99 protein-coding genes and 3 tRNA genes (2 of these 102 cut by a window edge) are annotated in these 112,840 nt (G+C 72.7%); 41 read left to right on the top strand and 61 right to left on the bottom strand.

Going from position 1 to position 112,840, the window contains the following annotated elements; all coding sequences use genetic code 11:
• The 4 genes from rhaS to ACZZ97_RS01230 form a co-directional block, all read right to left on the bottom strand.
• A protein-coding gene (gene rhaS / locus ACZZ97_RS01245) for a rhamnose ABC transporter substrate-binding protein (RefSeq protein WP_463471998.1) crosses the window boundary here: on the bottom strand, nt 1-937 show its 5' portion. Its footprint begins 128 nt before the window's first position; the window shows 937 of its 1,065 coding nt (coding positions 1-937); the start codon lies at nt 935-937; the stop codon falls past the left edge of the window.
• Nucleotides 938-1,008: 71 nt separating this feature from the next.
• A complete protein-coding gene (locus ACZZ97_RS01240) occupies nt 1,009-2,115 on the bottom strand; it encodes an ABC transporter permease (protein ID WP_463471997.1) in 1,107 nt (368 codons plus the stop codon).
• Nucleotides 2,108-3,139, bottom strand: coding sequence for an ABC transporter permease (locus ACZZ97_RS01235; protein ID WP_463471996.1), 1,032 nt, complete (start codon nt 3,137-3,139; stop codon nt 2,108-2,110). Before ACZZ97_RS01235 ends, ACZZ97_RS01240 begins: the two co-directional genes overlap by 8 nt.
• Entirely contained in the window at nt 3,136-4,767 is a 1,632-nt protein-coding gene (locus tag ACZZ97_RS01230; protein WP_463471995.1) for a sugar ABC transporter ATP-binding protein, read from the bottom strand. Before ACZZ97_RS01230 ends, ACZZ97_RS01235 begins: the two co-directional genes overlap by 4 nt.
• 225 nt (nt 4,768-4,992) lie before the next feature.
• Between ACZZ97_RS01230 and ACZZ97_RS01225 the strand changes: the two genes are divergently transcribed.
• Nucleotides 4,993-6,027: a LacI family DNA-binding transcriptional regulator gene (locus tag ACZZ97_RS01225; protein ID WP_463471994.1), complete on the top strand. Its 1,035-nt coding sequence runs from the start codon at nt 4,993-4,995 to the stop codon at nt 6,025-6,027.
• Here ACZZ97_RS01225 and ACZZ97_RS01220 read toward each other — a convergent pair whose 3' ends face one another.
• The 4 genes from ACZZ97_RS01220 to ACZZ97_RS01205 all read right to left on the bottom strand — a co-directional run bounded on the left by ACZZ97_RS01220 (nt 6,028) and on the right by ACZZ97_RS01205 (nt 11,802).
• Nucleotides 6,028-8,634 carry a family 78 glycoside hydrolase catalytic domain gene (locus tag ACZZ97_RS01220; protein WP_463471993.1) on the bottom strand — a complete coding sequence of 869 codons (2,607 nt, stop codon included), beginning with the start codon at nt 8,632-8,634 and terminating at the stop codon, nt 6,028-6,030.
• Nucleotides 8,635-8,636: 2 nt separating this feature from the next.
• Nucleotides 8,637-9,542, bottom strand: coding sequence for a carbohydrate ABC transporter permease (locus ACZZ97_RS01215; RefSeq protein ID WP_463471992.1), 906 nt, complete (start codon nt 9,540-9,542; stop codon nt 8,637-8,639).
• Nucleotides 9,543-9,545: 3 nt separating this feature from the next.
• Nucleotides 9,546-10,430: a carbohydrate ABC transporter permease gene (locus ACZZ97_RS01210; RefSeq protein ID WP_463471991.1), complete on the bottom strand. Its 885-nt coding sequence runs from the start codon at nt 10,428-10,430 to the stop codon at nt 9,546-9,548.
• Nucleotides 10,431-10,521: 91 nt separating this feature from the next.
• Nucleotides 10,522-11,802, bottom strand: coding sequence for an ABC transporter substrate-binding protein (locus ACZZ97_RS01205; protein WP_463471990.1), 1,281 nt, complete (start codon nt 11,800-11,802; stop codon nt 10,522-10,524).
• Nucleotides 11,803-11,919: 117 nt separating this feature from the next.
• Here ACZZ97_RS01205 and ACZZ97_RS01200 point away from each other — a divergent pair, with 117 nt between their 5' ends.
• Entirely contained in the window at nt 11,920-12,957 is a 1,038-nt protein-coding gene (locus ACZZ97_RS01200) for a LacI family DNA-binding transcriptional regulator (protein WP_463471989.1), read from the top strand.
• Here ACZZ97_RS01200 and ACZZ97_RS01195 read toward each other — a convergent pair.
• Both ACZZ97_RS01195 and ACZZ97_RS01190 read right to left on the bottom strand, forming a co-directional pair.
• Nucleotides 12,944-13,567, bottom strand: coding sequence for a DUF6518 family protein (locus ACZZ97_RS01195; protein ID WP_463471988.1), 624 nt, complete (start codon nt 13,565-13,567; stop codon nt 12,944-12,946). The genes ACZZ97_RS01200 and ACZZ97_RS01195 overlap by 14 nt on opposite strands.
• Before the next feature lie 110 nt (nt 13,568-13,677).
• On the bottom strand, nt 13,678-14,103 hold the full coding sequence (locus ACZZ97_RS01190) for a MarR family winged helix-turn-helix transcriptional regulator (RefSeq protein WP_463471987.1): 426 nt from the start codon (nt 14,101-14,103) through the stop codon (nt 13,678-13,680).
• An 85-nt stretch (nt 14,104-14,188) separates the two neighbouring features.
• On the opposite strand from ACZZ97_RS01190, the gene ACZZ97_RS01185 reads away from it, so the two are divergent.
• Nucleotides 14,189-15,094 (top strand): SDR family NAD(P)-dependent oxidoreductase, encoded by a 906-nt coding sequence (locus tag ACZZ97_RS01185; RefSeq protein WP_463471986.1) that lies wholly within the window; start codon nt 14,189-14,191, stop codon nt 15,092-15,094.
• Nucleotides 15,095-15,659: 565 nt separating this feature from the next.
• On the opposite strand, the gene ACZZ97_RS01180 is transcribed toward ACZZ97_RS01185, so the two are convergent.
• The 5 genes from ACZZ97_RS01180 to ACZZ97_RS01160 form a co-directional block, all read right to left on the bottom strand.
• Complete coding sequence (locus tag ACZZ97_RS01180) at nt 15,660-16,127, bottom strand: RbsD/FucU family protein (RefSeq protein WP_314101085.1); 468 nt, start codon at nt 16,125-16,127, stop codon at nt 15,660-15,662.
• Nucleotides 16,128-16,208: 81 nt separating this feature from the next.
• A complete protein-coding gene (locus ACZZ97_RS01175; RefSeq protein ID WP_463471985.1) occupies nt 16,209-17,264 on the bottom strand; it encodes an ABC transporter permease in 1,056 nt (351 codons plus the stop codon).
• Complete coding sequence (locus ACZZ97_RS01170; RefSeq protein ID WP_314101081.1) at nt 17,257-18,864, bottom strand: sugar ABC transporter ATP-binding protein; 1,608 nt, start codon at nt 18,862-18,864, stop codon at nt 17,257-17,259. Before ACZZ97_RS01170 ends, ACZZ97_RS01175 begins: the two co-directional genes overlap by 8 nt.
• Nucleotides 18,861-19,865, bottom strand: coding sequence for a substrate-binding domain-containing protein (locus ACZZ97_RS01165; protein WP_463471984.1), 1,005 nt, complete (start codon nt 19,863-19,865; stop codon nt 18,861-18,863). Before ACZZ97_RS01165 ends, ACZZ97_RS01170 begins: the two co-directional genes overlap by 4 nt.
• A gap of 159 nt (nt 19,866-20,024) precedes the next feature.
• On the bottom strand, nt 20,025-20,972 hold the full coding sequence (locus tag ACZZ97_RS01160; RefSeq protein ID WP_463471983.1) for a sugar phosphate isomerase/epimerase family protein: 948 nt from the start codon (nt 20,970-20,972) through the stop codon (nt 20,025-20,027).
• A 183-nt stretch (nt 20,973-21,155) separates the two neighbouring features.
• Between ACZZ97_RS01160 and ACZZ97_RS01155 the strand changes: the two genes are divergently transcribed.
• Both ACZZ97_RS01155 and ACZZ97_RS01150 read left to right on the top strand, forming a co-directional pair.
• Nucleotides 21,156-22,112, top strand: a complete 957-nt coding sequence (locus ACZZ97_RS01155; protein WP_463471982.1) for a ribokinase — start codon at nt 21,156-21,158, stop codon at nt 22,110-22,112.
• The gene (locus ACZZ97_RS01150; protein WP_314101073.1) at nt 22,060-22,815 is read left to right on the top strand and encodes a DeoR/GlpR family DNA-binding transcription regulator; all 756 of its coding nucleotides are present in this window, start codon (nt 22,060-22,062) and stop codon (nt 22,813-22,815) included. Before ACZZ97_RS01155 ends, ACZZ97_RS01150 begins: the two co-directional genes overlap by 53 nt.
• 34 nt (nt 22,816-22,849) lie before the next feature.
• Here the strand turns inward: ACZZ97_RS01150 and ACZZ97_RS01145 are convergent, their stop codons facing one another.
• The 6 genes from ACZZ97_RS01145 to ACZZ97_RS01120 all read right to left on the bottom strand — a co-directional run bounded on the left by ACZZ97_RS01145 (nt 22,850) and on the right by ACZZ97_RS01120 (nt 30,667).
• On the bottom strand, nt 22,850-23,908 hold the full coding sequence (locus ACZZ97_RS01145) for an ABC transporter permease (RefSeq protein WP_192042497.1): 1,059 nt from the start codon (nt 23,906-23,908) through the stop codon (nt 22,850-22,852).
• Nucleotides 23,905-24,996: an ABC transporter permease gene (locus tag ACZZ97_RS01140; protein ID WP_314101068.1), complete on the bottom strand. Its 1,092-nt coding sequence runs from the start codon at nt 24,994-24,996 to the stop codon at nt 23,905-23,907. The genes ACZZ97_RS01145 and ACZZ97_RS01140 overlap by 4 nt, the downstream gene beginning before the upstream one ends.
• Nucleotides 24,993-26,567: a sugar ABC transporter ATP-binding protein gene (locus tag ACZZ97_RS01135; RefSeq protein ID WP_314101066.1), complete on the bottom strand. Its 1,575-nt coding sequence runs from the start codon at nt 26,565-26,567 to the stop codon at nt 24,993-24,995. The genes ACZZ97_RS01140 and ACZZ97_RS01135 overlap by 4 nt, the downstream gene beginning before the upstream one ends.
• Before the next feature lie 116 nt (nt 26,568-26,683).
• Nucleotides 26,684-27,667, bottom strand: coding sequence for an ABC transporter substrate-binding protein (locus ACZZ97_RS01130; RefSeq protein ID WP_314101065.1), 984 nt, complete (start codon nt 27,665-27,667; stop codon nt 26,684-26,686).
• 179 nt (nt 27,668-27,846) lie between these two features.
• Nucleotides 27,847-29,523 carry a sugar ABC transporter ATP-binding protein gene (locus tag ACZZ97_RS01125; protein WP_463471981.1) on the bottom strand — a complete coding sequence of 559 codons (1,677 nt, stop codon included), beginning with the start codon at nt 29,521-29,523 and terminating at the stop codon, nt 27,847-27,849.
• A gap of 124 nt (nt 29,524-29,647) precedes the next feature.
• Nucleotides 29,648-30,667 (bottom strand): LacI family DNA-binding transcriptional regulator, encoded by a 1,020-nt coding sequence (locus tag ACZZ97_RS01120; RefSeq protein WP_314101061.1) that lies wholly within the window; start codon nt 30,665-30,667, stop codon nt 29,648-29,650.
• Nucleotides 30,668-30,903: 236 nt separating this feature from the next.
• Here ACZZ97_RS01120 and ACZZ97_RS01115 point away from each other — a divergent pair, with 236 nt between their 5' ends.
• Together ACZZ97_RS01115 and ACZZ97_RS01110 are read left to right on the top strand one after the other, a co-directional pair.
• Nucleotides 30,904-31,530, top strand: a complete 627-nt coding sequence (locus ACZZ97_RS01115) for an AmiS/UreI family transporter (protein ID WP_463471980.1) — start codon at nt 30,904-30,906, stop codon at nt 31,528-31,530.
• Between the two features lie 24 nt (nt 31,531-31,554).
• Complete coding sequence (locus ACZZ97_RS01110) at nt 31,555-32,784, top strand: acyl-CoA dehydrogenase family protein (RefSeq protein WP_463471979.1); 1,230 nt, start codon at nt 31,555-31,557, stop codon at nt 32,782-32,784.
• Nucleotides 32,785-32,859: 75 nt separating this feature from the next.
• On the opposite strand, the gene ACZZ97_RS01105 is transcribed toward ACZZ97_RS01110, so the two are convergent.
• Both ACZZ97_RS01105 and ACZZ97_RS01100 read right to left on the bottom strand, forming a co-directional pair.
• Nucleotides 32,860-32,932, bottom strand: a tRNA-Arg gene (locus ACZZ97_RS01105).
• Nucleotides 32,933-33,101: 169 nt separating this feature from the next.
• Nucleotides 33,102-33,389 (bottom strand): hypothetical protein, encoded by a 288-nt coding sequence (locus tag ACZZ97_RS01100; RefSeq protein WP_463471978.1) that lies wholly within the window; start codon nt 33,387-33,389, stop codon nt 33,102-33,104.
• Between the two features lie 194 nt (nt 33,390-33,583).
• Between ACZZ97_RS01100 and ACZZ97_RS01095 the strand changes: the two genes are divergently transcribed.
• The 7 genes from ACZZ97_RS01095 to ACZZ97_RS01065 all read left to right on the top strand — a co-directional run bounded on the left by ACZZ97_RS01095 (nt 33,584) and on the right by ACZZ97_RS01065 (nt 40,765).
• The gene (locus ACZZ97_RS01095; RefSeq protein ID WP_463471977.1) at nt 33,584-34,183 is read left to right on the top strand and encodes a hypothetical protein; all 600 of its coding nucleotides are present in this window, start codon (nt 33,584-33,586) and stop codon (nt 34,181-34,183) included.
• A 73-nt stretch (nt 34,184-34,256) separates the two neighbouring features.
• The gene (locus ACZZ97_RS01090) at nt 34,257-35,138 is read left to right on the top strand and encodes a phosphatase PAP2 family protein (protein WP_133738986.1); all 882 of its coding nucleotides are present in this window, start codon (nt 34,257-34,259) and stop codon (nt 35,136-35,138) included.
• The gene (locus ACZZ97_RS01085) at nt 35,135-36,109 is read left to right on the top strand and encodes a DUF429 domain-containing protein (protein ID WP_463471976.1); all 975 of its coding nucleotides are present in this window, start codon (nt 35,135-35,137) and stop codon (nt 36,107-36,109) included. The genes ACZZ97_RS01090 and ACZZ97_RS01085 overlap by 4 nt, the downstream gene beginning before the upstream one ends.
• A 174-nt stretch (nt 36,110-36,283) precedes the next feature.
• Nucleotides 36,284-36,805, top strand: coding sequence for a GNAT family N-acetyltransferase (locus ACZZ97_RS01080; protein WP_463471975.1), 522 nt, complete (start codon nt 36,284-36,286; stop codon nt 36,803-36,805).
• Nucleotides 36,806-37,023: 218 nt separating this feature from the next.
• Nucleotides 37,024-38,100 (top strand): hypothetical protein, encoded by a 1,077-nt coding sequence (locus ACZZ97_RS01075; protein ID WP_463471974.1) that lies wholly within the window; start codon nt 37,024-37,026, stop codon nt 38,098-38,100.
• Nucleotides 38,101-38,230: 130 nt separating this feature from the next.
• Nucleotides 38,231-40,141 carry a hypothetical protein gene (locus ACZZ97_RS01070; protein WP_463471973.1) on the top strand — a complete coding sequence of 637 codons (1,911 nt, stop codon included), beginning with the start codon at nt 38,231-38,233 and terminating at the stop codon, nt 40,139-40,141.
• 225 nt (nt 40,142-40,366) lie between these two features.
• Complete coding sequence (locus tag ACZZ97_RS01065) at nt 40,367-40,765, top strand: hypothetical protein (RefSeq protein WP_463471972.1); 399 nt, start codon at nt 40,367-40,369, stop codon at nt 40,763-40,765.
• Between the two features lie 150 nt (nt 40,766-40,915).
• Here the strand turns inward: ACZZ97_RS01065 and ACZZ97_RS01060 are convergent, their stop codons facing one another.
• The gene (locus ACZZ97_RS01060; protein ID WP_463471971.1) at nt 40,916-41,305 is read right to left on the bottom strand and encodes a YchJ family protein; all 390 of its coding nucleotides are present in this window, start codon (nt 41,303-41,305) and stop codon (nt 40,916-40,918) included.
• A 20-nt stretch (nt 41,306-41,325) separates the two neighbouring features.
• Nucleotides 41,326-41,745, bottom strand: coding sequence for a VOC family protein (locus tag ACZZ97_RS01055; protein ID WP_463471970.1), 420 nt, complete (start codon nt 41,743-41,745; stop codon nt 41,326-41,328).
• A gap of 164 nt (nt 41,746-41,909) precedes the next feature.
• Between ACZZ97_RS01055 and ACZZ97_RS01050 the strand changes: the two genes are divergently transcribed.
• The 3 genes from ACZZ97_RS01050 (at nt 41,910) to ACZZ97_RS01040 (ending at nt 44,653) form a co-directional block, all read left to right on the top strand.
• Nucleotides 41,910-42,326, top strand: coding sequence for a hypothetical protein (locus tag ACZZ97_RS01050; RefSeq protein WP_463471969.1), 417 nt, complete (start codon nt 41,910-41,912; stop codon nt 42,324-42,326).
• Between the two features lie 170 nt (nt 42,327-42,496).
• Nucleotides 42,497-43,426, top strand: coding sequence for a metallophosphoesterase family protein (locus tag ACZZ97_RS01045; protein ID WP_463471968.1), 930 nt, complete (start codon nt 42,497-42,499; stop codon nt 43,424-43,426).
• Nucleotides 43,427-43,636: 210 nt separating this feature from the next.
• Nucleotides 43,637-44,653, top strand: coding sequence for an NAD-dependent epimerase/dehydratase family protein (locus ACZZ97_RS01040; RefSeq protein WP_463471967.1), 1,017 nt, complete (start codon nt 43,637-43,639; stop codon nt 44,651-44,653).
• 27 nt (nt 44,654-44,680) lie between these two features.
• Here ACZZ97_RS01040 and ACZZ97_RS01035 read toward each other — a convergent pair whose 3' ends face one another.
• Entirely contained in the window at nt 44,681-45,349 is a 669-nt protein-coding gene (locus tag ACZZ97_RS01035; RefSeq protein WP_463471966.1) for an HAD-IA family hydrolase, read from the bottom strand.
• A gap of 540 nt (nt 45,350-45,889) precedes the next feature.
• Between ACZZ97_RS01035 and ACZZ97_RS01030 the strand changes: the two genes are divergently transcribed.
• Together ACZZ97_RS01030 and ACZZ97_RS01025 are read left to right on the top strand one after the other, a co-directional pair.
• On the top strand, nt 45,890-46,792 hold the full coding sequence (locus ACZZ97_RS01030) for an aminodeoxychorismate lyase (RefSeq protein ID WP_463471965.1): 903 nt from the start codon (nt 45,890-45,892) through the stop codon (nt 46,790-46,792).
• Between the two features lie 177 nt (nt 46,793-46,969).
• Nucleotides 46,970-47,245: a hypothetical protein gene (locus ACZZ97_RS01025; RefSeq protein WP_463471964.1), complete on the top strand. Its 276-nt coding sequence runs from the start codon at nt 46,970-46,972 to the stop codon at nt 47,243-47,245.
• 147 nt (nt 47,246-47,392) lie between these two features.
• Here ACZZ97_RS01025 and glgX read toward each other — a convergent pair whose 3' ends face one another.
• Complete coding sequence (gene glgX, locus ACZZ97_RS01020) at nt 47,393-49,456, bottom strand: glycogen debranching protein GlgX (protein ID WP_463471963.1); 2,064 nt, start codon at nt 49,454-49,456, stop codon at nt 47,393-47,395.
• 264 nt (nt 49,457-49,720) lie between these two features.
• Between glgX and ACZZ97_RS01015 the strand changes: the two genes are divergently transcribed.
• The gene (locus ACZZ97_RS01015; RefSeq protein WP_463471962.1) at nt 49,721-50,770 is read left to right on the top strand and encodes a hypothetical protein; all 1,050 of its coding nucleotides are present in this window, start codon (nt 49,721-49,723) and stop codon (nt 50,768-50,770) included.
• Between the two features lie 120 nt (nt 50,771-50,890).
• Here the strand turns inward: ACZZ97_RS01015 and ACZZ97_RS01010 are convergent, their stop codons facing one another.
• From ACZZ97_RS01010 to ACZZ97_RS00990, 5 genes are all read right to left on the bottom strand, one after another.
• The gene (locus ACZZ97_RS01010) at nt 50,891-52,876 is read right to left on the bottom strand and encodes an APC family permease (protein WP_314102517.1); all 1,986 of its coding nucleotides are present in this window, start codon (nt 52,874-52,876) and stop codon (nt 50,891-50,893) included.
• A gap of 268 nt (nt 52,877-53,144) precedes the next feature.
• Nucleotides 53,145-53,840, bottom strand: coding sequence for a response regulator (locus ACZZ97_RS01005; RefSeq protein ID WP_123547077.1), 696 nt, complete (start codon nt 53,838-53,840; stop codon nt 53,145-53,147).
• On the bottom strand, nt 53,837-56,494 hold the full coding sequence (locus tag ACZZ97_RS01000) for a sensor histidine kinase (RefSeq protein WP_463471961.1): 2,658 nt from the start codon (nt 56,492-56,494) through the stop codon (nt 53,837-53,839). The genes ACZZ97_RS01005 and ACZZ97_RS01000 overlap by 4 nt, the downstream gene beginning before the upstream one ends.
• A gap of 242 nt (nt 56,495-56,736) precedes the next feature.
• A tRNA-Ser gene (locus ACZZ97_RS00995) sits at nt 56,737-56,826 on the bottom strand.
• Nucleotides 56,827-57,366: 540 nt separating this feature from the next.
• Entirely contained in the window at nt 57,367-58,782 is a 1,416-nt protein-coding gene (locus ACZZ97_RS00990) for an LCP family protein (RefSeq protein WP_463471960.1), read from the bottom strand.
• A gap of 343 nt (nt 58,783-59,125) precedes the next feature.
• Between ACZZ97_RS00990 and ACZZ97_RS00985 the strand changes: the two genes are divergently transcribed.
• Nucleotides 59,126-59,929, top strand: coding sequence for a sugar phosphate isomerase/epimerase family protein (locus tag ACZZ97_RS00985; protein ID WP_463471959.1), 804 nt, complete (start codon nt 59,126-59,128; stop codon nt 59,927-59,929).
• Entirely contained in the window at nt 59,926-61,080 is a 1,155-nt protein-coding gene (locus ACZZ97_RS00980; protein ID WP_314103239.1) for a Gfo/Idh/MocA family protein, read from the top strand. Before ACZZ97_RS00985 ends, ACZZ97_RS00980 begins: the two co-directional genes overlap by 4 nt.
• A 311-nt stretch (nt 61,081-61,391) precedes the next feature.
• Here the strand turns inward: ACZZ97_RS00980 and ACZZ97_RS00975 are convergent, their stop codons facing one another.
• Both ACZZ97_RS00975 and ACZZ97_RS00970 read right to left on the bottom strand, forming a co-directional pair.
• The gene (locus ACZZ97_RS00975; protein WP_463471958.1) at nt 61,392-62,432 is read right to left on the bottom strand and encodes a glycoside hydrolase family 6 protein; all 1,041 of its coding nucleotides are present in this window, start codon (nt 62,430-62,432) and stop codon (nt 61,392-61,394) included.
• Nucleotides 62,433-63,230: 798 nt separating this feature from the next.
• The gene (locus ACZZ97_RS00970; RefSeq protein ID WP_463471957.1) at nt 63,231-63,791 is read right to left on the bottom strand and encodes an MBL fold metallo-hydrolase; all 561 of its coding nucleotides are present in this window, start codon (nt 63,789-63,791) and stop codon (nt 63,231-63,233) included.
• Nucleotides 63,792-63,844: 53 nt separating this feature from the next.
• Here ACZZ97_RS00970 and ACZZ97_RS00965 point away from each other — a divergent pair, with 53 nt between their 5' ends.
• On the top strand, nt 63,845-64,384 hold the full coding sequence (locus tag ACZZ97_RS00965; protein WP_463471956.1) for a TetR/AcrR family transcriptional regulator: 540 nt from the start codon (nt 63,845-63,847) through the stop codon (nt 64,382-64,384).
• A gap of 87 nt (nt 64,385-64,471) precedes the next feature.
• On the opposite strand, the gene ACZZ97_RS00960 is transcribed toward ACZZ97_RS00965, so the two are convergent.
• A complete protein-coding gene (locus ACZZ97_RS00960; RefSeq protein ID WP_314103063.1) occupies nt 64,472-64,852 on the bottom strand; it encodes an HIT family protein in 381 nt (126 codons plus the stop codon).
• 136 nt (nt 64,853-64,988) lie between these two features.
• Between ACZZ97_RS00960 and ACZZ97_RS00955 the strand changes: the two genes are divergently transcribed.
• Together ACZZ97_RS00955 and arfB are read left to right on the top strand one after the other, a co-directional pair.
• Nucleotides 64,989-65,441 (top strand): hypothetical protein, encoded by a 453-nt coding sequence (locus tag ACZZ97_RS00955; RefSeq protein WP_463471955.1) that lies wholly within the window; start codon nt 64,989-64,991, stop codon nt 65,439-65,441.
• 290 nt (nt 65,442-65,731) lie between these two features.
• Complete coding sequence (gene arfB, locus ACZZ97_RS00950) at nt 65,732-66,154, top strand: alternative ribosome rescue aminoacyl-tRNA hydrolase ArfB (RefSeq protein ID WP_463471954.1); 423 nt, start codon at nt 65,732-65,734, stop codon at nt 66,152-66,154.
• A gap of 66 nt (nt 66,155-66,220) precedes the next feature.
• Here arfB and ACZZ97_RS00945 read toward each other — a convergent pair.
• From ACZZ97_RS00945 to serS, 3 genes are all read right to left on the bottom strand, one after another.
• Nucleotides 66,221-66,308: transfer RNA gene (locus tag ACZZ97_RS00945), tRNA-Ser, on the bottom strand.
• Between the two features lie 159 nt (nt 66,309-66,467).
• Nucleotides 66,468-67,358: an HAD family hydrolase gene (locus ACZZ97_RS00940; protein ID WP_463471953.1), complete on the bottom strand. Its 891-nt coding sequence runs from the start codon at nt 67,356-67,358 to the stop codon at nt 66,468-66,470.
• Complete coding sequence (serS, locus tag ACZZ97_RS00935; protein WP_463471952.1) at nt 67,355-68,620, bottom strand: serine--tRNA ligase; 1,266 nt, start codon at nt 68,618-68,620, stop codon at nt 67,355-67,357. The genes ACZZ97_RS00940 and serS overlap by 4 nt, the downstream gene beginning before the upstream one ends.
• A 126-nt stretch (nt 68,621-68,746) precedes the next feature.
• On the opposite strand from serS, the gene ACZZ97_RS00930 reads away from it, so the two are divergent.
• Nucleotides 68,747-69,766, top strand: coding sequence for a diacylglycerol/lipid kinase family protein (locus ACZZ97_RS00930; RefSeq protein ID WP_314103072.1), 1,020 nt, complete (start codon nt 68,747-68,749; stop codon nt 69,764-69,766).
• Between the two features lie 75 nt (nt 69,767-69,841).
• Here ACZZ97_RS00930 and pheA read toward each other — a convergent pair whose 3' ends face one another.
• The gene (gene pheA, locus ACZZ97_RS00925) at nt 69,842-70,792 is read right to left on the bottom strand and encodes a prephenate dehydratase (protein ID WP_463471951.1); all 951 of its coding nucleotides are present in this window, start codon (nt 70,790-70,792) and stop codon (nt 69,842-69,844) included.
• 123 nt (nt 70,793-70,915) lie between these two features.
• On the opposite strand from pheA, the gene pgm reads away from it, so the two are divergent.
• On the top strand, nt 70,916-72,535 hold the full coding sequence (pgm, locus tag ACZZ97_RS00920) for a phosphoglucomutase (alpha-D-glucose-1,6-bisphosphate-dependent) (RefSeq protein WP_463471950.1): 1,620 nt from the start codon (nt 70,916-70,918) through the stop codon (nt 72,533-72,535).
• Nucleotides 72,536-72,637: 102 nt separating this feature from the next.
• Here the strand turns inward: pgm and ACZZ97_RS00915 are convergent, their stop codons facing one another.
• Nucleotides 72,638-73,291, bottom strand: coding sequence for a M15 family metallopeptidase (locus ACZZ97_RS00915; protein ID WP_463471949.1), 654 nt, complete (start codon nt 73,289-73,291; stop codon nt 72,638-72,640).
• Nucleotides 73,292-73,743: 452 nt separating this feature from the next.
• Here ACZZ97_RS00915 and ACZZ97_RS00910 point away from each other — a divergent pair, with 452 nt between their 5' ends.
• A complete protein-coding gene (locus tag ACZZ97_RS00910; protein ID WP_463471948.1) occupies nt 73,744-75,633 on the top strand; it encodes an MDR family MFS transporter in 1,890 nt (629 codons plus the stop codon).
• Nucleotides 75,634-75,730: 97 nt separating this feature from the next.
• The gene (locus ACZZ97_RS00905) at nt 75,731-76,381 is read left to right on the top strand and encodes a MarR family winged helix-turn-helix transcriptional regulator (protein WP_463471947.1); all 651 of its coding nucleotides are present in this window, start codon (nt 75,731-75,733) and stop codon (nt 76,379-76,381) included.
• A gap of 278 nt (nt 76,382-76,659) precedes the next feature.
• On the opposite strand, the gene ACZZ97_RS00900 is transcribed toward ACZZ97_RS00905, so the two are convergent.
• A complete protein-coding gene (locus tag ACZZ97_RS00900; protein WP_314102824.1) occupies nt 76,660-77,547 on the bottom strand; it encodes a DNA-methyltransferase in 888 nt (295 codons plus the stop codon).
• A 59-nt stretch (nt 77,548-77,606) separates the two neighbouring features.
• On the opposite strand from ACZZ97_RS00900, the gene ACZZ97_RS00895 reads away from it, so the two are divergent.
• Nucleotides 77,607-77,891: a GNAT family N-acetyltransferase gene (locus ACZZ97_RS00895; RefSeq protein WP_314102825.1), complete on the top strand. Its 285-nt coding sequence runs from the start codon at nt 77,607-77,609 to the stop codon at nt 77,889-77,891.
• Nucleotides 77,892-78,098: 207 nt separating this feature from the next.
• Here the strand turns inward: ACZZ97_RS00895 and ACZZ97_RS00890 are convergent, their stop codons facing one another.
• The 6 genes from ACZZ97_RS00890 to ACZZ97_RS00865 all read right to left on the bottom strand — a co-directional run bounded on the left by ACZZ97_RS00890 (nt 78,099) and on the right by ACZZ97_RS00865 (nt 84,595).
• Nucleotides 78,099-79,148, bottom strand: a complete 1,050-nt coding sequence (locus tag ACZZ97_RS00890) for a lipoate--protein ligase family protein (RefSeq protein WP_463471946.1) — start codon at nt 79,146-79,148, stop codon at nt 78,099-78,101.
• Between the two features lie 176 nt (nt 79,149-79,324).
• A complete protein-coding gene (locus ACZZ97_RS00885) occupies nt 79,325-80,203 on the bottom strand; it encodes an alpha/beta hydrolase (protein WP_314102831.1) in 879 nt (292 codons plus the stop codon).
• 282 nt (nt 80,204-80,485) lie between these two features.
• Complete coding sequence (locus ACZZ97_RS00880) at nt 80,486-81,127, bottom strand: PepSY domain-containing protein (protein ID WP_463471945.1); 642 nt, start codon at nt 81,125-81,127, stop codon at nt 80,486-80,488.
• A gap of 210 nt (nt 81,128-81,337) precedes the next feature.
• Complete coding sequence (locus ACZZ97_RS00875; RefSeq protein WP_463471944.1) at nt 81,338-82,954, bottom strand: sensor histidine kinase; 1,617 nt, start codon at nt 82,952-82,954, stop codon at nt 81,338-81,340.
• Nucleotides 82,947-83,624 (bottom strand): response regulator transcription factor, encoded by a 678-nt coding sequence (locus ACZZ97_RS00870; RefSeq protein WP_133738958.1) that lies wholly within the window; start codon nt 83,622-83,624, stop codon nt 82,947-82,949. Before ACZZ97_RS00870 ends, ACZZ97_RS00875 begins: the two co-directional genes overlap by 8 nt.
• A 218-nt stretch (nt 83,625-83,842) precedes the next feature.
• Entirely contained in the window at nt 83,843-84,595 is a 753-nt protein-coding gene (locus tag ACZZ97_RS00865) for an SDR family NAD(P)-dependent oxidoreductase (RefSeq protein WP_314104620.1), read from the bottom strand.
• A 143-nt stretch (nt 84,596-84,738) separates the two neighbouring features.
• On the opposite strand from ACZZ97_RS00865, the gene ACZZ97_RS00860 reads away from it, so the two are divergent.
• From ACZZ97_RS00860 to ACZZ97_RS00845, 4 genes are all read left to right on the top strand, one after another.
• Complete coding sequence (locus ACZZ97_RS00860; RefSeq protein WP_463471943.1) at nt 84,739-85,197, top strand: MarR family winged helix-turn-helix transcriptional regulator; 459 nt, start codon at nt 84,739-84,741, stop codon at nt 85,195-85,197.
• Entirely contained in the window at nt 85,194-86,582 is a 1,389-nt protein-coding gene (locus tag ACZZ97_RS00855) for an MFS transporter (RefSeq protein ID WP_463471942.1), read from the top strand. Before ACZZ97_RS00860 ends, ACZZ97_RS00855 begins: the two co-directional genes overlap by 4 nt.
• Before the next feature lie 119 nt (nt 86,583-86,701).
• Nucleotides 86,702-87,385, top strand: coding sequence for a hypothetical protein (locus ACZZ97_RS00850; RefSeq protein WP_463471941.1), 684 nt, complete (start codon nt 86,702-86,704; stop codon nt 87,383-87,385).
• A gap of 14 nt (nt 87,386-87,399) precedes the next feature.
• The gene (locus ACZZ97_RS00845) at nt 87,400-88,338 is read left to right on the top strand and encodes an endo alpha-1,4 polygalactosaminidase (protein ID WP_463471940.1); all 939 of its coding nucleotides are present in this window, start codon (nt 87,400-87,402) and stop codon (nt 88,336-88,338) included.
• A 155-nt stretch (nt 88,339-88,493) separates the two neighbouring features.
• Here ACZZ97_RS00845 and ACZZ97_RS00840 read toward each other — a convergent pair whose 3' ends face one another.
• From ACZZ97_RS00840 to ACZZ97_RS00830, 3 genes are read right to left on the bottom strand one after another with little or no spacing between them, the layout of a single operon-like run.
• Nucleotides 88,494-89,339, bottom strand: a complete 846-nt coding sequence (locus ACZZ97_RS00840; RefSeq protein ID WP_123547111.1) for a transglutaminase family protein — start codon at nt 89,337-89,339, stop codon at nt 88,494-88,496.
• Complete coding sequence (locus ACZZ97_RS00835; RefSeq protein ID WP_192042413.1) at nt 89,336-90,265, bottom strand: alpha-E domain-containing protein; 930 nt, start codon at nt 90,263-90,265, stop codon at nt 89,336-89,338. Before ACZZ97_RS00835 ends, ACZZ97_RS00840 begins: the two co-directional genes overlap by 4 nt.
• A complete protein-coding gene (locus ACZZ97_RS00830) occupies nt 90,259-91,974 on the bottom strand; it encodes a circularly permuted type 2 ATP-grasp protein (protein WP_463471939.1) in 1,716 nt (571 codons plus the stop codon). Before ACZZ97_RS00830 ends, ACZZ97_RS00835 begins: the two co-directional genes overlap by 7 nt.
• A gap of 242 nt (nt 91,975-92,216) precedes the next feature.
• Between ACZZ97_RS00830 and ACZZ97_RS00825 the strand changes: the two genes are divergently transcribed.
• Together ACZZ97_RS00825 and ACZZ97_RS00820 are read left to right on the top strand one after the other, a co-directional pair.
• Entirely contained in the window at nt 92,217-92,429 is a 213-nt protein-coding gene (locus ACZZ97_RS00825; protein ID WP_123547114.1) for a hypothetical protein, read from the top strand.
• Nucleotides 92,430-92,563: 134 nt separating this feature from the next.
• On the top strand, nt 92,564-93,328 hold the full coding sequence (locus tag ACZZ97_RS00820; protein ID WP_463471938.1) for a phosphotransferase: 765 nt from the start codon (nt 92,564-92,566) through the stop codon (nt 93,326-93,328).
• 157 nt (nt 93,329-93,485) lie between these two features.
• On the opposite strand, the gene ACZZ97_RS00815 is transcribed toward ACZZ97_RS00820, so the two are convergent.
• The 6 genes from ACZZ97_RS00815 to ACZZ97_RS00790 form a co-directional block, all read right to left on the bottom strand.
• On the bottom strand, nt 93,486-94,064 hold the full coding sequence (locus tag ACZZ97_RS00815) for a hypothetical protein (RefSeq protein ID WP_463471937.1): 579 nt from the start codon (nt 94,062-94,064) through the stop codon (nt 93,486-93,488).
• 191 nt (nt 94,065-94,255) lie between these two features.
• The gene (locus ACZZ97_RS00810; protein ID WP_463471936.1) at nt 94,256-94,879 is read right to left on the bottom strand and encodes a CDP-alcohol phosphatidyltransferase family protein; all 624 of its coding nucleotides are present in this window, start codon (nt 94,877-94,879) and stop codon (nt 94,256-94,258) included.
• Nucleotides 94,880-94,985: 106 nt separating this feature from the next.
• Nucleotides 94,986-96,065, bottom strand: coding sequence for a septum formation family protein (locus tag ACZZ97_RS00805; protein WP_463471935.1), 1,080 nt, complete (start codon nt 96,063-96,065; stop codon nt 94,986-94,988).
• A 241-nt stretch (nt 96,066-96,306) separates the two neighbouring features.
• The gene (locus ACZZ97_RS00800) at nt 96,307-97,392 is read right to left on the bottom strand and encodes an alkene reductase (protein ID WP_463471934.1); all 1,086 of its coding nucleotides are present in this window, start codon (nt 97,390-97,392) and stop codon (nt 96,307-96,309) included.
• Nucleotides 97,393-97,629: 237 nt separating this feature from the next.
• A complete protein-coding gene (locus tag ACZZ97_RS00795) occupies nt 97,630-98,517 on the bottom strand; it encodes an NAD(P)-dependent oxidoreductase (RefSeq protein WP_463471933.1) in 888 nt (295 codons plus the stop codon).
• Between the two features lie 234 nt (nt 98,518-98,751).
• On the bottom strand, nt 98,752-99,516 hold the full coding sequence (locus ACZZ97_RS00790; RefSeq protein ID WP_244638902.1) for a lysophospholipid acyltransferase family protein: 765 nt from the start codon (nt 99,514-99,516) through the stop codon (nt 98,752-98,754).
• A 247-nt stretch (nt 99,517-99,763) separates the two neighbouring features.
• On the opposite strand from ACZZ97_RS00790, the gene ACZZ97_RS00785 reads away from it, so the two are divergent.
• On the top strand, nt 99,764-100,420 hold the full coding sequence (locus ACZZ97_RS00785; RefSeq protein WP_463471932.1) for a hypothetical protein: 657 nt from the start codon (nt 99,764-99,766) through the stop codon (nt 100,418-100,420).
• A 53-nt stretch (nt 100,421-100,473) separates the two neighbouring features.
• On the opposite strand, the gene recQ is transcribed toward ACZZ97_RS00785, so the two are convergent.
• The 3 genes from recQ to ACZZ97_RS00770 form a co-directional block, all read right to left on the bottom strand.
• Nucleotides 100,474-102,648, bottom strand: a complete 2,175-nt coding sequence (recQ, locus tag ACZZ97_RS00780) for a DNA helicase RecQ (RefSeq protein ID WP_463471931.1) — start codon at nt 102,646-102,648, stop codon at nt 100,474-100,476.
• A gap of 31 nt (nt 102,649-102,679) precedes the next feature.
• Entirely contained in the window at nt 102,680-103,633 is a 954-nt protein-coding gene (locus tag ACZZ97_RS00775) for a lysostaphin resistance A-like protein (RefSeq protein WP_463471930.1), read from the bottom strand.
• Between the two features lie 94 nt (nt 103,634-103,727).
• The gene (locus ACZZ97_RS00770; RefSeq protein WP_463471929.1) at nt 103,728-106,022 is read right to left on the bottom strand and encodes a bifunctional metallophosphatase/5'-nucleotidase; all 2,295 of its coding nucleotides are present in this window, start codon (nt 106,020-106,022) and stop codon (nt 103,728-103,730) included.
• A gap of 210 nt (nt 106,023-106,232) precedes the next feature.
• Between ACZZ97_RS00770 and ACZZ97_RS00765 the strand changes: the two genes are divergently transcribed.
• On the top strand, nt 106,233-107,171 hold the full coding sequence (locus ACZZ97_RS00765; RefSeq protein WP_463471928.1) for an EamA family transporter: 939 nt from the start codon (nt 106,233-106,235) through the stop codon (nt 107,169-107,171).
• Between the two features lie 76 nt (nt 107,172-107,247).
• Here ACZZ97_RS00765 and ACZZ97_RS00760 read toward each other — a convergent pair whose 3' ends face one another.
• Complete coding sequence (locus ACZZ97_RS00760) at nt 107,248-107,718, bottom strand: GNAT family N-acetyltransferase (protein ID WP_463471927.1); 471 nt, start codon at nt 107,716-107,718, stop codon at nt 107,248-107,250.
• Between the two features lie 600 nt (nt 107,719-108,318).
• On the opposite strand from ACZZ97_RS00760, the gene ACZZ97_RS00755 reads away from it, so the two are divergent.
• The 3 genes from ACZZ97_RS00755 (at nt 108,319) to ACZZ97_RS00745 (ending at nt 110,673) form a co-directional block, all read left to right on the top strand.
• The gene (locus ACZZ97_RS00755) at nt 108,319-109,290 is read left to right on the top strand and encodes a shikimate dehydrogenase (protein WP_463471926.1); all 972 of its coding nucleotides are present in this window, start codon (nt 108,319-108,321) and stop codon (nt 109,288-109,290) included.
• Nucleotide 109,291: 1 nt separating this feature from the next.
• The gene (aroD, locus tag ACZZ97_RS00750) at nt 109,292-110,086 is read left to right on the top strand and encodes a type I 3-dehydroquinate dehydratase (protein WP_463471925.1); all 795 of its coding nucleotides are present in this window, start codon (nt 109,292-109,294) and stop codon (nt 110,084-110,086) included.
• A gap of 326 nt (nt 110,087-110,412) precedes the next feature.
• Nucleotides 110,413-110,673 (top strand): DUF6458 family protein, encoded by a 261-nt coding sequence (locus tag ACZZ97_RS00745; protein ID WP_463471924.1) that lies wholly within the window; start codon nt 110,413-110,415, stop codon nt 110,671-110,673.
• A 222-nt stretch (nt 110,674-110,895) separates the two neighbouring features.
• Here the strand turns inward: ACZZ97_RS00745 and ACZZ97_RS00740 are convergent, their stop codons facing one another.
• A protein-coding gene (locus ACZZ97_RS00740; protein ID WP_463471923.1) for an AAA family ATPase crosses the window boundary here: on the bottom strand, nt 110,896-112,840 show its 3' portion. Its footprint extends 1,343 nt past the window's final position; the window shows 1,945 of its 3,288 coding nt (coding positions 1,344-3,288); its start codon lies beyond the right edge, outside the window; its stop codon occupies nt 110,896-110,898.

Here is a 112,840-nt window from a genome sequence, read left to right as displayed (position 1 = left end):
TGATGGTGCCGTCGACGAGCGCCTGGCCGGCGTAGGCCGCGACCTCGCCGAGCTGCGCCGGGTCCCAGAGGGCGAACGCGGTGACGGTGCCGTCCTTGACGAACTCGCGCATCTCGTTCGGCAGGCCGAGCCCGGTCAGCGCGACCTTGCCCTTGTACTCCGAGGTCGAGAGGTAGCGGGCCGTCGCGGCGATGCCGACCGTGGTCGGCGAGATGATGCCCTTGAGGTCCGGGTTGGCCTGCAGCAGGCCCTGCGCCTCCTGGAACGACTTGGCGTCGTCGTCGTCGCCGTAGACGGTCGAGACGATGGTGATGCCGGCGTAGTCCGGGTTCGTGTCGACCTCTTCCTGGATGTACTTGATCCACTCGTTCTGGTTCGTGGCGTTCGCGGTCGCCGAGAGGATCGCGATGTCGCCCTGGCCGCCGATCTGCTCGCTCATCTGGCGGATCTGGATCAGCGCGACGTCCTTGGCCTCGACCTGGCTGACGAACACGTCACGGTAGTCGGGGTTGGTGTCCGAGTCGAAGGCGACGATCTTCGCTCCGCCGTCGCGCGCCTCCTTCAGGGCCGGCCCGACCGCGTCGGGGTCGTTCGCGGCGATGACGATGACGTTCGTGCCCTGCTGCGTGAGGGTGTTGAGGAACGTGACCTGTGAGGAGGCGCTCGCCTCGAGCGGGCCGACCACGCTGTAGTCGTAGCCGATCGCCTTCGACGCGGACTCGCCGCCGCCGAGCACGACGTCGGTGTAGGGGTTGTTCAGCTGCTTCGGCACGAAGGCGATCGACTCGGTGCCGCCCGAGCCGGAGCCCGAGCTGGCGTCGTCGCTGGCCGCCGTGAGGGCGCAGCCGGAGGCGACGAGGGTGACGGTCGCGAGGGCGGCGACCGCGGCGGCGGCACGCCGGAGGGCGCGGCCTCGGGTGTAGGTGGGGAACTCCATCGTTCTGTCCTTTGCTGTGGGTGGGACGGTGCGGGTGTGGTGAGGTGGTGCGGGTGGGTTCGTGGGGCTGCCTAGGCGTGCTCGGCGGAGCGGGCCAGCACGGCCCTCTCCGACCGTCTCGCTCGGGTCTTCTCGCGGACGACCGAGATCAGGCTCGGCGTCACCACGCTCCCGACGAGCAGCAGGCCGGTGACGACGTTGAGCACGACGTCGCTGATGCCGCCGAGCCGCAGTGCGTAGCTGATGCTCGAGATGATCAGCACGCCGGCGACGACGCCGGGGATCGAGCCGCGGCCGCCGAAGATCGAGACGCCGCCGAGCAGCACCGCGGCGATCACGGCCAGCTCGATGCCGGTCGCGTTGTCGCTGCGGGCGCTCGAGTATCGGAGGGTCCAGTAGATGCCGACCAGGGCCGAGACGACGCCGGTCGAGACGAACATCCAGAACTTGGCACGGCCGACGTGGACGCCGACGAAGCTCGCGGCCTCCTTGCTGAAGCCGATCGCGGGCAGGGCCCGGCCGAACGAGCTGAAGTGCAGCAGCACACCGAAGAAGAGGATGACGACGACGACGCCGACCATCACCGTGGGGATGCCCGTGCCGCCGATCTTCGACGTGAAGAACGAGGTGAGCCCGGGCGGGAAGTTCGCGACGGCGTCGTCGCCGATCACGACGAGCGCGAGTCCGCGGTAGAGCGCGAGGGTGCCGATCGTGACCGCGAGGCTCGGCAGCCCGATCGTCGTCACGAGCGCGCCGTTCAGGGCACCGCAGACGACGCCGATCAGCACGCAGACGACGAAGATCTCGGGGATGCCCCAGCCTGCCGCCCACAGCACGCCCATCGTGGCGCTCGTGAGGCCGGCGGTGCTGGCGACCGAGAGGTCGATCTCTCCGGTGATCACGACGAGCGCCATCGGCATGGCGATCATGAGGATCGGGATGGCGTCGAGCAGCAGGAACCCGGTGGTCTGCACGCTGGCGAACCGCGGCACGGTGAGGGCGCAGACGAGCAGGGTCGCGAGCAGGGCCCAGACCATGATCGCTCCGCGACCGGTCAGGAGGCGGCGGCGCCGCAGCGCCCGCTCGGCGCGCGCCCCGGGGTCGCGGGCGCCGGCGCGGGCAGAGGAGGCAGCGGACGCGGAGGCCTCGGGGGCGTGGGTGACGGTCTGGTCAGGCATTGGTGGCCTCGCTCGTGCGCAGTCGTCGGGCCTTGCGGATCGAGGCGATCCGCTCGACGAGGATGGCGGTCAGGATGAGGACGCCGACGATGGCCTGCTGCCAGAACTTGTCGACGCCGAGGGCGGTGAGGCTGCTCGTGATGGTGGTCAGCAGCACGGCGCCGATCGCCGCGCCGACGACGCTGCCCGAGCCGCCGAAGATCGCGATGCCGCCGACGACGGCCGCGGCGACGATGTCCAGCTCGAGCCCGGTGCCGGTCGTCGCACCGACCGAGTTGAAGCGGCTGGCGTAGAGCACGCCCGCCAGGCCGGTCAACGTGCCGTTGAGGACGAAGGCCGTGACGACCCGCCTGCTCACCGCGATCCCGAACAGGCGTGCCGCCTCCTCGTCCGACCCGATGGCGTACAGGTCGCGGCCGGGCCGCGTGCGGGCCAGGAACACGGCGACGAGCACGACGACGACCACGGCGATGACCGTGATGATCGGGATGCCCAGCACGGTGTCGACCGACAGGCGCCCGAAGGCAGCGGGCCGGTCGCCGGCGAAGTACTGCTGACCGCCGGCCCAGGCGTTGTTGAGGCCGCGGTAGATGTAGAGCATGCCGAGCGTGATCACGAGCGACGGCACCCTGGCCACGGTCACCAGGAACCCGTTCACGGCCCCGAGCACCGCCCCGATCGCGAGCCCGATCAGGAAGACGAACACGATCGGGATGTCGGGCGCGGCGGCGAACACCGTGCCGGTCGCGAAGGCGACGAGCCCGAGGATCGACCCGACCGAGAGGTCGATGTTGTTCGTGATGATGACGGTGCCGAGGCCGACGGCCATGATCACCGTGATCGTGGCGTTCAGCATGAGGTCCTTCACGCCTTGGGCCGAGACGAAGAGCGGGTTGGCGATCGTCGTGACGATCACCAGCACGACGAGGGCGGACGCGACGGGCACCTCGCGCTGCCGGAGCAGCGCGGCGACCGGGTTCCGTCCCGACGTGGGGGCAGGCGCGAGGGCGTGGGAGGTGGTCATCGGCTGGCCTCTGCGGTCGCTGTCGGGGGCGTGGTCGGGCTGGAGGGGATGGTCGGGCTGGCTGCGGGCGCGGTCGGCGCGGCCTCGGTCAGGTCGGCGGCGTCGGAGCCGGAGCCGGTCGCCGCGTGCATGACGCGCTCGGCCGTCGCCTCTGCGCGGTCGAGGGTCGCGGTGAGCCGCCCCTCGTGCATGACGAGCACGCGGTCGGCCATGCCGAGCACCTCCGGCAGCTCGGACGAGATCATCAGCACGGCGATGCCGCGTCCGGCGAGGTCGCTGATCAGCCGGTGCACCTCGCTCTTCGTGCCGACGTCGATGCCGCGGGTCGGCTCGTCCACGATGAGGAACGTCGGGACGGTCGCCAGCCACTTGGCCAGAACGACCTTCTGCTGGTTGCCGCCCGACAGGGTCGCGACGGGCAGCTCCTGGCTGCCGGTCTTGACCTGGAGGCGCTCCGACCAGTCGGCCGCCGCCTCCCGTTCACGTCGGGCGCTGACCAGGCCGAACCGGCTCAGCGTCCTGCGGAGCGTCAGGGTCGTGTTGCGGCTGACCGACATGTCCATCACGAGACCCTGCTTGCGCCTGTCCTCGGGCACGAAGCCGATGCCCGCGGTGATGGCGGCCATCGGGTCCCGACGGGCGAGCGGCCTGCCGTTCACCGTCACGCTGCCGGCGTCGTAGCGGTCGATTCCGAAGAGCGCCCTGGCGACCTCGGTGCGGCCCGCGCCGACGAGGCCGGCCAGCCCGACGATCTCGCCCGCCCGCACCTCGAACGACACGTCGTGGAAGACGCCCTGCCGCGTCAGGCCCTCGACAGTGACGACGGGCTCGCCGACCCGCGCCTCCTGCTTGGGGAACAGCTGGTCGACGTCGCGGCCGACCATCGCGCGGACTATCTCTGCCGTCGTGACGTCGCCGGTCGCGTGCTCGGAGATGAAGGCGCCGTCGCGCATCACCGTGATGCGGTCGCTGAGGCCGAAGACCTCGTCGAAGCGGTGCGAGATGAACATGATCGCGCTGCCGCGGTCGCGCAGGGACCGGGCGACGCCGAACAGGCGCTCGACCTCGACGCCGCTGAGGGCGGCCGTCGGCTCGTCCATGATCAGCACCTTGGCGTCGAGCGAGATGGCCTTGGCGATCTCGATGATCTGCTGATCGGCGATCGAGAGGCCCTCGGCGACGCGGTCGGGGTCGATCGGCACGCCGAGCCGCTCGAAGAGGGCGCGCGCGTCGGCGCGCATCTTCGCGCGGTCGATGAAGCCGAGGCGCGAGGTGGGCTGACGGCCGACGAAGATGTTCTCGGCGACGGTGAGGTCGGGGAACAGCGTCGGCTCCTGGTAGATGACGCTCACGCCGGCGGCCTTGCTCTCGGCCGGGGTGCGGAAGACGATCGGGTGCCCGTCGAAGAGGAACTCGCCGCTGTCGGGCTGGTGCACCCCGGCGAGGATCTTCACCATCGTGGACTTGCCGGCGCCGTTCTCGCCGACGAGGGCGTTGATCTCGCCGGCGCGGAGCTGGACGCTGCCGCTGGCCAGCGCGACCACGGTGCCGAACGTCTTGCGGGCCCCCCTCAGCTCGAGCACGGGGGCCGTCGGCGAGAGGCCGGCGGGCGTGGGGTCGATCGACATCGATCGTTCTCCTCATCGAGAAATGAATCGTTTCAAATGGTGTCGGGGACGACAGTAGGGGCGGGCTGCGACGGCGTCAAGCACCAGTTGAGTCTCGGCCGCCCGCGGCTCGCGGCCCCCCGGTCGTCGCCCCCGGCGAGGCCCGGCCTAGACTCGGCCCCGTCGGCGTGGTCCGATCACCCGGTCGGCCATCAGGTCGGGACGGTCGAGGGGCAGGAGGCGCGGGTGGAGTCGGTGAGCATCCGCGACGTCGCGACGACGGCGGGCGTCTCGGTCGGCACCGTGTCCAACGTGCTGAACCGGCCCGACAAGGTCAGCCCCGCCACGGTCGAGCGCGTGCACGCGGCGATCGACGAGCTCGGCTTCGTGCGCAACGACGCCGCCCGGCAGCTCCGCGCCGGTGCCAGCCGGGCCATCGGCCTCGTGATCCTCGACGGGGGCAACCCGTTCTTCTCCGACGTCGCCCGCGGCGCGGAGACCGCCGCCGAGAAGGCCGGCCGCGTCGTCCTGCTCGGCAACAGCGACCAGCAGGTGGAGCGCGAGGCGCACTACCTCGACCTCTTCGAGGCGAACCGCGTGCTCGGCATCCTCATCTCCCCGGTCGGCGACGTGACCGCCCGGCTGGCGCGGCTGCGCCGACGCGGGACCCCCGCGGTGCTCGTCGACCGGCAGGCCGAGCTCACGGACTTCTCGTCGGTCTCCGTCGACGACGTGCGCGGCGGCCAGCTGGCTGCCGAGCACCTCCTGTCGGTCGGTCGCCGCCGTCTCACGTTCGTCGGCGGGCCGCTCGACCTGCAGCAGGTGGCCGACCGCCTCCAGGGTGCGCAGGAGGCGGTGCGCGCCGCGAACGCGGCGGCCCCGGTCGCCGAGCAGGTCGTGCTCGAGGTCGTCGAGGTGCCGGCGCTCACGGTCGAGCACGGTCGCGCCGCAGCCGCCGAGCTCATGTCGCGCCCGGCGGACGAGCGACCCGATGCGGTCTTCGCCGCGAACGACCTCGTCGCGATGGGCGTGCTGCAGTCGCTCGTGATGCTCGGTGACCTGCGGGTGCCCGACGACGTCGCCCTGATCGGCTACGACGACATCGACTTCGCCCGCGCGGCCGTGGTGCCGCTCAGTTCGATCCGCCAGCCCAGCGCCCTGATCGGGCAGACGGCGATGGACATCCTCCAGGACGAGATCGACGACCCCGCCCGCTCGCCGCGCCGGGTCGTCTTCGCGCCCGAGCTCGTGGTGCGCGCGAGCACCGTGCCCGACGCCTGATCAGCCCGCGGCGGCAGCCGCGCCGACCTCGGTCGCGACCGCCGAGCAGATGAACTCGTGGCGACCGTGCGACACCTCGACGGTCGTGCCGTCGGGCAGGGAGACCTCGCCCGTCGTGCCGACGGGCAGCACGACCGTGAGTGCGAGAACCTCGCCCTCGACCCGCCACGCTGACGACACCTCGCCGTAGGGCGACAGGTGTCGACCCGACGCGTGCGTCAGCCCGCCGCCGGGACGCGGGGCGAAGCGGACCCTGCGCCAGCCAGGTGCCGCGGGCGCCAGCCCCGCGACGGTGGCGTGCATCCAGTCCGCCACGGCGCCGAGCGCGTAGTGGTTGAAGCTCGTCATCTCGCCGGGGTTGACGGTGCCGTCGGGCAGCATGCTGTCCCAGCGCTCCCAGATGGTCGTCCCGCCCATGTCGACGGTGTACAGCCACGACGGGCACGAGCGCTCGAGGACGAGGTCGTAGGCCCGGTCGACGTGTCCCGTCCGGGTGAGGGCGGGGGCGACGACGGGGGTCCCGGCGAAGCCGGTCGCGATGCGGTTGCCGGCCTCGGCGACGAGCTCGGCGAGCCGGTCGCCCGCGGCCTGCGCGTCCTCTCCCTCGACCAACCCGAACTCGAGGGCGAGCCCGTAGGCGGTCTGAGCGTCGCTCGTCGTGTGCCCGCGGCCGTCGGTCCAACGCCCCGCGAAGGCCTCGCGCACCTCCTCGGCGATCGAGTCGTAGCGCGCGGCCTCGGCGCCCTTGCCGAGGACGGCGGCGGTGGCCGCCAGGTGGCGGGTCGACCAGTACAGGTACGCCGTCGCGACGAGGTACCGGTCGGTGAGCGCGTCGGCCGGGTCGTCCGGCGGCGCGGCCGGGTCGAGCCAGTCGCCGAGCTGGAAGCCCTCGTCCCAGATCCGGTCGTCCCCGGCCCGGGCGAGGATCAGGTCGACCCAGGCCTTGGCCGAGTCCCACTGGCGGGCCAGCACGCCGGAGTCGCCGAACCGCTCCCAGAGGACCCACGGGGTGAGCACCGCGGCGTCGCCCCAGACCGCGCCCGGCTCGATCGGCTCCCACGACGGACCGCCGGGGATCCGCGGCACGAACCACGGCACCGTGCCGTCCGGCAGCTGGTCGACGGCGAGGTCCTGCAGCCACGAGCCGAGCATGCCCGAGCAGTCGTACAGGTAGGAGGCGGTGGGCGCGAACACCTGGATGTCGCCCGTCCAGCCCAGGCGCTCGTCGCGCTGCGGGCAGTCGGTCGGGATGTCGACGAAGTTGCCGCGGGTGCTCCACAGCACGTTCTCGTGGAGTCGCTCGAGACCAGGGTCGGAGCAGGCGAACCAGCCCGTGCGCTCCATGTCGGTGTGCAGCACGCGGGCGACGACCGCCGCGGGGTCGAACTCCCCCGGCCATCCCTCGACCTCCGCGTAGCGGAAGCCGTGGATCGTGAAGCGGGGCTCCCAGGTGACGGGACCGTCGCCTCCCAGGGTCACGACGTCCTCCGCCGCGGCCAGGCGGAGGGTTCGCCGGTAGAGCTCGCCCTCCTGGAGCACCTCGGCGTGGCGCAGGGTCACCTCGCGGCCCGCCTCGCCGTCGACCGTGATGCGCAGTCGTCCCACCAGGTTCTGGCCGAAGTCGAGCACCACGGTGCCACGAGGCGTCGTCCAGTGCGCGACCGGGGCGATCTCCTCGGTGCAGCGCACCGGCGGCTGCTCGGGCGCGACCAGGGTGCGCGGGTCGCGCTCTCCCGTGGCCACGGGAGTCCACCCGTCCCTGTCTGCACCGGCGCTCGACCAGCCGTGGCCGTCGAGCCGCAGGTCGTGGCGTTCGCCGTCGTAGAGCCCGCTGAACGCGATCGGGCTGGGCGCCGCCTCCCACCGGTCGTCCGTGGCGACGACGACGCGGGTCCCGTCGACGAGCTCGATCTCGAGCTGGGCGAGGAACGACAGATCAGTGCCGTAGAGGTCGTGGTAGCCGCCGTTGAAGCCGAGGCGTCCGCGGTACCAGCCGTCACCGAGCCACGCCCCGACGACGTTCTCGCCCGCCCCGAGCAGGTCGGTGACGTCGTACGTGCGGTAGCGCAGCCGGGAGTCGTACGAGGTCCAGCCCGGCGAGAGCTCGTCGTCGCCGACCCGGACTCCGTTGAGCTCGGCCTCGAAGACGCCGTGCGCCGTCGCGTACAGGCGAGCGGAGGCGACGGCCGCGTCGAGACGGAAGGCACGCCGCACACGGGAGGGGCGCCGATCGGTGCCCGGCTCCTCGGGCCAGGACCCGCCGACCGGGCGCGCCAGCCAGTCCGACGGCGTGAGGAGGCCCGCCTCGACGGCGGTCGGGGCGCTCCACGGCGACGTCGCGCCGTCGGCGCCCGTCACGCGGACGCGGACCTCGACCCGCTGCCGCGAGGCGAGGTCGGCGAACGGCCAGGGCACGAGGACCTGCTCGCCGGTGCCGACGACCGCCGTCGCCACCTGCCGCCCGCCGTCGTCGAGGGCGATCTCGACGGATTCCTGCCGCCAGCCGGACGGGCCGTCGAGCTGCCAGCTCAGGCGGGGACGGGGGGTGCCGAGGCCCAGGGCCTCACGGCCGTGCTCGACCCGCAGGTCGGTGATCGTCGCGCTCATGGTCACCCCTTGACCGCACCGGCGGTCAGGCCCTTCTGGACTTGCTTGTTCAGGAACAGGTAGATCACGAGGATCGCGACGACGTTGAGGCAGATGGCGGCGAACAGCGGGCCGTACTGCACCGAGCCGAACTGGCCGGTGAAGTTGAGCAGGCCCACCTGCAGCGTGCGGAGCGATCCGGAGTTCGTGAACGTCAGCGCGATGAGCAGGTCGTTCCACAGCATGAAGAACTGCACCAGCCCCACGGTGAAGAGCGCGTTGCGCACCATCGGCAGGCCGACCAGGAAGAACGACCGGATCAGCCCGGCGCCGTCGAGCATCGCCGCCTCGAAGATCTCGCGCGGGACGGCCCTGAAGAAGGTGGCCATCAGGAAGACCGCCAGCGGCAGGCTCGTCGCGGTGTACGTGATGAGCAGCGGCCAGAGCGTCCCGGTGAGCCCGAGCCTGAAGTACGCGGCGAACAGGGGCAGCAGGATCATCTGCGTCGGCACCATGATGCCGGCGAGGAACGTGATGAGGATCGCGCCGCGGCCCTTCCAGACGAGCACCTCGAGCGCGAAGCCCGCCATGGAGCCGAACAGCAGCACCAGGAGGAGCGACGGGAAGACGGTCAGGACGGAGTTCGACGCGTACTGCGCGAAGTTGCCCTGGGTCCACGCGAAGACGTAGTTGTCGAAGTTCCACTGCTGGGGCAGGGCCCAGACGGGCTGCTCGAGGAACTCGGTCTGCGTCTTGAACGACCCGAGGAGCATCCAGACGAGCGGCCCCACCACGATGACGAGGAGGAGCGCGACGAGCGCACCGCTCACGACCTGTCCGACGCGTCGCCGGGAGGATCCACGACGCCTCGAGGTCGGACGGCGGAGGGGCGTGGACGTCGCGGGGACGGCGGTGTCGACGGAGGTCATCGGTCAGTCCTTCGTGAGGTCGCGGCGGTTCGCGCGGAAGATGAAGACGGTCACCAGCAGCGACACGATCGTGAGCAGGAACGCGACGGTGCTGCCGTAGCCGTACTGGCCGAAGCGGAACGACGTGTCGAACATGTAGATCGTCAGGGGGCTGGTCGACGTGCCCGGCCCGCCGTTCGTGAGCGCGAGGATGCTGTCGAAGACCTTGAGCGTCCCGTTGACGGAGAAGATCAACGACGAGACCAGCACGGGCAGCGAGAGCGGCAGGACGATGCGGCGGACGAGTCCGAAGCCGGACGCGCCGTCGATGCGAGCCGACTCGAACACCTCCTCGGGGATGTCGAGCAGGCCGGCGTAGAGCAGCACCCCGTAGAAGCCCATCGAGCGCCACACGTCCATGATGATGATCACGAGGAAGGCCGTGCCCCCGTCGCCGAACCAGTCGACGGACGACAGGCCCACCGCCTCGAGGGCCGTGTTGACGAGCCCGTTCTGCGGCGCGATCGCGAACATCTGCTGGAACAGCAACGCGACCGCGACGGTCGGCAGGACGACGGGGAAGAAGACCAGGGTGCGGACCGCGCTCGACCACTTCCGCAGCACGAAGACGTACAGCAGCGACAGCAGGTAGCCGAAGCCGACCTGCAGGATCGTCATGAGCACGGCGTAGCGGACCGTGAGCAGCAGCGCGTCGCGCACCCGGGTGTCGGTGAGGAGGCGCTGGTAGTTCTCGAGTCCCGAGAAGGTGAAGCCCGTGATCGCGTTGCCGCTGGTCAGGGTGTAGCCGAACGAGACGACGATGGGGACGAGCATCACGACGGAGTAGATGAGCAGGGCGGGCCCGATGAGGATCAGGGTCGCGCGCCGGTCGCCGAGCAGGGGGTTCATGGGGTGCCTTCGGTCCGAGCAGACGGTCGTGGAGGGTCGGCGGAGGCAGGGACGCGGGATCGGCGCACCCCTGCCCCCCGCCGAGGAGGCGTCAGCCCAGGTCGCCCTGGACGAGCGTCATGAACTCCTCGGCCGTGATGGCGCCGGTGACGAGCTGGGCGGCGTTCTGCTGCGAGGTCGTCGTCGCCTGCGTGCTGAAGTACGCCTCGAACCAGGGGATGGTGGTGTCGGTGGCCGCGATGCGGTCGCGCACCTCCGTCGTCAGCGCGGTGCCGGCGGCGTCGCCCGACACCGTGAAGCCGGAGATGCGGCTGCTGTCCTCGAGGGCGACCTGGCCGTAGTTCTCGGCGATGCACTTGACCCAGGCCTTGCTGTCGTCGTTCAGCACGCTCGGGTTGATCGTGAAGGGCAGGCCGACGTTGGCCACGAGCTGGCTGCTGTCGCCCTCGCCGCCCTCGACGGCGGGGAACGGCAGGTAGCCGATGGCGTCCTCGCCGATCTGGTTCGCCGTGTCGTCGGCGAAGTTGCTCAGCACCCAGCTGCCCATGTAGAGCATCGGCGAGCTGCCGTTGAGGAACTGGTTGATCGACGTGTCGTAGTCGATCGAGCCGACTCCCTCGCCGAAGTAGCCGGCCGCGCCGAGGTCGGCGACCTGCTGGGCCGCGGCCACGTACTCGGGGTCGGTCAGCTCGGCGTCGCCGTCGGCGACTGCCTGGAGGGCGTCCGGGCCGAGCTCGCGCTCGATGAGGTTGCCCACCAGGCGTGTGAGGGGCCAGCCCTGCTCGCCGCTCGCGGCGAACGGGGTGAGGCCGGCGTCCTGGAACGTGCCGGCCGCGGCGACGACGTCGTCCCAGCTCTCGGGCACGTCGACGCCGTTGTCGGCGAAGAGCGTCTTGTTGTACCAGATGCCCTCGATGTTGTACTCGGTCGGCAGCACGAGGAACTCCCCGTCGTAGAGCGACTCGACGGTCGACCGCGCGGCGGGCTCGATCGAGTCGGCCGCGCCGATCTCGTCGAGCAGCTCGTCGAAGTGCGCGACGAAGCCGGCGTCGTCGAGCTGCTGCACGAGCTCGTTCGTGTCGACGGCGTACATGACGGGGAGGCCGCCCTGACCGGCGAGCAGCTGCACCTGCTGGTTGAGGTTCGTCTGCGGGACGGTCTCGACCTTCAGCGGCATGGCCTCGTTCTCGGTGGCGCAGGCGCCGTCGGCGAGAGTCTGAAGCGTTGCAGGGACGACCTCGTTCTCGACGTTGCCGAGGACGGAGAACTCGGTGGCTGCCTGGCCCGCTCCGCCACCCGAGCACGCGGTGAGACCCGCGATGGTCAGGCCGGTGACGGCGAAGGCAGCGACACGGCGTGCGGTGCGGGACATCATTCCTCCTTGAATGGTGGGCGCCTCATGAAAGTTGAAGCGCTTCATAATTGACCGGACTCCACGGGCTTGTCAACACCCGATCTCGATCGATCGCGAGCTAGGCTCGGCTGCACGATGAGCGTCTCGATCCCTCCCTCCCCGCACCGCCCTCCAGTGATGGCCGACGTCGCGAGGCTGGCCGGGGTCTCGCTGGGCACGGTGTCGAACGTGGTGAACGCTCCCGACCGGGTCCGCCCCGCGACGCGGCTGAGGGTCGAGGCGGCCATCGCCTCCCTGGGCTTCGTGCCGAACACCTCCGCGCGTACCCTCGCAGCGGGCCGGGGCACCCTCGTCGGCTTCGTCGCCGTCGACCTCGGCAACTCGTACTTCCTCGACATCGCCCGCGGCGTCGAGCGCGCGGCGGACCTCGCTCAGCAGTCGGTGCTGCTCGGCAACTCCGACGTCGACCTCGACAAGCAGACGGGGTACCTCAACCTGTTCGAGCAGGCCCAGGCGGCGGGCATCGTCCTCGCCCCGTTCGACGGCCCGATGGACGAGGCGCGTCGGCTGCGGCGTCGCGGGCTGCGAGTCGTCTACGTCAACTGGCCGGGCGACGGCGAGGAGAGCTGCGGCGTCGTCGTCGACGAGGAGCTCGGCGGACGGCTGGCGGCCGAGCACCTCCTCGAGCAGGGCCGTCGGGAGCTCGTCTTCGTCGGCGGCCCCCTCGACCTCACCGCCGTGCGGCACCGGTTCGAGGGCGCCTCGGCCGCGGCCCGAGACGCCGGCGTCCCGCTTCGCCTGATGACCACCTCGGCACTGACGGTGCGCGCCGGTCTCACCGTGGGCAGCGAACTCCTCGCCCAGGAGGCGGCGGACAGGCCGGACGGGATCGTCGCCGCCTCCGACGCACTCGCGTCGGGCATCGTGCAGTCGCTGCTGCTCGGCGGGGTGGACATCCCCCGCGACCTGTCGATCACCGGCTATGACGACAACCACTTCGCGCAGGGCACGACCCTGCCGCTCACGACCGTGGGGCAGCCCGGCGTCGAGATGGGAGGCCAGGCCATGCGCCTCCTCCGGGACGAGCTCGACCACCCGTCCACCCACCGACACGAGACGGTCGTGCTGCCGCCACGCCTGATCGTGCGCGGCAGCAGCGTCAGAGCACGCTGAACACGGCGACGAAGGCCGCGGCCCCGACGGCCGTGAGCCCGACGGCGAGCGCGCGCTCCCGCCACCCGTCGAGTCGCCGGACCGCGACCCAGCCGAGCGCCGCGACGCCCACGGCGATGCTGATCAGCCACCAGGTCGTCCCCGTCGTCTCCGCCACGCGGACGAGGCCGGAGACGCCGTCGCCGATCATCACGGCGGCGAGGACCGCGATCCCCGCCGCACGGAGCACGGGGCGGGGCGACCACCACCACAGCCCGGCGAGCCCGATGGCGGGCCCGGCCAGGGTCGCCGCCGTGAACCAGAAGTCGCCCGGACCGTACGAGTCGGGGAAGCCCCGCAGGGTGGACACGACCACGTAGCCCTGGACCGCGGCGTGGAACACGACGAGGCCGAGCCCGGCCGCCGTCCACCACCGGCGGGCGCTCGGCCTGCGCGTGACCACGACGGCCGTCGCATAAGCGAGGACCATCCAGCCGCCGCTCGAGTTCGCGAACGAGCTCAGCCCCCCGGGCAGGTACTGCTGGCCGTAGGAGGTGGCGCCGCCGAGCACGAGACCGACGGCCGCGCCGAGCAGCCACCAGCCGAGAGTCATCACGAGCGAACGGGTCATCCCGCGAGCTTCACAGGTCGGCTGCCGCGTGCCGACCGTCTCGCGGACGAAGCTCGCCATCCTGGAGGACGACCCCTCTCGCACTGTCCCGCCCCTCCGGCAGACGACGACTAGCTCGGGCGGAGCGCCTTGGCCAGGAGCCGCCCGACGACGTCGAGCTCGTCCTGGCCGAGCGTGCTGAGCGGACCGTGCGCGATGACGGTGTCGATCATGGCTTCCCTGACGTCCTTGCCTCGCTCCGTGAGCGAGACCACCCTCAGCCGACGATCCGACGAGTCCGGCAGCCGCTGCACGAGCCCTCGCTGCTCGAGCTGACCGCAGAGGAAGGTCGCGTTCGGCGGCTTGCAGTGCAGACGAGCTGCGAGCTCCCCCATCGCCATGGGTCCCGCCTCCGGGTGGAGCATCCACAAGGCGTAGGCGGTGTTCATGGTGAGGCCCAGTTCGTCGAGCGCAGGCGTCACCGCCTCCGTCGTGCGGGAGGTGACGTCGAACGCGGCGAGCACCGCGGTGGCCATCGCGGCCGTTCTCGCATCCATGCACGCACCCTACCAACCCCTTCGAGTCTCGAAGTGTTAGGTTCACCACATGATTCGAGACTCGAACTTTCTGACACCGCGTGCCATGGGGACCGCCGCCACCGTCGCCGTGACCGGCGCCACCTCCGGCATCGGGTACTTCATCGCCGAGCAGCTCGCCGAGCTGGGCGCCGACGTCGTCGTCATCGGACGGTCGGAGGCTCGCGCCCTGGCGGCGGTCGAGCAGCTCCCCTCGCCTCATCGGCATCGCGCCCTGGTGGCGGACCTCGAGGACGTCGGCGCCGTGCGATCCGCCGGGGGCCAGCTCGCGGGGCTCGACCACCTGGACGCGCTCGTGCTGAACGCCGGCGTGGCCTCCCCCGCCCGCACCCGTCGACCTGGCCCGTTCGGCGTCGAGCACACGATGGGCGTGAACCACCTGGCGCACGCGGATCTCGTCCGGCATGCCCTTCCCGCTCTGGAGAGGACGCCCGGCGCGCGAGTGGTCCACATGGGCAGCTTCATCACCGAGAAGCACCCCTTCGACCGGTCGGACTGGCTCTCTGACCGCCGCTACCGCCCCCGCACCGCGTACGCGAACTCCAAGCACGCCGTGCAGCTGTTCGGCTTCGAGCTGGACAGGCGCCTCGAGCAGCACGGACACTCGACCCGGTCCGTGGTCGTGCACCCTGGAGCCGCGATCGACGCCCTGACCGTCGACCGGCCGGGGATCCACCGGCGCAGCACACTCACCCGTGCCGCAGCGGCCGTCGTCGGCCCGCTCTTCTCCCGGATCGTCGCCGGCAAGCAGGACGCGGCGCAGTCGGCGGTCCTCGCCGCGAGCGCTCTCGACCTCCCGCGCCCGGCGCACATCGGCCCCGAGGGGCGCGAGACGGGCCGACCGCGCCTGCTGCCCGCACCGCCCGTCAGTCTCGACCCCGCCCTTGGCGCGTTCGTCTGGGACGAGACCGAGAAACTCCTCGGCGCCCCCGTGTTGACGACGCCCTGCTGAGCACGGTCGCGTTGGCAACGGCTTCGTCGACCACCGCAGGCGATGGACGCTCGCTGACCCCTGGCATCGAGGAGGTGTGGGACCGCGAGGGAGGACGTACAGAAAAGGCGGCCCACATCGTGGACCGCCTTCGTTCTGTGCGCCTGGAGGGACTCGAACCCCCGACCTTGTGATCCGTGGCCAGACGCCTCGGAGGGTTGCCGTCACGCCAAGAACAGGCGCTCACTCATTGCGGGCCGGAATGCGGCCGGGTAGCTCCTGCTACCGAGGACCATCGAGTTGCATCTGCCTGGAGCCGTCTAGGACGAGCAATACGGCGAGCGAAGTGAAGGCACGGCAGCAGTAGGCGTCTCTGCCCGGTTGGACGGTTCTGGAAGCGCCGTGGTTCAGACCACCGACGAACCCGATCTGGAGAACGCCTTCGGGTCGATCTCCGCCTCACCCGTGTGGCACCTTCCGACCTTCGTCACCGCCTCTCACACCGACCGCGGCCCGACGACCTCGCGGCGGCCTCCTGCTGCCGTTCGACGCGGGCACCGAAGTAGAGACCGGCGGCGACGGCGGATCACGACGACACAGAGCCGCGGTCGACGTCGATGACGCCTTTACGGAGGATGAAGCAGCCGTACGGGCCAGGGTCCGACGTGCGGACGACGGCGAAGGACCGGCGAGCGGCGGCGTAGAAGTCGAACCGCTCCAGCGCCTCCACGGTGACCGGGTGGCCGGTGAGCCCGTCGAGCGTGGCTTGGAACTCCAGTTGCACCGTCACGAGGCGCTCAGGGTCGTCGACGACTGCCATCCTCCTGACGGGGGCCTCGACGAACGTGTCGAGCGGCATCAGCGAGAGGATCGCAGTGCAGGCTCGAGGGAGGTCGCAGCCAGCGAGGTCGACGACCTTGCCGTGGGTCGTGTGGGCCGCGATGGAGGCTGCCGGGTGGTTCACGTCGCAGAGGAGCAGATCGTCTCCGTGTCCCATCGACATGAGGACGAACAGCAGCTCGGCGGTCAGTGCGCTGTCGATGCCCTTGAGCATGACGACTCCTTCGGTGAGTGGTGGCTGGACGGGACGGCGGCGGGGTCGAGGCGCCGGTGGCACCTGACCCAGCCGCCGTGGTCACTCCCGGGCGGCCGCGCGGGTGTTGAGCTGGTCGAACGCGACCGCGACGAGGATCAACAGGCCGATCGCGATCTGCAGGTAGAACGAGTTCACCGCGAGCAGGTTGCCGCCGTTGTTCAGGACGCCGATCAGCAGCGCGCCGCAGGCGGCGCCGATCGCGCTCCCCCGCGCCCCGGAGAGGCTGGCCCCGCCGATGACGCAGGCCGCGATGGCCTGCAGCTCGAAACCGGTGCCGGCTGTCGGGACTCCCGCCCCGAGGCGGGAGGTCAGGAGGACGCCGCCGACCGCGGAGAGCAGGCCCGCGATGCCGTAGACCGTGATGGTCACCAACCGCACCGGGACACCGGCCAGGCGGGCCGCCTCCGGGTTCGAGCCGACGGCGTAGACGTACCGGCCGAAGACGGTGCGCTTGAGGACGAACGCCGCGATCGCCGCGATGACCACGAACAGGATCAGCAGGTTGGGGATGCCGACGACCGATCCGTTGGCGATCTCCTGGAACCCGTCGGGCAGCCCCTGGATCGTGTTGGCGTCGGTGATGACGAGCACGACTCCTCGGGCGATGCCGAGCATGCCCAGGGTCGCGATGAAGGGCGGGAGCTTGAACCTCGTCAAGAGCATGCCGGTGATGATGCCCAGCACGGCGCCGACCAGGGCCCCGAGGAGGAGCGCGAGGGGGATCGGGACGCCCGCGACGAGCAGCTGTGCGGTGACCGCGCCGGCGAGGCCGAGGATCGACCCCACCGAGAGGTCGATGCCGCCGGTGAGGATCACCATCAGCTGGCCGATCGCCAGGATGCCGAAGATCGACACCTGCCGGGCGAGGTTCGCCAGGTTGTTGCCCGTGAGGAAGTCGTCGCTCGCCAGCGTCAGGGCGCCGAAGACGACGAGAAGGACGATGAGCACGCCGCTCTCGCGGCCGGCGATGCTGCCGAGGGTCGTGACCCGCGGCTTGGACGACGCGCGGGCGGCTGCGGCTGCGGCGTCGTCGCCGTTCCGCACCACTCGGATGGTCGTGGTCTCGATGGGTTCGCGCCACATCAACTTAGGCATGGGGGACTTCCTCGATGTTCTGTCGGGTGACCGGGTCGGAGTGGGGATCGTGGCTGAGCGGCGGGATGCCGTGCAGGTGGTCGGAGGAGTCGTCGACCCCGCCGCTGGCGAGGCGGAGCACGTCCTCCTCGGAGGCGCCGCCCGGCAGCTCACCAGCGACGGCGCCCTCGCGGAGGACGACGACGCGGTCGGCCAGGCCGAGCAGCTCGGGGAGGTAGGACGACACGACGATGACGGCGAGTCCGCGGCGGGCCAGGTCGTTGATGACGTCGTAGAGCTCGCCCTTGGCGCCGACGTCGATGCCCTTCGTCGGCTCGTCGAACATGATGACCTTGGGCTTGGTCAGCAACCAGCGCGCGAGGAGCACCTTCTGTTGATTGCCGCCGGAGAGCGTCGAGACGGGCTGGTCGTACGAGCCGGCGCGGATGCGCAGGCTGTCGAGCAGCGCGTCGGCCTCGTCCGACTGGGCCTTGCCGGGCAGCAGCCCTCGTCGAGACCCGACCCGGAGGCTCGCGATCGTGACGTTCTCGCGGATGGAGAGCTCTGGCAGCAGGCCGAGCACCTTCCGGTCCTCGGTCAGCAGGGCGACACCCGCGTCCATCATCGTGCGCGGGCCGTCCGCCCGGACCACGGCGCCGTCGATCAGGATCTCCCCCGACGCGACGGGCTCGGAGCCGAAGACGCTGAGCAGCAGCTCGCTCCGCCCCGAGCCGAGCAGGCCGCCGATGCCGAGGATCTCGCCGCCGCGAGCCTCGAGGTCGACGGCTGGGCTGTCCGGCGTGCGCCGGAGGGCGCGGAGGCTCAGGCGGGCGGGGTGGACCTCCCGTGCCTCGTCCGGGTAGAGCGACGACACTTCTCGGCCGACCATCGCGTTGATGAGCGTGTCCTCGGTGTAGTCGCTCATCGGGCCGCTCTGTGAGAGCTCGCCGTCGCGCAGCACCGTCACCCAGTCGCCGATCGCGAACATCTCCTCGAGCCGGTGCGTGACGTAGAGGATCGCGACGCCGTCGCGCTTGAACTTGCGGATCTGGTCGAGCAGACGGTCCGACTCGGCCTCGGTCAGCGCCGTGGTCGGCTCGTCGAAGACGATGACCTTGACCGCGTCGGCCGTGACGACCTTGGCGACCTCGACGAGCTGCTTCGTCGCGGCGGGCAGCCGCTCGACGATGACGTCGGGGTCGACGTCGGCGAGGCCGAGCGAGTCGAGGACGAAGCGGCACCGGTCGTGCAGGTCACGGGCCCGGATCACGCCTGAGCGTGACGGCAAGCGGCCCATGAACATGTTCTCGCCGACGGACAGGTGCGGCAGGAGGCTGAGCTCCTGGTAGACGGCCTGGACGCCCGCGGTGCGGAGGGCTCCCGGGGAGGCGGTGGTGACGGTGGCGCCGTCGATGTCGTAGTCGCCCGAGTCTCGGTGCACGGCACCGGTCAGGACTCTGATCAGAGTCGACTTGCCGGCACCGTTCTCGCCTGCCAGGCAATGCACCTGACCGGGGACGAGCTTGAGCGAGACACCGCTGAGGGCCTGGACGGCACCGTAGGCCTTGGAGACGTCGGTGAGCTGCAGGACCGCAGTGCCCTCGGGCTCGCGGACGGTCATCCGTTGGTCTCGGCAGTCTGCGGCTCGAGGAGCGACTTGATCTCGGGGCTGTCCATGTTGTCGCGGTCGGCGATCGCGACGCCGGGGTCGAGGCTCGCGGGCGGGATGCGTCCCTGGGTCGCCATCGCGGCCTCGACGACGCCCTGGTAGCCGAGGAACCAGGGGTTCTGCACGACGAGAGCGTCGATGCTGCCGTCGGCGAGCGCTGCGTTCTCCGCCGGGTCGGAGTCGAACGCGACCACGGCGATGTCGTCGGCGGCGTCGTTGTCCTTGATGGCTGTGGCTGCACCGACGCCCGAGCTGTTGTTGTCGGCGAAGACGCCTACGAGGTCCGAGTTGGCCGAGATCGCGTCGTTCACCTGGGAGGCGGCGGTGCCGATGTCGTTGTTGTTGTAGCTCTGCAGGCTGGAGTCGATGTCGGGGCAGTCGGTCGCGAGGCCTGCGCGGAACCCGGCGTCGCGGTCCTGGTTGGCCTCGATGCCGGCGACGGGCGCCTCGACGAGGACCTTGCCCGTGGTGGTGCCCTGCTCTGTGAGCAGCTGGCACATGCGCTCCCCGGCCGCCGTCCCGGCGAGGATGTTGTTCGTGCCGATGTGGCCCTCGATCTCGGCCGTGACCTTCGTGTCCGCGGTGATGACCTTGATGCCCGCCTCTCGAGCGGCGTCGATCGAGGCGTTGAGAGCCTCGCTCGAGCTCGGGGCGATCAGGATCGCGTCGGCCCCGCGCGAGACGGAGTTCTCGACGAGCTGCACCTGGCCGGCGATGTCCGTCTCTGAGGTCGGCCCGAAGGTGTTCACCTCGATCCCGAAGTCGGCCGCTGCCGCCTCGGAGCCGGCGAGGAGGGTCTGCCAGTAGGCGGAGTCGCTGGCCCGGATGATGACGTCGACCTTCACGCCTGCCGCCGCGCCTCCGTCCCCACCTCCGCTCGGAGCGGCCTCGGAGACGGTGGCCCGACCGCCGACGACGCCCCCGACGAGGGCGACGAGGGCGATGGTCGCCACGAGGGACAGGGAGAAGACAGTTCTAGATCGCGCCATTGCGTGTCCACCTAGGTGTGAGAAGGGGTCGGGTGTTCATGTTCGAGGTGTTCTGGGAGGGCCGGTGCTCCGCTCGACGAGGACCGTCGCGGGCACCGGCCCGGGAGCCCAGTGGCTCGTGGGTCAGGCGGTGTGGCCTGCGGGCGTGGTGCTCAGCAGCTGGTTGCGGAGGCGCTGCGAGGCGAGGCCGTCGGCCTGGTCGATGACCGAGGTGATGTGGTCGACGCCGACCGCCTCGATCTTCGCGATGAGCAGCTCGACGGTGGCGCGGTTGGTCTCCGCCTCCTCCTGTGCGTCTTCGCGGATCGGGAAGGTGTCGAAGTAGATGACGCCGTCGTAGTCGTGGCGGAGCAGGTAGTACAGGAACTCGATCGTCTCGAAGGGGTGGATCGAGCCGATCATGAGCCCGTCGTCGTGGTCGTTGTTGCCGTCGTTGAGGTGGACGCCCCACAGCTTCCCCTCGGCGAGCAGCAGCGCGGCGCCGAAGCCGGGAGCGTCCCCGGCCATCAGCATGTGCGCGAAGTCGAGCGTCGCGCCGACGTTGGGCCGGTCGATCAGCTGGAGGACGTGCAGGGTCTGGCCCACGCTGCGGATGACGGAGTGCACGCGCTCCTCGTAGGGCTTGTACTCGATGCTGATGCGGACGTCGGGGCGGTAGTCGGCGAGCTCCTGGAAGGCCTCGACGATGCGACCGAGGTCACGCGCGTAGTCCTTCTGGAACGTGTAGTCGAAGCCGTCGAAGCCGAGCCAGACCGTCACGAGGTCGCTGCCGCCGAGGGCCGCGGCGTCGATGCCTGCCTTCGTCAGCTCGATCGCCTCGCGGCGGACCGCCTCGTCGCGGTTGCTGTACTCGCCGTGGACGAAGTCCTTGCGGAACCGCATGGCGACGCTGTTGAGGGTCAGTCCGAGCTCGTCGAGGAGGGGCTTCATGTCGGCGGGCTCGATGCCGACGAAGTGCTCGGGGTAGTTGAGGTCGACGTAGTCGATGCCCTGCGTCGCACTGATGCGACGGAGGGCTGCGGCGGTGTCTCCACCGGCGATGAACGAGTTGAGGCGCGTGGCGAACTTCATGTGGGAGACCGTACGGATCATGACCACGCTTGTCAAGTCTCGTCATTTCCGGTCACTCATGTTTGCGCGTCGGGCGTTGAACAGCCGTAAACATGGGCTCAGACCTTTGACAGAATTTGTCATTTTCACCTAAGGTCAAGCAAGACGGCACTGTGTCGTCGACACGATGGAGTGGAGAACGGCATGACGGCGAAGGCCATCGTGGTGATCGGGAGCATCAACTACGACCTGATCGTCAGTCAGGACCGGCTCCCCCGCCGCGGCGAGACGCTCGTGTCGACCGGCTTCCGGAGCGACTTCGGCGGCAAGGGCGCGAACCAGGCGGTCCAGGCGGCGCGACTCGGCGCACGAGTGCAGTTCGTGGGCGCCGTGGGCGCGGACCACTACGGGGCGATGTGCCGCGCGAACCTGGAGCGCGAGGGCGTCGAGTGCCGCCTCCGGCCTACGGACTCCGTCAGCGGCCTGGGACTCGTGAACGTCGTCGGCGACGGGGAGGTGCACGCCACGATCGTGGAGGGCGCCAACGCGATGGTCACGGGCGACTGGGTCGACGTCCACGCCGACCTCGTCGCCTCCGCGGCCGTCGTCGTGCTGCAGAACGAGGTGCCCGCCTCCGCGAACGACCGTGCCGTCGCCCTGGCGGCAGCAGCTGGCGTGCCGGTCATCTACAACGCGGCGCCAGCCAGGCCCGTGGCCCTCGCGACGACTCGCGCCTGCACGTGGTTCGTGGTGAACGAGGACGAGGCCGCCGAGTACCTCGGGCACGCTCTCGGAGACGTCGCCGACGACGACGCCATGCGCGCGGTCGTCCAGGAGCTGACGTCTTACTGCGTGAACGTCGTCCTGACCCTGGGCAGTCACGGCTGCTATGTTTCTGCAGGTCGGCGAGTGCAGTTCGTCAGGGCCGTCGAGGCCGTGGCAGTCGACACGACCGGCGCCGGCGACTCCTTCATCGGAGCGTTCGCCACGGCGCTCGCCGGCGGAGTCGACCCGTTCCAGGCGTCCCGGACCGCGGCCCTGGTCGCCTCGATCACGGTGGCGGGGATGGGTGCCCAGTCCAGCATGCCGACACGGGAGGACCTCGACCATGAAGTCGTTCGCGAGACACCAGCTGATCCTCGACCGGGTCGCACTGGGTGACTCGATCCTCATCGACGACCTCGTCACCGCAACGGGTGCGTCGCCGTCCACCGTGCGCCGCGACATCCGTGAGCTCGAGCGCTCGGGTCAGGTCGTCAGCCTCCGCGGCGGTGCCATCCGCGCCGAGGAGCGCGCCGCCGAGCTCCCCGCCGCCCTGAAGTCACAGATCAACCGAGACGAGAAGGTCGCCATCGCCCGCGCCGCCGCCGCGATGGTCGTCGAGGGGGAGACGATCTACGTCGACTCCGGCACGTCGCTGACCGAGTTCATGATCGCGCTCCCCGACATCGGTGTCCACGTCATCACGTCGAACACCCAGGTGCTCGGGATGGTGCCGCGCCCCAGGGTCACCGTCACGGCGCTCGGGGGCGACTACCTCCCCGACATCGGCTCCGTGGCCGGCACGATGACCGACCGCCAGCTCGAGGACCTCTACTTCGACCGTGCGTTCATCGGCGTCACCGGCATCGACGTCGCTGCGGGCGTCACCACCTTCGACATCCGCGAGGCCAACAAGAAGCGCATCGTGCAGGCGCACAGCCGCGAGACCGTCGTGCTCGCCGACAGCAGCAAGTTCGACGTCGTCTCCCTCTGCCGCGCGTTCAGCTTGTCGGCGTGCACGGTGGTCAGCGATCTCCGCGCGCCGGTCCTCGAGGCAGCGAGGTCGTTCGTGGTCGCGCCGGTCAGGGACGTCAGGGCCTGACCCCGAGCGTGTGGGATCGGCTCCGTCCTGGTCGTCAGGTCTGCCGCCTTCTCGCCATGACAGCGCGCTGCAGGAGCACGAAGACCAGGAGGATCCCCCCGGTGATGATGGTGGTGGCCTCGGGAGGGATGCCTCCGTCTCGCGTGATCAGCACGTTCATGAGGCCGAGCACGAGTGCCCCCACGACGGACCCGAGCACGAAGCCGACGCCGCCGGTGAGGAGGGTGCCGCCGATCACCGTGGCGGCGATCGAGTCGAGCTCCCACCCGATGCCGGTGATGTTCTGCGCACTCCCGAGTCGGGCTGTGTAGATGACCGAGGCGAGCCCGGCGAGCGAACCGCTGATGACGTAGACCGCGAGCTTGGTTCGGCGGACGGGGAGACCCATGAGGGCGGCCGACTGCTCGGATCCACCGATCGCGTAGACGGTGCGGCCGAGGCGTGTGCGGTGCAGGACGAAGAACGCGACGGCCACCACGACCAGCGCGATCAGCACGCCCGGCGTCGTGACGACGTCGTTCACCTTCGGGCCGTCGACCACCTTCATGTTCGTGGCGAGCGACCGGATGGGCGACTCGTCGGCGAGGCGCTCGGGCACCGTGCTGAGGATCGAGGCGAGGCCGCGGCCGAGGAACATCATCGCGAGTGTGGCGATGAACGGCTGTACGTCGAAGAACTGGATCAGCACGCCGGACACGACGCCGGATGCCGTGCCGATGAGGATCATGAGGACCATCACTGCCCACGGGTTCCAGCCGGCGTTGGCGAGCAGCACGCCTGCGACGCTGCTGACGGCGACGATCGCGCCGACGGAGAGGTCGATCCCGCCCGTCAAGATGACGAACGTCAGTCCCACGGCCAGGACGATCACATGTGCGTTGTTGATGAGGAGGTTGGACAGGGTCGCGGCCTGCACGATGCGGCCGTAGGCGATCTCGCCGTAGGCCAGCATCGCGATCAGGATCACCAGGGCGGCGACGGTCGGCAGGGAGTCGAGCCGGAGTCGCATGCGGCGCCGCGGCTCGAGGGGCCCGCTGCCAGGACCAGGTGCCGGCGTCGGGGTGAGGGGCGGGCGGATCGTGGTGGCGCTCATGCGGACACGGCCTCCTTCTCGGTGGGCGCGGGAGTGGGTACCGGACGTCGGCGCCTCGTGAACAGGGCGCGGACGCGCCGGGACTGCAGGAGCACGATCGCGACGATGACGATCGCCTTGAAGGCAGGCGTGGCCGAGGACGAGACGCCCAGGAACACGACGGTCTTGTCGAGCGTCGCGATCAGCAACGCTCCGACGGCAGCTCCGAGCAGGTGGAACTTCCCGCCGGCCAGGGACGTGCCGCCGATCACGACAGCCAAGATGGCGTCGAGCTCGAGCTGGTAGCCGGTGCGGGAGACGTCGACCGTCATGACGCTCGCCGTGGCGAAGATGCCAGCCACGCCGGCGAGCAGGCCGCTGCCGATGTAGGCGGTGAACAGGAGCGCCCGGCGGTCGAGTCCCGCGAGGCGCGCGGCCTTCGGGTCCATCCCGATCGCCTCGATCATGAGGCCCAGGGCGCTGCGTCGCACGAGCGCGGCGACGCCGAGCGTGATCAGGACCGCGAGCAGGAACACGACCGGCAGCCCCACGAGGTAGCCGTTGGCGACCCAGCGGAACGGCTCGTTCGCGGCGGCGGTGTTCTGGCCGCCCGTGATGACCTTCGCCAGGCCGCGGCCGGCGAGCATGATCACCAGCGTGCTGATGAACGGCTGCAGCCCCACGACCGAGACGAGCATGCCGTTGACAGCGCCGAGGACGCCGGCGATCAGCAGAGCCAGGCCCATCGCCGCGAGCGCGACGCCGAGGGAGTCGGAGCCGGCTGCCTTCAGGAACTCCATCGAGACTGCACCCGCCACGACCATGATCGAGCCGACGCTGAGGTCGATGCCGCCGGTGGCGACCACGAGGCACATCCCGACCGCGATCATGAGCACAGGGGCGGCTGCGCGGAGGATGTCGATGAGGTTGCCCACGAGGTTGCCCGTGTCCGGGTTGACGGACAGAGCGAGGTAGCCGGGGTCCTTCGCCACGTTGATCGCCAGCAGCAGGACGATCGCGACCGTGCCCCAGACCCAGGGCCGGTGCAGCACGTCGCCGAGGCCGTGCAGGCCCAGGCGCCTGGTCACGGGGGTCGTCGGGTCACTCATCGGGCTGCCTCCTCAGGCATGGTGTGGGGGACGGTCTCGAGAGGGACCTCGGAGACGCCCTCATCGGCGATGGCGGCGACGATGGACTCGGCAGTGACGTCCGGTCCGGCCTCGAGCTCCGCGATCTTGCGGTGGTCCTTCAGGACGACGATCCTGTCGCTGAGCCGCACCACCTCCTCGAGTTCCGAGGAGATGAACACGACGGCGACACCCGTGTCGGCGAGCGCCGCGACCTGCTCCTGGATCTCGGCCTTGGCGCCCACGTCGATGCCGCGGGTGGGCTCGTCGAGGATCAGCAGCTCCGGCTCGGTCGCGAGCCACCTGCCGAGCAGCACCTTCTGCTGGTTGCCGCCGGACAGGTTCCGGATGGGCCGATCAGGATCGGCCGGTCTGACGTTGAGCTCGGTGAGGTACTTCGTGACCACCCTGTCCTTCTCCTTCGCGGAGAGCGGCCGGGCCCAGCCGCGCTTGGCCTGGACGGCGAGCACGAGGTTCTCGCGGACGCTGAGGTCACGGATGATGCCCTCGTCACGGCGGTTCTCGCTCGAGAACGCGATGCGGTGCTTGAGAGCCTTCGCGGGAGAGGAGATGGCGACGGGGACGCCGTCCATGGTCACGGTTCCCGTGTCGGGTCGGTCGACGCCGTAGAGGAGGCGAGCGAGCTCGGTGCGGCCGGAGCCGAGGAGCCCTGCGAGGCCGACGACCTCGCCGCGACGGAGCGCCACGTCGGTCGCGTCGAGCGAGCCCTTGCGGCCGATCCCGGTCGCTCGGTAGACGGGCTCGCCCTCGGCCACCTGTCGGCTGGCCCGCTCACGGTCGAGGGAGCGGAGGCTCTGCAGGTCTTTCCCGATCATCTCGGCGATGAGCCCGGCCCGGTCGATGTCGCGGGTGAGGTGCTCCCCGACGAGCTTGCCGTTCCGGAGCACGGTGAGCCTGTCGCTGATGGCGAAGACCTGGTCGAGGAAGTGGGAGACGAAGAGGATGGCGACTCCTTCGTCGCGGAGCCGTCGCATCACTCGGAAGAGACCCTCGACCTCGTCGGCGTCGAGGCTGGAGGTCGGCTCGTCCAGGATCAGCACCTTCGCCTCGACGACCGTGGCGCGGCTGATCGCGACGAGCTGCTGGAGCGCGAGGCTGAGGGAGGAGAGCGGGGTGCGGGGGTCGAGATGCCCCAGGCCCACACGGGCGAGGACCTCGGAGGCGGCGGCGTGCGTCCCCTTCCAGTCGATCCCGAACCGGCCGCGCCGCTCGTGGCCGAGCATGACGTTCTCGCCGATGGTGAGGTTGGCGCAGAGGTTGACCTCTTGATAGACCGTGGAGATCCCGGCGGCCTGCGCATCGGCGGTGCCGGAGAGCCGGCGCTCGGCGCCGTCGACGACGACGCGGCCGGAGTCGATGCCGTAGACGCCCGTGAGCGCCTTGATCAGCGTCGATTTCCCGGCGCCGTTCTCGCCCATGAGCGTGTGGACCTCGCCGGGGAAGAGCCGGAGGTCGACCCCGTCGAGGGCTTTGACCCCGGGGAAGGCGATGGTGATGGCTTGCATCTCCACGATCGGACTGGATGCCTGCATGGCGTGTGCTCCTTGTCTGCCGACTCCCCCGCCCGCTGCCGTGGCAGCGGACGGGGTGACGGGGGCGGCGAGGCGGTCAGGTCCGCCTCGCCGCCGGATGTGGCCGTGCGGACTGGTCAGAACTTCCGGTCGGGCAGTGCCGTGGCGGCCGCCTCGGGCGAGTCGAACGTGGCCGACTCGACGACGATCGACGACTCGACGGTGTCGCCGTCGAGCAGCTTCTGCACTGCCTCGAGGGCCGTGTCGCCGAACAGCGGGTTGTACTCGGCGACGAAGCTGAGCTTGCTGTCGGCCAGCGCCTCGAGTGCGCTCTTCGTTCCGTCGATCGTGGCGATCTTGACGTCCACGCCGGGCGTGAGGCCCGCCTCCTCGACGGCCTGGACGGCGCCGAGGCCCATCTCGTCGTTCTGCGCGAAGACGAGCTGCACGTCGTTGCCGTTCGACTTCAGCACGGTCTCGAAGACGCTCTTGGCCTCCTCGGTCGACCAGTTGGCGGTCTGCGCGCCGATCTTCGTGAACGAGCTCTCGGCACCGATCACCTCGTCCCAGCCTTCGTTGCGCTCGTTCACGACCGAGACGCCGGCTGGGCCCTCGAGCGTGAAGTAGTTGCCGCCCTCGGGGAGAGCGGTCTTGGCCCACTCGGCGACCGACTCGCTGACGGCGATGTTGTCGGGGGCGATCCGTGTCGCGTAGAGCGAGGTGTCGTCCGGCTCGATGCCGCGGTCGATGAGGACCACGGGGATCTCGGCCTCCTGTGCCCGCTTGAGCGAGTCCTCCCAGCCGGAGCCTTCGGTGGCCGAGAGCAGGATCACGTCGACGCCCTCGTCCACGAACGACGTGAAGGCGTCGATCTGCGACTTCTGGTCGTTGTTGGTGGCAGGGGCGTACTTGAGGTCGAACCCGGCGTCCTTCGTGAAGGTGTCCTGGATGTTCGACTCGTTGGCCTGGCGCCAGGCGCCCTCGGGGCCGACCGCGACGAAGCCGATCGTGGCCAGTTCGTCACCGCCGTCGGTCGAACCGGTGCCGGAGCTGCAGGCCGCCAGGCTGAGGGCGATGGCCCCTACGGCGGCGATTGTGGCGATGTGCCTCTTCGTGGACATGGATCTCCTCCTTGAGATGACCGGACGTCTGCGTCCGCTCGTGGCCATGGGCCGGTCGTGCCGCGGGGGGCTCGGATGCTTCCGCGTGCTGGGAATGTTACCGGTAACAGTCTCGCGAAGACAAGAGTTCTGAGGAACCTCCGCGCGCCCGTGGCCAGCGCACGTCCGGCGAGGCGCAGTCAGGGCGTCGGACGCGGGAGGGACACGTCCGGCCGGGGCAGGGGGAAGTCGTCCTCGTCGTCGCCTTCGTCGTCGGGTGCGGCGATGAGCTCGACGAGAGTGTCGACCGTGACGCCGGGCCCGTTGCTCAGCTCCCCGATCTTCTCCCGGTCCTTGAGGACGACGATCCGGTCGCTCACCCGCACGAGTTCGTCGAACGCGCTCGAGATGAACACGACGGCCACGCCGTCGAGCGCGAGCTGTGCGATGTGCGCCTGGATGTCGACCTTGGCACCGATGTCGACGCCGCGGGTCGGCTCGTCGAGGATGAGCACGCGCGGTCGGATCGCCAGCCAGCGGGCGAGCAGCACCTTCTGTTGGTTGCCGCCGGAGAGCGCGCCGGCGGGTGTCGCCGGGTCGACCGGCGTGATCCCGAAGTGCTCGATGTGCCGCTCGACGAGGTCCTCGCGCTCGGCCCTGGAGAGCGGGTGCGCCCAGCCCCGCAGGGCTTGCAAGGCGAGGACGATGTTCTCCCGCACGCTGAGCTCGTCGATGAGCCCCTCCGACCCTCGGTCCTCTGCAGACAGCGCCACCCGGTTCCGCAGTGCATCCGAGGGGCGGTCGATCACGACGGAACGCCCGCCGAGCGTGACCACGCCGCCGTCAGCTCGGTCGGCGCCGGCCAGCAGGCGGGCGAGCTCGGTCCGGCCTGAGCCACGAAGCCCTGCGATGCCCACGACCTCGCCCGCGTGCAGCTCGAAGTCGACGGGCCGCAACATGCCGCGGCGTCCGACTCCGGTGGCCCGGTACAGCGGCGGGCCGACCGGATCCACGCGATGAGCCCGACGCTCCGAGCCGATCCGCTGCAGGTGCGCGACGTCCTTGCCGATCATCCGCGCGACCAGCTCGGCCCGGCCGATCTCGTGAGGCAGGTAGTCGCCCTTCTTCACGCCGCCGCGGAGGATGGTCATCCGGTCGCTGAGCGCCAGCACCTGCTCGAGGAAGTGCGAGACGAAGAGGATCGCGACGCCCTGGTCGCGGAGGCGGCGGATCACCTCGAAGAGCTGCGCGACGTCCACGGCATCGAGGCTCGACGTGGGCTCGTCCAGCACGAGCACCCGTGGTCGATCGACCATGGCGCGGGCGATGGAGACGAGCTGACGGCTGGCGGGAGTGAGGTCCGCCAGCAGGGCTCGTGGGTCCAGCTCGGCAAGTCCGAGCTCGGCGAGCATCGTGGCGGCGCGTTCATGCGTCGCCCGCCAGGAGATGCCGACGCGACCGTGCACCTCGTGGCCGAGCATCACGTTCTCGCCGACGCTCAGGTTCTCGACCAGGTGCGACTCCTGGAACGCGGCCTGGATGCCGAGGGCCCGCGCGTCAGCCGGACCGCCGAGACGGACGGGCTCGCCGTCCACGAGGACCTCCCCTGCGTCGATCGGGTACACGCCGAGCAGCGCCTTGATGAGCGTGGACTTCCCCGCTCCGTTCTCGCCGAGGAGAGCGTGCACCTCACCCGAGTGGAGGTCGAGGTCGACCCTGTCGAGCGCGACGCCGTTCGAGAAAGCGACGGTGATCCCCCGCATCTGCACCGTGGGGCAGGCAGGTCCGTCCCACCGCTCGCCGTGACCGGACCAGGTCGGGCCCGCGGCCTGAGGGCCGATGGGGTGCATCGTCGTCGATGCCCGTACGTGACGCACGTGGTGCTCCTCGGGTCGGAGGCCTACGTGGCCTCGCGCCGGGCGGTGCCCGACGTGCACGACTGTAGCTGTCGGCATGCCCGCGGGCGAACGACGACGAGCAGGACTCCCTCAGAGGCCCGTCTCAGTCGACCGGGCGCGCCGCCGCGCTGGAGTCACGCACCACGAGCTCGGCAGGGATCCGGCTGTTCTGCGGGATCTCGCGGCCCTCGATCGCTGCGATGAGCACGTCCACCACGAGCGACCCCAGCGCCGGGAAGTCCTGCCGCACGGTCGTGAGCGGAGGGAGGAAGTGGCGCGAGACGGGAAGGTCGTCGAAGCCGACGACGCTGAGGTCCTCAGGCACGCGGATGCCGCGGTCGTGGAGACCGTGGATCACCCCGAGCGCCATCTCGTCGTTCGCCACGAACACGGCGGTGTACTCGGGGACGCTGGCGAGCCCGCGTGCGAAGTCGTAGCCGAAGTCGCTCGACCAGTCGCCGATCACGATGGGCCTCTCGTGCATGCCCCAGGCCCGGGTGCGGGTGTGGAAGGCACGCTCGCGAGCGCGCGCGTCGAACCAGTCGAGGGGCCCTGAGAGGTGGAGGACGTCGCGGTGACCGAGCGACGCGAGGTGATCGACGGCCAGTTTCGTGCCCGCAGCCTGGTCGACCGAGACCGTGAGGAAGGCCGGGTCCTTCTCAGCCTTCACGACCAAGGTCGGCAGCCCCGTCGTGATGGTCCGGAGCACAGCCACGGACGACGAGCGCGGAGCGACCACGCAGAGTGCGTCGATGCCCTGGCCCGTGAGGTGGCGGACGGCCTCCTCGGGAGTCGCCGAGTCGTCGCGGAGCGCGAACGACGCCACGGAGTACCCGCCGTCACGCGCCGATCGCTCGATGGCCCGCAAGATGCTCGACGGACCGAACTCGACGGCGCTCTCGATCAGCACGCCGATCCGGAGCGCCCGCTGGGTGACGAGCTCGCGCGCAGCGCTGTTGGGCCGGAAGTCGAGCTCGGCGACGACCTCGAGCACACGTCGACGCGTCGACTCCTTCACCTGCGGATGACCGTTGAGCACGCGGGACACGGTCATGTGCGAGACCCCGGCACGCTCGGCGACCTCGCGAAGACCCAGCCGCTCACCGCCGCCTCTGACGCTCACCCACACTCCGTCCTGCACGCTTCGCAACGCAGCTCGGCGTCATCTGCGCCGGCGTGGACGTCGTTCGATGGCGCCGTTTCATTGTACCGGGGGCCTTGCTCACCTCTGGGTCGAGCCGTGAAGGGACGTGAGCTCACGTGACCCTGATGCAGAGCAGGGCAGTCACAGGGCGTAGTGAACGGACTTCATCGGACACAAGGCACCGGCGGCGGGGTGGACGGTGCCAAGGTCGCCGCATGGCGCTCATCTGTCTGGTCCTCTCCGGGGCCGCCCTCTTGGTCAACGGCCTCACCCTGCTCGGGCGCGTGCCCGGCCGGGACAGCGGCGTGTTCAACGTCCTGATCGGCGGTCTGCAGCTCGTCCTCTGCGTGGCCGTGGCCGTGTCGGCCGATGGTTCCCTGCCTGCCCTCTTCGGCATCTCGGGCACCTTCTTGTTCGGCGTCACCTACCTCTACGTCGGCATGGACTCCCTCCTCGGCCTCGGCGCCGTGGGCCTGGGCTGGTTCTGCGGCCTGGTCGCCGCTCTCGCCGTCGCCTTCGCGATCGTCCACGTCGCGGACGACCCTTTCCTCGCCGTGCTCTGGACGGGATGGGCGGCGCTCTGGGCGCTGTTCTTCGTCCTGCTCGCCCTCGGCCGATCGGTCATCGGCACCTACACCGGGTGGGCCCTCGTCCTCGCGAGCCAGGTGACCACCACGGTCCCCGCGCTCCTCGGCCTCACCGGGCACTGGCCGACCGGCTCGGTCGCCACGACGGCTGCACTCCTGTCGCTCGTCGGGGTGTTCGGCGGCGCCGCCCTGCTCACCCGCCGAGCCGCCACACGTCCCCAGCCGGAACACACGCCTGCCCCTGCCGCAGCCTGACCCACCAGAACGGAACCGAGACCAATGACCACGACGACCACCACATCCGTCACCACCGCGGCACCCACGGACGAGGCCCTGTCCGCGCGTTTCCGCCCTCTCTTCGACCGCATCGCTGCCGGCGCCGCGGAACGAGACCGTGAGCACCGCCTCCCCGTGGCCGAGATCCGCGAGCTCGCCGACGCGGGCTTCGGAGCCCTCCGTGTCCCCGTCGAGTTCGGGGGCTCCGGCGCCACCCTCCCGCAGCTGTTCCAGCTGCTCACCGAGCTCGCGGCGGCGGACAGCAACATCCCCCAGGCCCTGCGCGGCCACTTCGCCCTCGTCGAGGACCGCCTCGTCGCCCGGTCCGGACAGCGCGACGTCTGGCTCGAACGGTTCGGCCGCGGCGAGATCGCCGGGAACTCCTGGACCGAAGTGGGCACGGTGCAGGTCGGCGACGTCGCGACGAAGGTCAGCCCCGACCAGGACGGCGGATTCCGCATCACCGGGCAGAAGTACTACTCCACCGGCAGCATCTTCGCCGACTGGATCGACACGTACGCCGAACGCACCGACACCGGTGACCGGGTCATCGCGATCGTCGACGGCCGCCAGGAAGGCGTCGCCCACACCGACGACTGGGACGGGTTCGGGCAGCGGACGACAGGCTCGGGCACCAGCACCTTCCGGGACGCTCGTGTCGGCGCCGACGACGTCGTGCTCTTCGACGAGCGCTTCAAGTACCAGACGGCCTTCTACCAGGCCGTGCTGCTGAGCGTCCTCGCCGGCTCCGTCGTGGCGGCCGAGAGGGAGATCGCGTTCGAGGTCAGGAACCGCACCCGGGTGTTCTCGCACGGCAACGCCGACACGTTCGCTGCTGACCCGCAGATCCTCCAGGTCGTCGGCGAGGTCTCAGCCGCCGGGTTCGCCGCCCGAGCGATCGTCGACCGCGCCGCGCAGGCTCTCCAGGGCGCCTACGAGGGCGCCTTCCTGGACGAGGTCGAAGACGAGCGGCGGAACGACCAGGCCGAACTCGCCACGGCGCAGGCACAGGTCGCACTGACGTCGCTCGCGACACAGGCGACCTCGCACCTGTTCGACGCGCTGGCTGCATCCGGCGTGAGCACCACGAAGAACCTGGACCGGCACTGGCGCAACGCCCGCACGGCCGGCAGCCACAACCCGTGGGTGTTCAAGGCACGCATCGTCGGCGACCACGCTGTCAACGGGGCCCAGCCGCCGCGGGTCTGGGCCATCGGCGCGACCCGCCGCTGACTCTCCGCCAACGGCCACGACGCCTCGAGAAACGAAGAAAGCCTGGCTCTCGGCCAGGCTTTCTCGTGTGTTCTGTGCGCCTGGAGGGACTCGAACCCCCAACCTTCTGATCCGTAGTCAGATGCTCTATCCGTTGAGCTACAGGCGCGTTTCCTCGGCCGAATGGCCGGGGAAACACTACACGACCGAGGGCGTCCTCGCGAATCGAGGGCGCCTCCTCGTCCTGTCACGGTGACGGCGAGCGACGAGTTGCCGATTCGCGGCCTCGAGCGTGAGCCACAGGCACGCGAACCGGCAACTCGAGGTGCCATCGCGAGCTACGGCGCGCGCGGGCCCTCGTGGTCGTCGTCACGGTCCTCGCGGCGCCCGAGCAGGGCGTCGACGTCGGACGAGTCGACCGATCCGGTGCGGTCGAGTACGTCGCCCGTGGCCTCGCGCCCCGTCACGTGGTCGGGTTCGTCGTCGGTGCCGGGAGAGACGGGCTGCTCCACCTCGCCGTGGTTCTCGGTGCTGCCCGCGACGGGGACCTGCGAGCGGTCGCCGAACTCGGCGGTCTCGTCGGTGACCCCGCCCTGCTGCGGCTCGTTGCTGTTCGTGGTGCTCATCGAGCGCCTCCTCGTGTCGAGCCGACCGTGTCGGCTGATGTGCGTCGATCATGCTCTGGCGACCTCCGCGCCTCCCAGGCGGAGATCCAGGACGCGGACTCGAGCGAGAGCACGGGCGACCGACCAGGTGGGCCGACGGGTGAGCGAGCGTGCCCGCGGACCGCTCGCGTGTCCGACCGTGCCAGGGTCGACGGATGGACGAGCAGCGGGGCTGGATGACGGAGCACGTGCTCGAGGCGCCACGACGCCGCACGTTGCTCTGGGTCTTCCTCGCGATGACCGTGGTCTTCGGCGGGTCGATGGCCGCCGTCGTGGCCGCGGTCGCGCCCCTCACGGACGTCCCGGTCGGGGTGGTCGCCGCCGCCGCCGTCGCCACGGGCCTGATGTCGGGGCTGTCGTTCAGCGTCACCATGACGTTGCTGATCGCCTGGAGCTGGTCACAGCAGGGAGGTGCGGACCAGGCCGTCCGGATCGCCCGCGCCGTGAAGACCGGCCGCGTCCCCGACGGCGCCGACGTGTCGACCTGGGATCCGATCCTCGCCCGGCAGGAGGCGTGGGCGCGGCGCGGCACCTGGCTCCTCACCCTCGAGTTCGCCCTGTTCGCGGGGCTCAGCGCATTCCTGCTCCTCCTCCCGCCCACACCGGACGACGCGCCCCTCCCGACCTGGATCCCCTGGGCCAGCCTCGTCTTCTTCGGGCTGGTGACCGTCGTCTCCCCGTTCGCGAGCCTGCACCGCCTCCGTCGCGTCCGCGTGCTCCGGGCCGAGCTGCGCCGGGCCGACCGCTCCCTGTGAGTCTGCAGCCTTCTCGACGCATCACCAGGCGGGTGTGAGGCGGCGTCCAGGAGGGGTGCTGTTCTATGGGGAAGTGACTGCAGCCCGCGTTCTCCCGACCTCGAGCGCCGTCCGGCGACACGGGTCGGCCCGGTGGATCGTGGCGGCGGGCGCCTCCGTCGTCGCGTTCGGCGGCGTGTACGTCATGGCCGTGCTCACCGAGACGGGCCAGTCCGTCGAGGACAGCATCCTCAGCTCGGTCGACGACGACCGCCTCCTCGGTTCCGGCTCCGCGCTCGACGCGATCTCGCCCGCAGCGCTCATGCTGCTCGTCGGCCTGACGATGCTGGTCGCGTTCCTCCGACGCCGGCCCGGAGCCGCCCTGCAGTCAGGCGTGCTCATCATCGGCGCGACGGTGACGACCCAGGTGCTCAAGCAGCTCGTGCCGCGCCCCGACCTCACCGGCGAGCTGTACGGCAACAGCTTCCCGAGCGGTCACACGACGATCGCCGTCGCCGCGCTCTTCGCCGTGATGACGGCGTTCGGACGCCACGTGCGCCCCCTCGTGTTCCTGATCGGCACCGCCTTCGCCGCGATCGTCGCCGAGCAGACCGTCGCCTACGGCTGGCACCGCTCGAGCGACATCGTCGGCGCCTGCGCCGTCGCCCTCTTCTGGCTCGCCGCCGTCCGCTTCACCGCATCGCGCCTCGCCGGCAGGGCCCGCGGCCGGCTGCGCAGCCCCGCCGCCGTCGACGCGGTCGGCCCGAAGGCGTTCGCCCTCACCTCCGGCCTGCTGGGGCTCGCGCTCGTCGCCTGCCTCACGATCTCGGGCCTCGTCTGGGGCATCGGGATCGGCAGCGACATGAGCGTGACGACCTCGACCGGCAGCGGCGTCCTGACCGGTGCCCGCCTCGCCGCGGCCGGGGTCGTGCTCGTGACCGCCTGGGTCGGCTGGAAGCTCGACCGCCGCTCGTGACCGACGCCGCAGCCGGGGCTGTCGAGTGCGGTGACGCCGCAGCCGGGGTTGTCGGGGGCGGGGCTGCCGGGCAGCGCGCCGACGAGCACGGTGCTGCCGAGCACCGCTCCGCCGATGCCCCGCGCTACCTCGGCGTCGACCTCGCCTGGCGCGACTCCACCCCGACGAAGCCCGCGAACGAGACGGGCCTGGCGGTGATCGCCGCCGACGGCAGCGTGCTCGACGCCGGCTGGGCCCGCGGCGTCGACGAGGTGACCGAGTGGGTGCTGCGCTGGGCCACCCCGGGGTCGCACGTGGCGATCGACGCGCCTGTGCTGGTGCCGAACGCGACCGGCATGCGGCCGAGCGAACGGCTCGTCGGCCGCGCCTACGGGCGGTGGCACGTGTCGGCGAACGCCTCCAGCGCCTCCTTGCCCTGGCTCGGCGGTCGCACCCTCGGCGAGCGCCTCGCCGATGCCGGGGCCGTGTACGACGACGGGGTCGTGCCCTTGCCGGCCGACGCCGTCTCGTACTTCGAGTGCTACCCGTACACGACGCTCGTCGGCGCCCCTGAGCTCGGCTACGACGACCGCCGGCCGCGCTACAAACGTCCCGACACGACCGTCGCCGCGGAGGAGCGGCGCGGCGCACGCGCGGTCGCCTGCGACGACCTGATCTCGCGCCTGGCCGCCCTCGACTCGGCGGACCCGCCGCTGCGGCTGCTCTCGCACCCGGTGTCGCGCCTCCTCGTCGACGAGCCGTCGCCGCTCGTCGACCGGCCGTACAAGCACCGCGAGGACCTGCTCGACGCCCTCGTCTGCGCGTGGACCGCGTCGATGCGGGCGCAGCGTCCCGAGCGGATGCAGGTGCTCGGGGCGGCCGCCGAGCCCGACGCGCTCGGCCGACGCGCGACGCTGATCTCGCCCGCGCGCGAGGTGCAGCGGCTCGCCGCGCCCGAGGGCACCGTGCCCGTCGGACGCGTTTCGCGCTGAGGTCGCCGCCGCGCCGCGCCGCGCCGCAGGCACTGCACCGGGTTTCGTGCACTGCACCGGGTCTGGACGCGGTGCAGTGCACGAGACCCGGTGCGGTGCGAGACACACGCCGGCGAGCAGGCGGCGCGCGGCCTGGCGAACAGCCGAGCGCGCAGCGCGTGGCACGCTGGGCGCATGAGCCCGCGCGTCCCGAGCACCGTCACGATCCGCCGCACGACCGCCGACGACTGGCAGCAGGTGCGCGACCTGCGGCTCGAGATGCTCGGGGACACCCCGATGGCCTACGGCGAGACCCTCGCCGCCGGGCTGACGCACGGCGAGGCCGAGTGGCGCTCGCGCGGCGCGCGTGGGCAGGCGCCGCACAGCGTGATGGTGGCGGCGATCGACGACGAGACCGGCGAGTGGCTCGGCACGATGGGCGGCTACCTCGACGCGCCCGGCAGCCCGATGCTCGTCGGCGTCTACGTGCGGCCGAGCCGCCGAGGCAAGGAGGCGGGGGTCGCCGACGCCCTGCTCGACACGGTGGTCGAGTGGGCGCGCACCGAGGGCTCGGCGCTGACGCTCCACGTCCACGAGGACAACGCGCGCGCGGTCGCCTACTACCGCCGTCGGGGCTTCGAGCCGACCGGCGTCACCGTGCCGTACGTGCTCGACCCCGCGAGCCGCGAGCTGGAGCTCAGGCTGCCGCTCGCCTGATCCCGGGCGCTGCTGTCGTCTCTCGGCTGCGACGGCGGTTGCCCGACGTCGTGGCTCCTCCACAGGAGATCCCCAGGCGCGTCCAGGGGTACAAATGAGGGATCTTCGTGGACATCTGCGGCACACCGGCGTAGAAAAGGGGCACAGCGGGGGCAACCACCCCCGTCGGCCGGGCCCAACCACCCCGGCAGCAGCTCAGCGACCGAAGAAGGTGTGCCGTGGATCAGACGGCCGAGGGGACGATGCGGCGACCGGCCGCTCTCTCCTTCGTGCGCCTCCTCGTGGTCTCCGGCCTCGTCGCTCTCGCGACAGTCGTGCTGAGCTTGTTCTTCTCGTCGACGTCCGCGTCGGCGGCACCGGCCGCTCCCCAGGCCGACTCGTCGCTGCTCGGCGGCGTCGCGTCCGCGGTCGGGGGCGTCGCGCAGGCGCTCGACGCTCCCGTCGCCGCCGTCGGGACGACCGCAGGAGGCGCGGTGTCGACGGTCACGCAGGTCGCCACCCAGGCCACCGCGGTCGCTCCCCCGGTGCAGCAGGTCGTCCAGGCGGTGGCGCCCGTGGTGCCGCAGGCCGTGCAGCACGTGGCCGCCGCAGCGCCCGTCTCGAGCGTCGTGGCCCCGGTCGCGCAGGTCGTCGACACGGTCGTCGCCGCCACTCCCGTCGTCCCCGCCGTCGTCGGCCAGGCACCGGTCTCGACCGTCACGGCCCCCGTCACCGGCCTCGTGGACACGGCGCTCGGCATCACGGGCGACGCGGCCGCGGCACCTGCTCCGGGCCTGCCCGGCGTGCCGGTCCCGCCCGTGACGACTCCCCTGCCCGACCTGCCCGGCACGCCCGGTGCGTCGATCAGCGGCGTGCTCCCCTCGACCCCTGCCTCCGGCATCGCGGCCGGCGACGACGCGGCCGCCGCGGCCCTGGCCGACGAGGCGACGAGCGCCGCCGCCGACGTGGTCGCAGCTGACCCCGCCAGCATCCTGCGTGACCGCATCGCGGCCCAGGGGTCCGCTGCCGCTGCCGGTCTCCCCGCAGGCGCGGGCACCCTGGCTCCCCTCTCTCCCCTGCCCGGCGACGACCGCTCGCCCCTCGACGACGACGGCCTCCCGGGCCTGCCCTCGGGCAGCACCGGGTCGACCGGCTCCGGCTCGGCCGGCGCAGGTGCCGGCTCGGCGGGAGCCGTCGTCAGCGACGCGGCCCGCCCCTCCTCGCTCCCCGGTCTCGCCGTCTCGGCGAGCTCCGCGGACGGCGACGACGATCTCCCGTCGACGCCCACGTACGACACCGACAGCTCCCCCGACTGAGGTCGGTCGCGTCGTCAGGGCCCTGCTGCACCCGCAGCCGGCCCGGCAGCAGGCACCTGCCTGTGGACGACACACGCGACCACGCCGCGAGACCGCGGCACCACACCTCATCTCAGTCTTGGAGTTCGTCATGAACAAGTACGTCTCGAGAGGGCTCACCGGAGCGCTCTTCGTCGGAGGCCTCTGGGCCCTCGGAACCACCGCCGCGAACGCGGCACCTGCCACCACCGGGGACGACGGGCTGCTCTCGGGCACCCAGATCGGGGCCGTCGTCGACGCCCCCGTGTCGGCGCTCGGCAACGCGATCTCGGTCGTCGGCGACAGCGCCGCGACGGCCCCTGCGGCCCCTGCTCCCGCAGCAGCACCCGCTCCTGCGCCGGCACCTGCCCCGGCACCGGCTCCTGCCCCGGCACCGGCTCCTGCGCCGGCACCGGCTCCTGCTCCCGCGCCTGCCCCGGTCACGACGACCAGCGGCGACTCGGGCCTGCTCTCGGGCACGCAGGGCATCGTCTCGGTCGACGTGCCGATCACGATCACCGACAACGCGATCTCGGTCGTCGGCGACACGGCCAGCACGGCTCCGGCCGCGCCGGCTCCTGCTTCTCCGGCTCCGACCGCACCGGTCGAGACCCCCGCGGCGACCACCTCCGGCAGCGACTCGGTCGGCGGCGGCACCCAGGCACTCGTCGACGTCGCCCTGCCGGTGACGATCTCGGGCAACGGGCTGTCGCTCCTCGGCGACAGCTCCAGCACGGGCGCCGGCGCGCCGGCGACGACGAGCCCGAGCACGTCGACCCCGGCGACTGCCGGAGCGACGACCGGCGGTGAGGACTCCGTCCTGGGCGGCACGCAGATCGTCCCCGGCGTCTCGGTGCCGGTCACGATCGGCGGCAACGCGGTCAGCGTCCTCGGCGACAGCAGCGCGACCGGCACCACGCCGGCCATCGGCACGACGCCCTCGGCGGGCTCGGGCTCGTCCGGAGCAGGCTCGACGGGCAGCACCTCAGGCGACGACGGCATCGCCGGCGGCACCCAGATCATCCCCGTCGTGACCGCTCCCGTCGCGGTCGGCGGCAACGCCGTCAGCATCATCGGCGACAGCGCCTCCACCGGCACGGGCACCAGCACGACGCCCGCCACCGGCATGGGCACCACGCCCGGCGCCGGCACCGGCGGCTCGACCACCGGCGACGACAGCGTCCTCGGCGGCACCCAGGTCATCCCCGTGATCACGGCACCGGTCACCGCCGGCGGCAACGCCGTCAGCGTCATCGGCGACAGCAGCAGCACCGGCACCACCACCGGAACGGGCACCAGCACCACGCCCGCCACGGGCACCGAGACCAGCGGCACCACCTCGGGCGACGACGGCATCGCCGGCGGCACCCAGATCATCCCCGTCGTGACCGCTCCGGTCACCGCCGGCGGCAACGCCGTCAGCGTCATCGGCGACAGCAGCAGCACCGGCACCACCACCGGAACGGGCACCAGCACCACGCCCGGCATCGGCACCGGCACCGGCGGCAGCACCTCGGGCGACGACGGCATCGCCGGCGGCACCCAGATCATCCCCGTCATCACGGTCCCGATCGACCTCGGCGGCAACGCCGTCACCGTCGTCGGCGACAGCAGCACCGACCCGACGGGCACCACCGGCACCACGCCCGTCGACCCCGGCACCCCGGTCGACCCGACGGACCCCGGCACCCCGGTGGTCCCCGTGACGCCCGCCGTCCCCTTCGACCCGTCGGACCCCACCACCCCGACGACCGAGGATGACGGCGACGTCCCGACGACCGGCGGCGGCGAGGTCGTCGTGACGACCGACTCCGGCACCGGAGTAGTGACCGCCTCGACGGCGGGACGCACCGTGTTCGTCTCGACCGCCTCCTCGGCTGGTCAGCCCGTCACCGCGGCGGCCGACACCTCGGCCCTCGCGTTCACCGGCAGCGAGTCGACGGGCGGCCTCGCGGCCGGCCTGCTGGCCCTGCTCGCCGGGCTCGGACTGCTGCTCGCGGCTCGCCGCCGGGCACGCGCCTGAGCGACGACGCGACAGCGACAGCGAAGGCGACAGCGACAGCGACAGCGACAGCGACAGCGAAGGCGACAGCGACAGCGACAGCGACAGCTCCGCACGGCGGCGCACCGCAGACCGGATCAGGGCCTGCGGTGCGTCGCCGTGCGCGGACGCGGCCGAGCACGACGGGTGGCGCTAAGTTGTGGCTCGGGGCCCGCTCGGGCGCCGGGGGATCGACACGGGGGACGCATGGCCGACAGCAGCTACGACTACTTCTTCACGGGCCCGCACGACGACTCGCGCAGGCTCGTCGACCACGTGGCCCAGGCGCAGGGGTTCCGGCTCGAGCAGATGCCGAACGGCAGCACCAAGGCCGTGCGCGGCGACCTCACCAGGACGCTGTTCCTGGGGGTCTTCGCCGGCAAGGCGTTCCACGTCGTGCTCTGGCTCCAGTACTTCGTCGACGACTCCGACCGCCTCGTCGTGCGCCTCAGCCGCGACCTCGGCACCGGCCTCGTGAAGGGCGGGGCGCTCGGGGCGGCCCGCTCGCAGGAGGCGTTCGCCGAGCTCGCCCACGCCCTCGGCCGTGCGTCGACGGGCGGGCAGCTCGACCCCGGCGCGCACCCGCAGGGCACCCCGCAGCCCTAGTCCAGACCTCGCACCGCGGGCCCCGCCCAGACTGTTCTGCAGAGTCGGCGGGTTCCCGTAGCTCCCGGCGGGTCAGCGCCCACCCGCCGCGGGCGACGGGAACCCGCCGCACGCCGAACCCGCCCGCCGCGGGCGACGGCGACCCGCCGGCTACCCGGGCACGCCGTCGACGTAGAGCCACCGGCGCGACCGGTCGCGCACGAACCGGCTGACCTCGCGCTGCACCTCGGCGTCCCCGTCGACCCGACGGTGCGCCGCGAACTCGACCACGCCCTGGTCGTCGAGCGGCCCGCCGCGCTCGGCCCGGAGCACGTCGAGCCGGAACCACCGCGCCGCAGGGTCGAGCTCCAGCTCGTCCGGACGGGTCGACGGGTGCCACGTCTCGAGCAGCCAGCTGACGTCGCCCACGGCGAACGCCGAGTACCGCGAGCGCATCAGCCGCTCAGCGGTGGGAGCCGGCACGACGTGCGCGTGCAGGGGCCCGCAGCACGCCCCGTAGGTCTCGCCGCTCAGGCAGGGGCAGCGTGCGGAGTCGTCCATCCGTCCATCATCGCCGACCCTCAGGCGGCCGTGCCGCCGATGTTGACCATCCAGTGGATGCCGAACCGGTCGTCGAGCTGGCCGAAGCTGTCGCCCCACGGCGCCTTCGCGAGCGGCTCGTGCACGGCGCCGCCCTCGGCGAGCGCGGCGAACCAGCCGGTGAGCCTGTCCTCGTCCTCGGAGCCGCCGAAGAGCGAGAGCGAGATCGCGTTCTCGCTCTCGAGCGGGAACGAGTCCGGCCGGTCCGCCGCCATGAGCAGGAGGCCGTGCGGGGTCTCGAGCTGCCCGTGCATCACCTTGTCGCCCTCGCCGTCGCCGCCCATTCCGAACTCGGAGTAGCTGCTGTAGGTGGGGACGCCGCCGAACACCGAGGCGTAGAAGTCGAGCGCCTCGCGAGCCTGGGTGCGGAAGGCGAGATAGGGCGTGAGCTGGACGGACATCGGTGCTCCCTCGTTCGTCGCCGGCGCGTCTCGACGGCGGCGAGGGCCGGCGACCGCGCTGCCTCCCGGCATGATGCCAGCGTCGAGGAGGCGCCACCACCCCTGACCGGGTCGGCCCCGAACTGGGCGTGACCGCGCGCCGCCCGCCCTGTCACAGTGGGCACATGTCCACCCCTCCGCCCCCGGGCACCCACCCCGTGCTCGAGCCGGAGCTCGTGTTCGCGCACGTCCGGGCCCGCCTCGAGGCGAGCACGATCCACGGCGACCCGCGCGGCGGGCGGGAACGACTGCCGCGGCTCTCGCGGTCGGCGACCGCCAAGGCGCTTACGGCGGGCGGCTTCCGCACCCTGACCGGCCTGAACGTCTCCCCCTCCGACCTGAACAAGGACGGCACGCAGTTCCTCGACGACACCGAGACCGTGCTGCTCGAGACCCTCGCGCTCGGCCGCCGCTTCTACGGCCTCTACGTCGAGCCGCAGAACCCCTCGCACGAGCAGTGGGACGCGGTCACCGCCATGTTCGCCGAGCTCGGCGCCAAGCTCGACGCGCGCCTCGGGCCCGTCGAGCAGTTCCTGGCCTAGTAGTCGCGCCGACCGCTCGCGTGCCGCGCGCCCGCACGCCCGCACGCCCGCACGCCCGCACGCCCGCACGCCCGCACGCCGAGGGCGGGCATCCGGCGCCGAGGGCGGGTCCCGCGCGACCCGCCCTCGAGCACGAACACCCGCCCTCGACCAGTCAGTAGGGTCGGCGCATGTTCGCCCTTCCGCCCGGAGCCCTGCGCGTCGTCCACCTGAGCGACTCCCACCTGAGCGGCGACGGGAGCCTGCACCAGGGGTCCGTGGACACGCTCGCCGCCCTCGACCGTGTCCTCGCCGAGGCGGCCCGGGTCGACGGCGTCCGGCTGCTCGTCGGCTCGGGCGACCTGTCGGACGACGGGAGCACCTCCTCCTACGCCCTGCTGCGTGACCGGCTCGAGGCCTGGGCCACGAGCCGGGACGAGCAGGTCGACGTCGTCCTCGTGCCCGGCAACCACGACCTGCGCGCCGGCTTCACGGAGGTGCTCGGCGACGGCCACCTCGCGCACGGCGCGCAGCCCGGCGGCGCGCAGCCCGGCGGCGCCCGGCCCGACGCCGCGCACCCCGTCGACGGCGTCTCGCTCGTCGACGGCTGGCGCGTCGTCACCCTCGACACCTCGGTGCCGCGGGCCGGCTACGGCCTGCTGCGGCCGGGGCAGCTCGACCGCCTCCGCGGCCTGCTCGCCGAGCCGGCCCCGCGAGGCAGCGTGGTCGTGCTGCACCACCCCCCGCTCCCGGCGCCCACCACGCTGCACCGGTCGCTGGCGCTGCAGGCCCCGGAGGCGCTGGCCGCGGCCCTCGAGGGAACGGACGTCCGCGTCGTCCTCGCCGGCCACTACCACCGGCACGTCGTCGGCTCCCTGGCGGGGGTGCCCGTGCTCGTGGCCTCGGCCGTCGCGAACGAGACCGACGTCTGCGCGCCGCACGGCACGGAGCGGGCCGTGCGCGGGTCGGGGTTCCTCGTCGTCGACCTGCTCCCCGACGGCTCGGTGCGCTCGACGCCCGTGCGGGTGCACGACGAGCGCGACGGCGACGAGGTGTTCGTCCTCGACGAGGAGGCGGTGCGCGCGATCGCCGCGGCCGCCGGCGCCCCGGCCCCCGCCTGACCCCTCGCGTTCCCTCTCCTGACCGCCGGGACGGCTCGAGTGGTCACGAACGGTCCGCCCCGGGCGCGGGTGCGACCGTACGTGACCACTCGACGCCGCTCGCCCGGCGCCGGCCCAGGCGCGCCGCGTAGGGTCGAGGAGACGCCGGGTCCGCGTGGGCGGGCCGGGGCGTCGACACCTGTCCGAGAGCTATGCGAGGGAGACCGCAGCATGCGCGTGGTCGTCGTCGGAGCCACCGGCAACCTGGGCACGGCCCTGTTGACGCGGCTCCAGTCCGAAGCCGACGTCACCGAGCTGGTCGGCGTCGCCCGCCGTGCGCCCCGCACGGCCTCGCCGCCGTACGGCGACGTCCAGTGGTTCACCCTCGACGTCGGCGACGCCGCCTCGCCCGACCGGCTCGCCCGCGCCTTCGTCGGCGCCGACGCCGTCGTGCACCTCGGCTGGGCGCTGCAGCCGAGCCACGACCGCGACGCGATGTGGCGCACCAACGTCGTCGGGACCCGCCACGTGCTCGACGCCGTCGCCCTGGCCGGGGTGCCGCACGTGCTCGTCGCGTCGTCCGTCGGCGCCTACAGCCGCGGCCCGAAGTCGCGTCGCGTGTCGGAGTCCTACAAGACCAAGGGCGTCCGCCGGTCGAGCTACTCGAAGCACAAGGCGGTCAACGAACGACTGATGGACGCGTGGGCCGCGACGCACCCCGACGTCGTCCTGACGCGGATGCGTCCCGGCCTCGTGTTCCAGCCTGCCGCCGCGAGCGAGATCGTCGGCCTGTTCCTCGGCCGCTGGGTCCCGACCCGGTGGATGCAGCACCACCGCCTCCCGTTCCTCCCCCTCGCGCCGCGCTTCGTGTCGCAGGTCGTGCACGCCGAGGACGTCGCCGACGCCTTCTGGCGCGCGATCGACCGCCGGGTGGGCGGGGCCTTCAACCTCGCGGCCGAGCCGATCGTCGACCCGCAGATGGTGGCCGAGGCGTTCGGCACGCGGCTGCTGCCCGTGCCCTACCGCGTGATGCGCGCCGCGGCGCTCGTGACGTGGCTGCTGCGCCTGCAGCCGACGGAGCCTGGTTGGCTCGACATCGCCGCCAAGGTCCCCGTCATGTCGACGGACGCCGCCCACGAGCAGCTCGGCTGGGAGCCGCGACACTCCTCCGGCGAGACGCTGCGCGCCTTCGCCCGCGCGATCGGCCGGCGCGACTCGCACGCCGGCTCGCACCCGCTCAGCGGCTGAGGGCCGCGCAGGCGCTGCCGCCCGGGCTCAGAGCCTGATCGTGAGCAGCCCGTCGTCGCCGAGCTCGACCACGGCGCCGCGGTAGTCGGCGATGCGCGTCAGCCCCTCGGCGGCCGGCCCGTCGTGGTCGCCCACGACCACGACCTGGGCCCCGGAGGCGCGTGCGGCCTGCAGCCCCGCCTCCGCGTCCTCGAAGACGACGACGTCGCCCGGCTCGACGCCCAGCAGCTCGGCGGCGCGCAGGTACCCGTCGGGAGCGGGCTTGCCGACCGGCACGTCCTCGGAGGCGAGCACGACCGCGGGCAGCCCGACGCCCGCGACGGCGGTGCGGCTCCGCGCGATGTCCACCGGGGCGCTCGTCACCAGCGCGACGAGCTGCGCGGGCAGGGCGGCGACGAACGCGGCCGCGCCGGGGATCTCCACCACGCCGTCGGGGGCCTCGCCCTCGACCGACAGCAGCGCGTCGACGTGCCGCAGCACCGCCTCCTCGTCCAGCTCAGGCAGGAACCGCCTGACCGTGTCCGCGGTCTGCCGGCCGTGCGCGAAGGCCAGCACCTCGCCGGGGTGCAGGCCGAGCGGCCCGCACCAGTCGGTCCAGATGCGCTCGACGAGGGCGGTCGAGTCGACGAGCGTCCCGTCCATGTCGAAGACGACCGCCCGGGCGGTCAGGGTCGTGCGGGGCTGCTCGGGGCTCATGGCGTCAGTCTGTCGCACGACGGCGGGCAGGACAGGGGATCTCGCCGGGGTACGGGCCCGGCCGGGCTGCTCCGTGCAGCCTGTGCATGCCGTGCGCGTCCGCTGGCACCTTCCGGGGGACTCGGCGGAACGCGTAACCTTGTCGGGTCGGGACCTCACCGGTCCCACAGGATGTCGCTCCCCGCGAGCGTTCCCTGCCCGTGAAGCTCACGCTCGCGGGGCGGCATCCGGGCCGCGCTCCTCGCTCGAGGGGCGCGGCCCCTCCTCGGAGGATCAGCCTCGTGACGCTCTGGCCTCTGCGGCGCTCTGCCCCTCGTGACCCTCCGCAGCGATCGTCCCTGCGTGAAGCTCCGACTGTGCGGAGAGCCACGTGCCTGCTCGAGGCGGGCTCCGTCAGCCTACGACCGCGGACGGCGTCCCGACAGGGGTTGACTCCGTCGAAAGAGCCTGGTCAACATCCATTTTCGCTAGACGCTCTCACTAGTCCGCCCAGCGACTCCACCGGGGCCGCCACCGCACAGCGCTGCTAGCGTCGGCCCCATGACCGACGCCCCTCCTCCCGTGCTCGTGCTGATCGACCGAGCGGCCGCGGGCGGGCCGCCTCGAGCGCCCGACGAGACGGGCTGGCGGGTCGTCGAGCCGACCGAGCACACGATCCACGTCACCGACCTGGGCGTCACCCGCGGCGACGGGATCTTCGAGGGGCTCGGCGTCTCGCACGGCTCGATCCAGGCCCTGGAGCCGCACCTCGCCCGGCTCGCCCGCTCGGCGGCCCTGCTCGACCTGCCCGAGCTCGACCTCGACGTGATCCGGGCCGCCTGCCTCGAGTCGGCCAGGCTGCACGAGCCGGCACCGCTCCTCCTGCAGAAGCTCGTCGTGACGCGAGGGATCGAGGGAGGCGACGGGTCGCCGACGGCGTGGGTCCGCACCGAGCTGATGCCCGACCACGACGCCGAGCGCGTGCACGGCATCCGCGTCGTGTCGCTCGACCGCGGCTACCGGCACGACGTCGCACGGACCTCGCCGTGGCTGCTGCAGGGCGCCAAGACGCTGTCGTACGCCGTCAACAAGAGCGTGCTGCGCGAGGCCGCCCGCCGAGGAGCCGACGACGTGCTCTTCGTGAGCAGCGACGGCTACGCGCTCGAGGGGCCGTCGGCGTCGCTCATCGCGCGCCTCGACGGCGTGTACGTCACGCCGCGCACCGACCAGGGCATCCTCGAGGGCACGACCCAGGCCGCCGCCTTCGAGGTGCTCCGCTCGCTCGGGCACGAGGTCGCCGAGGTGCTGCTGCCGATGGACGAGGTGCGCCGGGCCGACGCGCTCTGGCTCGTCTCGAGCGGTCGCCTGGTCGCGCCCCTCTCGTCGCTGGACGGCGAACCGGTGACGATCGACGCCGAGGTCACCCGGCAGCTCTCGGACGCCCTCGTCGCGCGGCGGGCCTGAGGCGACACGAGGCCTGCTCAGGGCTGGTGCCGAGGGTATCCGCGACGCGAACAGTAGTTAGGTGAGCTAGACACTTCCGGGGTCGACTGCGATGGTGGGGACGTGCCGATTCACGGCGGCACAGCCATCATCCGCAGTTCGATCAGGCGTTCGCAGGGCGCCGGGAATGAGCCGAACATGTCCACAGGAACCTCGCCGTCCCCCCTCCGCTCCGTGTCGGCCCGCGAGCTCGCGGCCCTCGACCCGGATCAGCTCGTCAAGCACGTCCGCTCCCGGGTCGACGTCACCAGCGACAGCTCCTACCGACGCGAGTCGAGCGTCGCGCCGGTCCACGTCTCCGTGTACCCGAAGCGCCGCCGCACCGCACGGACGCCCCGCGTGCCCGTCGTCGCGGCCGGCCCGTCCTACGCGGACTTCTTCGTCGAGCCCGCACGTCAGCTCGCGACGGCCTGACGGCGCCGACGCTCCACACGCCGGAGGGCGGGCACCCTGGGTGCCCGCCCTCCGGCGTTCTCGTCCGCGGTCCCGTTCCCGGGACCGGCGCGACCTGACCCGAGGAGGCGACGCGCGCCTCCTCGGGTCAGCTCCCGCCCGGTGCCCCTAGGAGGCGCGGCTGCGGAGCAGCGTGAAGCTCGCGTCGCGCACGAGCAGCGTCGTCACCGGACCCTCGACCCGCTGGTCGGGATCGCTCGAGCTGGCGAGCTCCCACTCGCCGTGCGGCGCCTCGGGCACCTGGAACTCGACGACGCTCGTCGAGCCGTTGGTGAGGTAGGCGAAGGCGTCGGCGTCCTTGTGCGTGAGCACGAACGTGATCGCCTTGTTCTCGCCCTGCTGCCAGTCGCCCGTCGAGAACGAGTGGTCGTCGGCACGGCGCACCTGGACGTGGTCGTCGCTCTCGACCTCGGGCGCGTAGCGGAACCAGTCGGGGCGCAGCGCCGGGTTCTCGCGACGCAGCGTGATCAGCTCGGTCGTGAAGGCGAGCAGGTCGCGGTCGGCGCGCTCCCAGTCGAACCACGAGATCTCGCTGTCCTGGCAGTAGGCGTTGTTGTTGCCGCCCTGGCTGCGCGCGATCTCGTCGCCGCCGAGGATCATCGGCACGCCCGCGCTGATCAGCAGCGTCCCGAGGAAGTTGCGGCGCTGGCGGTCGCGGTACTCGTTGACGGCGCCGTCGTCGGTGGGGCCCTCGACGCCTCCGTTGAACGACTTGTTGTCGCTCTCGCCGTCCTGGTTGTCCTCGCCGTTGGCGTCGTTGTGCTTCTCGGCGTACATCGTCAGGTCGGCCAGCGTGAAGCCGTCGTGCGCGGTGACGAAGTTGACGCTCGAGAGGGGCGAGCGGCGCGAGTCCTCGTAGACGTCGGGGCTGCCGAGCACGCGGTCGGAGAAGGTCGACAGGACGCCGGGCTCGCCGTTCCAGAACTCGCGGACGTCGTCGCGGAACTTGCCGTTCCACTCCGACCAGTCGGCCGGGAAGCCGCCGACCTGGTAGCCGGCGGTGTCCCACGGCTCGGCGATCATCTTGACGCTCTGCAGCACCGGGTCCTGGTGGATCAGCGTGAGGAACGCGCTGTGCTCGCTGGCCTCGCCGCCCTGACGCGTCAGCGTCGTCGCCAGGTCGAAGCGGAAGCCGTCGACGTGCATCTCGGTGACCCAGTAGCGCAGGCTGTCCATGATCAGGCCGAGCGCCGCCGGGTGGCTGACGTTCAGGCTGTTGCCGGTGCCGGTGGTGTCGAAGTACGCCGACTCCTCGCCCTCGACCAGGCGGTAGTACGACGCGTTGTCGATGCCCTTGAACGAGATCGTCGGGCCCATGTGGTTGCCCTCGGCCGTGTGGTTGTACACGACGTCCATCCACACCTCGAGGCCGGCCTCGTGGAAGGCCTTGACCATGGCCTTGAACTCGGCGACCTGGCCGCCTCGCGTGCCCGCCGCCTCCGAGGCGTACTCGTCGTGCGGCGCGAAGAAGCCGATGGAGTTGTAGCCCCAGTAGTTGCGGAGGCCCTTCTCCTCGAGGTGGCTGTCCTGAACGAACTGGTGCGTGGGCAGCAGCTCGACGGCGGTGACGCCCAGGTCGGTGAAGTACTTGATCGCGGCCGGGTGCGCGAGGCCCGCGTAGGTGCCGCGGATCTCCTCGGGCACGTCGGGGTGCGCCTTCGTGAAGCCCTTCACGTGCACCTCGTACACGACCGTGTCCTCGAGGGCGGTCAGCGGGCGCTCGTCGGAGCCCCAGTCGAAGTCGCGGTCGGCGATCACGTTGCGCGGCATGGCCGACGCGGAGTCGGTCGTGTCCATCGTCTCGGGCTCGTCCATGTCGTGGCCGAACACGGCCTGGCCCCAGTCGAAGCGGCCGTCGAGGGCCGTGGCGTAGGGGTCGAGGAGCAGCTTGTGCTCGTTGTGGCGGAGGCCGGCGGCCGGGTCCCAGGGGCCTGCGACACGCAGGCCGTAGCGGGAGCCGACGCGCGCCTCCTCGACGACGGTGTGGAACACGTGGCCGGTGCGCTCGGTGAGCTCGTGGCGGCTCTCGGTGCCCGAGGTGCCGTCGTCCGCGTCGTCGAACAGGCAGAACCAGATCTTGTCGGCGGTCTCGGAGTACACGGCGACGTGGGCGCCGCCGCCCTCGAGGGGCGTGACGCCGAGGGGGTAGGGCAGGGAGCGAGAAGCGGTCATGCACCAGACATACAGGCTGCGCGGCTGCGGGGGCCAAGCTGAGCGCCGCTCCGGCTGTACCCCGCCGCTGCGCCACGCCCGCGCCTCCACCCGCCGCGCCCGCCCTTCTTGACCCCGTTCGGACACAGTGCCGCGCTACAGCGCGTCATCTTGTCCGGAAGACATCCCGAAGGGGATTCCTCCCCAGCAGCCTTCACAGGTCGCCTCTCCCCGGCAACAGCCGTCTGCGACACGGGCGTCCTCCTGGAGAACGACACTCGGCACATGACCGCACCTGACCCGTTCCGCGTTCCGCTGAGCTTCGCGGCGACCTACGGTGATGCGAAGGAGGCGCGGGCGCTGAGACGAGGCCACGAACGGGGCGACATCCATCGTGTGCGCCGAGGTGTGTACGTCGCCGCGGCCGCCTGGACGGCTCTCGACGACCGTGGCCGTCACGTCGTCACCGTCCGTGCCGCGCTGGCGGGACATCCAGCTCGGCTCGTGGCGTCCCATGACTCGGCCGTCGCCGTCCACGACCTGCCACGCGTCCACCGCGCGTTCGGCGAGGTCGTGCAGCTCGTCGATCCTCTCCGCGCCGAGGCCCGCCGCGCTCGTCTCGTCCACGTGCGTCCGGGCGAGCTCGCCGCCCGCGATGTGGTCGACGTCGGGGGCGTTCCGTCGACGTCCCTCTCGCGCACCGTCGTCGACGTGGCCAAGTCCGCCTCGTTCGGAGACGCCGTCCTCTGTGCCGACGCGGCCCTGCGGCGCATCGTCCTCCGCGGTCGGCACGATGCTGGGCCCCACGTCGATGAACGGCTGGCCAGGGTCCGAGCCGATCTGCTCGCCTCGGTCGGCCCCGGCGACCGTCGAGGGGGGAGCGCGGCAGCACGCGTGATCGAGTTCGCGTCCCCGTGGGCCGAGAACGGCGGCGAGTCCCTGGCACGGATCGCGCTGCACGAACTCGGCGTCGAGGCCCCCGTCCTCCAGAAGGCCGTCACGGTGCGCGGCCGGTTCGCGGGGCGAGGCGACATGCACCTGCCCGACGACGGCGCCCTGCTCGAGTTCGACGGCATGGAGAAGCTCGTCGACGGGAAGATGCTCGCCGGACGTTCGACCGCTGAGGCCCTCCGACAGATGAAGGCACGCGACCGGGAGCTGCTGCGGTCGGGAGAGGTGCGCACGGTCGTGCACTTCGATCTCCTCGACGTCGTGCACCCTGCACGGCTGGCAGATCTGCTGCGCGCGGCAGACGTCGCCGTCGATCCCCGCCGCGTGCGCGCGGCCATGCGCCTCGCGGCCGTCCGCTTCGCGCGTCCTGACTCGCCAGGCTGACGCGTTCCGGACGGGATGACGCGCTCTTGCGCGTCAATTTGTCCGGAACGCGTCAGATGAGGGGGCAAGGGGTGCCCGGGCGCGGGGCGCGGGCGGCCGGAGCGGCAGCAGCGGGCGCGGCTAGCTGACGTGCACGTCGGGGCGGCGCGAGCGGTGCGGCTCCGCCTGCCGCAGCACCTCGCGCGTCACGGGCGCCACCTCGCCGGCCCCGGTCACCAGGAACCGGCCCATGTTCGACAGCGGGCTGCCCTCGGTCCACTCGAAGTAGACGTCGGGCACGACCCCGGTCTCGTCACGCACCGCGAGCAGCACCGACGCGATCGTGTTGGGCACGGCGCCGCTGGTGACGCGCAGCACGCGGTAGCCGTGCACGACGCAGCCGGTGACCTCGAGGTCCTCCTCGAAGTCGGACGAGTCGCCGGGGTGCACCTCGAGGAAGATCACGGGCGAGCGCTGCGGGATGCCGCTGTACTTGCGCTCGGCGCTCAGCTTCTTCTTGTAGATTTCGGCGACCTCGCGGCCCGGCTCGTGCGCGATGATGCGGATCGAGCCGTACTCGTCGGCGTCCTCCCGGACGTAGCCGAGCGACGTGTCGTCGAACGAGATCGACGTCGCGCGCAGCTGGAACGACCGTCTCACCCGCGAGATCAGCGACACCGCCATGATGCCCACGATGAAGATCGCGGCGATCCGGACGCCGTCGGGGCGCTCGACCACGTTGACGACCGTCGTGTAGACGAAGACGACGGCGATGACGCCGAAGGCGACGGTCCGCTTGCGCTGTCGCGCCCGGCGCGCGGACAGGGTCACCGCCACGGAGGCGCTGGTGATGAGCACGAGCACCCCCGTCGCGTACGCCCCGCCCTGGGCGTCCACGTCGGCGTCGAACACGATCGTGATGACGAAGGCGATCGCCGTGAAGACGAGCACCAGCGGCCGCACGGCCCGCGCCCACTGCGGCGCCATGCCGTAGCGCGGCAGGTACCGGGGCACGATGTTGAGCAGCCCCGCCATCGCCGAGGCGCCGGCGAACCAGAGGATGCAGATGGTGGCGACGTCGTAGAGGGTGCCGAAACCGTTGCCGAGGTAGGCGTGCGCGAGGTAGGCGAGGGCACGGCCGTTCGCCTCGCCTCCCGACTGGAACTCCTCCTGCGGGATCAACAAGGTGGTCACGAAGCTCGACAGGATGAGGAACGAGCTCATGATGATCGCGGCCGACGTGAGCAGGCGGCGTGCACCGCGGATCCGGCCGACCGGCTGCTGCGGGGTGTCGCTCGCGTCGCCGGTGATCTGCGGCATGACGGCGACGCCGGTCTCGAAGCCCGACAGGCCGAGCGCGAGCTTCGGGAACACGATCAGCGCGATGCCCACCATGACGAGCGGGTTGCCGTGCTGCACGGTCAGCGCCTGCCACCAGTTGCCGATGACGACAGGGTTCTCGGCGACGTGGGCGAGCGCCACGGCGATCACGACGAGGTTGAGCGTCAGGAAGACGCCGACCAGGACGACGGCGATGCCGATCGCCTCCTTGAATCCCCGGAGGAACACCGCGGCCAGCAGGGCGACCAGGAACAGCGTGATCGGCACCTCGGCGCCGTGGAACCACGACGGCGCGAAGGGGTTCTCGACGGCGTGCGCGGTGGCGTCTGCGGCCGAGAGGGTGATGGTGATCATGAAGTCGGTGGCGGCGAAGCCGAGCAGGACGAGCACGAAGACCTTGCCGCCCCACCAGGGCAGCAGGCGCTCGAGCATCGCGATCGAGCCCTCGCCGCGCGGGCTCTCACGGGCCACGCGTCGGTAGACGGGCAGCGCGCCGAAGAGGGTCAGCAGCACGAGCACGATCGTCGCCAGCGGCGAGAGCAGGCCGGCTGCGACGGCGGCGATGGCCGGCTGGTAGCCGAGGGTCGAGAAGTAGTCGACCCCGGTGAGGCACATGACGCGCCACCACGAGTGCGTCTTCTCGACGGTGGTGGCGTGCGGCCCCTGGTGAGCGCCGCTGTTCTCGGAGAGGCCGCCCAGCAGCCAGCCACGGAGGCGCGACCCCGACGTGCGGGAGAGCGCCGGTTCCCGCGCATCGGCGTCGCGCTGCTCGGACGTCGTGGACACGGTGACCTCTCGTCGCTCGTCGCACCCGGGACGGCTCGACGGAGCAACGCTACGCCCGGCGCGACGCCGCCCAGGCCGGTCGGGCGTAAGGATGTCGTGAGGACTTCAGGCGTCCGCAGCATGCATCCAGCGTGTCCACGGCGGGGACGCAGCTCGCCACGTGCGCAGCCCGGCGGCGGTCTCGGCAGTCAGGCTCCTCGGCGGTCTGGCCCGTCTGAGGTCAGGCTCGTCTCAGGTCGGGCTCGTCCGAGGTCAGGCTCGTCCGGGGTCAGGGCTTCTCGGCGCCTCCGTCCGGCACGAAGCGGTAGCCCATGCCCAGCTCGGTGACGAGGTAGCGCGGCTCGGCCGGCACCGGCTCGAGCTTCTTGCGCAGCTGCGCGAAGTAGAGGCGGAGGTAGCCGGTGTCCTTCGCGTGGAACGCGCCCCACACCTGGGTCAGCAGGGTCTCGCGGGTGACGAGCTTGCCGGGGCTCTGCAGCAGCAGCTCGAGCACGCGCCACTCGGTCGGCGTCAGCCGCACGAGCTCGCCGGCGCGCGTCACCGTCGTGGCGGACAGGTCGACCCGCACGTCGCCGAACTCGACCACGGGCGTGTCGTCGTCGCCGGGAGCGAGGCGGCGGGTGAGCGCGCGGATCCGCGCGAGCAGCTCCTCCATCGCGAACGGCTTCGTCACGTAGTCGTCGGCGCCGGCGTCGAGCGCCTCGACCTTGTCGGCGGCGTCGGTGCGCCCGGAGACGACGAGCACGGGGGCCGTCGACCAGCCGCGCAGGCCCGCGATCACCTCGACGCCGTCGAGCCGCGGCATGCCGAGGTCGAGCATGACCAGGTCGGGGTGCTGCGTCATGGCGACGTCGAGCGCCTCACGGCCGTCGGACGCGGTGTGGATCTCGTAGCCGTGGGCGCCGAGGGTCACCTTGAGCGCCCGCAGGATCTGCGGGTCGTCGTCGGCGATCAGGATCTTCACGGGCCCTCCTCGACGACGGTACCGCCCGCAGGAGGCGCCGATCGCGTCCCCGACGTACGGATCCCGTGAGGATCCGCCCCGGCACCCGGGGCAGGGGCCTCGGGCAGGGAGACGACGGCGGTGAGGCCGCCGCCCGGGGTGTCGTCCATCGTGAGGGTGCCGCCCATCGCCTCCGTGAACCCCTTGCTCAGCGCCAGGCCGAGCCCGAGCCCCGTGGAGTTGTCCGTGTCGCCGAGCCGCTGGAACGCGACGGTGATCTCGTCGCGGCGCTCGGGCGGGACACCGGGCCCGCGGTCGACGACCCGCACCTCCACCCGGCCGGCGAAGCCGCTGGTCGAGATGCGCACGAGGGTGCCGTCGGGCGAGTGGCGCAGCGCGTTGTCGAGCAGGTTGACGAGAACGCGCTGCAGCAGCACGGCGTCGGCCACGACGGCCGGCACCGACGCACGCAGCGCCAGCTCGACGTCGGCGGGCCCGAGCCCGAGCTCGTCGAGCGCCCCGAGCACGACGTCGTCGACGTCGACGACCGCCGTGCGGACGGCCAGCGCGCCGGCCTGCACCCGGCTGACGTCGAGCAGGTTGGTGACGAGGGACGACAGCGACTCCAGGCTCTCCCACGCGGTGGCGAGCAGCTCGTCCCGGTCGGCGTCGCTCCACTCGACGCCGGGCTGGCGCAGGCCGCTGACGGAGGCGGTCGCCGCGGCGAGCGGGCGGCGCAGGTCGTGCCCGACCGCGGCCAGCAGCGCGCTGCGCATCCGGTCGACCTCGGCGAGCGGCGCGACCTGGCCGGCCGTCCGGGTGAGCGCCGAGTGCTCGAGCGCCGCCTCGACCTGCGCGGCGACCACGGCGAGGAGGCGTCGGTCGCCCGCCTGCAGCGGCTCGCCCGTGAGCTCGAGCACGCCGTGCTCGCCCGCGGGCAGCGTCGAGACGTCGCCCGAGGCACCCGCGGCAGCCGCACCACCACGCACCGCAGCAGCCCCACGGGCACGCGCACCGGCAGCAGCTCCACCAGCACGTGCACCAGCGTCGTCGCCCGCGGCGCCGCTGTCGCCGAGCACCTCGTCGCCCGACAGCACCCGCACCCGCCTCAGCCCGAACGCCTCGCGGGTGCGCGCGACGAGCGCCTGCAGCGCGTCCTGCCCCCGCAGGACGCTGCCCGACACGGTCGCGAGCAGCTCGGTCTCGGCGAGGGCCCGGGCCGCCGAGCGGCTGCGCCGTGCCGCCTGGTCGACGACCCAGCTGACGATGGCGGCGTTGAGCACGTAGAGCACGAGCGCGACGAGGTGCAGCGGCTCGGCGATGGTGAGCTCGTAGACCGGCGCGATGAAGAAGAGGTCGAGCGTCACGCCCGACAGCAGCGCGGCGAACAGCGCCGGCCACACGCCGCCGGTCACCGCGACGACGACGACGAGCAGCTGGAACAGCAGCACAGTGCCGGCGATCCCGTCTTCTGTGCGGTGACCGGCGAGCAGCCAGGTGAGCAACGGCCCGACGACGGCTGCGAGCACGAAGCCCGTGACGACCCGCGAGCGCGAGAGCGCCCCGCCGAGCTTGGGCAACGACCAGCCCCGGCCCGCGGCCGAGTGCGTGACGATGTGCACGTCGAGCTGGCCTGACTCGCGGACCACTGTCGCGCCGATGCCGGGCCCCGTGACGAGCGACCCGAGCCGGCCGCGTCGGCTGACGCCGATCACGAGCTGGGAGGCGTCGGCCCCCTTGGCGAAGTCGACCAGCGCCCTCGGCACGTCCGAGCCGACGACCTGGTGGTAGCTGCCGCCGAGCTTCTCGACGAGGGCGCGCTGGGCGGCGAGCGCGCCGGGCGCGCCCTGCCGGAGGCCGTCGGGGGTGCTGACGTGCACGGCGATCAGCTCGCCCCCGGCGCTGCGGGCCGCGATGCGCGCGGCGCGACGGATCAGCGTCTCGCCCTCCGCGCCTCCCGTGAGGGCCACGACCACGCGCTCGCGCGCCTCCCACGCGGCGTCGATGCCGTGCTCGACGCGGTAGGCGCGGAGGGCGCTGTCGACCTCGTCGGCGAGCCACAGCAGGGCGAGCTCGCGCAGCGCCGTGAGGTTGCCGAGCCGGAAGTAGTGGGAGAGCGCCGCGTCGACCCGGGCAGCCGGGTAGACGTCGCCGGCCGCGAGCCGGTCGCGGAGCGCCTGCGGCGCCAGGTCGACGACCTCGATCTGGTCGGCCGCGCGCAGCACCGCGTCGGGCACGGTCTCACGCTGCGCCGCGCCGGTGATCTGCTCGACGACGTCGGCCAGCGACTCGACGTGCTGCACGTTGACGGTCGACACGACCGAGATGCCGGCGTCGAGCAGGGCCTGCACGTCGCGCCAGCGCTTGTCGTGCCGGGAGCCCGGGGCGTTGCTGTGCGCGAGCTCGTCGACGAGCGCGACCTGCGGCGCCCGGGCGAGCACCGCCTCCAGGTCCATCTCGTCGAGCTCGACCCCGCGGTGCACGTGTCGCTCGCGCGGCACCACCTCGAGGTCGCCCAGCCGGGCGGCGGTGGCTGCCCTGCCGTGGGTCTCGACCACGGCCACCACGACGTCCTTGCCCTCGTCGCGCAGCCTCGCGCCCTCCTCGAGCATCGTGAAGGTCTTGCCGACGCCGGGAGCGGCGCCGAGCAGCACCCGCAGCCGACCTCGTGTCATGCGCCCAGCTTGGCACGCGCCGCCGACACGTCCAGGGTCGCGACCGCGGCCGCGGCTGCGGATGCGGCGGCGCCGGCTGAGGGCGACCGCGGCTGCAGATGCGACGGCGACCGCGGCTGCGGCGGCGTCGACCGTCCGCAGGACATGCGGCTGAGCGTCCTCGAGGAGGGCGAGGAGAGCCGCGGGAAAAGAAGAAGGCCCCGTGCATCGATCTGGCGAGATCACAACGCGACGGGGCCCCGCGGAGCCGGTGGGATTTGAACCCACGGTTCCCACAAAGGGAACTCCACCTTAGCAGGGTGGTGCACTAGGCCGAACTATGCGACGGCTCCATGCGCAGTCTCGTGCGGGACGTGACGGCGCACCCACGATCATAGCGGGCCGGACGCGATCTGCCGAACCGCACCTCCTCGACGGGCCGAGCCGCGCCTCCGCAGGACGACGGCCTGGCCGGGTCACCCGTGTTTCACCCGTAGATCCCCCTTTCGGGGGGCGTCGCGGCCTTGTCCACCTATATGCCGACTCATAGAGTACCCCTGGCGCCGGAGACGGCGGAGTCGTGCACCACCCGACAGCACGGGGCGTCCCCGGACGCGGCGGCTCCCCTCTGACAGCGCCGGCCCAGACCTCCGACGCACGTCCCGACGCTGTGCCGCTCCCCGACGCGGCACCGACCGGAGGCACCTCTGTCGACGACGACGTCGACGTCACACCCCCTGCGGTGCCGAACCCCTGATCCCGGCACCGCAGGGCCCCCCGCGGCGCGTTCGGGCGCCCGCGCGGGGATCCCCGGTCGTCCCGGCGAGCTGGTTACTCGCCGGGGCGCCCTCTCACCCGCCCTGCCGGTCGCCTCGCAGGCGCCATGGGCAGGACTACTTCTGCAGGAACCCGACCGAGCAGGTCTGCTCGGCCGCCGACTGTCCCGTGAGGCCGGAGATGACCTCCGGGCCGGCAGGCGCCACGGCAGGGTCGGTCGGAGTGCCGGTCGCCGGCGTCGTCGGAGCGGGCGTCCCGGACGCGGAGGCGGCGGGAGTCTCGGGAGCCGCGGAGGCGCCTCCTGCGACGTCTCCCGCAGCCGCGTCGCCCGCAGCCGCGTCGCCCGTGGCGGCGGACGCGGCGCCGAGCCCCTCGCTGCCGGCCTCGAGGGTGAACGGCTGGTCGGCCCGGATCGCGTCGAACAGCTTCGTCGCGACCGAGGTGATCGGCTGCACCTTGCCCGCGTAGACGCCGGTGCCCTCGGTCGTGCCGGGGTACTGGACGAAGTTCACCTGGTCGAGCGGGAGGTCGCGCAGCGCCGAGCCGATCTGCACCATGGTGCCGAGGTCGGTGAGCTGCTCGGAGAGGGTCATGTTGCTCGCCGCCGCCCGGGCGAGCGAGTAGAGCTTGGTCGGGTTCGTGAGGGTGTCGGCGCTCTTGACCGTGCGCAGCAGCGACGACAGGTAGACCTGCTGGCTGCTGATGCGGCCGAGGTCGGAGCCGTCGCCGACGCCGTGGCGCGTGCGGAGGAACTGCAGCGCCTGCTCGCCCTGCAGCACCGTCTCGCCGGCCTGGATGTCGAGGCCGGTGTAGCGGTCCTTGATCGGGGTCGCGGCGCAGACGGGGACGCCGCCGACGGCGTTCGACATCTCGATGACGCCGTTGAACGAGATCATGCCCGCGAAGGGGATGTCGAGGCCGGTCAGCTCGGACACGGTCGACACGACGCAGCTGAGGCCGCCGTACGAGTACGCCTCGTTCATCGGCCGGGCGGACATGGCCGAGTAGTAGCCGCTGCCGTCCTCCTTCGCGCAGGCAGGGATCGGGACCACCATGTCGCGCGGGATGCTGACCGCGGTCGCGTTCGAGTGGTCGGCCGAGACGTGCAGGAGGATGTTGACGTCGTTGAGGGTGGCGTCTCGCTTGCCGAAGGCGCCCTCGTCCTGTGCCGCGTCGTTGTCGGTGCCGACGACGAGCACGTTGAAGCCGCCCGGGTAGGCGTCGACGGACGGCGGCGACGCGACGATCGGGGTTTTGCCCTTCGCCGCGGGGAGCGCGACGCCCGAGCCGAGGTCCGAGCGCACCTGGTAGGCCGCGATGGCCCCCACGGACGCCCCGCTCACGAGCACCACGGCCAGGGCGCCGGCGACGACCCTGCCGATCGTGCCCAGCGGACCCGTGGCTCGGAGGCGCCCGTGACGGGCTACGCCTCGGCCCGAGGTCTCCGCCGCACGACGGCCGGTGCGGCTGGCGGCGCGGCTCTCGGCGCGGCTATCGGCGCGGCTGGCGGGGCGGTCGCGGTCGTCGGTCACGCGGAGTCCTCTCGGTCGACGCGGGCACGACGCGGACCCGGTGACGGTCGGCGGGGATCGTGCCTGCGCGATGGGCGGGCAGAACGGCATCGTAACGGGCAGAACCCGACGAAACGGTCCGTCGCCCAGAACGGGGGGCCTCCGGCCTCGAGGCACGAGCCCACCGGCCGAGCGGCGGGTGGACGCCCGGGCCACGCCTCCTCGATCCCGACATCCGTCCTGTCGATCGTCGGGAACCTTTTGTCATGGGTCGACAGAAGTGACAGAGTTGACGTGCACGCCCTCGATCTTCCCCTCCGGCCCTCCGGCCACCACGAGATCCACCACGACAAAGGAGTTCGCCATGACCTCGTCACCCTCCGTCCAGCTCTACACGGTCAGGGACGCCATCTCGGCCGACCTGCAGGGCGCCGTCGCCCGCGTCGCCGAGATCGGCTTCACCAAGGTCGAGCCCTACGACTTCGTCGCCCGCGCCGACGAGCTCGAGAAGGCCTTCGCCGCCTCGGGCGTCACCGCCCCCTCCGCCCACGCGCCGGTCATCGACTCGACCGAGCCCGAGCGCGCCTTCGCCGCCGCCGCCCAGCTCGGCGTCGGGACGGTCATCGACCCCTTCATCCCCAGCGACCGCTGGCAGACCGCCGACGACGCCCGCGCGATCGCCGACCGCGTCAACGAGCTGCAGGTGCAGGCGGCCGCCACGGGACTGAAGTTCGGCTACCACAACCACCAGTGGGAGTTCGCGAACAAGGTCGACGGGCGCCCCGTCTACGAGTTCTTCCTCGAGCGCCTGAACGACGACGTCGTGCTCGAGATCGACACCTTCTGGTCGACCGTCGGCGGCATGGACACCCCCGCCCTGCTGCGTTCGCTGGGCGACCGCGTCCAGTTCCTGCACGTCAAGGACGGCCGCATCTCGGGCGACATCGCCACCGCGCTGCCGAGCAGCGAGAGCGCCCTGGAGGTGCCCGAGGCCCTCGCCGCGGCGTTCAAGAACCAGACGCCCGCCGGCCAGGGCGACGTCGACGTCGCCGCAGTGCTCGCCGCGGCGCCGCACGCGCTGCGCGTCGTCGAGTTCGACGACTACAGCGGGGACGTGTTCGACGGCATCGCCGAGTCGCTCGCGTGGCTCGCGGAGAACGACAAGTGAGCGGCGTCGAGACGGGCGCCTCCGGCGAGACCGGCCGCACCGGCACCGGCCGTACGGGTCGTGTCGGCGTCGGCGTGATCGGCGCGGGAGTCATCAGCGGCACCTACCTCGAGAACATGACGAAGTTCCCCGACCTCGAGGTCCTCTTCGTCGCCGACCTGATCGCCGATCGCGCCCGCTCGCGTGCAGAGGAGTACGGCGTCCCCCGCCACGGCACCGTCGAGGAGCTCCTGGCGATCGACGAGATCGAGATCGTCGTCAACCTGACGATCCCGGCCGTGCACGCCGAGGTCGGACGCCAGATCGTCGCCGCGGGCAAGAGCGTGTGGAGCGAGAAGCCGCTGGCCCTCGACCACACGTCGGGGAGCGACCTGCTGGCCGCCGCCGACGCCGCCGGGGTCCGGGTCGCCTGCGCGCCCGACACCGTGCTCGGCGCCGGCATCCAGTCGGCGATGCGCGCGATCGCCCGCGGCGACATCGGCGAGCCGCTGACCGCGACGACGCTGTTCCACGTGCCCGGGCCCGACGCGTGGCACCCGGACCCCGAGTTCCTCTTCGCGAAGGGCGCGGGCCCACTGTTCGACATGGGCCCGTACTACGTGACGACGCTCGTGCACGCGTTCGGCGCCGCGAGCTCGGTCAGCGCCGTCTCGTCGACGTCGCGCACCACGCGCTCGATCGGCAGCGGCCCCCGAGCCGGCACCGAGTTCGCCGTGGAGGTGCCGACGCACCACGCGGCGCTCATCTCGTTCGAGGGCGGGCAGTCGGCGCAGTCGACCTTCTCGTTCCAGAACGCGCTGCCCCGCATGGGCTTCGTCGAGATCAGCGGCACCGAGGGCACCATCGTGCTGCCCGACCCCAACACCTTCGAGGGCGACTCGACGATCTGGCGCTTCGGCCAGGACGAGCCGAGCACCCTCACGGCCGCGGGATCGACCTACGGCCGAGGCTCGGGCGTGCTCGACCTCGCCCGGGCGCTGCGCGGCGGCGACGCCGAGCGCGCCAGCGGCGCCGTCGCGTCGCACGTGCTCGACGTGCTGCTCGCCGTCAGCGAGGCCGCGGAGTCTCGCTCGGTCGTCGAGGTCGCCTCGACGGTCGCGAAGCCGCAGCCGCTCGCCGAGGCCTGGGACCCGTCCGAGGCCACGCTCTAGGTCGGCCCCGCCGGGACGACCCGGCCGCCTGCAGGAGGCGCGGTGCGAGCGAGGCTCGCGCCGCGCCTCCTGCGCGTCTGCGGCCGGGCAGTTGCGCGGCCCGTTGCTCGGACAGAACCGTTCTTTTGGGAGTGCCGCGGGTCTGCTCTCCGCAAATGCCGACCGCGTGCGCCGCAACAGCGGCTTTTCCCGTCATGATCGGGGCTTCAGGGCGCTTTCGGTCGGCATTTGCGGCCCCCGAGCGCACGCGGGCAGGAAGCCGAACAGCGCGCGACGGGACGGGCCCGAGAGCCCGACGCCCGGCCCGAGCCTCAGCGCCGGTTCGCGACCAGCGCCGTCGCGTACGACGGGAACCACACGCCCGCCGCGGGCCCGCCGTTGCACGTGCCGTCGCTCGCACCCGGCGTCTTGACCCAGAGCAGCGCGTCGAGCGCGCTCGTCCCCGAGGTCGCCACGCGGGGCGTCTGCCCGAGCCCGGCACCGGGGGCGTTGCACCAGGTGCCCTTCCACCCGCGCCCGTTCCGCGACACGTCGATCACGTAGCGCGCCCCGCCCGTGGCGGCGGAGACCGCGTCGGCGTAGGCCCGCTCCTGGTCGACCCCGTAGTAGTTCGCGACGTTCGTGTAGAAGCCGCGGGCCTGGTCGATCCCCGCCGCCTTGAGCCTGACGGCCATGTCGGCGGGCTTCACCCAGTTCGAGTTGCCCCCGTCGAGGTAGGCAGGCACGCCGGCGCGCGAGAAGGCGGCGACGGCGCTCGCGATCGTGGCGGTCCGGGTCTCGGTCAGGGCCGGGCACGAGCTGAGGTGCCCCAGCGAGTCGGGCTCGACCAGCACGACGGCACGGTGCCCCGCGAGCGCGGTCGCGACCTTCTGGTTCCAGGCCAGGTAGGCGGCGTCGCTCGCCGCGCCTCCTGCGGAGTGCCCGCCGCAGTCGCGCCCCGGGATGTCGTACGTGACGAACACAGGCGTGGTCCCCTTCGCCTCGGCGGCGGCCAGGTTCCGCTGGATCACCTTCACCAGCATCGCGTCGTCGTACCAGGAGCCGAGCCAGATCGCGATCGGCTGCGCCGCGATCGTGCGCGCCGCGGCAGCGTCGACGGTGCGCCCCTGGGCGGCGAGCTGGGTCGTGGCCGTGGCGGCGGGACCGTACTGCTCGACGTGCAGCCCGCCCTTGAAGACGGTCGCCGCCGACGCGGAGCGGATGGTCGAGGAGGTGGTGGTGGCGGTCGTGCGCGGCGCCGCGGCCTCCGCAGCCGAGCCGGGGGACGAGGAGGCGGGAGGTGCGACGACGAGACCGGCCGCGAGCGCGACGACGGCCCCGGCGACGACGCCCGCGCGGGCGAGGTCGATCACGGGAGTGTCCTTGGGGGTGAGGAAGGGTGCGGGTTCGCGGGGCCGGGAACGAGGTGTCCGGAGGCCGGGCAGGTGCTGCGCCGTCGGCTGGACGTCGGCGCCGGCCGACGGGCCTCGATCGGCCCGCCTGGCGACGACGTCAGTGCACCACGACGCCGGATCCGCCTCCACCCCCCGTCCGGAGGCTCCGGTCGCCCGTCTTCGGGGGTGAGGGTACGTCGCCCGTCCCCGCTGCGCGGGACCGGAACGAGGGTTCCTGCACGTCCGTTGCACGGATCTTCGACGTGCTCGGCGTGCGCGCTGTCCTCCAGTGGTGTGCGAACTGTCCGGCCGCGGTCCGCGAGCGGGCCGGCCGCGGTCGGCGAGCGGCCGCGCGCGCAGCACTCTTGTTAGGCCTTGCACCCCGAAGTGGACCAGACACCCTCGAACGACGAGGTGCATGCTCCACTTCGGGGTGCGCCAGGGCAGCAGAGCACGGCAGCGGCAGGGCAGCGGGGCACGGCAGCGGCGGGGGTCGGGCGGCGGCAGCGGCGGGCAGGGGGCAGGGGGCAGCGGGCAGCGGGCAGCGGGCAGCGGGCAGCGTGTCGAAGCGTGCGGCGGACAGCGGACAGCGCGCGCGGCGCGCGGCGCGGGTCAGCGCGCCCGGTGCGCCGCGGCGGCCTCGACGGCGGCGACCGCGGCGGCGACTCCCCCGCCCCAGGGGGCGCCGTGCCCGGGCAGGACCCAGGTCGCGCCCGTCTCGACCAGGGCCCGCAGCGACGCGACGGCACGCTCGGGCTCGTCGGTGAAGGGCGCCGGCTAAGGCCCCTCCGCGCCGGTGAGCACGTGCCTGGTGGTCAGCGCGTCGCCCACGAACACGGCGTCGGCGAGCGGCACGTGCACAGCCACGCTGCCCTCCGAGTGGCCGGGCACGCTGATCACTCGCGGCGAGCCCGGCAGGTCGAGCACGTCGCCGTCGCGCACCTCGACGACCTCGCTGAGCCAGGCCGAGCGTGCGCCGCCCTTGCGGACGAAGTACGTGAGGAACTGCAGCATCGCCCCGATCTTCATCTGCTGCTTCAGGCCGGCAGGCTTGTCGCCGCCCTTCGCGCGGGAGGCGTCGGCCGCGTGGACGTAGACCGGCACCCCGTGCTCGCGGCGCAGCCACTCGGCGAAGCCCACGTGGTCGGAGTCGCCGTGCGTCAGGACCACGCCGGCGACGTCGGCCGGTCCGAGGCCGAGCGAGGCGAGCTCGGCGAGCAGCTCGCGGCGGTGTCCGGGCAGGCCGGCGTCGACGGCGGTGACGCCCTCAGGAGTGACGACGAGGTAGGAGGCGACGATGTCGTTGCCGAGGCGGTGGACGTGCTCGCTGATCTTCATGATGGCTACGATACATAGCCATCATGGCTACGGTCAATAGGTATGGTGGACGGATGCCGACTCCCGACCGCACCTCCTTGGAGGCCATCGTCACCGCCGCCCGCGACCTGCTCGAGACGGAGGGGCTGGCCGGCCTGACCATGCAGGCCGTGGCCGAGCGGGTCGGCGTGCGCGCCCCCTCCTTGTACAAGCGGGTGCAGGGACGGGACCAGCTGGTGCAGCTGGTGGCGGAGGCGACCCTCGAGGAGGTGGGCGTGCGACTCGAGCAGAGCGCCGACCTGGGCGACCTGGTCGACCGGTTCCGGGCGTTCGGGCACGAGCGGCCGGCGGCGTTCCAGCTGGTGATGACCCCGGGGCCGGGCGTCCCGACCGCTCGGCCGGAGTTCGGCGCGGCGACGAGCCGGCCGATCCTGCGTCACGCGGGTGCCCTCGCGGGCGAGGACCGGGCGCTGGAGGCGGCGCGCACGGTGACCGCCTGGGCCGCCGGCTTCGTGAGCATGGAGCTCGCCGGCGGCTTCGGACTCGGCGGCGACGTCGACGCCGCCTGGCGGTTCGGGGCCGAGCGGATCGTGGCGGCGGTGTCGACCGCCTGACGGCAGGCCTGCCGTCCCCGCGTCGGCTGCTCGCCTGGCCGCATGCCTGCCTGCCTGCCTGTCTGCCTGCCCGGCCGCCTTGGCCGCCTACGGCGCCGGCGGGTAGTCGCGTCGCTCGGGGATGACGCCGCGGACTCCCCCGCGGGGCTCGGCGACGTCGCCCGTCCACCGGGGGATGACGTGCACGTGGAGGTGCATGACCGTCTGGCCGGCCGCCTCTCCGACGTTGATGCCGAGGGTGTACCCGTCGGGCGCGAGCTCCTCGTCCAGCTGGAGCCGCACCTCCTTGACCAGGGCACCCAGGGCCGCGTGCTCGTCCGCCGTCGCGTCGAACCAGGTCGCCACCTCCCGTCGCGGCACGACGAGCGTGTGGCCGGGCGAGACGGGGTTCGCGTCGCGCACCGCGAAGGCGAGCTCGTTCGCGGCGACGTGCTGGTCGGCGGGGATGCGCGTGAACGGCGACGACATGCCCACACCCTAGGGGCGCGCACTTGTGCCGCCGGGGGTGCGCGGCCAAGATGAGCGCGACCCGCACACCTCGCGCGCGACCGCGACTGCGGCGGCCGCGCGAGCGGTGACGGGCCCACGACGAGAGGAACACATCATGGCGTCAGGCGAGCAGGGCTTCAGCAAGGAGGAGCGTGCGGCGATGAAGGAACGCGCGGCCGAGCTGCGCGCCGAGGCCAAGCGGCAGAAGTCCGCGGACAAGGCGGCGGCCGAGCTGCAGGCGGTCCTCGACGCGCACGCCGCGATGACCGAGGAGGAGCGGGCCGTCGCCGAGGGACTGCACGCGCTGGTCCTCGAGCACGCCCCGATGCTCGCCCCCAAGACCTGGTACGGGTTCCCCTCGTACGCCGACGCGGACGGCAAGATCGTCGTGTTCTTCCAGCCCGGCTCGAAGTTCGGCGGACGCTACTCGACGATGGGCTTCCAGGACGCGGCCCAGCTCGACGACGGCGACATGTGGCCGACGTCGTACGCACTCTCGAGCGTCGACGAGACGACGAGCCCCGTCATCGCGGCGCTGCTGCGCAAGGCGACCGGGCAGGGCGCGTAGTGGCGCCGTCGTAGGCCCTCCCCGGGGTCGCGAGGCGCGCCTCTTCGGCTGATCCGCGCCGCATCCGGCAACGCCGGGTCCAGCCCCAGAACGGGTCACGAACCGGTCCGCTCGGGCGGCCCGAACCACGAGCGGGATGGGGATCCCCGCGAGCGGCACGGGTTCGGGCCCGGGGTCGCTCCCCCGCCGGTGCGTCACGAGGCAGAGCCCGTGGCGCGCCGGCGGAGCTCCGACCGTGCGGCTGGCGCCCGCAGGCTGCGACCACTCGCGGCGCGTGCGAAGCTGACCGCATGGACCTCGTCGTGTCGCGTGCGCTCACCGTGCCCGCGGCCGAGCTCGTCTGGCGCTTCTCGCGGTCGTCGGGCCCCGGAGGCCAGCACGTGAACACGTCAGACAGCCGGGTGCAGCTCTCCTGGGACGTCGCCGCCTCCCCCGCCCTGGCCGAGGATCAACGCGACCTGTTGCTGGCACGCCTCGACGGACGGCTGGTCGACGGCGTGCTGACGGTCACGTCGTCCGAGCAGCGGTCGCAGCTGCGCAACCGCGAGACCGCGCTGGCGAAGCTCGCCGACGTGGTCGCGGCCGGCCTCGCTCCCGACGCGGCGCCTCGACGTCCGACCCGGCGCACCCGGGGCTCGGACCGCCGTCGGCTCACCGCGAAGAACGAGCGCTCGGCCACGAAGCAGCAGCGCCGCCGTCCGACGGACGACTAGCGCGTCGCGACGCCTGCCGAGCTGGTGGGCGAGTCGTCCTGGCCGTGCTCGCGGGGCGAGTCGTGATGGCGGAGGGCGTGGGATTCGAACCCACGAGACATCTCTGCCCACTTGTTTTCAAGACAAGCTCCATCGGCCGCTCGGACAGCCCTCCCGGCACACCCGCCGGAGCCGGTGCGACCGCGCCGAGTCTAGCCGAGGAGGCGCGGCGCCAGCCGGGCAGACCCGTCCGCACCCGCAGAACCCGCGCGCACCCTCCGTGCGGACGAGGGTATGCGCGGGTTCAGAGGGTCTTGGCGCAAGCAGCGCCAGCTCAGAGCTGCGCGAGCGCGTCCGCGAGCCCGTCGTCGAGGTCGGTACGGGTGCGCTCGTTGGCGACCTCGTGCACGTCGTCGGGAGCCTGCCCCATCGAGACGCCGCGACCCTCGGCAGCGGCCCACTGCAGCATGGCGATGTCGTTGCGGCCGTCGCCCACGGCGAGCACGCGCTCGCGCGGGATGCCGAGCTCGGCACGCACGCGCTCGAGGGCCGTGGCCTTCGTCACGCCGTCGGGCGCGATGTCGAGCCACGCCGTCCAGCCGACGTTGTAGTTCACCTTCTGCAGGCCCATCCGCTCGACGACGTCGAGGAAGTCGTCCGTGTCGTGCGACGGCGACACCACGACGACGCGGGTCGCTGCGATGTCGAAGAGCTGCTCGAACTCGACCTTCTCGGCGCCGCCCGTGTGCTCCACCTGGGGGAACGAGCCGCAGTAGCGCATGACGCCGTCCCTGTCCTCGACGGCGTAGGCCGCCTCGTTCAGTCCCTCGCGGATGGTGGTCAGCACGTCGGTCGGGTCGAACTCCTCGACGTGGAACTGCGAGTAACCGGTCGGCGCCGACTCGTCGCGACCCAGCGTGATCGCCCCGTTCGCGCAGACCACGTACTCGGACACGAGGCCGAGGCGGTCCATCACGGGCAACGTCATCGACACCGATCGTCCGGTCGCGATCATCACCGCGTGCCCCTGGGAGGCGAGGCGCGTGATCTCGCCGGCCACCGCCTCCGAGATGGTGCCGCCCTCTTGCATGATCGTGCCGTCGACGTCGAGCGCGACGAGCCAGCGCTCGTCGGCCGAGACGGTCGCCGCCACGGGGGCCGACCGACGGCGGGTGTCGTCGTCCCAGCTCGAGCTCTCGCTGGTCGCCACGTCGCCGCCGCTCACGCGACCGGCTCGATGACCTCGAGGCCGCCGAGCCACGGACGCAGCGCCTCGGGCACGACGACCGAGCCGTCGGCCTGCTGGTGCGTCTCGAGGATCGCCACGAGCCAGCGCGTGGTCGCCAGCGTGCCGTTCAGCGTCGCGACGGGCGCCGTCTTGCCGCTCTCGGTGCGGTAGCGGGTGTCGAGGCGACGAGCCTGGAACGTGGTGCAGTTCGAGGTGCTGCTGAGCTCGCGGTAGGTGCCCTGCGTCGGCACCCACGCCTCGATGTCGAACTTGCGCGCCGCGCTCGAGCCGAGGTCGCCCGCGGCCACGTCGATCACGCGGTAGTTGAGGCCGAGCGCCTGCATCATCGACTCCTGCAGGGCGACGAGCGCGTCGTGTTCCTGCTCGGCCTGGTCGGGGTGCACGTAGCTGAACATCTCGAGCTTGTTGAACTGGTGCACGCGGAGGATGCCGCGGTTGTCCTTGCCGGCGGCGCCCGCCTCACGTCGGTAGCAGGTCGACCAGCCGGCGTAGCGGATGGGCCCGGCCGTCACGTCGAGGATCTCGTCCGAGTGGTACCCGGCGAGGGCCACCTCGCTCGTGCCCGTCAGGTAGAGGTCGTCTGCGGGCAGGTGGTAGACCTCGTCGGAGTGCGAGCCGAGGAACCCGGTGCCCGCCATGATCTCGGGCCGCACCAGCGTCGGCGTGATCAGCGGCGTGAAGTCGTTCTCGATCGCCTTGTCGAGCGCCATGTTCATCAGCGCGAGCTCGAGGCGGGCGCCGATGCCGCGGAGGAAGTAGAAGCGCGAGCCCGACACCTTCGTGCCGCGCTTGATGTCGATCGCGCCGAGCTTCTCGCCGAGGTCGGCGTGGTCGAGGGGCTCGAAGTCGAAGGAGGGGCGGGTGCCGACCTCGCGGAGCGTCGCGAAGTTCTCCTCCCCGCCGGCGGGCACACCGTCGACGACGACGTTGCCGAGCGAGCGGACGGCCTTGTCGAAGGCGGTGTCGGCCTCGGTCGACGCGGCCTGCGCCTCCTTGACCTTCGCGGCCAGCTGCTGGGCCTGCGCGACGAGACCGGCCTTCTCCTCTTTCGGCGCCGTGGCGACGGTCTTGCCGAACGCATTCTGCTCGGCCCGCAGCTCCTCGAACGAGGCGATGGCTGCGCGGCGGGCGGCGTCGGCGGCGACCGCGTCGTCGACCAGCGACTCCGACTCACCTCGGGCACGCTGGCTCGTCTTGATCACGTCGGGGGCATCGCGCAGCAGCTGGGGATCGATCACGGGTCCATCTTATGGACGCCCCCTGACGCTCGCCGCTCTCCCCAGGCGGAGGTGCGGGCCGCGCATCCTTCCACAGGCGGTGCAGGGGGCAGGCCTCGCGTCGCGCCTGCCCGTTACGGTGGGCGGATGACGACCTCCCCCGCCGCCTCGCCCGCCGAGTCCCCCTCGGCGCCCGAGGCCGCGACGGCCCAGAAGACGGCTGCCGTCGTCTACAACCCCATCAAGGTCGACATCGCGAAGGTCCGCGCGGCCGTGCTGCGGCACGAGGCCGAGGCAGGCTGGGGGCCGACCCGCTTCTACGAGACCAGCGTCGAGGATCCGGGCGGCGGCATCACCGCGACGGCCGTGGCCGAGGGCGCCGACGTGGTCATCGCGGCCGGCGGCGACGGCACGGTCCGCGCCGTGGCCGAGGCCCTCCGGGGCTCGCACGCCGCCATCGCCCTGCTGCCGAGCGGCACGGGCAACCTGCTGGCCCGCAACCTGAACCTCGATCTCGACCACCTCGACGGCTCCGTCGCCACCGCGTTCTCCGGCCGCGACCGCGCGATCGACCTCGGGCTCGTCGACGTCGAGCGCGAGAACGGCGAGCGGGAGCGCTTCGCGTTCGTCGTCATGGCCGGCATCGGCCTCGACGCCAAGATGCTCGCCAACACCAACCCGAAGCTCAAGGCCCGCGTCGGCTGGCTCGCCTACGTCGACGCCATCGCCCGGTCGCTCCGCGACGACAACAGCATGGTCATCCGCTACGACCTCGACGGCCAGGGCCGCAAGACGATGCGCGCCCACACGGTGCTCGTCGGCAACTGCGGCCTGCTGCCCGGCAACATCATGCTGCTGCCCGACGCCGCGGTCGACGACGGCGTCTTCGACATCGTCGCCCTGCGCCCCGACGGCTTCTTCGGCTGGGTGCAGATCTGGGTCAAGATCGTGTGGGAGAACGGAGTGCTGCGTCGCAGCTCCGTCGGACGCAAGATCATGGCGCACAGCCGCGAGGTGCGCACGGTCCGCTACTCGAAGGGGCGCGAGATCGTCGTGCGCCTCGACGAGCCGCAGGACTTCGAGATGGACGGCGACTCGGTCGGCAAGGCCGTCGCCATCAAGACGTGGGTCGACCCCGGGGCGCTGACGGTGCGCGTCCCGGCCTGACGGCCCGCGCCTCCTGTGCGTCACTCGGTCGGGCGAGCCGACCCGAGAGGTGCACCGGGACCGAGGAGGCGCGGCTCAGGCCCCCGAGACCAGCCCGCGCAGCCAGTCGCGCGCGTCGACGAACGCGTCGTCGTCGTAGCGCGGCACGACGACGACCGGGCGGGCGTCGGCCCGGGGGTACGACCCGAGGAACATCACGTTCGGGCTGAACCTCTTGAGGCCGAGCAGAGCGTCGGCGACGCGCTCGTCGAGCACGTGGCCCTCGAGGTCGATCACGAAGCGGTACCGGCCGAGGGCGTCGCCGATCGGCCGCGACTGGATCAGGCTGAGGTTGATGCCGCGGGTCGCGAACTGCTCGAGCATGTCGACGAGCGCGCCCGCGCCGTCCTCGGGCAGCTCCACGATGATGCTCGTCTTGTCGGCGCCCGTCGCGGGCGGCACCGGGACGGTGCGGCTGACGAGCACGAAGCGGGTCACGGCGTTGCGGTTGTCGCCGATCTCGCGGGCCAGCACCTCGACGTCGTGGTGCTCGGTGATCGTCGGCGGGGCGACGGCGGCGTCGGCGCGGCCTGCACCGGCGGGCGTCGACAGCAGGTCGGCGGCCGCCGCGACGTTCGAGGTCGCCGGCAGGTGCCCGTGGCCGGGCAGGTTCGCCTCGAGCCACAGGTGGGTCTGCGCGTAGGCGACCGGGTGCGCGTTGACGACCAGCACCTCCTCGAGGCGGGTGCCCGGACGCGCGACGAGCACGAAGTCGACGGCGACCAGGTACTCGCCGACGATGCGGAGGCCGGGCACGGTCGCCAGGGCGTCCTGCGTGGCCGAGACGCCGCCCTCGACGCTGTTCTCGATCGCGATCATGGCCGCGACGCTGCGGCCGGAGACGACGTCGGCGAGCGCCTCGCCCACGTTGTTCACGCTGCGCCACTCGGCGCCCACGGCGTCGGGCACCTGCTTGAGGGCCGCCTCCGTGAAGGTGCCGGCCGGGCCGAGGTAGCTGTAGGTCGACGAGGAGGCGGGGGTCGGCATGACGGAGAGCCTACTGACGACACGGAGCCTGCTGACGACCCGGAGCCTGCTGATGTCCGAGAGCCTGCTGAGCGCCGTGGCCGGACGCCGACGGAGGTCGGCGGCTGGTGCCAGGATGAGCGCATGACCGATCGCGCAGGCACCCCCGCACTCGACAGCGACCTCATCGACACCGGTGAGCTCGTCGACGCCTACTACTCGCTCGTCCCCGACGTGTCGGTGCCCGAGCAGAAGGTCGTCTTCGGCACCTCGGGCCACCGCGGCTCGTCGCTCGACACCGCCTTCAACGAGACGCACATCGCCGCGATCACGCAGGCGATCGTCGAGTACCGCGCCGGCCAGGGCATCACCGGGCCCCTCTTCATCGGGCGCGACACCCACATGCTCAGCGCCCCCGCCGAGCGCACGGCGATCGAGGTGCTGGTCGGCAACGGCGTGCACGTGCTGGCCGACGCCGACGGCGGCTACGTGCCCACGCCTGCGCTGAGCCACGCGATCCTCGTGCACAACGCCGACCCGGCCAACACCGAGAAGGCCGACGGCATCGTCGTCACCCCCAGCCACAACCCGCCCCGCGACGGCGGCTTCAAGTACAACCCGCCGCACGGCGGTCCGGCCGACAGCGACGCAACGTCGTGGATCGCGAACCGTGCGAACGAGATCATCGCCGCGGGCAACGTCGACGTCGTCAGGGCCGACGGCAGCGCCGGCCGGCACGACTTCCTGCGCGGCTACGTGGGCGACCTGATCAACGTCATCGACATCGACGCCATCAAGGCGGCCGGCGTGAAGATCGGCGCCGACCCCCTGGGCGGCGCGAGCGTCGAGTACTGGGGCGCCATCCGCGACGTCTACGGCCTCGACCTGACGGTCACGAACCCGGGCGTCGACCCGACCTGGCGCTTCATGACGCTCGACTGGGACGGCAAGATCCGGATGGACCCGTCGAGCGCCTCCGCGATGGCCAGCGTCGTGCACCGAAAGGACGAGTTCGACGTGCTCACCGGCAACGACGCCGACGCCGACCGCCACGGCATCGTCACGCCCGACGGCGGCCTGATGAACCCGAACCACTACCTCGCTGTCGCCATCGACTACCTCTACACGCACCGCCCGCAGTGGCGCGACGACGCCGCGATCGGCAAGACGCTCGTGTCGTCGAGCATCATCGACAAGGTCGCCGAGAAGCACGGCCGCCGCCTGTGGGAGGTGCCGGTCGGCTTCAAGTGGTTCGTGCCCGGCCTGGTCGACGGCTCGGTCGCCTTCGGCGGCGAGGAGAGCGCGGGGGCGTCGTTCCTCCGCAAGGACGGCACGGTGTGGACGACCGACAAGGACGGCATCCTGCTCGCGCTCCTCGCGAGCGAGATCATCGCCGTCACGGGCAAGACCCCCTCGCAGCTCTACGCCGAGCTGACCGAGGAGTTCGGCGACCCCGTCTACGAGCGCGTCGACGCCGCCGCCAGCAAAGAACAGAAGGCACGCCTCGGCAAGCTCAGCGGCGACGACATCACCGCGACCGAGCTCGCCGGCGACCCCATCACGGCCAAGCTGGCGGAGGCGCCCGGCAACGGAGCTGCGGTGGGCGGCCTCAAGGTGGTCACCGACAAGGCCTGGTTCGCCGCACGCCCGAGCGGCACCGAGGACGTCTACAAGATCTACGCCGAGTCGTTCGACGGCCCCGAGCACCTCAAGCGAGTGCAGGCCGAGGCCAAGCAGATCGTCGACGCGGCGCTCGGCGCCTAGCCCGCCGCCAGACGGCGGGTCTCGCTCGACGGGCGAGTTCGACGCCGGCGGTCCGTCACGACGGACCGTCGGCGCCGGACTCGCCCGTCGTCGCGTCCGGGCTCAGCCGGCGTAGGTCGGCGCGGCCGGCAGGCCGAAGAACTCCTCGAGCGTCGTGACGCCCGTCGTGTGCAGCTCGGTCGCGAGCGGCACCCCCACGTAGCGGAAGTGCCACGGCTCGTAGGTGAACCCCGTGACGGCCGTCTTGTCGGCCGGGTAGCGCAGCAGCCAGCCGTAGCGCCAGGAGTTGGCGGCCAGCCACTGCCCTTGTGCGGTGTCGCCGAAGCAGGCCTGCAGGGCGCAGCTCAGCGGGATCGGGCTGATGTCGGCGACGAGGCCCGTCTGGTGCTCGCTGTGCCCGGGGCGCGCGCTCTGGATGTCCGCCTGTGCCTGGCCGAGCCGGTCGACCCAGCCCTGGTACACGCTCACCTGCGTGGCGTACGACCGGTACGCGCTCTGCACCTGGAACTGCCCGGCCCCCTCCGCCTCCCCCGCGGCGAACAGCGCGAGCAGGGCGTCGCCGGCCTCGCGGCGGAACACGGGAGGGTTCTGCGACGCCACGTCGATCGTGACGAGGTCGCTCGGCACGTAGTCGATCGGGCTCAACGGCCTCAGCTTGTCGCTCACGACCCAGAGGCTCGCGGGGTCGTCGATCGACATCGCCGACTTGTCGAAGGCGGGCGCGGCAGGCGTCGAGGGCTCGGCGGGGCTGGTCACGGGGGCAGGCTCCTCGGAGGGCTCGGCGGTCGCGGCGGGAGCAGACGACGAAGGAGGCGCGCTCGGCCTCGCACTCGTGCTGGCGTCCGGCGCGGCACCCGAGGTGCACCCCGCGAGCGCAGCCGTCACCAGGGCCAGCGCGAGCGCGGCCAGCGGAGCCGACGCCGACGGGCGGCGACGCGACGGTCGGCGACTGCGGGAGGACGGCATCGCACCAGGCTACGGCTCCTCCCCCGGCAGCTGGTCGGCCGGCTCCGTCCCCAGGCTCGACGTCACGTCTGGTGGAAGCCGTGCCGGTGCAGTACTTTTGCGGTCTGCGCACGTTCGGTGCGCCTCCCTCGGCTGCAGCGTCGCCGCCTCGCTCCTCCCGTTCCGCAGCCCACGCCCGGTCCCGCCGCTCCCGTGCTGCTCCGCCGTCTCACCACCTCGTGCCCTCCGAAGGACGCCGCGCCATGTCGAGAACCACCGCCTCCTCCTCCCCGGCGACCACCGCCTCCTCAGCACCCGCGGAGCGACAGGGGCTGATGACCCACCGCCAGATCCTCTTCGTGATCTTCGGCCTGATGGCGGGCATGTTCCTGTCGGCGCTCGACCAGACGATCGTCGGCACGTCGATGCGCACGATCGCCGACGACCTCGACGGGCTGAGCCTGCAGGCGTGGGTGACCACCGCCTACCTGATCGTCTCGACGATCTCGACGCCGATCTACGGCAAGCTGTCCGACATCTTCGGCCGGCGGCCGCTGTTCCTGATCGCGATCTCGATCTTCCTGCTGGGCTCGCTGCTGGCCGGCTTCTCGACGAGCATGTACCAGCTCGCGCTGTTCCGTGCCGTGCAGGGCATGGGCGCAGGCGGCCTGATGGCGCTGCCGCTGACGATCATGGGCGACATCCTCGCTCCGCGCGAACGCGCCAAGTACCAGGGCTACTTCCTCGCCGTCTTCGGCATCTCGAGCGTGATCGGCCCGCTGGTCGGCGGGCTCTTCGCGGGCGCCGACCAGATCCTGTTCGTCACCGGCTGGCGCTGGGTGTTCCTCGTCAACCTGCCGATCGGCGTCGTCGCGCTGGCGGTCGTCGTGCGGTTCCTGCACATCCCCGGCCAGGTGCGTCGCGAGAACGTCCGCATCGACTGGTGGGGCGCAGCCTCGGTGATCGTCGCCGCCGTGCCCCTGCTGCTCGTCGCCGAGCAGGGCCGCGAGTGGGGCTGGTCGTCGCCCGGCGCCTTCGCCTGCTACGTGATCGGCGCCGTCGGCATCGTCTCGTTCGTCATGGTCGAGCGGGCGATGGGCGACGACGCGCTCATCCCGCTGAAGCTGTTCCGCAACGCCACCTTCTCGATGGCGACCGTGCTCGGCGTGCTGGTCGGCTTCGGCATGTTCGGCGCGCTGCTGACCGTGCCGCTCTACCTGCAGCTGGTGCTCGGCTCGACGCCGACCGAGAGCGGCTTCCAGATGCTGCCGATGATCGCCGGGCTGATGATCTCGTCGATCGTCTCGGGCCAGCTCATCTCGCGGACGGGCCGCTACCGCATCTTCCCGATCACGGGCACCGCGTTCATGTCGCTCGGCTTCTTCTGGTTCACGAACCTCTCGTACGACAAGCCCTACTGGTTCATGATGATCGGGATGCTGCTGATCGGCCTCGGCCTCGGGCAGCTGATGCAGACGCTCACCATCGCGTCGCAGAATTCCGTCGGCCCGCGCGACATCGGCGTGGCCACCTCGGCGTCGACGTTCTTCCGCCAGATCGGCGGCACGCTCGGCACCGCCGTGCTGTTCTCGGTGCTCTTCTCGCGGATCCCGCGGACGATCGCCGCGGCGTTCGCCGACCCTGCGCTGCAGCGCGACGCCCAGGCGGCACTGGCCGACCCGAGCGTCACCGCCGACCGCGCGAACGCGAGCATCCTCGGCCTCTACCAGGCGGCCCAGAACGGCGACACGTCCCAGGTCGGCGGAGCGCTGAACGGCAACACGTCGTTCCTCAACACGGCCGACAGCCGTCTCGCGGCGCCTTTCCTCGACGGGTTCGCGCAGGCGACCGTCACCGTGTTCTGGGTCGCGCTCGGCATCGTGCTCGTCGCCTTCGTGCTCAGCTTCTTCCTCAAGGCCTCGCCGCTGAGGCAGAAGTCCGCCATCGACGAGGCGAACGACGACCGGCTCGCGGCCGAGCTGGCGGCGCAGGAGGCGGCAGCCGCGTCGGGCGCGCTGGTCGCGCCGACGACGGGCAGCGTCCCGGTCGTCGAGGGCGGCGGGCCGTCGGCGGAGCGACCCGCGTCGAACCCGCCGTCGTCGGACCGCCCCGCGTCGGGCGAGCCGTCCTCGGACCGGACCACGTCGAGCTGACCGGGGCTGGTCGCACCCGCCACGAACTGGCTGGGAACCCCCCGCGACGCTCGCCGCGATATGGAACTCCCTGATCGGCTTAGCTACACTCTCTAGCATGCCTCCCGAGCCGACCCGGCGTAACTACGACGCGACGGGGTACTGGTACGGCTCCAGCGCCAGCGAGCGCGGAGTCGCCGTTCTTAACGCCCTGCGCCGCTACCGTGCCGCCGAGTCGGACATGCGTCGTCGCACCCGCGACAGCATGAAGATGAACGAGACCGATCTCGCCGCGCTGCGGTTCCTCGTGCGGGCCGGCCGCAAGCACGAACCCGTCAGCGCCAAGGTGCTGGCCGAGCACCTGGCCATCACCTCCGCGTCCACGTCCGTGCTGATCAACCGGCTCGTCGCGAGCGGCCACGTCGAGCGCCTGGCCCACCCCACCGACAAGCGCGGCGTGCTGCTGCGGGCCACCGAGGGCACGCACGCCGAGGTCACCGACACGCTCTCCGGCATGCACGGCCGCATGATCACCGCGGCCCAGGGCCTGTCGCCCGACGAGACCGCGGCAGTCGTCTCGTTCCTCGAGGCGATGACGGCCGCCGTCGACGTCGACGACCACGCCCTCGCCGAGATCGCCCTCGCCGAGGCCCGCGCCGAGGCAGAGGCTGAGGCCCTCGCCGAGCTCGAGGGCCGCGACGCCGCCCCCGCTGCCGAGGCCGACGCATCGCGCGACGCCCACGCCGGCTCGGAGCCCGTCTCCGCCTGACCGAGCCCGCCTTCGCCCGGCCGACTCTGTCTTCGCCCGACCGACCTCGCGACGCCCGACCGACCTCGCGACGCCTGACCGACCCGTCGGCCCCGCAAATGCCGACCGGACGCGCTGCAACAGCGGCTTTTCGCCTAGTTGCACGCCCGGAACGGGACGAATGGTCGGCATTTGCAGAAGCGCGATGTGCCGAATTTGCAGTAGCGCGATGTGCCGAATCGTCAGGTGCGACGTGGGGCAGATCGGGGCGGGGCCGGGTGAGGCCGGGCCGGCTCGGGTCAGCTGGCCGAGGAGGCCCGGGGCGGCTCGGCGACGACGAACGTCGCATCGGGGAGGCGTCTGCGCATGACGGCCACCGCCTCCTCGTTGCTGTCGACCAGGACGTAGCGGCGGCCCGCGGCCGACGCCACCGCGCCCAGCGTGCCGCTGCCGGCGAAGAAGTCGAGCACCCAGTCGCCCTCGCGCGACGACGCCTGCACCATGCGGCGCAGCACCCCCTCGGGCTTCTGCGTCGGGTAGCCGGTCTTCTCGCGGCCCGTCGGCGACACGATCGTGTGCCACCAGACGTCGGTCGGCAGCTTGCCGCGCGCGACCTTCTCGGGCGTCACCAGGCCGGGAGCCATGTACGGCTCGCGGTCGACGGTCTCCGAGTCGAAGAAGTACCCCTTCGGGCTCTTCACGTAGACGAGGATCGTGTCGTGCTTCGTCGGCCACCGGTTGCGACTCTTGGCGCCGTAGTCGTAGGCCCAGATGATCTCGTTGAGGAACGAGTCGCGGCCGAACAGCGCGTCGAGCAGCACCTTGGCGTAGTGCGCCTCGCGGTAGTCGAGGTGCAGGTAGAGCGTGCCGTCGTCGGCGAGCAGCCGCCACGCCTCGGCGAGCCGCGGCTCGAGGAACGACCAGTAGTCGTCGAAGCGGTCGTCGTAGCGCATCAGGTCGCCGCGGATGCGCTCGTAGCCGAGGCCCTTGAAACCGGTCACGGCAGTCACCGAGTCGGGCACGCTGCGGACCGACGTCGTCGAGCGCCGTGTCTGCGGCCGACCCGTGTTGAACGGAGGGTCGAGGTACACGACCGTGAACGCGCCGTCGGGCAGCGTCGGGGTCACGTCGAGGTTGTCGCCGTGGACCACGAGACTCGAGGAGGCGCGGGTCCAGTCGACGGGCATGGTCGCCATCCTCTCGCACCGCTGGACGCCCCCCGAGCCACCCGGCGTACCGTGTCGGGATGAGCACCGCAGTCGAGAACCGTCCCGAGCAGAACCAGTACGTCCTCGTCGAGGACGGCAGCACCATCGGGCTCGCCGCCTACGACGTCGTCGGCGACGAGATCCGCTTCACGCACACCGAGATCGAGCCTGCCCGCCGCGGCGCGGGCCTCGGGGCGCAGCTGGTGCAGGGCGCGCTCGACGACGTCCGCTCCGAGACGTCGTTGCGCGTGGTGCCGATGTGCCCGTTCGTCGTCGACTGGGTCGACGAGCACGTCGACTACCAGGAGCTCCTGACGCGCTAGGCCTCCAGGGACGGGCCCGGCCTCTGGCTCGGGCCCCCTGGCCCGCACCGGCCTGGACGCCACGTCGAGTGGTCAGTTCCTGTCGTTCCCGCGCGCGGGAGGGACAGGAACCGACCACTCGACGGTCCCGAGAGCAGGGGGCGAGCCTCGATCGTCGCGACTGACCTCGGCGAGAGGTCTCGGGCACCGGGCCCGCGCCTCCTGGGGTCAGGGCACGCGGCGGAGCCACTCCGGCGTGGCGAACTTCGTGGTGACGAGCTGCTCGGCCGCCTGGAGCTCGTCGTCCGTGACGTGGCCGACCTGGGCGCCGTAGAGGCCGGTGAAGGTCTGCTTCATGCGCTCGATGATCTCGGCGCGCGGCAGCCCGGTCTGGCTGCGCAGGGGGTCGACGCGCTTGGCGGCGCTGGTCGTGCCCTTGTCGCTCATCTTCTCGCGGCCGATGCGGAGCACCTTCACCATCTTCTCGCCGTCCATGTCGTACGACATCGTGGCGTGGTGCAGCAGGGCTCCGTTGCCGAGGCGCTTCTGGGCGGCCCCGCCGATCTTGCCCTTCGCGCTCGTGATGTCGTTCAGCGGCTGGTAGAACGCGTCGATGCCGAGCGACCTCAGGGCCGTGATGACCCACTCGTCGAGGTACGCGTAGCTGTCGGCGAAGCTCATGCCCTGCACGAGCTCGCCGGGGGCGTAGAGCGAGTAGGTGACGATCGACTGGGCGTCCATGAACATGGCGCCGCCTCCGCTGATGCGCCGCACGACCTCGAAGCCGTGCTCGGCGGCCGCGTCGAGGTCGACCTCGTTGCGGAGCGACTGGAAGCTGCCGATGACGACGGCGGGCTGGTCCCACTCCCAGAAGCGGAGGGTGGGCTGGCGGCGGCCGGCCCCCACCTCCTCGGTCAGGACCTGGTCGAGGGCGAGGTGCATGTTCGGCGAGACGGGCGCGTCGTGGATGATCTGCCAGTCGTGGTCGCGCCAGTCGGTCGCCTTCGAGAGGCTGCGGCGGATGGCCGTCGCGACGGCGTCGGGCGAGAAGCCGAGCAGGACGGCGTCGTCGGGGAGGCCCGCCTTGATCGCCGCGGCGATGGACGCCGCGTCGGACTCGACCGGCAGGCCGTTCACCGCACGGTCGATGGCGTCGAGCGCCGTGTCGGGCTCGAGGAAGAAGTCGCCCGCGAGCCGGAACTCGGCGATGCGGCCCTCGCGCACCTCCAGGTCGACCACCACGAGCTTGCCGCCAGGGACCTTGTACTCACCGTGCATGGCTGCAGCCTATGCCTGCGCGGTCTGCGCTGGTCTTGTCGCAGATGCCGACCGCAGCGGCGTGATCCGGCCCGCAACCCCTGGATATCCCACTATGCGAGGCCCTGCGGTCGGCATCTGCGGCCTGGGCAGGTCAGGGCGAGTGCACGCGGCGGGCCAGGGGCGCGGCGGCGAGGTCAGGGGCGGGGGCGCGGGAGGCGGGCGTCGAGCCACGCGACGAGGTCGGCGAAGACCTGGGCCCGGTTCGTCTCCTTGAAGACCTCGTGCCGGGCGCCGTCGTAGACGACGAGCTCGACGTCCGTGAGGCCGCTGCGCGACACGTAGGCCTCGGCGAGCTTGCGGGCGCTCTCCTCGCCGCCGAGCGGGTCGTCTCCCCCCACGAGGACGAGCAGCGGCACGTCGCGGTCGAGCTGCTTGGCCGGGCGCCCGAGCAGCCGCAGCGCGTCGCGCCAGCCGAACAGGGTCGCGACCTTCGCGTCGACGGCGAGCGGGTCGGCCGCCATCTCGGCCGCGACCGCCGGGTCGCGGCTCAGCCACTCGAACCCGGTCGTGCCGAGGTGCGCGTGCCGGGCGTTGAGGTCGCCGCCGTTCATGCTGCCGGGAACCCGGTACGCGGTCCCGCTCAGCACGACGGCGTCGTAGAGCGAGGCCCGCTCGTCGACGATCTTCTGGAGCATCAGCGACCCCCACGAGTGGCCGAGCGCCACGAGGGGGAGGCCGGGTGCGTCGTCGCGGATGATCCCCGTGAACTGGACGACCGCCTCCACCGCTCCCCGCAGTCCCGACGGGCCGAGGCGGCCGAGCTTCGTGTGGTCGCCGCCGTGCTGCCCGAGGCCGGTCGCGCCGTGCCCGAGGTGGTCGTCGGCGTAGACCGTCCAGCCGGCGCGGACGAGCTCCTGCGCCAGCTCCTCGTAGCGGAGCGCGTGCTCGCCCACGCCGTGCATCAGCTGGACGGAGCCGCGTGGGTCGGCCGCTCGCCAGACGTACCAGTGGACGGTGACGCCGTGGGCGTCGACGAACGTGTGGTCGCCTCGCGCGGCGGAGAAGGTGGGCACGGTGTCATCCTCGCATCGTGCGGCCGTGGGCGGCCGGCGGCTCGGCGCCAGGGGCGACTCGAGCTGCAGAACCCGACCTGAAGGGCTGCAACCACCGGATATCGAGGTGTTGCAGCCCAGGCATGGCCCGAACAGTCGGCATTTTCGGAACCGGAACCGGAACCGGAACCGGAACCGGGAACGGAGCCCGGAGCCCGGGGCCTACGCCGCGCACCCCCCGGCGCACACGGGGCGTGCGCAGGGCCGGAGGGTGCGGAGGGTGCGCGGACCGCGCCGGGCAGGTCAGCGGCGGTCGTCGACGTCGGTGCGGAGCACCCCGAAGGAGGCGTCGAGGTCGACGTCGACCTCGGTCCCGTCGTCGAGGCGCACGTCGACCTCGTACGCGGTGTCGCCGTCGTCGCTGCGGTCGGCGTCGGTCACGGTGCCCCCGCCGGCAGCGGCGATCGCGGCCGCGGCGGCCTGGTCGAAGTCGGCTCCGACGAGGTCGTCGTCGTCCGTGCGGGAGGTGCTGCCCGAGGTGCTGTCGGAGCCGGGCGTGCTCGACGAGTCGTCGGAGAGGTCGCCGTCACGGCCGGAGTCGTCGTCGCCGTCACGGCCGGAGTCGTCGTCGCCGTCACGGTCGTCGTCGATGCGCGACGAGGAGACGCTGAAGTCGTCGCCCAGCAGCACGGTGCTCTCGCGGCCGTCGGGCAGCACGACGTCGACCTCGTAGCCGGGCAGGCCGTCGTCGAGACGGTCGACGTCGGTGACGGTGCCTCCGCCGGTCTCGGCGAGCGCCGCCTCCTGCGCACGGTCGTTCGCCGCGCCGCCGACGCGGTCGTCGAGGGTCGACGCGACGGCCACGCCGCCGCCGCCCAGCACGAGGATCCCGACGACCCCGCCGGCGACGAGGAGGGACTTCTTGCTCTTCAGGACGTTCTTCACGGTGTCTCCGATCGTGGGGCCGCGGTGCGGCGGGCGGTGCTCTCTCGAGCGATGACCCCACTGTCTCGGGCAGCCCCTGAAGCGCCCCTGAAGCGACCTGAAGGAACGTTCAGCGACCACCGCCGCCGCCGTGCGTCGCCGCACGGCCGGGCAGCGGGGCGTGCGCCGCAGGGACCTCGGGCGACGAGGAGGCGGGGCCGGGCAGGCAGGTCAGGAGGCGTCGGCCGGCAGGTCGACGACGAAGCGCGCCCCGCCGAGCGGTGACGTCTCGACCCGCACCGAGCCGCCGTGCACGCGCACGATCTCGGCGACGATGGCGAGGCCGAGGCCGCTGCCTCCGGCGTCGCGGTCGCGGGCCTCGTCGAGGCGGACGAAGCGCTCGAAGATCCGGGCGCGGTCGTCCGCGGCGACCCCCGCACCGTCGTCGTCGACGGTCAGCACCGCGCGGCCGTCGGCCGTCTCGACGAGCCCCACGGCCACCGCCGAGCGCGCGTGCCGGGAGGCGTTCGCGACGAGGTTGCGGACGACCTGGCCGAGCAGCCCCTCGTCGCCGCGCACTCGTGCCGGCCCCACGGCCGTGGCGTCGACGGAGACGCCCGCACCCGCACCCGCACCCGACCGCAGGCGGGCCGCCTCCGTCAGCACGAGGTCGTCGAGGTCGACGGGTCGGCGGGCGACGCCGAGCGCGCCCTCGTCGGCGCGGGCGAGGACCAGCAGTCCCTGCACCAGGGAGGTGAGGCGCGCCTCCTCGCCGAGGACGGTGCCGGCCAGCGCGCGCCCGTCGATGCTCTCGGGGTGCAGCAGCGCGACCTCGGCGTGCTGGCGGATCGTCGCGAGCGGCGTCTTCAGCTCGTGCGAGGCGTCGCCGACGAAGCGCCGCTGCGCGGTCGCGGAGGCGTCCAGCCGGTCGAGCATGCCGTTCAGGGTCGAGGCGAGCCGCGACACCTCGTCTCCCCCGCCCGGGTCGGCGAGGCGGTGCGACAGGTTCGCGGCGGTCACGTCGGCGACCTCGCGGCGCATCGACTCGACCGGGCGCAGCGCCCGCCCGACCACGAACCAGGTCGTCACCCCCAGCACGAGCAACGCCACGGGGACGGCCACGCCGAGCGTGAGCAGGCTGGCCGAGGAGGCGGCCTGCGCCTCGTCGAGGGAGCGTGCGGCCACGACGTCCCACCGTGTGGTGACGGTCTGGACGTCGAGGTCGTCGTCGTCCTCGGCAGCAGCGGCCGCGCTCGCGTCCTCGGCGGCCTCCCGCGCGTCGTCGGCGGCGTCGCGTGCGGCCTCGGCGGCGTCGTCGTCGTCGAGCGCGTCGTCGTCGTCGGACGGGGACTCCGGCGGCTCGGTCTCGGAGGAGGGGCTCGCGCTCGGGCTCGGGCTCGGGCTCGACGACGGCGAGGGAGTCGACGTGGTCGTGCTCACCGACTCCGCACCGTCGGTCTCGACGACGAAGTCGTCCCCGTCGAGCGAGACCCGGCTGCCCGAGGAGGCCCCCGCGAGCTGTCGCGCGTACCCGGCGAGGTCGTCGTCGCCGCCGGTCGCGACGAGCTGCCCCGCAGAGTCGAAGACGGCCACGAGGGCCCCGTCCGCGTCGCCCGAGACGGCGACGGCCGGGCTGGAGCCGCCCGCGAGCGCGGCCACGGCACGGTCGACGTCGGCGGACGCGGCGGAGCGCGGGGCGTCCGCGAGCACCGCCTGCTGCACCAGCGCGAAGACGAGCGCGAACGCACCGAGCGTCAGCGCCACGGCGAGCACGGCGGCCGCGGTGATGCGGAGGCGCAGCGAGCCACGGCGACCCCGGCGACCGACGCGACCGGCGTCGTCAGCCACCCCGCGCCTCCAGCCGGTAGCCGGCCCCGCGCAGGGTGACGATCGACTCGCGGCCGAAGGGCCGGTCGACCTTGTTGCGGAGGTGCCGGACGTACACCTCGACGATGTTCGGGTCGCCCTCGAAGTCGTCGTTCCAGACGCCGTCGAGCACCTCGCGCTTCGTGACGACGCTGCCGGCACGGCGCATGAGGAACTCGAGCACGGCGAACTCGCGACTCGTCAGCTCGATCTGCTCGTCGCCGCGGCGGACGTCGCGCGACGCCGGATCGAGCCGCAGGTCGCCGGCCTCGAGGACGACCGGGCGCTCCCGGGCCCCGCGGCGGACGAGGGCACGGAGGCGCGCGAGCAGCACCGCGAACGAGAACGGCTTCGTGAGGTAGTCGTCGGCACCGGTGTCGAGGGCCTCGACCTGGTCCCACTCGCCGTCCTTGGCCGTGAGCATGATGACCGGCGTCCAGTCGCCTCCTTCGCGCATCGCCCGGCAGACGGCGTATCCGCTCATGCCGGGCAGCATGATGTCGAGGACGACCACGTCGTAGCTGCCCTCGCGCGTGCGCCAGAGCGCGTCGGTGCCGGTGCCCGCCACGTCGACGGCCATGCCCTCGGCCTCGAGCCCGACGCGGAGCCCCTCGGCCAGCGTCGGCTGGTCCTCGACGACGAGCACGCGCACGACCGCCCCTTCCTCGCGCGCACCCTGCCCGCGTGCCCATCCTGGCGCGGGCGCGCTGAAGCGGGGCTGAAGCGGCGCCTCCCCGTCGGGCCCGCAGCGTGCCCGGGTGCAGGTGCGGCGGGTTCCCGTCGCCGCCGGCGGGTCAGCGCGGACCCGCCGTGGACGACGGGAACCCGCCGCACCCCGCTCACGCGGCCACGCGAGCGGGATCGCGCGGGCTAGTGCGCCGAGTAGCCGCCGTCGACGAGGTGGTAGCTGCCCGAGATGAACGACGCCTCGGGGCTGAGGAGGAACAGCACGAGCGCCGCGACCTCGGAGTCGGTGCCGAGGCGGCCCGACGCGTGCTGGCCCTCGAGGGCGTGCAGCTCGTCGGTCGACATCGACGAGCGGACGAGCGGCGTGTCGATGAAGCCCGGGCCGACGGCGTTGGTGCGGACGCCCTGTGCCGTGTACTCGAGCGCCGCGACCTTGGTCAGGCCGATGAGCGCGTGCTTGCTCGTGACGTAGGCCGCGTTCTTCGCGATGCCGACCGAGCCGAGCACGGAGGCCATGTTGACGACGGCTCCGCCGCCGGCCTCCACCATCGCGGGCAGCTGGAACTTCAGGCCGTAGAAGACGCCGTCGAGGTCGACCGAGCGGACCCTGTCCCAGGCGGCGATGTCGTAGTCGCCGATCGTCTGCGGCGCGGCGCCGATGCCGGCGTTGTTGACGGCGAGGTGCAGGGCCCCGTAGGTCTCCTTCGCGAACGCGACGGCCGCCTCCGAGTGCTCCCACTTCGCGGTGTTCTGCTCGAAGGCGGAGGCGGTGCCGCCCGCGGCCGTGATCTCGTCGACGATGCCCTGCGCCGCGTCGACCTTGATGTCGGTGACGACGACGGACGCGCCCTCCGCCGCGAGCTGGCGCGAGACCTCGGCGCCGATGCCGCTCCCGCCGCCGGTCACGATCGCCGTCTTGCCGCTGAACTTGCCCATGCTGTCGCTTCTTCCTCGTGTCGTGTGGGGCTCCTCGATGAGCCGTCCTCGACGATACGCCTGCATGGACCTCGGGGCAACAGGTGTCGCACATCGCAGACGATCGTTTACTTAGGCGAGCTAAATGATTAGGCTGGTGCTCGATGACCGACGCCACCGCCACCGCACCCGCCCGCCGCACCGTCCCGCACGCCCAGCTCGCCTCCGACGTGCGCGGCTCCGTGCTCCGGCTCGCCCGCCGGATGCGACAGCAGAAGGCCGACGTCGACGTCTCCGACGCGCAGATGGCCGCTCTCGGCTACGTCTTCCAGGAGCAGCCCCTCACCATCGGCGCGCTCACTGAGCACGAGGGCGTCACTCCCCCGTCGATGAACCGCACGGTCGGCAAGCTCGTCGACGCCGGACTGCTCAGCCGCCGGGTCGACGACGACGACCGGCGCCGGGTGGTGCTCGAGACGACGGAGGCGGGTGCCGCGTTCGTGTTCGAGACCCGACGCCGCCGCGACGAGTGGCTGGTGCCGCGGCTGGCCGCGCTGACCGCCGACGAGCGACGCACCCTGGCCGACGCCACCGAGATCCTGCGGAAGCTGAACCGGTCGTGAGCGCGATGTTCCGCTCGCTCGGCCTCTACAACTACCGGCTGTGGTTCGGGGGCGCGCTCGTCTCGAACACGGGCACGTGGATGCAGGCCACCGCGCAGGACTGGCTCGTGCTCACCCACCTCACCGACCACGACGCGACCGCGGTCGGCATCACCATGGCGCTGCAGTTCGCGCCGCCGATCCTGCTCGTGCCGATCACCGGCCTCATCGCCGACCGGTTCGACCGGCGCCGCATGCTGATGCTCACCCAGGGCACGATGGCGCTGCTCGGCCTGGCCCTCGGCCTGCTGGTGCTCACCGACGTCGCGCAGCTCTGGATGGTGTGGGTGTTCGCCCTCCTGCTCGGCACCGTGAACGCCATCGACGCCCCGATCCGCCAGAGCTTCGTCTCGGAGCTCGTCCCCCAGGGGCACCTCTCGAACGCCGTCTCGCTGAACTCGGCCTCGTTCAACGGCGCGCGCCTCCTCGGCCCGGCCGTCGCCGGCGTGCTGATCGCGAGCGTGGGCACCGGCTGGGTCTTCCTCATCAACGCGGCGTCGTTCGCCGCGGTGCTGCTGTCGCTGCGGTTCATCCGGGTGTCGCAGCTCGAGCACAAGCCGCCGGTGTCGCGGGCGAAGGGCCAGATCCGCGAGGGGTTCCGCTACGTGAAGGGGCGCCCCGACCTGCTCGTCGTCTTCACGATGATCTTCGTGATCGGCACCTTCGGCCTCAACTTCCCGATCTTCACGTCGACGATGGCCAGCGTCGAGTTCGGCGTCGACGCCAGCGGGTTCGGCCTGCTCTCGTCGTGCATCGCCGTGGGGTCGCTGACCGGCGCCCTGCTCTCGGCGCGACGCGAGCGCCCGCGGATGCGGGTGCTGGTGCTGGCCGCCGCCTCCTTCGGGGTGACCTGCACCGTCGCCGCGCTGATGCCCAGCTACTGGACGTTCGCCGCCGTGCTCGTCACCGTCGGGCTGTCGTCGATCACGCTGATGACCACGGCCAACAGCACGGTGCAGCTGTCGACCGCGCCCGAGATGCGCGGTCGCGTGATGGCGCTGTACATGGCGATCTTCACGGGCGGCACGCCGCTCGGCGCCCCGATCGTGGGCTGGGTCGCCGACACGGCCGGGCCTCGCTGGGCGATCGGCGTCGGCGCCGCCGCCGGCTTCGTCGCCGCCGGGATCGCCGTCGTCTGGCTCGTGCGCCGGCAGCACCTGCGGGTGCGGCGCGTGGCACCGGTCGCCGCGTCCGCGGACGCCGGCGTCGTGCGGCGGATCGCCCCGCGGCTCGTGCCGCACTTCACCGTCGAGCACGACGGCGACGGGGGCCGACCCGCGCGGGAGCGGCGCGACGAGGCCGCCGCCGTGCTGGCCGCCGACGAGGTCGCGTCGCGCACGGCGTGAGCGCGTGGCCGCTGAGCGCAAGGGGCCACCACGGTCGGGCCGCCCGGCGTACAGTCCGCCCATGACGAGTCCTCGGGTCTGATCCGGCCCCGCGGCGTCCCGTCGTGGAGGGTCCCGACATGGGCAGGACAGCGCGGTGCGCGGCAGCGGCTCTCGCCGCCGTCGTCGCCGGAGGCGCGCTCGGCCTGGCAGCGGACGCCCGCGCCGTCGACGGCCCCTACGACTACGTCGCGGTCTCGTTCCTGCTGCTGGCGTCCGCGCTCGTCGTCGGCGGCGTGGTCGTGCTGCTCGTCGCTCTGGCCGACCGCGTCCTCGGACGGTTGCCCGCGTCGGGCATGTCGCCACCGTCGACGGTCGCACCCGCTGACCGCCTCGCCCCCGCACTCTCCCCCACCTCGTCGACCCCTCCACCGACCGTCGTGCCCCCCGCGCAGGAGGCGGTGCCCGGGTCGGCGTCGCCGGTCACGACGTCCGTCGTGGCTGCAGGCACGTCCGCCGACTCCGTCGGCGGCCCAGCCCCGCTGTCCGCGGCCCGGACCGCCGCACACCGCCACGCGGCGACGGCCCGACGAGCCGCCGGTGCCGCCACGCGTCGTGCGGGGCAGCACGCCTCGACGGCGCAGCGCGCGGCGACCACGTCGGTCGCGGCAGCGGTGGCGCGGTCGGTCGCGGCGGTCCGCTCGACGACCGGCAGGCGGGGCCCCGCTGCAGAGGCGACGACCGCCGGCTCAGGAGTCACCGACGGTGCAGGCACCCCCGACGCAGCTCGCGACGAGGCCGTGCCCGGCGTCCGACCGGGCTGACCTAGGCTCGCGCCATGGACGAACGTCGACCGGATCCCCCCTGCGAGCGCACGGGCCGTGGCGCCGGGGCCGCGTCCGTGGTCGCGACAGTCGCCGCGGCGACGGCGCTCGTGGTCGGGCTCGCAGGCTGCTCGGCCACGATGCCCGCAGCGACGAGCGGAGCAGCCGCCGCGGGCGGTGCGGGTGCGGCGCCCTCGGGGGCGACCGGTGCTGCCGACCCAGGCCGCGCCTCCGGCGCCGACCTCTGGCCCGCCGGAGCCGGCTTCGACTACCAGCTCGGCGGTGCCTCCCCCGTGCCCGACGGCGTGACGGTCGTCGCCCGCGACAGCACCGACGAGCCCGCCGGCGCCGGGTTCGACATCTGCTACGTGAACGGGTTCCAGACGCAGCCCGGTGCGATCTGGCCCGAGTCCCTGCTGCTGCACGACGCCTCCGGCGGGCTGCTCGTCGACCCCGGCTGGCCGGACGAGCACCTCTTCGACACCTCCACCGCCGACGCGAGGGAGGCGCTGGCCGAGCTGCAGGCTCCGGTCATCGACGGCTGCGCGGCGGCCGGTTTCGACGCGGTGGAGTTCGACAACCTCGACTCGTACAGCCGCTCCGACGGCGCGCTCGACCTCGACGACGCGGTCGCCTTCGCGACGCTGCTCGTCGCGCGCACGCACCAGGCAGGCCTCGCCGCCGGCCAGAAGAACACCGCCGAGCTGGAGGCGCGCGGCCGCGACGAGATCGGCTTCGACTTCGCCGTCGTCGAGGAGTGCGACCTGTACTCCGAGTGCGGGGCCTTCACGGACGTGTACGGCGACCACGTGCTCGCGATCGAGTACACGGACGACCTGCGCGACACGGTCGAGGGGCTGTGCTCGCGCGAGTCGACCCCGCACAGCACGGTCGTGCGCGACCGCGATCTCGTGCCCGCGGACGACCCCGCGTACTCGTTCACCCACTGCTGACCCTGAGTGAATGTCGGCGGGTTCCCGTAGCCCGCGGCGGGTCAGCGCCCACCCGCCACGCATGACAGGAACCCGCCGCACGCCACAGGAACCCGCCGCATGCCACAGCGACCCGCCGACTCTCGCTCGCACGCGGGAGGAGCTGCGGCGCGCGGCTACGCCTCGCGCGTGATCTCCACCGTCACGAACAGCGACGACGCGCCCGACCCCGCGTACACCCCGCGCAGCGGCGGCACGTCGCGGTAGTCCCGGCCGTGGCCGACGACCACGTGACGGTCGCCGATGTCGATCAGGTTGGTGGGGTCGTAGCCGTGCCAGGCGCCGCAGAACCACTCGATCCAGGCGTGCGACTCGCCCGTGACCGTCTCGCGCAGCTCCGCCGACGGCCGTGGGTGCAGGTACCCGCTGACGTACCGCGCCGGGATCCCCGCCGCGCGGAGCGCCCCCACGGTCACGTGCGCGATGTCCTGGCACACGCCGGCCCGGGCGGCCCAGCTCTCGGCGGCCGTCGTCTTCACGTTGGTGACGCCGGGCAGGTACCGGACCGCGCCTCCTACCCTCTGGCAGATCTCCATCGCGGTCGAGCAGGGCGAGGTCGACGCCCCCTTCGCCTCGAGGGCCAGGTCGACCAGGTCGGCCGGCGGCGCCGTCAGCGGCGTCTGCTCGAGGTGCTCGACGAACTGGGCGGTGGCGCCGGCGACCCGGGCCAGGTCGTCCCAGCCCGTCGTCGTCTCGGGGTGCAGCACCGGGCGCAGCTCGACGGTCGACGTCGCCGTCAGCGACAGCTGCCGGTGCGGCAGCAGCACCTCGAACGCCGACACCCGGGTGCCCCAGTAGTCGACGTACTCGTGCGTCCCCGCGGCCGGGTCGATGCGGAGGTGCGACGAGAGGACGAACTGCCCCTCGGCGTGCGCCGGCAGCATGCGCGCCTCGTTGTAGCTCGCGACGGCCTCGCCGGCGTAGGAGAAGCCGGTGTGGTGGCGGATCCGCAGCCGGCTCACGATCGCTCACCGACCCAGGTCGGCGCCGCGCTGGTCGGGAAGTACCGCTGACGGATCGCCTCGGAGGCGGCGCTCGTCGCCGCCTGGACGGCGTCCATCTGGGCCGGCAGGTCGTCGAGGATGTCGCCGATCGGCCGGAACTCGAGCTCGCTGCGCATCTGCCCGAGGATCCGCACGCCGCCGTCGGTCGCGATCACCCGCCCGTTCGACGGCTCGACCTCGCGGAGGCACGCCTCGGCGCGGCTGACCGCGAACATCACGCTGCGCGGGAACAGCCGGTCGAGCAGCAGGAACTCCGCCGCGTTGCGGGCGCTCGGCACGCCCCGGTAGGTGCGCAGGTAGGCCTCGTAGGCGCCGCACGAGCGGAGGATCGTCGTCCACGACGGCCCGGACGCCTCGGTCAGCGTGCGCGTGGCGAGCAGCCGCGCCGTCATGTCGGCGCGCTCGATCGAGCGGCCGAGCGTGAAGAACTGCCACACCTCGTCGCGGCTCGTGGCGCTCTCGATGATCCCCACGGCGAGCGCGCTCCGCTCCCGCACCCAGGCGAAGAACTCGTGCACCTTGTCGTCCGCGACCTTGCGCGGCATGCGGGCACGGGTCGTGTTGAGGCACTCCCACAGCTCGGTCGAGACGATCTCGCGAGCCCGTCGGGCGTTCTCCCTGGCGGCGCCGAGCGAGTAGGCGATGGAGGCCGGGTCGTGCCGGTCGACGGCGAGCCGCGCGAGCACGTCGCCTCGTGTCAGCGCCTCGTCCGAGGCGGCCTCGCTGCCCATCACCGCGAGGAGGCTGCGGCAGGCGGTGTCCTCGTCGATCCACGGGTCCTCGAGCAGCAGCTGCAGGTGCACGTCGAGGATGCGCGCCGTCCCGTCGGACCGCTCGATGTACCGGCCGATCCAGAAGAGGCTCTCGGCGATGCGGCTCAGCATGGTCGTCCTTCGGTCGTGGTGGCGGGTCTCGCCTGCTGCTGCTGCTGCTGTTGCTGCTGTTGCTGTTGCTGCTGCGCCTGCTGGTCGTTGCGGGGGTCGTCCTGGGGGGCGTGGTCGGGCGTGTGGTCGGCCGCCGCGGCCGCCGCAGCCGCCGCCTCCGGAGTGATCACCGGGATCGACTGCGTCGGCGTCGTCTGCTCGGCGATGAGGGCGCTCACGTCGTGGCCTGCCCAGGCCGCCACGTCGCCGCCGACGATCCAGGTGTCCTTCGACCCGCCTCCCTGGCTGCTGTTCACGACGAGCTGACCGGCGGGCAGGGCCACGCGCGTCAGTCCGCCGGGCAGCACCCACACGTCGTCGCCGTCGTGCACGGCGAACGGCCGCAGGTCGGCGTGGCGGGGCTGGAGGCCGTCGTCGACGAGGGTGGGGATGGTGCTCAGCTGCACGACCGGCTGCGCGATCCAGCCGCGCGGGTCCTGCTGCAGGCGCGTGCGGAGCTCGTCGAGCTCGCGTCGGCTCGCGGCCGGCCCCACGACGAGCCCCTTGCCGCCGGAGCCGTCGACGGGCTTGACCACCAGCTCGTCGAGGCGGTCGAGCACTTCCTCGAGGGCGCCCGGATCCTCGAGGCGCCAGGTGCGCACGTTCGGCAGCAGCGCCTCCTCGCCCAGGTAGTAGCGGATCAGCTCGGGCAGGTACGTGTAGACGAGCTTGTCGTCGGCGACGCCGTTGCCCACCGCGTTCGCGATGGTGACCGTGCCGAGACGCGCGGCCATCAACAGGCCGGGCGAGCCGAGCACCGAGTCGGCGCGGAACTGCAGCGGGTCGAGGAACTCGTCGTCGACCCGGCGGTAGATCACGTCGACCCGCTCGGGGCCGCCCGTCGTGCGCATGAAGACGCGGCCGCCCGAGCAGTAGAGGTCGCGGCCCTCGACGAGCTCGACGCCCATCAGCCGGGCCAGCAGGGTGTGCTCGTAGTACGCCGAGTTGAAGACCCCGGGGGTCAGCACGACCACCGTCGGCTCGTCGACCCCCGACGGCGCGCTCTTCTTGAGGGCGGCGAGGAGGCGGGCGGGATAGTCGCCCACGGGGCGCACCTTCATCGAGACGAAGAGCTCGGGCAGCGTCTGTGCCATCACCCGCCGGTTCGAGATCACGTAGCTGACCCCGCTGGGCACGCGGACGTTGTCCTCGAGGACGCACCAGGCGCCGGACTCGTCGCGGATCAGGTCGATGCCGCTGACCTGGATGCGCACGCCGTTCGCCGGGTCGATGCCCGCGGCCTGGCGGTGGAAGTGGCTCGAGCTCGTGATGAGCCCCGCGGGGATCACCCCGTCGGCGACGGCCCGCTGCGGTCCGTAGACGTCGGCGAGGAACGCCTCCAGCGCCTTGACCCGCTGCTTCACCCCTTTCTCGACGTCGAGCCACTCGTCGTGCTCGATCACGCGGGGCACCGCGTCGAGGGGGAACGGTCGCTCCTCGCCGGCGAAGTCGAAGGTGACGCCCTGCGCGAGGTACGAGTCGGCGAGGGCCGCGGTGCGGCCGCGCAGGTCGTCCTGCGTCATGCCCTCGAGGGTCGCGTGGATCTCTTGGTAGGCCCGGCGGACCTCGCGGTCGGAGGCGAACATCTCGTCCCAGGCGGGCGCCGGCTGCCTCGCGGAGGAGCCCCTGGCCGGGGTCGCCGCGGCGTAGCGGTCGAAGAGGTCTGCCATGGCTCGACGCTACTGACGGGGTGTTGCGACGGTGTTTCCGGGCGGTTGCGGGCGGGGACGGGACTCCCGGCCGGGCCCTGTCAGGGCTTGGTCGGGAGCCCGTCGGGGCTTGATCGGAGCCTGGTCGGGGCCCGGTCGAGCCGCCGAGCGAGTTCTCGGCGGTCTCATCCGCACGGGCGAGACGCCGCACAGGCGCGGGGACTAGCGTCGACGGAACACGTCAACGTTCCCTGGGAGGACCCATGAGTTTCCGATTCTTGCTCATCGCCATCATCGCGTTCATCGCCTACACCTTCGGCGCGAAGGCCGGGCACGGTCGCTACAAGCAGATCTCGGGCTACGTCGGCTCGTTCTGGAACGACCCCCAGGTCAAGAAGGCCCGCAAGAGCGCCAAGAAGAACGTCGCCGTCGCCCGCAAGGCCGCGATCAAGAAGGCCAAGAAGGCCTCGCGCTGACCTGAGCGCACGTCCGTCGACGAGGCCCGTCCCGCTGAGCGGGGCGGGCCTCGCCGTGTGCGCGGCAGGCGCGGCAGGCGCTGCAGGCGCGGCAGGCGCGGCAGGCGCTGCAGGCGCTGCCGTAGCGTGGGCGGATGATCCCCGACGCGTCCTCGGCCGGTGACGAGCGCCTCCTCGTGGTGCCGGAGCCCGTGCTCGCCGCGGCCGACGGCGCCACCGTCACGCCGGTGTGGCTGAACGAGGCAGGAGGCGTGACGTACCGCCTGGGGGACGGTCCCGGCCGGCGCTTCGCCAAGTGGGCGCCGCACGGCAGCGGGCTCGACCTGCACGCCGAGGAGATGCGCCTGCGCTGGGCCGTCGAGCACGCCGTCGTGCCGCGGGTCCTCGAGATCGGCAGCGACGACGAGGGCGACCACCTCGTGACCGCGGGCCTGCCCGGCCGCAGCGCAGTCGACCTGCGGTGGGTGCGCGACCCGGAGCGTGCGGTGCGGGCGGCAGGGCACGGGCTCCGCGTGCTGCACGACGCCCTGCCGGTGGACGACTGCCCCTTCAGCTGGTCGGTGGAGGACCGGATCGCGACGAGTGCGCGGGCGCGCACCGCGCCTCCTTCGTCGCACCCCGACTCGCTGGGGCCGGCCCCCGAGGTCGACCGTCTCGTGGTGTGCCACGGCGACCCGTGCGTGCCGAACACGCTGCTGCTCGACGACGGAACCTGGTCGGGCCACGTCGACCTCGACGCGCTCGGGGTCGCCGACCGCTGGGCCGACGTCGCCGTCGCCACGATGAGTCTCGAGTGGAACTACGGCCCCGGCTGGGAGGCCGTCTGGCTCGACGCCTACGGGATCGACCCCGACCCGGTGCGGACCGCCTTCTACCGCGGGCTCTGGAACGCGACCTGAGGAGCTGCCCGCGTCGGGCGTCGCGTCGGAGCCGGCGGGTCGTCGTCGCCCGCGGCGGGTCCGAGTCGCGTGCGGCGGGTCCGAGTCGTGTGCGGCGGGTTCCCGTCGCCCGCGGCGGGTCAACGCTGACCCGCCGTCGACGACGGGAACCCGCCGACTACGCGTCGAACTGCGCAGCCCAGGCGTCGAGCCGCTCGAAGACGGCGGACTGGGCCGCGACCGACGCACGCCAGTCGTCGCCGAGCGTGAGCCCGTGATCGGCCCCCGGGACGGTGACGACGTCAGCTCGGGCGACCAGCCCGGCAGGCTGCCAGAACGGGTCGGCGTCGCCGGCCACGACGAGGTGCTCAGGGCCGGCGTCGACGAGCGCCGTCCGGACGGGGCCGTTGGTGCTGAGCGGCGTGAGCCAGGCGCCGGCCACGCCCTCGCGGAGCGCCCACGGCAGGGCGAGCGTCCCGAGGGACTTCGCCACGACGACGCACGGGCCTCTCGCCCCGGCGAGGCGGGCTGACTCGCGAGCCGCGACCGCCTCCTCCTCGATGAGCGGGACGGGGTCGCCTTCACCGGAACGGGCGTCGAACGACCAGGTGACCACCTCCACGTGCCAGCCGCGGGCGGCGAGGACGGCCCCCGACCAGGCGAGCAGCGGCGCCGCGACCGGGTAGCCGGCCCCCGGCAGCAGCACGGCCACGGGCGAGCCGGGTTCGCGGGCGGCGGCAAGGGTGCGCGACGACATGCCCCCGAGCCTAGGAGGCGCGGTGCGGGCCCCGGGAGCACCCTCTCGTCGACATCGCAGGGGAGAAGGGACACGACGGGGGTGGGCCCAGGCCCAAGGCGTCCCTTCTCGCCGCAGTCGGGCGGGCGGGCGGCGCAAGGCGGGCGGGCGGCCGGCGCAAGGCGGGCGGCGGCCGGCGGCCGGCGGCCGGGTCAGGTGGTGCGCCGCTGCGCTCGCCAGCGGCGGGCCAGGTCGCGGCCGTACAGCACGGCCGCGACGTAGTGCCCGACGAGCCCGAGCAACAGCACGAAGCTGCTCACGACCACGAGCAGCTGCCCGAGCACCTCGGGGCCGTCGCCGCCCTCGGAGCCGCGCCACTCGGCCACCACGGCGACGCCGACGAGCAGCATCAGCAGGCCGACGAAGATCAGCGCGGTGCGGACCTTGCCCACCCACGTCACGGGGAAGGAGGCGCCCCCGAACGCGATCAGCGCGATCAGGCTCAGCACCACGTCGGGCAGCAGGATCAGCACGAACACCGGCCAGCTGAGCAGCCCGCCCAGCCAGAAGGCCAGCACCACGACGATGACCGTGAGCCGGTCGGCCACCGGGTCGAGCCAGGCGCCCAGCTCGGAGGTGGTGTGGGTGCGGCGCGCGACGAAGCCGTCGACGAAGTCGGTGAGGAACACGACCGCGATGACGACCATCGACGACCAGTAGCGCTCGTCGACGATGAGCACGACGAAGACCGGCAGCAGGAGGAGGCGGAGGGCCGTGATCGCGTTCGGCACGGTCCGCCACTCGTCGGTGCGGAAGAGGCGGTCGACGAGCTGCACGGGGGCTCCTGGGGTCACGGGGCGGGGCGGCGACGAACCGGGGAGGGCGTCGTGACGATCCTAGGCGGCGGCTCGCGGCGCCACGTCGGGCACGGGACGTCGCCCGTCAGTACCCGTAGCCCTCGAGCGAGCCAGGCGACGTGTCTCCGTCGATGAACACGTAGCAGAGCACCTCACGGTCGCCCTCCGACCAGCTCTGCTCGGTGGGCGACAGGTAGCCGAAGTCGACCTCCGAGTCGTCCCACGGGAGGCCGACGAACGACTCGAACTCGTCGTAGCACCCCTCGTCGGAGAAGGCCGACATGGCCTCTTCGCCCGGCCAGCTCGACTGCGTGGCCTCGACCACCGCGTACGCCTCGTTGTCGTGCTCGTCGTCGCACGACTGGCTGTCGACGCTCTCGACGTCGCCGGGCCCCTCCGCGTCGCCGAGGCCGAAGGCGAAGCAGTCGCCCACCTCGACGTCGAACGCCGAGGTGTCGGGCACGCCGCCGGTCGTCCCGGACCCGACGCTCGGCGAGGTCGACGCGGACGCGAGCTCGGCAGCCGAGTGCGCGACGGCGACGGCGGCCGCGGTGCCGCCTGCCAGCACGAGCAGGCCGGCCGCGACGAGGCCGCCGATCAGGAGGCCCCTGCGGCGCGGAGGTCGAGCCGACGGGGCGGACCAGGCTGTCGCAGGCGCCGCCGTGGCGTACGAGGCGTACGGCGTGGCCGGCGCGTACGGCGTGACCGGCGCAGCCGGGGCTGCCGTGGCGTACGGGGCCGGCGCGGGGGCGCCGAAGACCGCCGGGCCGGGGATCGCAGGAGGAGCGGACCGCGACGAGCGGGTGAACGGAGCGTCCGCCTCCTGCGCGCCGATCGCCTCGACCCAGCGCCAGACGGAGGCGACGACGGCGGTGGCGACGACGGGGGCGTCGGCCTGCAGCGGCACGGCCAGGAACTCGCGACGGCGCTCGCCCGGAGGGGTCTCGCCGCCCTGGTCGGCCCAGAGGCCCGCGACGAACCAGGCGGCGCCGTCGTCGGCGAGGTCGAGGAACGCGCGGTGGCCGAGACGGACCCGGACCGCCCCACGAGGGTCGGCCGAGTACGCGGACGGGACGACGGCGATCTCGGCCCCCGTCAGGTCGTGGCGTAGCAGGCCGGCCAGGCGCTCGAGGTCGGCGGGCGAGGGAGGGATCGACGGCGACACGGGCTGCTCCTGACGGGCGGGGCCGGGTGCGACGGCTCCTCGACGGCGGACCGGGTGGGTTCGCCGCGAGGATCGTATCCCGAGCCGCCGACCTCGGACAGGCCTCGATCGGGGGCGGATGCACGACGGCGTGCGCCCTGCAGGTGCAGGGCGCACGCCGTGGCGTGGCAGGACGTGCCGGGCCGGAGCTCCCGCTCCGTCTCGGCGAGCGAGCCGAGGAGGCGCGGAGGGCGCCCCGACGTCAGCGCGAGACGGACTCGAGCGTCGGGTAGTCGGTGTAGCCGGTCGCCCCGTCGGCGTAGAAGGTGGCGGGGTTCGGCTCGTTGAGCTCGGTCTCGCGCTCCCAGCGGGCGACGAGGTCGGGGTTCGCGATGGCCATGCGGCCCACGGCGACGGCGTCGGCGTGGCCGTTCTCGACCAGGTCCTTCGCCTCGGCCAGGTCGGTGACCGTGCCGAAGCCGCTGTTGAGCACGACCGCCTGGCCGAAGCGGCGACGGAGGCGCTGGACGAGCTCGCCGCGCGGGTCGGAGTGCAACACGCTCATGTAGGCGAGGCCGAGGGGGGCGAGGCCGTCCATCAGGGCGTCGTAGGTCGCGGTCACGTCGTCGAGGTCGGTCTCGACGACGTCCTGGATGTTGTGCATCGGCGAGATGCGGATGCCGACGCGGCCCGCGCCGATCGCGGCGGAGACGGCCTCGGCCACCTCGATGCCGAGGCGGGCGCGGGCGGCGGGGCTGCCGCCGTACTCGTCGGTGCGGACGTTCGAGACGGGCGAGAGGAACTCGTGCAGCAGGTAGCCGTTGGCGCTGTGCAGCTCGACGCCGTCGAGGCCGGCCTCGAGGACGGCGCGCTTCGAGGCGGTGACGAAGTCCTGCACGGTCTGGCGCACCTCCTCGGTCGTGAGGGCGTGCGGCACGGGGAACTCGGCCTTGCCGGAGGGGACGTGCACCTGGCCGTCGATGGCCACGGCGCTCGGGGCGACGATCCGCTCGGTGCCGGTCACGTCGGGGTGCGAGACGCGGCCGGCGTGCATCACCTGCATGACGATGGTGCCGCCCTTCGCGTGCACCTCGTCGGCGACGCGCTTCCAGCCGGCGACCTGCTCGTCGGTGACGATGCCGGGCTGGCCGGTGTAGCCCTTGCCCTCCTGGGTCGGGTAGGTGCCCTCGGTGACGATCATGCCGAGGGTGGCCCGCTGGCCGTAGTGCTCGACCACGACGTCGCCGGGCACGTCGCCCGCGTCGGCGCGGGTGCGGGTCAGCGGCGCCATGGTGACGCGGTTCGAGAGGACGAGGTCGCCGAGGACGGCGGAGGAGAAGAGATCCACGAAGGGGTCCTTTCCGGTGGGAGGGAGGAGGTGGCCGCGTCGGCTCGCGACGCGTCAGGGAGAGTGCCCGTCGTCGCGCACCTGCGGGCCAACACGGGTCACGACGCGGTCATTCCGCCCGACGAGCACACAGGAGGGAGTTCTCAGGAACGCAGCCACAGGAACGCGACCTCGGGAGGCGACTCCCGGCGCGCGTCCTCAGGCAGGCACCCCGGGGATCGGAGCCCCCCGGAGCGGTCAGGATGTGAAGGCGGCGTGCACCGCGGCGATGTCGTCGCCGCCGTGCCCTCGGTCGGAGGCCGTGCCGTAGAGACCGGCCAGCGCCTCGAGCAGGGAGGTGCCGAACCCGGCGTCGGCCGCGGTCGCGGCCTCGCGCATCAGCGAGACGTCCTTGCGGAGGCCGTCGAGCGCGAACTGCGCGGGGTACTCGCCAGCGATCATGCTGGCGCCCTTGAGGTGCGCGTAGGGGGTGTCGGCCTGCCCGCCCTCGATCGCGTCGAGGAACAGCTGCGGGTCGAGCCCGAGCGTCCGGGTCAGCGCCAGCGACTGGGCGGCCGCCGCGGTGACGGACGCGATCCACGCGTTGGCGGCGAGCTTCAGCGCCGTGCCCTGGCCGACGGAGCCGCCCGCGGTGATCGTCTTCGCGCCCATCGCGTCGAGCACGGGCTGCACCCGGGCCAAGAGGTCGGGGGCGCCGGCGGCGAGCATCACCAGCTTGCCGGTCTCGGCGGGCTTCTTGGTGCCGAGCATCATCGCCTCGACCAGCGGCACGCCGCGCTCGGCGGCGAGGTCGACGACCCGCGCGGTGTCGGCGGCGCCGATCGTGCTCGCCTGGACCCAGACGGGGCCGTCGGCCTCGGCGCCGGAGGCGGCGGTCGCGTCGACCGCGGAGGTCGCCTCGCGCAGCACGCTGAGCACGGCCTCGCCGTCGAACAGCACCGTGACGACGACCTCGGCCCCGTCGACCGCCTCGCGGGCCGTGTCGACGACGGTCGCCCCGACGCCGACGAGCGGCTCGGCCTTGTCACGGGTGCGGTTCCACGCCGTGACGTCGTGCCCCTCGCGCAGGAGCGTCCTGACGACGCCCTGCCCCATGATCCCCGTGCCCAACACTGCGACCTTCATGCCTGCTCCTCGCCTGCGGCCGGGCGTCTCGCCGGGCCGCGTCGTGTTCGTGTTCGTGTTCGTGTTCGTGGAGTCGATCGTGTTCGGTCCGCACGCAGACGGGTCCGCGCGCCGCCGGGGTCGACCGTACGCCCGGCCGCCGACACCGGACCCGGGAGTGTCCACGCGCCTCCCGCGGCAGTCCTCGGGAGGCGTCGTGCGCCTCCTCGAGGGCCCCGGGAGGCGCGGGCCCGGTCAGTCGATCGCGTCCGACCCGAGGGGGTCGCGTCGGATCGCGCGACGGACCCGTTCGACGACCGACGGGGTCGGCGGCTCGTTGTAGGTGCCGGCCTCCTCCTGGCCGCTCAGGCGCTGGATCGCGGCCATCACCTCGTCCGTCGCGTGCCGGCGAGCGCGACCCGACTTGGCGTCGCCGTGATGCGAGAGATCGATCGGCTCGCCGAACTCGACGGTGAAGCGACGGAGGCGCGGCACGGTCGTGCCGACCGGCTGCAGCTCCTGGGTGCCCGTCAACGCGACGGGCACGACCGGGGCGCCGCTCGTGAGCGCGAGCCAGGCGACCCCGGTCCGGCCCTTGTACAGGCGGCCGTCGAGCGACCGCGTGCCCTCGGGGTAGATCGCGAACGCGTGCCCCTCGGTGAGCCGGCCCAGGCCGAGGTCGAGCGCCTGCTGGGCGGCGGCCCCTGCTCCCCGCTCGACGCCGATGGCGCCGATGCCCGAGAAGAACGACCGGCTGAGCCGCCCCTTGAGGCCCGTGCCCGTGAAGTAGGCGTTCTTGGCGAGGAACGAGACCTCGCGCGGGGCCATCAGCGTGATCACGACGCTGTCCATGAACGAGAGGTGGTTGCTCGCGAGGATGACGGCGCCGCGGCGGGGGACGTTGCGCCGCCCGACGACCCTCGGGCGCCAGAGCAGCCGGACGAGGGGCACGAGCACGACGCGGCTGAGGAAGGTGAGCACGGCACCACTGTGGCGCAGACGGCATGCCTCGCGCGGCATGCGCAGCACGGAACGTCTCGCGACGAGCCTGTCGACGAGCCTGCCCGGGGTCCGTCTCCGGGTCGGTCGCAGCAGCGACGTCGGCCGTCACGGAAGCGAGATCCGCTCACCCTTTCACCGCCTCCTCGGGCGGGACGGGTGGCGGGCGAGGCCGTCCCGCTCGCCCGTCGTCGCCCGGTGCGGGGACAACGGGTGTCCCCCTCAGGGAGGATTGCGGCCCGTCCGAGCCCCTCCCTATGCTCGCCGCGTGGGGACTGGACGAGGTACAGGAGCGCAGCGGGGGCTGACGCTCGACGACGGACGACGGACGCAGGGCGACCTCGTCGAGGGGCCGCTCGACGGCCTGCTGCCGCTGCCTGCGGGTCGCGTGAGGCGGGCCGCCTGGCTGCTCGCCCCCGTCTGGCACGTCGGCTTCGCCGTGCTCTCCGTGCTCGGCGCGGTCCATGCCGGCCACGTCGGCACCATGGCCCCGCTCGCCGCGACGGCGCTCTACGCGACCGCCGGGGCGCTCTTCGCCGCGGTGGCCGCGACGCTCGTCGCACTCCGCGTGCAGGGGACCCGAGGAGGCGCGGTGCCGCTGGTCCCGGTGCGTGCGGCCTACCTGACCACGCCCCTGGCGAGCGCGATGCTCCTCTCCGCCGCTTACGTGACCCGACTGGGCGGCGGGCCCTTCCTCGGCGGGTTCGGCGCGATGATCGCCCTCACCGTCGCGCTCGTGATGCTCGCCCAGCGGACGACGGAGCTGCGGCTCGGGTCGGCCGGACCCGTCTCGGAACGACGGACGCCGACGGCGCCGGTCGCCGTCGTGCCTGCGCCTGCCGCCGACGCTGCCGCCGACGCTGCCGCTGCCGCAGTCACGGCGGCTCCCGCGGCTGTCGCCTTCGACGCCTCGTCGCGCCGCTAGCCGCGCGTCAGGGCCGTCGCGACAGCGACGACGCGACAGCGCCGCAGGTCGCGTCAGTAGTTGTCGTCGGGCGGGACGGACTCGTCGTACGGGTCCCACGGGGGCTCGTCGTCGAACGGGAACGGCTCCGAGTCGGCCGCCGGGGCCGCGCTCGTCGTCGGCGTCGGGCGGGAGTTGCGTGCGGCGGCGGGACGACTGCGGGAGCTCGTCTCCGCCCGGAAGGACGGGGTCGAGCCGGAGGCCGAGGTCGAGCCTGAGCCGGTCGAACCCGAGCCGGCCGCGCCGGTGCCGGCACCGGACTCGGCTGCCCGGGCCGCCGCCTCCTCGGGGGCGACCCCCGAGACGACGTCGAGCACCTGTTGCCCGTAGGTGTCGAGCTTCTTCTGGCCGACGCCGCTGATGCCCGCGAGCTCGCCCATCGAGCCCGGACGGCTCGACGCGATGCCGCGCAGGGTCACGTCGCCGAAGACGACGTAGGCCGGCACGCCCTGCGCCTTGGCGATGCCCGCCCGCCACTGGCGCAGGGTCTCGAAGAGCGGCACGTCGGCGGAGTCGAGGTCGGCCGCGCCCGAGCCGCCGCGCGAGCCGCGCGTCGAGACGCCCGCCGACGACCCACGGGCACCGCGGACGCGCGGGGCCCTCTCTGGCTCTCTGCGCAGGCGGACCTGCTTCGCCCCCGAGAGCACCTCGCCCGCCGCGTCGGTGATGAGCAGGGTGCCGTAGCCGTCGGGCGAGACCGCGAGGACCGACTGGGCGAGCAACTGGCGGACGACGCCGCGCCACTCGATCTCGCTGAGCTCGGTGCCGATGCCGAAGGTCGAGAGCTGCTCGTGGCGGTTCTGGGTGATGCGCGGCGTCGTGCGGCCGAGCAGGATGTCGATGATCTGCCCCGCGCCGAACTGCTGGTTGCGCTCGCGCTTTAGGCGCACGATCGTCGACAGCAGCTTCTGCGACGGGACGGTGCCGTCGAGAGCCTGCGGCGGGTTCAGGCAGGTGTCGCAGTTGTGGCACGGCGTGCTCGCCTGGCCGAAGTAGCCGAGCAGCTGCACCCGCCGGCACTCGACGGTCTCGCAGAGGGCGAGCATCGCGTCGAGGTGGGCGCCGAGCTTGCGGCGGTGCTCGGCGTCGCCCTCGGACTGGTCGATCATGCGGCGCTGCTGCATGACGTCCTGCAGGCCGTAGGCGAGCCACGCGGTCGACGGCAGGCCGTCGCGCCCCGCTCGACCGGTCTCTTGGTAGTAGCCCTCGACCGACTTCGGCAGGTCGAGGTGCGCGACGAACCGCACGTCGGGCTTGTCGATGCCCATGCCGAAGGCGATGGTCGCGACCATCACGATGCCGTCCTCTCGGAGGAACCGCGACTGGTTGCGTGCTCGGGTGCCGGCGTCGAGGCCCGCGTGGTACGGCAGGGCGGCGATGCCCTGCTTGACGAGGAACTCGGCCGTGCCCTCGACGGACTTGCGCGACAGGCAGTAGACGATCCCCGCGTCGCCCTCGTGCTCGGCGCGGATGAACCGGAGCAGCTGCTGCTGAGGGCCGTCCTTCGCCTCGATGCGGTACTGGATGTTGGGCCGGTCGAAGTCGGCGACGAAGTGCGCCGCGTCGTCGAGCTCGAGCCGCCGCGAGATCTCGCGGTGCGTCGTCTCGGTCGCGGTCGCGGTGAGCGCGATGCGCGGCACGTCGGGCCAGCGCTCGTGCAGCACCGACAGCTCGAGGTAGTCGGGGCGGAAGTCGTGCCCCCACTGCGCGACGCAGTGCGCCTCGTCGATGGCGAACAGGGACACCCGGCCACGGTCGAGCAGCGACTTGGTCGAGTCGAGCTTCAGTCGCTCGGGAGCGAGGTAGAGCATGTCGAGCTCGCCGGAGACGAAGGCCTGCTCGACGGCTCGCCGCTGGTCGGGATCCTGCGTCGAGTTGAGGAACGACGCCCGCACGCCGACCGCCTCGAGGGCGTCGACCTGGTCTTGCATCAGCGCGATGAGGGGCGAGACGACGACGCCCGTGCCCGGCCGGACGATCGCCGGCACCTGGTAGCAGAGCGACTTGCCGCCGCCGGTGGGCATCAGCACGAGGGCGTCGCCGCCGCCGACCACCTGGTCGATGATCGCGGCCTGGTCGCCGCGGAACGCGTCGTAGCCGAAGACGCGCTGCAGCACCTCGAGAGGAGCCCCGGCGGGGCCCGACGAGGAGGGCGCGGCGGTGGCGGTGGGGGCGGCAGGGTCGGTCACGCGACGAGTCTAGGAGGCTGCGCCGACAGCGTCAGCCGACCCGCGCCTCCTCGTGGACGGTGCCGTCGGCGGGCGATGCCGGGGAGGACCGGCGCTCCCCCGACCTGTGGAAGGCGCGGGTCACTAGCCACGCCCAGACCGGCGTGCAGACGACCGTGACGGCGAGCCCCAGCGGGCTGCCGTCGCTCGCCTCGGTGCCCGCGAAGGGCGCCAGCAGCAGGAACAGGACGGTGTTGTTGAGCACGTGGCCGACGATGGCGGCCTCGAGCCCTCCCGTGCGCCAGGTCAGCCACGCCGCCGTGACCCCGAACACGGCGACGTCGACCATGCCCCAGGGGTTGTAGGCGTGCGACAGGGCGAACGCGGCCGTCGGCAGGACGATCGCGACCACGGGCCAGGCGATCCACGACCCGAGCGCCTGCACGGCGAAGCCGCGGAAGACGAACTCCTCGGCGGAGGCCTGCAGCGGCACGAGCAGCAGGATGACCAGTGCCGACCAGACGATCGTCGCCGGCGGCGTCGTCACGGGCCCCGTGCCGATCGCCTGGCCCGTCAGCGGGGGCAGCACGAGGTAGCTGAGGCCGACCGTCAGCACCATGAGCACGAGGGCGGCGGGCAGCGTGCGGGCCATCCAGCGCCAGCGGAGGCGGCCGGTGACGCTCGACAGCTGGCCGAGCCGTCCGAGGCCGGCGAGCTTCGTCGCGAACAGGGCGGCGGGCAGCAGCGTCGCGATGGACGCGAGCGTCGTGAGCAGGACGAGCGGCTGGGAGGCGTCGAGCGGGTCGTCCTGGACGCCCTGCGCGACCGTCGAGGTGAGCTCCTGGCCACCGGCCGCGCGGAGGACCGCGAAGATCGCCAGCACGACCGCGTTCGCGAGCACCCAGTAGAGGACGGCGCCGATCACGGCCGCGAGCAGCGGTCGCCACCAGCGGTACGTCGGCAGCGCACGGAACAGCCGGTGGTACTCGACGGAGGCGGTGGTCACGCCCCCGAGGTTAACGCCGGCGGCCCGGCCGCACCTGTGCAGGTGCGACCGGGCCGTCGGGTCGTGCGGGGCGGTGCCGGGTCGTGCCGATCGCTCAGTCGGTCGCCTCGACGAGCAGCTCGCGACGGCGACGGAGGCGCGTGGCCGTGAGCACGCCGGCTCCGGCGAGCATCAGGGCGAGCGCCGCCAGGAGGCCGGTCGTCGCCGCGTCCGAGCCGGTGAAGGCGAGGTCGCCCGCGGCGGCCGGGCGCGGGGTCGGGCCCGTGCCCGCGCCGGAGCCGGAGCCCGTGCCGGGAGCGGTGCCCGCGCCGGCGCCCGGCGTCGTCGGCGTCGTCGGGTCGCCAGGGGTCGGGTCGACGACCACCGGGGCAGCGGCAGCAGCGAACACGATCGGCAGGTCGACCTCGGTGCCGGTGCCGGACACCGCGATGCGGAGCGAGCGCGTGACCGGGCCTGCCGTGGGTGCGGTGATGCCCTCGGGGACGGTGAACGTCAGCGTGGCGCGGCCCTGCTCGTCGAACAACGGGGTGGCGGTCGTGTCGACGGTCGAGGTCGCAGCCTCGACGCCGTCCAGGGACGCGGTCACGGTCAGGGGGTCGGCCTGGTCGGGCGCCGCCTGGCTCATGACGAGCGACGAGAGGTCCAGCTCGACCTGCTCGCCGGCCGCGAAGCCGCCGGCAGGAGCCTCGGACGTCGTGACGCCGAGCGACCGGACGGCGAAGTCCGGCGCAGGGACGAGGCCACGAGCCGTCTGGTCCGCGAAGTAGTCGATCTGGCTCTGCAGGTCCACCTTGCCGCTGTCGGCGTGCGCGCGGCCGTTCGCGAAGGCCGTGAAGCCGTCGCCGCCGGTCGCCAGGAACGAGTTCGTCGTCACCTTGTAGACGGTGTCGTCGAGGAGGGGCTGACCGTCGAGCGTCGCGCTGGTCACCGCGTAGCCGCCCGTGGCCGACGGGTCGTACGTGTAGGCGAGACCCTCCGACGAGCCCAGCTTGAGGAACGGACGGGCCGTGACCGCCGGCTGGTACTGCTGCTCCAGCACCGCCTTGATCTCGGCGCCGGTCATGTCGACCACCACGAGGGTGTTGGCGAAGGGCTGCACGAGGGCGACGGACTTGTAGTCGATGGGGCCGCCAGCTGCAGACTGGGCGACCAGGTCGGTGCGGAGGCCGCCCGGGTTCATCAGGGCGAGCTGAGCACCCTTGTCCCGCGTCGACCACAGCTGGACGTCGGCGACGAAGTTGCCGAGCGTGGACTCGCCGCCTCGGTTCTCCGTGGTTCCGGTGTACGCGCGGCGGAACTCGCCCCCGATGGTCCCGACCTGGACCTTGCCTCGCTCGTCGGCGACGGCCACTGCCCGCGAGACGATGCCCGCGATGTCGGGGTTCGGCCCTGCCTGGACCCCGAACAGCTTCTGCTGGGGCAGCAGGGTCGCCGTGACGGTGTCACGGGGCGCACCGGTCGCCGCCGGATCCACCGACAGCTGGAGGTGGCTGAGGAACGAGCCGTAGCTGCCCGTCTGCACCACGGGACGGGGCACAGTGCTCCCGTCGGGCACGACCGTCGTGTTGTACGAGGCGTGCGTGTGCGCCGAGAGGATCGCCGAGACGTCGGGGCTGACGCCGCGCGAGATCTCGCCGAAGGCGCTGTCGCCGCCGATGGCGGCGGGCGTGCTGTCGGCGGCGCCCTCGTGGACGAGCAGCACGATGGCGTCGGCCGCGTCGGCCGCCACGATCTCCGCGGCCGCCGCGTTGACGGCCGGGACGATCGGCGTGAAGGTGAGCCCGGCGATGCCGTCCGGCGACACGAGGGTGGGCATCGACTCGGTGACGGCACCGATGAAGGCCACCCGTGCGCCGCTCGCCGTGGTCTCGACGACATACGGCTTGTACGCGTGCGCGCTGCCGCGCATGACGTTGGCGGCCACGTACGGGAAGTCGCTGTTCGTCGTGACCCGACCGTCCAGGTCGCCCTGGCCCTTGTCGAACTCGTGGTTGCCCGTGGCCGACACGTCGAGGCCGATCGAGTTGAGGGCGTCGAGGGTGGGCTCGTCGTCCTGGATGAAGGACGTGAAGGTCGAGGCACCGATGTTGTCGCCCGACGACACGAAGAGCGTGTCGGCGTTCGCTCGACGGACCGCGTCGACGGCGCCCGCGAGCGAGACCGCGCCGCCGATCACCGTGTTGCGGCCCACGCCGTCGTCGGCCTCGATGCGGCCGTGGAAGTCGTTGATCCCGACGATGTCGATCGTCGTGGGAGCGGCCTGGGCGGCCGGGGCGGCGACGAGGACGCCGAGGCCCATCGTGGTGACGGCGACGAGCGAGAGGGCGGCGCGGCGACGTCGCCGGCCCCCGTTCTCGCGCTGGGGTGTGGCGGCGGGGCGGGGGCGCATGACGAGTGTGTCTCCTGGTGGGCTGCGGGGTGGGGGCCGGATCGGCCTCGACGGCCTGCCCCCCGGTCGAGGGACGGCCCCCACGACCATAAGATCCAGCTGGGAGTCCGACAAGGCCTCCCGCAGCTTCGTCATCCGTTGTTAACGCGACGGCCGTCTCGTGAGACGACAGCTGTCGCCCTGGCTCGCCCCGCACCTCCTGGAGTCGCCGTGATCGCCGCCGTCCTCGGCCTGCTGGCCGCCGCCTCCTACGGCTCGGCCGACTTCCTCGGCGGACTCGCGGCCCGACGGATCGCCCCGCTGCGCGTCACGGCGATCGCCGCCGCGAGCGGGCTGGTGCTGCTCGCGCTGCTGCTGCTCGTCGTGCCCGGCACGGCCTCGACGGCCGCGGTCGGCTGGGGCCTGCTCAGCGGCGTCGCGGGAGCCGTCGCCCTCGCGCTGCTCTACGCCTGCCTCGCGCTCGGGCCGATGAGCATCCTCTCGCCGCTCACGGCCGTGGTCTCGGCGATCGTGCCGGTGGGGGTCGGGCTGGCGCAGGGCTCCCGGCTGGGAGGCGCGGGCTGGGCCGGCATCGCGCTCGCCCTCGTCGCCGTGGTGCTGGTCGGCTTCGTGCCCGATCCGTCGGCTCCGCGACCGAGCGCGCGGGGGCTGCTGATGGCCCTGGGCGCCGGCGCGGGGATCGGGCTGGTGCTCGTGTTCCTCGACCGGACGCCGGACGACTCCGGGCTCGTGCCGCTCGTCGCCAACCGGTCGGCGAACCTCGTGCTGACGGGCGGGGCGGTGCTGGTGCTGCTGGTGGTGGCGCGGGTGCGGGAGCGTGCACGCGCCGAGGAGCCGGGGCGTGTCCCGATCCGGCAGCAGGGCGAAGGAGGTGCGGCGCCGGTCGCGCAGGCCGCCCCGCACCTCCTGTCCCTGCGTCGCGCCCTGTGGCTGGCGCTCGCCTGCGGAGTCGCCGACAGCGGGGCGAACGTGCTCATCCTCGTGGGCCTGCGCGTCGGCGACCTCACCGTGATGAGCGTGCTGACGGCGCTCTACTCGGCGGCGACCGTCGTGCTCGCGGCCGTGGTGCTGCGGGAGCGGCTGACCCGGACGCAGGTCGGCGGGCTCGTGCTCGCCCTCGCCGCGGCGGCGCTGCTGGCGCTCGACTAGGTGGCGCGCGGCTCGGTCGGCGGGCTGGCGGGCGGGCGGCTCGGCGGGCGGGCGGCTCGGCGGGCGGGTGGGCGGCTCAGTCCTCGATGAGGCGCTTGCCGTACACGGTGACGTCGTCCGGCTCGTAGCCGAGGCTCCCCCACGTCGCGGCGGCCGCGTCGTTCCCGGACCGCACCATCAGCATCACCTTCGGGCAGCCGGCCTCGAGCAGCAGCCGCTCAGCCTCGGCGACGATCTGCCGGGCGCGCCCGCCGCCGCGGTGCCCGGGTGCGACCGCGACGTAGTAGAGCCAGCCGCGGTGGCCCTCGTGACCGGCCATGGCGGTCGCGACCAGCACCTCCTTCGCGCTGCTGGTGCTGGTGCCGGTGCCGTCGCCGCTGCCGGCCGGCTCGACGAGCTCGGTGCCGACGAGGAACAGCTCCGGCTGCACGGCGAGCTTGCGCTCGATGTCGCGGTGCGGGTCGTTCCACGGGCGGGTGAGGCCGCACTCGTGCCAGAGGGCGACGACGGACTCGGTGTCGGCGGGGTCGAAGGCGCGGATCTGCATCCGACGATGCTGGCACGGGCGCTGCACGAGGTGTCGCACGCGGCGTGCGGGCTCCCGTGCGGGCTCCCGTGCAGGCGCCCGATGTCGGCGGGTCGTGGTCACTCTCGGCGGGTTCCTGTCTGGTGCGGCGGGTTGCCGTCGCCGACGGCGGGTGGGCGCTGACCCGCCACGCGTGACGGGAACCCGCCGACATCGGCCCGAGGAACCGAGCTCGAGCGGGGGAAAGCCGGCGGGTTCCTGTCGCTCGGGGCGGGTGGCTGTCGAGCGCGGCGGGTTCCTGTCTGGTGCGGCGGTTGCCGTCGCCGACGGCGGGTGGGCGCTGACCCGCCACGCGTGACGGGAACCCGCCGACATGGGGGGCAGGCCGAGACGAGTCCGAGGAGGCGCGGGCCGGGCGCCGGGGGCACGTGCGAGGCGCAAGCGAAACGGGCGAACGAAGTACCCCCGGAGTGGACTACGCAGCGCGGAATGACGGGGCGCATCGTCCCCGACGGGGTGCGAGCGGGTGCGAACGCGGTGCGGACGAGGTTCCGGAGGCGGCAGCAGGGACGGCCCAGGGGCCCCGGGCATACTGTGTCGCGTCCGTCCGCCGTCAGAGAGGTGCCCGATTTGTCCGCTGCTCCCCGCCGCCTGGCCGTGCTCGGCTCGCCGATCGCCCACTCCCTGTCGCCCGCCCTGCACCGGGCGGCCTACGCGGAGCTCGGGCTCGACTGGCACTACGACCGCGCGGAGGTCGCCTCGGGCGAGCTCGAGCAGTTCCTGGCCGAGACCACCGGCGGCACCGGCACCGGCACCGGCACCGGCGACCGTCCGTGGCGCGGGCTGAGCCTCACGATGCCGCTCAAGCGCGAGGTCCTCCCGCTGCTCGACACGGTCTCGCCGCTCGCCCTCTCGCTCGGCGTCGCGAACACGGTCGTCATCGACGACGACGGACGCCGCCACGGCCACAACACCGACGTCGACGGCATCGTCCGCACCGTCGAGGCGCACCACGACGCGCGCCCCGAGAGCGCGACGATCCTCGGGGGCGGGGCCACCGCCTCCTCGGCGATGTGGGCCGCGTGGCAGCTCGGGGCCCGCTCGTTCTCGGTGCACCTGCGGAACCCCATGCGTGCCGGCGAGCTGACCTCGCTGGCCAGCGAGCTGGGCGGCGACATCAGCATCGCGCCCCTGACCGAGCTCGGCACGCTGGCTCCGCTCGACTTCGTCATCAGCACCCTGCCCGGCGGGGTCGCCGACGACCTCCCGCTGCGCCCGCGGAGCGAGTCGTCGATCCTGTTCGACGTCGCCTACGAGCCGTGGCCGACCCGCGTCGCGTCGACCTGGTCGGCCGACGGCGGCATCGCGTTCAGCGGGCTCGACATGCTCGTCGAGCAGGCGGTGTCACAGGTGCGCCTCTTCACGGGACGGGCGCAGGAGGAGCGGCTGGACGACGAGGACCGCGTGCGCGCCGCCATGCGCGCCGCCGTCGGACTGCCGGAGACGGGCTCGACCGCTGCGGGCGCTGCGGGCTCTGCGGGCTCTGCCACGGCCACTGCCTCCACCTCCGTGACGACCTCCCCGGTGGCCTGACGTGCGCCCGACGCCCCAGCCCGCGACGCTGCGGTCGCTCGTGCTCGGCGACGGCCGGCCCGCGGTGTGCGTGCCCCTCGTCGCCCGGACCGCCTCGGCGCTCGGCGAGGCTGCCGGCCAGCTGACCCGCGCCTCCTACGACCTCGTCGAGCTGCGGGTCGACCACCTCACGGCCGTCGACGACGCCGAGAAGGTCCGCGAGGCGGTCGAGACGGTCCGGGCCGCGCTGCCCGACGACGTCCCCGTGCTGTTCACGTTCCGCACGAAGCAGGAGGGCGGCGACCGCGACATCACGCCCGAGGAGTACGGCGACCTGCTCACCCGGACGATCCGCGACGGGGGCGTCGACGCGGTCGACGTCGAGATGTTCACGCAGCCCGACATCCGGGAGGCGGTGGTCGAGACCGCGCACCACGCCGGCGTCGTCGTCGTCATGTCGTCGCACGACTTCGCGGGAACGCCGTCGCGGGCCGAGATCCTCTCGCGCCTGCTGCAGCAACAGGAGCACGGCGCCGACGTCGTGAAGCTCGCCGCGATGCCCGAGAGCCCGGCCGACGTGCTCACCCTGCTCGCGGCGACGGACGACTTCCGCTCGGGCCCCGGCCTCGTGCCGGCGATCACCATGTCGATGGGCCCGCTGGGCGCGGCGTCGCGGCTCGTCGGCGAGACCTTCGGGTCGTGCCTCACGTTCGCCGCGGCGACGGCAGACGGGGCGAGTGCCCCGGGGCAGCTCGACGCGTCGGGCGTGCGCGCGGCGCTGGAGCTGCTGCACGGAGCGACCACGACCGAGGCGTGACGCCCGCATCGTGCCGAGTGCGTCATGACGCCGGCGTCCTGACGCCTGGATCGTGGCCGGCGCGACTCGAGGGCTCCGGCGGACCCGGCCCTGTGTCCCACACCGGGAAACACGAGCGACGGACGTCGCTGAACAGGGACTCCAGGGCCGGGGATCCGCCGAAGTGAGTCGAGGATAGCGCGAGGACGTCGCCCCGCGGGAGTACTTGCGCGACGGCCGTCGCCGGTGTACCGACGGTGATCCCGAAGGAGGGGTGACGCGGGAGGCGCAGCGTCGGTACTGTGGCCCACCGCGGTGGACAGTCCCCCGCTGACGAAGGAGACACCATGAGCATCGGCGGCGGAATCGCCTTGATCGTGATCGGCGCGATCCTCGCGTACGCCCTGGACTTCCAGGTCGCGGGCATCGACATCATGCTGATCGGCTACATCCTCATCGCGGCGGGCGTCCTCGTGACGATCATCGGCATCGTGTTCGCGACGCGTCGTCGCCGCACGGTGACCGAGGCGCGCACGGCGGTCGACCCGGCCAGCGGCGAGCAGGTCACGCGTCGCTCGACGCAGGACGGCGGCGGCCCGGTCATCTGACCGGCTCTGCCGACACGCACCCTCCCGACGGGCGGGTTCGTCGCAAGCGGGCGCTCATGAGCGCCCACCCGCGACGGACCCGCCCGTCGTCGTGTGCTCGGGCGCAGCCGGCCGCAGTCAGGCGCAGCCGGCCGCAGTAGGGCGCAGTAGGGCGCAGCCGGGCGCAGCCGGCCGCAGTCAGCCGCAGCCGAGCTCAGTCGGGCGCGATCCGATCGCGCTCAGCTAGGAACTGACGGTCGTGCGCAGCACCGACGAGCCGTCCGGCTGACGTCGCACCTCGATGCGGTCGGCGATGCGCTGCTTGAGCTCGTCGACGTGGCTGACGATGCCGATGACGCGACCCGTGTCGGACAGGCGCCCGAGCTCGGTCATCACCGCGTCGAGGGTCTCCGGGTCGAGCGAACCGAAGCCCTCGTCGACGAACAGGGTGCCGAGCTCGAGCCCGCCGGCCTCGGCCTGCACGACGTCGGCGAGCCCGAGAGCCAGGCTGAGCGACGCGTAGAAAGTCTCGCCGCCCGAGAAGCTCGCGGGGTCACGTGTCGTGTCGGTCGCGTGGTCGCGGATCGCGAGGGCGAGCCCCACCCGGCGCGATCGTGACCGCTGCTCGCGCTCGTCCGACGCCTCCAGCGCGTATCGGCCGCTCGACATGACGCCGAGCCGGGCGTTGGCGGCGGCGACCACGTCGTCGAAGCGCCGCAGCAGCACGTAGGTGCCGAGGGTCACGCCCTTGACGTTGACGGAGCCGGTCGCGCTCGCGAGGTCGGCCATCCTCACGACGGCCCTGGCCTCGTCGGCGACCTCGGCCCCGGCCCGCTGTGCACGCCGGAGGTCGTCGAGGGCCGCCGCCGACGCGGTCGCCCGTGCGGCACGCCGGGTCGCGAGCTCGGCTGCCCCGGCGAGGTCGGCCTCGGCTGCGGCCAGCGCCTCGACGGCGGAGTCGACGTCGATCTGCTCGTCGCCGGACAGGCCGGCGACCTCGGGCTCGGCCAGCCCGGAGGCGACGACGGCGAGGTCGGCCTCGTGCCGCCCGACCCGGGTGCGCAGCGCGTCACGCTCGGGCACCGGCAGCGCGGCACGCGCCGCGGCCGCGGCGTCGTCGAAGCCCGACTCGGCGAGGGCCGCGGCCAGCTCGACCGCGCGTTGGGCTCGCGCCTCGACGGCGGTCTCGTGGGAGTCGACGGCGCGCAGGAGGCGCTCGGCGGCCTCGGCGCGGGCCCGACGCTCGGCGACGATCCCGGCGACGGACTCGCCTGCCCCCGCCAGCGCGGCTGCGACCACGGCCGCGTCGTCGTCGAGTCGCCGCTGCTCGCCGACGAGACGCTCGGCCAGGGTCGCGTGCTCGGTCAGGACCGCGGCGAGCGCCGACCGGCGACGCTCGGTGTCGGCGTCGAACGCGGCGAGCGTGCGCTCGGCTGCCGCGAGGAGCTGCTCGGCGGCCACGGCCTCGCGCACCAGCAGCCGGGCGGCGTCGACCGCCCCCCGGGCAGCGTCGACATCGAGGCCGCCCAGGGCGGTGCGCGCGTCGTCACGTCGGGCCTCGGCGGCGGAGGCGAGCTCGGCGGCGCGGCGCTGCGCGTCCTGCGCCGACCGGGCACGAGCGGCGGCGAGGTCGACGTCGTCGTCGCTCGGGTGCTCGGGGGTGAGGTCGGCCGGGGCAGGGTGCTCGACGGAGCCGCAGACCGGGCAGGGCTCGCCCGCCGAGAGCGTCGTCGCGAGCTGGCCCGCCAGCCCGGCGATCTGGCGGAGGCGCAGGGCCGACTCGGCCTCGACGGCCGAGACCGCGTCGCGGCTGGCGGACGCGAGCGCCGTCTCGGCCAGCGCGGCGTCCCGCTCGAGGACCGCGACGCGGTCGAGGGCGGCGGCCTGCTGCTCGGCGGCCGACAGCGCCTGCTCGGCCGCGGGGCGGCCTCCAGCTCGCCGGGCGGCGTCGTCGCGCTCGGCCTCGAGCACCTCGCGGGCCTCGGGCCTACCGGCGAGCTCGGCGTCGGCGGCGGCACGGGCCTCGTCGAGTGCGGCCAGCCGCGCCCGGGTCGACTCGACGGCGGCTCGGCGGGCCGGCAGCGCCGCCTCGACCTTGGCCGTCTCGGCGAGCACGGCCAGCTCGGACCGGAGCCGGTCGCGCTCGGCCGCCAGCTCGGCTGCGTCGGGGTCAGGGACGGGGACGGCA

This window comes from Frigoribacterium sp. AC512, from assembly GCF_979258295.1.
Note: the sequence above shows the minus strand (reverse complement) of the source record. Positions and strands in the feature narration are given on the sequence as shown.

Coding starts and splice junctions, on each gene's coding strand:
- ACZZ97_RS01240 (WP_463471997.1), bottom strand. CDS start 2,115: ATGCCTGACCAGACCGTCACCCACGCCCCCGAGGCCTCCGCGTCCGCT.
- ACZZ97_RS01235 (WP_463471996.1), bottom strand. CDS start 3,139: ATGACCACCTCCCACGCCCTCGCGCCTGCCCCCACGTCGGGACGGAAC.
- ACZZ97_RS01230 (WP_463471995.1), bottom strand. CDS start 4,767: ATGTCGATCGACCCCACGCCCGCCGGCCTCTCGCCGACGGCCCCCGTG.
- ACZZ97_RS01220 (WP_463471993.1), bottom strand. CDS start 8,634: ATGAGCGCGACGATCACCGACCTGCGGGTCGAGCACGGCCGTGAGGCC.
- ACZZ97_RS01215 (WP_463471992.1), bottom strand. CDS start 9,542: ATGACCTCCGTCGACACCGCCGTCCCCGCGACGTCCACGCCCCTCCGC.
- ACZZ97_RS01210 (WP_463471991.1), bottom strand. CDS start 10,430: ATGAACCCCCTGCTCGGCGACCGGCGCGCGACCCTGATCCTCATCGGG.
- ACZZ97_RS01205 (WP_463471990.1), bottom strand. CDS start 11,802: ATGTCCCGCACCGCACGCCGTGTCGCTGCCTTCGCCGTCACCGGCCTG.
- ACZZ97_RS01200 (WP_463471989.1), top strand. CDS start 11,920: ATGAGCGTCTCGATCCCTCCCTCCCCGCACCGCCCTCCAGTGATGGCC.
- ACZZ97_RS01195 (WP_463471988.1), bottom strand. CDS start 13,567: ATGACCCGTTCGCTCGTGATGACTCTCGGCTGGTGGCTGCTCGGCGCG.
- ACZZ97_RS01190 (WP_463471987.1), bottom strand. CDS start 14,103: ATGGATGCGAGAACGGCCGCGATGGCCACCGCGGTGCTCGCCGCGTTC.
- ACZZ97_RS01185 (WP_463471986.1), top strand. CDS start 14,189: ATGGGGACCGCCGCCACCGTCGCCGTGACCGGCGCCACCTCCGGCATC.
- ACZZ97_RS01180 (WP_314101085.1), bottom strand. CDS start 16,127: ATGCTCAAGGGCATCGACAGCGCACTGACCGCCGAGCTGCTGTTCGTC.
- ACZZ97_RS01175 (WP_463471985.1), bottom strand. CDS start 17,264: ATGCCTAAGTTGATGTGGCGCGAACCCATCGAGACCACGACCATCCGA.
- ACZZ97_RS01170 (WP_314101081.1), bottom strand. CDS start 18,864: ATGACCGTCCGCGAGCCCGAGGGCACTGCGGTCCTGCAGCTCACCGAC.
- ACZZ97_RS01160 (WP_463471983.1), bottom strand. CDS start 20,972: ATGAAGTTCGCCACGCGCCTCAACTCGTTCATCGCCGGTGGAGACACC.
- ACZZ97_RS01155 (WP_463471982.1), top strand. CDS start 21,156: ATGACGGCGAAGGCCATCGTGGTGATCGGGAGCATCAACTACGACCTG.
- ACZZ97_RS01150 (WP_314101073.1), top strand. CDS start 22,060: ATGAAGTCGTTCGCGAGACACCAGCTGATCCTCGACCGGGTCGCACTG.
- ACZZ97_RS01145 (WP_192042497.1), bottom strand. CDS start 23,908: ATGAGCGCCACCACGATCCGCCCGCCCCTCACCCCGACGCCGGCACCT.
- ACZZ97_RS01140 (WP_314101068.1), bottom strand. CDS start 24,996: ATGAGTGACCCGACGACCCCCGTGACCAGGCGCCTGGGCCTGCACGGC.
- ACZZ97_RS01135 (WP_314101066.1), bottom strand. CDS start 26,567: ATGCAGGCATCCAGTCCGATCGTGGAGATGCAAGCCATCACCATCGCC.
- ACZZ97_RS01130 (WP_314101065.1), bottom strand. CDS start 27,667: ATGTCCACGAAGAGGCACATCGCCACAATCGCCGCCGTAGGGGCCATC.
- ACZZ97_RS01115 (WP_463471980.1), top strand. CDS start 30,904: ATGGCGCTCATCTGTCTGGTCCTCTCCGGGGCCGCCCTCTTGGTCAAC.
- ACZZ97_RS01110 (WP_463471979.1), top strand. CDS start 31,555: ATGACCACGACGACCACCACATCCGTCACCACCGCGGCACCCACGGAC.
- ACZZ97_RS01100 (WP_463471978.1), bottom strand. CDS start 33,389: ATGAGCACCACGAACAGCAACGAGCCGCAGCAGGGCGGGGTCACCGAC.
- ACZZ97_RS01095 (WP_463471977.1), top strand. CDS start 33,584: ATGGACGAGCAGCGGGGCTGGATGACGGAGCACGTGCTCGAGGCGCCA.
- ACZZ97_RS01080 (WP_463471975.1), top strand. CDS start 36,284: ATGAGCCCGCGCGTCCCGAGCACCGTCACGATCCGCCGCACGACCGCC.
- ACZZ97_RS01070 (WP_463471973.1), top strand. CDS start 38,231: ATGAACAAGTACGTCTCGAGAGGGCTCACCGGAGCGCTCTTCGTCGGA.
- ACZZ97_RS01065 (WP_463471972.1), top strand. CDS start 40,367: ATGGCCGACAGCAGCTACGACTACTTCTTCACGGGCCCGCACGACGAC.
- ACZZ97_RS01060 (WP_463471971.1), bottom strand. CDS start 41,305: ATGGACGACTCCGCACGCTGCCCCTGCCTGAGCGGCGAGACCTACGGG.
- ACZZ97_RS01055 (WP_463471970.1), bottom strand. CDS start 41,745: ATGTCCGTCCAGCTCACGCCCTATCTCGCCTTCCGCACCCAGGCTCGC.
- ACZZ97_RS01050 (WP_463471969.1), top strand. CDS start 41,910: ATGTCCACCCCTCCGCCCCCGGGCACCCACCCCGTGCTCGAGCCGGAG.
- ACZZ97_RS01045 (WP_463471968.1), top strand. CDS start 42,497: ATGTTCGCCCTTCCGCCCGGAGCCCTGCGCGTCGTCCACCTGAGCGAC.
- ACZZ97_RS01040 (WP_463471967.1), top strand. CDS start 43,637: ATGCGCGTGGTCGTCGTCGGAGCCACCGGCAACCTGGGCACGGCCCTG.
- ACZZ97_RS01035 (WP_463471966.1), bottom strand. CDS start 45,349: ATGAGCCCCGAGCAGCCCCGCACGACCCTGACCGCCCGGGCGGTCGTC.
- ACZZ97_RS01030 (WP_463471965.1), top strand. CDS start 45,890: ATGACCGACGCCCCTCCTCCCGTGCTCGTGCTGATCGACCGAGCGGCC.
- ACZZ97_RS01025 (WP_463471964.1), top strand. CDS start 46,970: ATGTCCACAGGAACCTCGCCGTCCCCCCTCCGCTCCGTGTCGGCCCGC.
- glgX (WP_463471963.1), bottom strand. CDS start 49,456: ATGACCGCTTCTCGCTCCCTGCCCTACCCCCTCGGCGTCACGCCCCTC.
- ACZZ97_RS01015 (WP_463471962.1), top strand. CDS start 49,721: ATGACCGCACCTGACCCGTTCCGCGTTCCGCTGAGCTTCGCGGCGACC.
- ACZZ97_RS01000 (WP_463471961.1), bottom strand. CDS start 56,494: ATGACACGAGGTCGGCTGCGGGTGCTGCTCGGCGCCGCTCCCGGCGTC.
- ACZZ97_RS00985 (WP_463471959.1), top strand. CDS start 59,126: ATGACCTCGTCACCCTCCGTCCAGCTCTACACGGTCAGGGACGCCATC.
- ACZZ97_RS00970 (WP_463471957.1), bottom strand. CDS start 63,791: ATGAAGATCAGCGAGCACGTCCACCGCCTCGGCAACGACATCGTCGCC.
- ACZZ97_RS00965 (WP_463471956.1), top strand. CDS start 63,845: ATGCCGACTCCCGACCGCACCTCCTTGGAGGCCATCGTCACCGCCGCC.
- ACZZ97_RS00960 (WP_314103063.1), bottom strand. CDS start 64,852: ATGTCGTCGCCGTTCACGCGCATCCCCGCCGACCAGCACGTCGCCGCG.
- ACZZ97_RS00955 (WP_463471955.1), top strand. CDS start 64,989: ATGGCGTCAGGCGAGCAGGGCTTCAGCAAGGAGGAGCGTGCGGCGATG.
- arfB (WP_463471954.1), top strand. CDS start 65,732: ATGGACCTCGTCGTGTCGCGTGCGCTCACCGTGCCCGCGGCCGAGCTC.
- ACZZ97_RS00930 (WP_314103072.1), top strand. CDS start 68,747: ATGACGACCTCCCCCGCCGCCTCGCCCGCCGAGTCCCCCTCGGCGCCC.
- pheA (WP_463471951.1), bottom strand. CDS start 70,792: ATGCCGACCCCCGCCTCCTCGTCGACCTACAGCTACCTCGGCCCGGCC.
- pgm (WP_463471950.1), top strand. CDS start 70,916: ATGACCGATCGCGCAGGCACCCCCGCACTCGACAGCGACCTCATCGAC.
- ACZZ97_RS00910 (WP_463471948.1), top strand. CDS start 73,744: ATGTCGAGAACCACCGCCTCCTCCTCCCCGGCGACCACCGCCTCCTCA.
- ACZZ97_RS00905 (WP_463471947.1), top strand. CDS start 75,731: ATGCCTCCCGAGCCGACCCGGCGTAACTACGACGCGACGGGGTACTGG.
- ACZZ97_RS00900 (WP_314102824.1), bottom strand. CDS start 77,547: ATGCCCGTCGACTGGACCCGCGCCTCCTCGAGTCTCGTGGTCCACGGC.
- ACZZ97_RS00895 (WP_314102825.1), top strand. CDS start 77,607: ATGAGCACCGCAGTCGAGAACCGTCCCGAGCAGAACCAGTACGTCCTC.
- ACZZ97_RS00890 (WP_463471946.1), bottom strand. CDS start 79,148: ATGCACGGTGAGTACAAGGTCCCTGGCGGCAAGCTCGTGGTGGTCGAC.
- ACZZ97_RS00865 (WP_314104620.1), bottom strand. CDS start 84,595: ATGGGCAAGTTCAGCGGCAAGACGGCGATCGTGACCGGCGGCGGGAGC.
- ACZZ97_RS00860 (WP_463471943.1), top strand. CDS start 84,739: ATGACCGACGCCACCGCCACCGCACCCGCCCGCCGCACCGTCCCGCAC.
- ACZZ97_RS00850 (WP_463471941.1), top strand. CDS start 86,702: ATGGGCAGGACAGCGCGGTGCGCGGCAGCGGCTCTCGCCGCCGTCGTC.
- ACZZ97_RS00845 (WP_463471940.1), top strand. CDS start 87,400: ATGGACGAACGTCGACCGGATCCCCCCTGCGAGCGCACGGGCCGTGGC.
- ACZZ97_RS00835 (WP_192042413.1), bottom strand. CDS start 90,265: ATGCTGAGCCGCATCGCCGAGAGCCTCTTCTGGATCGGCCGGTACATC.
- ACZZ97_RS00830 (WP_463471939.1), bottom strand. CDS start 91,974: ATGGCAGACCTCTTCGACCGCTACGCCGCGGCGACCCCGGCCAGGGGC.
- ACZZ97_RS00825 (WP_123547114.1), top strand. CDS start 92,217: ATGAGTTTCCGATTCTTGCTCATCGCCATCATCGCGTTCATCGCCTAC.
- ACZZ97_RS00820 (WP_463471938.1), top strand. CDS start 92,564: ATGATCCCCGACGCGTCCTCGGCCGGTGACGAGCGCCTCCTCGTGGTG.
- ACZZ97_RS00815 (WP_463471937.1), bottom strand. CDS start 94,064: ATGTCGTCGCGCACCCTTGCCGCCGCCCGCGAACCCGGCTCGCCCGTG.
- ACZZ97_RS00795 (WP_463471933.1), bottom strand. CDS start 98,517: ATGAAGGTCGCAGTGTTGGGCACGGGGATCATGGGGCAGGGCGTCGTC.
- ACZZ97_RS00790 (WP_244638902.1), bottom strand. CDS start 99,516: ATGCCGCGCGAGGCATGCCGTCTGCGCCACAGTGGTGCCGTGCTCACC.
- ACZZ97_RS00770 (WP_463471929.1), bottom strand. CDS start 106,022: ATGCGCCCCCGCCCCGCCGCCACACCCCAGCGCGAGAACGGGGGCCGG.
- ACZZ97_RS00760 (WP_463471927.1), bottom strand. CDS start 107,718: ATGCAGATCCGCGCCTTCGACCCCGCCGACACCGAGTCCGTCGTCGCC.
- ACZZ97_RS00745 (WP_463471924.1), top strand. CDS start 110,413: ATGAGCATCGGCGGCGGAATCGCCTTGATCGTGATCGGCGCGATCCTC.